Raw genomic sequence first — 115,343 nt, 5'->3', positions numbered from 1 at the left:
TCCCGTGCGCGCGATGTGGATCACTACATCCAGCTGCGTCAGGCGGGGGTGGCAGCCCCTGAACGTGAAACCTTCGAAGGGGCGCTCAAATCTGGCCGCATGGCGCTGGAAAGTCTGGGGCTTGGTGCGTATGAAGCGCGTGAACGTGCCGATCTGTTCCGCCGCTTTAACCATGAGATGGTGGAAGAGATGGTGGCGATGGCGAGCAGTACGGCAACCGAACGCGCAGCGGTGTTTAAACGCACCAGCACCATGCTGACGGAAATCATCAACGAGGATCGTAATCACCTGTCGCTGGTTCAGCGCCACGGCTGGCAGGGGACGGAAGAGGGCAAGCATACCGGCGATCCTGCGGATGAACCGGAGAGTAAACCCTCTGCGTGAAGTGGAGTTGCCAGCAATATTAAAAAATTTCTAATTCTTTACCCTGCCGCCAGTCGACGAAAGATTAAGCTTTCCGTATAGTGGCGGCAATTTTTTGCATCCGGGAAATTTTCAATGATCAGTCTGATTGCAGCGCTGGCGGTAGACCGCGTTATCGGCATGGAAAACGCCATGCCGTGGAACCTGCCTGCCGATCTCGCATGGTTTAAACGTACTACGTTAAACAAGCCGGTAGTGATGGGCCGCCTGACCTGGGAGTCGATTGGTCGTCCATTGCCGGGTCGTAAGAATATTGTGATCAGTAGCCAGCCGGGCACTGACGATCGCGTGCAGTGGGTGAAATCCGTTGATGAAGCGATTGCCGCCTGCGGCGATGCCGAAGAGATCATGGTGATCGGTGGTGGTCGCGTGTATGAGCAGTTCCTGCCAAAAGCGCAGAAACTGTATCTGACGCACATTGATGCGGAAGTGGAAGGGGATACCCATTTTCCGGATTACGATCCGGACGAGTGGGAGTCCGTATTCAGTGAGTTTCACGATGCGGATGCGCAGAACTCGCACAGCTACTGCTTCGAAATTCTGGAACGTCGTTAACGTTTTTATCCTCTCCCCAAAGGGAGAGGATAAACATCTTCAGGAGGCGACCGCCTCTCCCTCGCCTAAATCCAGCTGTCGGTTGGATGGCTGGACAAAGTAGGTTTTATCTTCCCAGCGTAAGCAGGTTAAATCCCCGCCCCAGCAGCATCCGGTATCCAGCGCATAGATATTTTCCGGGGTGCCTTTTCCTTCCAGTGATGCCCAGTGCCCAAATACCACGCTATATTCGTTTGTCACGGGGCCCGGAATCGCAAACCATGGCTTAAGCGGCGCAGGGGCATTTTCCGGCGTATCTTTGCAATACATATCCAGCTGCCCGTTCGGGAAGCAGTAGCGCATCCGCGTAAAAGCATTGGTGATAAAACGTAGCCGCGCCAGGCCGCTGAGGTCATCACTCCAGTTATTCGGCATGTCGCCGTACATCGCATCGAGGAAGAACGGGTAGGAGTCGCTCGCCAGCACCGCTTCGGCGTCGCGCGCACAGGTTTTTGCCGTCTCAAGATCCCACTGAGGCGTGATGCCGGCATGAGCCATCACCAGCTTTTTCTCTTCGTCAATCTGTAGCAGTGGCTGGCGACGCAGCCAGTTGAGCAACTCATCGGCATCCGGTGCTTCCAGCAGGGGGGTAATGCGATCTTTCGGCTTATTACGGCTGATCCCGGCGTATACGGCCAGCAGATGCAGATCGTGGTTGCCCAGTACCAGCCGCACGCTGTCGCCCAGAGATTTGACGTAACGCAGGACGTCAAGGGAGCCAGGGCCGCGCGCCACTAAATCGCCTGTAAGCCAGAGCGTGTCCTGCCCGGGAGTAAAATCGACCTGTTTTAATAATGCGATCAGTTCATCGTAGCAACCGTGAACGTCGCCAATCAGATATGTAGACATTAGATTAATGAATAAGTGTAGGTACGGCGAGACGGAACACAGGAATAGCAATGCGGAAAGCATTACCGTCGGCATCGACCATTTCGTAATGGCCTTGCATGGTACCCAGTGGCGTTTCAATGACCGCACCGCTGGTGTACTGATACTCTTCGCCAGGGGCGATATGGGGTTGTTCACCGACCACACCTTCACCCTGGACTTCAATTTCGCGGCCATTGCCGTTGGTGATAAGCCAGTAGCGCCCGAGCAGTTGCACAGGCATCCGCCCCAGATTGCGAATGGTTACGGTATAAGCAAAGACAAAACGTTCTTCATCCGGTGTGGATTGGGACTCAATGTAGACGCTTTGAACCTGAACACAGACGCGGGGCGAATCAATCATGGCTTAGCTCTCCTTCGGCGGCGCATTGTCGCTGATGTAATTAGCCAGCTTGCAGTACTGCTCTACGGAAATATTTTCCGCACGCATTGCCGGGTCGATGCCCAACTCAGCTAACACGTCAACGGTAAACAGATTGCCAAGGCTGTTACGAATCGTTTTACGGCGCTGGTTAAAGGCTTCTGTCGTGATACGGCTCAGCACGCGCAGGTCTTTGACCGGATACGGCATCGTTTTATGTGGCACCAGGCGCACAACCGCAGAATCCACTTTTGGTGGTGGCGTGAACGCGGAAGGCGGCACTTCTAATACCGGGATCACGTTGCAGTAATATTGCGCCATCACGCTTAAACGACCATACGCTTTACTGTTCGGCCCTGCAACCAGACGGTTAACGACCTCTTTTTGCAACATGAAGTGCATGTCGGCAATGGCATCAGTATAGCTAAACAGATGGAACATCAGCGGGGTGGAGATGTTGTACGGCAGGTTACCGAACACGCGCAGCGGCTGTCCCATTTTTTCTGACAGTTCGCCAAAGTTCATGGTCATCGCATCCTGCTGATAAATCGTCAGCTTCGGCCCGAGGAAAGGGTGCGTTTGCAGACGCGCGGCCAGATCGCGGTCGAGTTCGATAACGGTCAGTTCGTCAAGGCGTTCGCCTACCGGCTCGGTCAGCGCGGCAAGACCCGGGCCGATTTCGACCATGGCCTGGCCTTTCTGCGGATTAATGGCAGAAACGATACTGTCGATCACAAACTGATCGTTGAGGAAGTTTTGCCCGAAGCGTTTACGGGCTAAGTGGCCCTGATGGACTCGATTAGTCATTGAGTATTAACAATCATTTTGATGGCGAGATTAAGCGCCGTGATAAAACTGCCGACATCCGCTTTTCCCTGGCCTGCCAGATCCAGCGCAGTACCGTGGTCAACGGACGTTCGAATAAAGGGTAAGCCGAGGGTGATATTCACCCCGCGACCAAATCCCTGGTATTTTAGCACGGGCAGACCCTGATCGTGGTACATCGCGAGTACGGCATCGGCTTTATCCAGGTATTTGGGCTGGAAAAGGGTGTCGGCAGGCAGTGGCCCGCTGAGGTTCATCCCCTTCGCCCGCATCTCCTCAAGCACCGGAATGATGGTGTCGATCTCTTCAGTGCCCATATGTCCGCCCTCACCCGCGTGCGGATTCAGGCCGCAAACCAGCACATGCGGCTGCGGAATACCGAATTTGGTTTGCAGATCGTGATGCAAAATGCCAATGATCTCACGCAGGAGTTCAGGCGTAATGGCATCCGGAATGGCTTTGATCGGCAGGTGCGTTGTTACCAGCGCAACGCGCATTGCTTCGGTTGCCAGCATCATCACCACTTTCGGGCTGTGCGAACGCTCTTCGAAAAATTCGGTATGCCCGGTAAACGGAATGCCCGCGTTGTTGATTACGCCTTTATGCACCGGACCGGTGATCAGGGCTGCAAATTCGCCCTGAAGGCAACCGTCACAGGCGCGCGCCAGCGTCTCGACAACGTAGTGGCCGTTTTCGATGTGTAACTCACCGGGGACAACAGGTGCACGGAGCGGAACTGAAAGCAGGGTGAGAGTACCAGCCTGCTGCGGTGCGGGCTGTTGGCCTTCAACGTAAGGGAGGAGCGTTAAAGGCAGACCGAGCAAGGCTGCCCGGTCTTGTAACAGTGTTGCATCTGCGCAAACAACCAACTCTACCGGCCAGCTGCGCTGGGCGAGCTGAACCACAAGGTCAGGCCCAATCCCGGCGGGTTCGCCGGGAGTGATCACAACACGATGCGGTTTCATTAGTTGCTCAACACTTTCACGTAAGCGCTGGCGCGTTGTTCCTGCATCCAGGTTGCGGCTTCTTCAGAGAACTTACGGTTAAACAGCATCCGATACGCACGATCTTTCTGCGCCGCGTCGGTTTTATCCACGTTGCGCGTGTCCATCAGCTGGATCAGATGCCAGCCGAAGGAGGAGTGCACTGGCGCGCTCATCTGACCCTTATTCAGCTTCATTAACGCATCGCGGAAAGCTGGATCGTAAATATCCGCTGCCGCCCAACCCAGGTCACCGCCCTGGTTTGCAGAGCCAGGATCCTGAGAGAACTCTTTTGCCGCTTTATCGAAGGTGGTTTTACCGCTCTTGATGTCTGCGGCGATCTGTTCCAGCTTCGCACGGGCCTGATCGTCAGTCATGATCGGAGACGGTTTGAGCAGGATATGGCGCGCATGCACTTCGGTAACCGAAATGTTCTGGCTCTGACCGCGCAGGTCGTTCACTTTCAGAATGTGGAAGCCCACACCGGAACGGATTGGACCGACGATGTCGCCTTTCTTCGCCGTGCTCAGCGCCTGGGCAAACAGGGATGGCAGCTCTTGAATACGGCCCCAGCCCATCTGGCCGCCTTTCAGCGCCTGCTGGTCAGCAGAGTAGGTGATCGCCAGTTTGCCGAAGTCATCGCCATTACGCGCCTGCTCAACGATAGCGCGCGCCTGACTTTCCGCCTCAGCCGCCTGATCGGAGGTTGGGTTTTCCGGCAGTGGGATCAGGATGTGGCTCAGGTTAAGTTCAGTGCTGGCATCATTCTGATTACCCACCTGTTTCGCCAGGGCATCCACTTCCTGAGGCAGGATGGTGACGCGGCGACGGACTTCATTGTTACGCACTTCTGAAATCAGCATCTCTTTACGGATCTGATTACGGTAGGTGGCATAGCTGATGCCGTCATAGGCCAGGCGGCTACGCATCTGGTCCGGGGTAATGTTGTTCTGCTTTGCAATGTTAGCGATCGCCTGATCGAGCTGCTCGTCAGAGATCTTCACACCCATTTTCTGGCCCATTTGCAGGACAATCTGATCCATGATCAGACGTTCCAGGATCTGGTGGCGCAGCGTAGCGTCATCCGGAAGTTGTTGACCTGCCTGGCCCGAGTTGAGCTTTACAGATTTCATCAAACCGTCAACGTCACTTTCAAGCACGACGCCGTTGTTAACCACAGCCGCGACTTTATCGACAACCTGTGGGGCCGCGAAGCTGGTATTCGCAACCATAGCGACACCGAGTAGCAGCGTTTTCCAGTTCTTCATACTTTTTCCATTTCAATTAACCGCAAAGCGGATTACGTTGTAAATCAAGCACATTACAATGAACTACGATACGGCAGAATGTTCGAGCGCAGCATCTGCTGCGTGCCCAGACCGTAGTTAGAGCTCAGGCCGCGCAACTCGATATTAAAGCCAATCACGTTATCGTATTTGCCCTGACTGTTTTGCGTATCCCAGCCGTTAAGTTTGCGTTCGTAACCGACACGTATTGCGTAACAGCAGGAGTTATATTGCAGACCCAGCATCTGGTCAGCAGGTTTTTGGGCATTCGTGTCATAGTAGTAGGCTCCGACGACTGACCAACGATCGGCGATAGGCCAGCTCGCGGCGGTACCCACCTGTGAAATACCGTCTTTGTATGGGTCGGAAGTGGAATAATTAGGCAGTGTCGCCTGAATGTATTCCGGGCTGGCGTAACGGTATGTCAACTGCAACATACGGTCCTCATCACGACGATATTCGATGGCAGCGCTGCCCGTCGCGATATTGTCCAGTCGTGTATCGTACTGAACACCACCGCGCAGACCCCAACGATCCGTCATGCGCCAGTAAGTGTCGCCCGCCCATACCAGTGAGCCCGTTTTGTTGTCTTTCTCCCACTGAATTTTATCATCGCCAGTGCGTGATTCTGTGAAATAGTAGATTTGACCAACAGAAACGTTAAAACGTTCAACGGCAGCATCATCATAAACGCGCGTTGTGACGCCGGTCGTTAACTGGTTTGCTGACGCAATACGGTCAAGGCCACCGTAGGAACGATCGCGGAACAGGCCGCTATAGTCAGATTGCAGTAAGGACGAGTCGTAGTTTTGAATCTTGCTCTGATCGCGATAAGGCACGTACAGATACTGCATACGTGGCTCAAGCGTCTGGGTATATCCATCTGCGAGCATGCCCATATCGCGTTCGAAGATCAGCTTGCCGTCCATTTTAAACTGAGGGAGGACACGGTTTACTGAATCTGCAAGATCGTTCGCGTTGTTCGGATTCGCATTGTATTTATCAATATTTTTCTGCTGGTAGTGGGTGGCCATCACTTTGGCTTCGGTATTCAGGCTCGCCCAGTCGTTTGACCACGGCAGGTTGATCGTCGGCTCGATATGCAGACGCGTAGCTTCCGGCATATCTGAGTTGGTGTTGACGAAATGGACCGCCTGCGCGTAAACGTGCGTGTCGAAAGGACCCACATCGTTCTGGTACCAGTTCACGTCCAGCTGCGGCTCTGAACCGTAGGTGCTGTTTGTTTGCGTATCAAACACCTGGAACTGCTTGGTCGACACCGTTGCGTCAAAATTTTCAATGGCGTAGCCCACGCTGAATATCTGCGTGGCGTAACCGTCGGTACTGGACCCGTATTTAGAGTCGAAGTCGTTGAAGTAATACGGATCGCTGACTTTGGTGTAGTCGATGTTGAAGCGCCAAACCTGATCCATTACCCCGGCGTGCTGCCAGTAGTACATCCAGCGGTGCTTATCACCTTCGCTCGGATGTTCGTCCTGGAACACCTTATCTGATGGCAGATAATCAAACTCCATCAGACCCGCGCCCGCTTTGGTCAGATAGCGGAATTCGTTCTCCCACATGATGTTACCGCGCTTATGGATGTAGTGCGGCGTGATCGTGGCGTCCATGTTGGGCGCAATGTTCCAGTAGTACGGCAGGTAGAACTCAAAGTAGTTCGACGTGCTGTACTTGGCGTTCGGGATCAGGAAGCCTGAACGACGTTTGTCACCCACAGGCAGTTGCAGGTAAGGACTATAGAAAATGGGCACCGGGCCGAGTTTAAAACGGGCGTTCCAGATCTCTGCAACCTGTTCTTCACGGTCGTGGATCACTTCGCTGCCCACAACGCTCCAGGTATTTGAGCCTGGCAAACAGGACGTAAACGAGCCGTTTTCGAGAATGGTGTAGCGGTTCTCGCCGCGCTGCTTCATCAGGTCTGCGGTACCGCGCCCCTGACGACCGACCATCTGATAATCACCTTCCCAGACGTTGGTGTCTTTGGTATTCAGATTCGACCAGGCTTTCGGACCTTTCAGGATGACCTGATTGTCGTCATAGTGCACATTACCCAGCGCATCCACCGTACGGACAGGCGCCTGAGCACCTTCCGGCTGCTTCTGGTGCAATTGCACTTCGTCAGCCAGCAGACGGCTGTTACCCTGGTTAATATCGACATTGCCCGTAAAGGTTGCATTGTCAGGATAATTACCTTTTGCGCTGTCGGCATTAATGGTGACGGGTAAGTCATTCGTATCGCCTTTCACCAGTGGGCGATTGTAACTTGGGACGCCAAGCATACACTGCGAGGCGAGATCGGCTGCGAGCCCCTGTTGGCTATACAGGGCGGTGCCAATCATTGTGGCCAGAAGGGTGGGGATACGTTTTTTCATACGTTGTATTTTATTGTTCCGTCATCAGTGGCTACGGCTTACAAACGCTCAGAGACTATCTTACTCATCAGCGCAGTACCAGCGTTAATCCTGCCCGTTTGCGCGCCAGAGTGTTAGGCTCGCTATCGAATGACGAGTATGATAATGCAAATTATAGGCGATGTCCCTCAATTGACCGTGGCGCGACCACTGTAATGATGGCGTTGCGTCGGCCAGGAACATGACCATTCGGGGAGTATATGCAGTATTGGGGTAAAATAATCGGCGTTGCGTTCGCAATTATTATGGGTGCCGGATTCTGGGGTGTTGTTCTTGGCCTCATTATCGGCCATATGTTTGATAAAGCACGCAGCCGCAAAATGGCCTGGTTTGCCAACCAGCGCGAGCGCCAGTCACTCTTCTTCTCCACCACCTTCGAGGTGATGGGGCACTTAACCAAATCAAAAGGGCGCGTAACGGAAGCCGATATTCAGGTTGCCAGCGTCTTTATGGATCGCATGAATCTGCACGGCGAATCCCGCGTCGCGGCGCAGAATGCATTCCGGATTGGTAAAGCGGATAACTACCCGCTGCGTGAAAAAATGCGGCAGTTCCGTAGCATCTGCTTCGGGCGCTTTGATTTAATTCGGATGTTTCTGGAAATTCAAATCCAGGCCGCCTTCGCGGATGGCTCTCTGCATCCGAATGAACGGGACGTCCTGTATGTAATTGCTGAAGAGCTGGGCATTTCCCGCATGCAGTTCGATCAGTTCCTGCGCATGATGCAGGGCGGCGCGCACTTTGGCGGCGGTTATCAACAGCAATCGTCCGGTGGCGGGTGGCAGCAGGCGCAGCGTGGCCCTACGCTTGAAGATGCCTGTAATGTCCTCGGCGTGAAGCCCTCTGACGATGTCACGACCATCAAACGCGCCTATCGTAAGCTGATGAGCGAGCACCATCCGGATAAGCTGGTGGCGAAAGGCCTGCCGCCTGAGATGATGGAGATGGCGAAACAGAAAGCGCAGGAAATCCAGAAAGCCTATGAGCTGATTAAAGAGCAGAAAGGTTTTAAATAAAAAAATGGCCCGACAGTGTCGGGCCATTTTTTCAGAAGTCCACCGGGGCTTTGAACGTCATGGCGTTGCCGAAAGCAGGGTGGGTGATGGTGAGCGTCTGCGCATGCAGTTGCAGGCGCGGCGCTAACGCCAGCGCTTCCGGCGGCGCATAGAATCTGTCACCCAGAATCGGGTGACCCATCGCAAGCATATGCACACGCAGCTGATGGGAGCGCCCGGTAATCGGCTTCAGCAGGACGCGCGCGGTATTATCCGGCGCGTACTCCAGCACTTCATACTCGGTCTGCGCAGCCTTGCCGGTTTCATAACACACCTTCTGCTTTGGCCGGTTCGGCCAGTCGCAAATCAGCGGTAAATCCACCAGCCCTTCCGCCTGCGCCGGATGGCCCCACACGCGGGCGACATACTGCTTCTTCGGCTCGCGCTCGCGGAACTGACGCTTCAGCTCACGTTCTGCCGCCTTATTAAGAGCCACCACAATCACGCCGCTGGTCGCCATATCCAGACGATGGACAGACTCGGCCTGGGGATAATCGCGCTGGATACGCGTCATCACGCTGTCTTTATGCTCTTCCAGACGCCCCGGCACGGACAACAGGCCGCTCGGCTTGTTAACCACCATAATGTGCTCGTCCTGATACAGAATGACCAGCCACGGATCCATCGGGGGATTGTAGGGCTCCATTACCATTTTGCGCTCCGCTTACTGATGCGTCACAACGATAAGACGCAGGGCGTCGAGACGCCATCCCGCCTGATTCAGGCTTTCCAGCACCTGCTGGCGGTTGCTCTCAATTGCGGCCAGCTCATCGTCACGAATGTTCGGGTTCACCGCTTTCAACGCTTCCAAACGCGACAGCTCGGCAGAAAGCTTCTCATCGGCTTCGCTGCGCGCCGCATCAATCAGCACTCTGGCCGCTTTTTCGGCCTGGGTTTCACCCAGTTGCAGAATGGCATGCACGTCCTGTTGCACCGCATTCACCAGCTTGCTGCCGGTATGGCGGTTCACCGCGCTCAACTGACGGTTGAAGCTTTCAAACTCCACCTGGCTGGCCAGATTCGTACCGTTTTTATCCAGCAGCAGACGCACCGGCGTTGGCGGGAGGAAGCGGTTAAGCTGAAGCTGTTTCGGCGCCTGCGCTTCCACAACGTAGATCAGCTCCACCAGCAGCGTGCCCACAGGCAAGGCTTTGTTCTTCAACAGGGAAATGGTGCTGCTGCCGGTATCGCCGGAGAGGATCAGATCCAGACCGTTGCGGATCAGCGGGTGCTCCCAGGTAATGAACTGTGCGTCTTCGCGGGACAGCGCCACATCACGCTCAAAGGTGATTGTGCAGCCGTCTTCCGGCAGGCCCGGGAAATCCGGCACCAGCATATGATCGGACGGGGTCAGCACGATCATGTTCTCGCCGCGATCGTCCTGGTTTATACCGACGATGTCGAACAGATTCATGGAGAAGCTGATCAGGCTGGTGTCGTCGTCCTGCTCTTCAATGCTTTCGGCCAGCTGCTGCGCTTTTTCACCGCCGTTGGAGTGGATCTCCAGCAGGCGATCGCGACCCTGCTCCAGCTGCGCTTTCAGTGCGTCGTGCTTCTCACGGCAGGATTTAATCAGCTCATCAAAGCCCTCGCTATTTTCAGGCGCGGCCAGGTAACCGATCAGATCGCCATGGACCTGATCGTAAATGGTGCGGCCGGTCGGGCAGGTGTGTTCAAACGCGTCCAGCCCTTCGTGGTACCAGCGCACCAGCACGGACTGGGCGGTTTTCTCCAGATACGGCACGTGGATCTGAATATCGTGCGCCTGCCCGATACGATCCAGACGGCCGATACGCTGCTCCAGCAGATCCGGGTTAAACGGCAGATCGAACATCACCAGATTGCTGGCGAACTGGAAGTTACGGCCTTCAGAACCGATTTCAGAGCACAGCAGAACCTGCGCGCCGCTGTCCTCTTCACCAAACCAGGCTGCTGCACGATCGCGCTCAACTATGGACATGCCTTCGTGGAACACGGCGGCGCGAATGCCTTCGCGCTCACGCAGAACCTGCTCCAGCTGCAATGCGGTAGCGGCTTTGGCGCAGATCACCAGCACTTTCTGGGAACGGTGAGCGGTGAGGTAGCCCATCAACCACTCCACGCGCGGATCGAAGTTCCACCAGGTGCCGGTGTCGCCTTCGAATTCCTGATAAATCTGCTCCGGGTAGAGCATGTCGCGCGCGCGATCTTCCGCAGATTTACGGGTACCCATAATGCCGGAGACTTTAATCGCCGTCTGGTACTGGGTCGGCAGCGGCAGTTTGATGGTGTGCAGCTCGCGTTTCGGGAAGCCTTTCACGCCGTTACGGGTGTTACGGAACAGCACGCGGCTGGTACCGTGGCGATCCATCAGCATGTCGATCAGCTCTTTACGCGCGGATCCCGCATTATCGCTGTCGCTGTTCGCGGCCTGAAGCAGCGGCTCAATATCCTGCTCGCCAATCAGATCGCTGAGAGTGTTAAGCTCATCATTAGAGAGACGATTACCGGCCAGCAGCAGCGCGACGGCGTCCGCCACCGGGCGGTAGTTTTTCTGCTCTTCAACAAACTGCTCAAAATCGTGGAAACGGTTGGGATCGAGCAGACGCAGACGGGCGAAGTGGCTCTCAAGACCCAGCTGCTCCGGCGTGGCGGTCAGGAGCAGAACGCCCGGTACGCGCTCGGCAAGCTGCTCAATCGCCATGTATTCACGGCTTGGCGCGTCTTCGCTCCAGACGAGGTGGTGCGCTTCGTCGACGACCATCAGATCCCATTCAGTGTCGCACAGATGCTCCAGGCGCTGCTTGCTGCGGCGCACGAAGTCCAGGGAACAAATGACCAGCTGTTCGGTTTCAAACGGGTTGTCCGCGTCGTGCTGGGCTTCGGCATAGCGCTCATCGTCGAACAGGGAGAAGCGCAGGTTAAAGCGGCGCAGCATTTCAACCAGCCACTGATGTTGCAGCGTTTCTGGAACCACAATCAGCACGCGCTCGGCAGCGCCAGAGAGCAGCTGCTGGTGCAGGATCATGCCTGCTTCGATGGTTTTACCCAGGCCCACTTCGTCAGCCAGCAGCACGCGAGGCGCATGGCGACGGCCCACGTCATGGGCGATATTCAGCTGATGGGGAATAAGGCTGGTACGCTGACCGCGCAGGCCGCTCCACGGCATGCGGTACTGCTCACTCTGGAACTTACGCGCGCGGTAGCGCAGGGAGAAGCGATCCATTCGGTCGATTTGCCCGGCAAACAGACGGTCCTGTGGCTTGCTGAACACCAGTTTGCTGTCGAGCAGCACTTCACGCAGGATGACATTTGTCTCGTCGGTATCAAGACGCGTTCCGATGTAGGCGAGCAGTCCATTCTCTTCTTTTACGTCTTCAACCTTCAGTTGCCAGCCGTCATGGCTGGTCACGGTATCACCCGGATTGAACATTACGCGGGTAACAGGGGAGTCATTGCGAGCGTACAGGCGGTTTTCACCGGTAGCAGGGAAAAGGAGGGTAACCATGCGCGCATCGACGGCAACGACGGTTCCTAATCCAAGTTCGCTTTCTGTATCGCTGATCCAGCGTTGACCAAGTGTAAAAGGCATAGTTGTTCGGCTCTAATCTTTAATTGCAGGCAATAGTTCGACCCCGTCAAAAAAGACGGTCATCGAAAAATGGGTCCGGGAATGGAAAGGGCGCTATGGTACTGGATGGCAACGGTTTCGTCACGCGTCAAAATAGCCCAAGTTGTCCTGTCACTAGTGTAGCAAAGTCGTCGTTGATGAAAGGTAAAATTCCCTCCGCAACAGGCTGAAGCTGGCGGGTCAGGTAGTGATCGTAATCGAGCGGAGACTGCTGGTAATCAACGGGTTCTGGTCCGTTCGTTGTCCAGACGTATTTGATCGTTCCCCGGTTCTGATACTGCGGCGCGCGGCCCCGGCGAACGTTCTCTTCATCCGCCAGTCGCGCCGCGCGGACGTGCGGAGGAACATTACGCTGGTAGTCCGCCAGCGGGCGGCGCAGGCGCTTGCGATACACCAGCTGCGCGTCAAGTTCGCCCGCCATCAGGCTGGCTATCGTCTCGCGCACGTAGTCCTGATACGGCTCATTGCGGAACACCCGCAGATAAAGGGTTTGCTGAAACTGCTGTGCCAGCGGCGTCCAGTCGGTGCGCACTGTCTCCAGCCCTTTAAACACCATCCGCTGCTTGTCGCCTTCCTGAATCAGTCCGGCGTAGCGCTTCTTGCTGCCCTGGTCGGTTCCGCGAATGGTCGGCATTAAGAAGCGGGCAAAATGGGTTTCAAACTCCAGCTCTAACGCGCTGGTTAACCGCTCTTTTTGCAAACTTTCGCGCCACCAGGCGTTCACGAAGGCGACCAGTTCTTTGCCGATTTGCGCGGCGTCGTCTTCTGAATGGGCCGATTTCAGCCAGACAAAGGTGGAATCGGTGTCGCCATAAATAACGTCATAACCCCGGGATTCAATCAACGCTTTGGTCTGGCGCATAATGTCGTGCCCGCGCATGGTGATGGACGACGCCAGACGCGGATCAAAGAAGCGGCAGGCGCTGGTGCCCAGCACCCCGTAAAAGGCATTCATAATAATTTTCAACGCCTGTGAGAGCGGCTTGTTGCCGTAACGTTTTGCCTCGTCGCGGCCGTGCCAGATGTTTCCCACGATTTCAGGCAGGCAGTGTTTTTCGCGCGAGAAGCGTGCCCCAAGAAAACCTTCGGTGCTGTGCGCATCGTCTGGCTGCGCCATCCCCTCGACCAGCCCTACCGGATCAATCAGAAATGTGCGGATAATCGACGGGTACAGACTTTTATAATCCAGCACCAGCACCGAATCATACAGCCCGGGCCGTGAATCCATCACGTAACCGCCGGGACTGGCCTGCGGCGGCACGTCACCGAGGTTAGGGGCCACATAGCCCGCCCGGTGCATCCGCGGGAAATAGAGGTGGCTGAAGGCCGCTACCGAGCCGCCGTGCCTGTCGACCGCGAGACCGTTCACCGTTGCGCGTTCCAGCAGGAAGGGCATGATCTCGGTTTTATGGAAAATCTGCGTTACCAGCTCACAGTCTTTCAGGTTATAGGTAGCGAGCGCTGGCTTATCCTCATTAAAGCGCCGGTCGATCTCGTCCATTCGGTCCCAGGGATTGTCGATGGATTTACCTTCACCGAGCAGCGCCTGGGCGACCGCTTCCAGCGAGAAGGAAGAGAAGTTCCAGAAGGCGGATTTCAGCGCCTCGATGCCGTCGATTATCAGGCGACCGTTAGCCTGTGCGAAGAATACGCCGTTCTTAAAACCGTGCTCACGCCACTCCAGCTCCGTGTTTCCGCGCCCTAACGTCAGGGGAATGCGGTACCGCTCGGCATGTTTTTGCAACACGCGCAGGTCAAACTGCACCACGTTCCAGCCGATCAATACATCCGGGTCGTGCTCGGCAAACCACTGGTTAAGCTTCTCCAGCAGCTGTGGTCGGCTGGTAACGTATTCCAGATGAAAATCCAGCGCGGACGCATCGCCGTTCGGGGGCCCGAGCATATAGACAACCCGCTGCCCGCAGCCTTCAAGGCCGATGCAGTACAGCTCGCCGTGACGGGTGGTTTCGATATCCAGCGAGACCCACTTCAGCGGCGGGCGATAGTGCGGATTAGGCTTCAGGCGCGCGTTAACGATCCTGCCGTTTTGCTCGGTGCCATCTACCCAGACGGGGGCGGTGATAAACCGCTCCATCAGAAAACGTTCCGGCGGGCGAATGTCCGCTTCATAGAGCGTCACGCCCGCTTCGCGGAGCAATTTTTCATAGCGCATCAGCTGGCGATGGGCGCGACAGTAGAGGCCATAAACCGGCTGGCGGTGGAAGTCTTTTAGCTCAAGAGGCGTGAGGCGCCAGCCGTTTTCACCGCGCAGCAGCTGCTTTACCTTCTCGACGTGGTGTTCAGGGATAAACGCCACGGACTCCTGAGGCGGCAGGGTAACGTGCAGCGGGCCGTTATCCGTCGCCAGCCAGAACGCAACCTCGGTGCCCTGAGGGGTATCCCGCCAGTGTCGGGTCAGTAAAAAGCCTTCTTGCGCCTGTGCCACGCCGCTATCCCACAAAACAAACCAGGCCTGATTATAGCCTGGTTGAGGGGTGTTTGCTGGGGTTTTATACAGTGCCTGTTTTGCCGGATGGCGCTACGCTTATCCGGCCAACAGGATCCGTAGGCCCGATAAGCGCAGCGCCGCCGGGCAATGATTTACTGCCCGTAATACGCTTTCGCGCCGTGCTTACGCAGGTAATGCTTATCCAGCAGGGTTTGCTGCATATCCGGCAGCTGCGGTGCCAGCTGGCGGCAGAAGATCCCCATATAGGCGACTTCCTCCAGCACGATCGCGTTGTGCACCGCGTCCTCCGCGTTTTTACCCCAGGCAAACGGGCCGTGGGAGTGCACCAGCACGCCGGGCATTTGCGCCGCGTCGATTCCCTGTTTTTCGAAGGTTTCGACAATCACGTTCCCCGTTTCCCATTCGTACTCACCGCCGATCTCCGCATCGGTCATCAGACGCGTGCAGGGAATGGTGCCGTAAAAGTAGTCCGCGTGGGTGGTGCCGGTCGCCGGAATAGGCTGGCCCGCCTGCGCCCAGATGGTCGCGTGACGCGAATGGGTATGCACAATCCCACCGATGGTCGGGAAGGCCTGATACAGCAGGCGGTGAGTGGGCGTATCGGAGGAGGGCTTTTTATTGCCTTCAACCACTTCACCCGTTTCGATGCTGACCACCACCATGTCTTCTGCGGTCATTACCGTGTAATCCACGCCGGAAGGCTTGATCACGAACACCCCTTTTTCCCGGTCAACGGCGCTGACGTTGCCCCAGGTCAGGGTCACCAGGTTATGTTTTGGCAGCGCCAGGTTGGCTTCGAGTACCTGACGTTTGAGATCTTCTAACATTGTCGTCTCCTGCCGGATGGCGCTTCGCTTATCCGGCCTACAGAACCGTAGGCCCGGTAAACGAAGTGCCACCGGGCATTCAGGGCTTAGCGTTTTGAACCGTAATAGACTTCGTTCCAGCGCAGCGCGTCTTTAAAGGCTGGCAGACGGGTATCGTTATCAATCACGGTCAGTTCGATGTCGTGCAGCTCGGCAAACTGACGCATATCGTTCAGGTCAAGCGCGTGGCTGAATACGGTGTGGTGCGCGCCGCCGGCCAGGATCCAGGCTTCCGACGCGGTTGGCAGGTCAGGCTGCGCTTTCCACAAGGCGTTGGCGACCGGCAGTTTCGGCAGAGAATGCGGAGTTTCCACCGCATCGACGCAGTTCACCAGCAGGCGGAAACGGTCGCCGAGGTCGATCAGGCTGGCGTTGATGGCCGGGCCGGTACGGGTGTTGAAGATCAGACGGGCTGGATCCGCTTTGCCGCCAATGCCGAGGTACTGCACGTCGAGGATCGGTTTCTCTTCAACCGCGATGGATGGACACACTTCCAGCATGTGCGAGCCGAGCACCAGATCGTTGCCGTTCTCGAAGTGGTAGGTGTAGTCCTCCATAAAAGAGGTGCCGCCCTGTAGACCGGTTGACATCACCTTCATGATGCGAAGCAGAGCGGCAGTTTTCCAGTCGCCTTCGCCCGCAAAGCCGTAGCCCTGCTGCATCAGACGTTGTACCGCCAGACCCGGCAGCTGTTTCAGGCCGTGGAGGTCTTCAAAGGTGGTGGTAAAAGCGTGGAAGCCGCCCTGTTCCAGGAAGCGCTTCATGCCCAGCTCGATGCGCGCCGCGTCCAGCACATTCTGGCGCTTGTCGCCGTTGATTTGTGCCGCAGGCGTCAGGCGGTAGCTGCTTTCGTACTCGTCCACCAGCGCGCTTACGTCGCCATCGCTGATGTCATTCACCACCTGCACCAGGTCGCCTACCGCCCAGGTGTTGACGGAAAAGCCAAATTTAATCTGCGCGGCCACTTTATCACCGTCGGTGACCGCCACTTCGCGCATGTTGTCGCCGAAACGCACCACTTTCAGGTGACGGGTATCCTGCTTAGATACCGCCTGACGCATCCAGGAGCCAATGCGTTTTTGTGCCTGGCCATCCTGCCAGTGGCCGGTCACCACGGCATGCTGTTGACGCATGCGCGCGCCGATGAAGCCGAACTCGCGGCCGCCGTGCGCGGTCTGATTCAGGTTCATGAAGTCCATGTCGATGCTGTCCCACGGCAGAGAGGCGTTGAACTGAGTGTGGAATTGCAGCAGCGGTTTGTTGAGGATAGCCAGGCCGTTGATCCACATTTTGGCTGGCGAGAAGGTGTGCAGCCACACCACCAGGCCAGCGCATTTGTCATCGTAATTGGCATCGCGGCAGATGTTAGTGATTTCGTCCGGCGTAGTACCCAGCGGCTTCAGCACCAGTTTGCACGGCAGTTTGGCTTCCGCGTTCAGCGCATTCACAACGTGCTCCGCGTGTTTCGTCACCTGCTGCAACGCTTCCGGTCCGTATAAATGCTGGCTGCCAATCACAAACCACACTTCATAATTATTAAAAATGGTCATTATCGTGTCCTTAATGTGTCAGGGTTGCCGTAGTGTCCGCGGTAGTTTTGGCCGGGGCGGCGACAGGGAGATAGTGAAGTTCGGCGCTTTTTGCCCATTGCTGGTAGCGCTGATAAAGCTGTTCAAAGCGTTGTGCCTGCTGAGCCTGCGGCTGGAGCGTACTTTCGACGGCGCTCGCCATATGCTGTTGCGCGGTCGGGATATCCGCATGGACGCCTGCGGCCACGGCAGCGAAAATCGCGGCACCCAGCGCACAGCACTGATCGGAGGCCACAATTTGCAGCGGACGGTTGAGCACGTCGCAGCAGGCCTGCATGATCACCGGGTTTTTACGGGCGATACCGCCCAAAGCCATCACGTTGTTCACGTCAATGCCCTGCCCGGTGAAGCACTCCATAATGGCGCGCGCGCCGAACGCGGTGGCGGCGATCAGGCCGCCAAACAGCGCGGGCGCGTCGGTCGCCAGGTTGAGATCGGTAATCACCCCTTTCAGACGCTGGTTGGCAAACGGCGTACGACGGCCGTTGAACCAGTCCAGCACCACCGGCAGGTGATCGAGAGACGGATTTTTTGCCCAGGCTTCGGTGAGCTGCGGCAGGAGCTGTTTTTTGCTCGCGGTAATCTGGGTTTTCAGTTCAGGATGCGCGGCTGCCAGCTGATCCAGCGGCCAGCCGAGCACCCGGCCAAACCAGGCGTAGATATCGCCAAACGCGGACTGACCCGCTTCGAGGCCGATAAAATCGGGCACCACGCTGCCGTCAACCTGACCGCAGATACCCTTCACCGCGCGGTCGCCAACGGTCGTTTTATCCGCCGTCAGAATGTCGCAGGTGGAGGTGCCAATCACTTTCACCAGCGTGTTAGGCTGCGCACCCGCGCCCACGGCGCCCATATGGCAGTCGAACGCGCCGCCGGAAATGGTCACGTTTTGCGGCAGACCGAGGCGTTTCGCCCACTCTTCACAGAGCATGCCGACCGGAATATCGGCGGTGAAGGTGTCGGTAAACAGCGGGTATGTCAGGTTTTTGTTGATGATCGGGTCGAGTTCATCGAAGAACGCTGCCGGAGGCAGACCACCCCAGCTTTCATGCCACAGCGATTTATGCCCGGCGCTGCAACGGCCACGGCGAATAGCCTGCGGGCGAGTGGTGCCGGAAAGCAGGGCGGGAACCCAGTCGCACAGCTCAATCCATGACGCCGCTGCCTGTGCGACCGACGCGTCCGCGCGGGTAACGTGCAGGATTTTTGCCCAGAACCATTCGCTGGAGTAGATCCCGCCGATGTAGCGCGAGTAGTCGGTTTTGCCCGGCTGGTGGCATAAGCGGGTGATGGCTTCCGCCTCTTCCACGGCGGTATGGTCTTTCCACAGCACAAACATGGCGTTCGGGTTATCAGCAAACTCCGGGCGAAGCGCCAGTACGCGGCCTTCTGCATCAACCGGGGCTGGCGTTGAACCGGTACTGTCGACGCCAATCCCCACGACGTCGGCCCGCTGGGCGTCCGTCAGCTCCGCCAGCACGGTTTTGATCGCCGCTTCCATTGATTCAATGTAATCGCGCGGGTGGTGGCGGAACTGGTTGTTCGGCGCATCGCAGTAGCGCCCCTCTTGCCAGCGCGGATACCACTCAACGCTGGTTGCTATCTCCCGGCCAGTCGTACAGTCCACTGCCAGCGCGCGAACTGAGTCGCTGCCAAAATCGAGGCCAATTGCAATTGCCATGGTGTTGCTCCATCCAAAAAACAGGTATGGAAGAACATTAGAGACTGGGGACAAAAATCGTCAGGCAGGATCCGCTAATCTTATGGACTAAATTGCTGTAGCCACGCAAAGTGTGACGCCGTGCAAATATTCTATGTGGACATTTCTGCCGCACTTATAGACACTTTTGTTACTGCTTATCTGCCCGTACTGGCGGACAAATCAGGGGGAAAGGCTGAAACATGGCGGACGTAAAAGAGGCGTGATGCTTTTTGGATCTTTTCGCGGGCCATTTTTATACTGCTTTTATCGATATGGACAATTGGTTTCCTTCAGGACCCTTGGGAGAACTGAATCTATGGCCGAACCGCAAAACGATCCCTTACTGCCGGGCTACTCATTTAACGCCCATCTGGTGGCGGGGCTGACGCCAATTGAGGCCGAGGGATATCTCGATTTTTACGTCGATCGCCCTCTTGGCATGAAGGGATATATCCTGAACCTGACCGTACGCGGAGAAGGGGTCGTCAAAAACGGGTATCAGCAGTTTATCTGCCGCCCCGGTGATATGCTGCTGTTCCCGCCGGGGGAGATCCACCACTACGGGCGCCATCCGGATGCCAAAGAGTGGTATCACCAGTGGGTCTATTTCCGTCCGCGCGCCTACTGGCAGGAGTGGCTCTCGTGGCCGGCCATTTTCGCCCATACCGGTTTATATCGCCCGGATGAGGCGCATCTGGCGCAGTTCCGTGAGCTGTTCGCACAGATTATTGAGGCAGGGCAGGCGGGCGGGCGCTACGCCGAACTGCTGGCCATCAACCTGCTTGAACAGGTGCTGCTGCGCCGCATGGAGGCCATCAACGAGTCGCTTAATCCGCCGCTGGACAACCGCGTCCGCGACGCCTGCCAGTACATCAGCGACCACCTTGCCGACAGCCAGTTTGATATTGCCAGCGTCGCCCAGCATGTGTGTCTGTCGCCGTCACGGCTCTCTCATCTGTTCCGCCAGCAGCTTGGCGTGAGTGTACTCAGCTGGCGTGAGGATCAGCGCATCAGCCAGGCGAAACTGCTGCTCAGCACCACCCGAATGCCTATCGCCACCGTCGGGCGTAACGTCGGCTTTGAAGATCAGCTCTATTTCTCTCGCGTGTTTAAGAAGTGCACCGGTGCCAGCCCGAGCGAATTCCGTGCGGGATGTGAATAATCGGTAAACATTCAGGTGAACTTCAGGCGCATCTTGTAAACTATTCAGACAATTGATGCCTTGACGCGGTGCAGGGCGCTAAGCAGAATCGCTGATTCGTTTTCTGACCGGAATAGTTATGCAGGCATTGCTGGAACATTTTATTACCCAGTCCGTTATGTATTCGCTCATCGCCGTGGCGCTGGTGGCGTTTCTGGAGTCGCTGGCGCTGGTCGGGCTGATCCTGCCCGGCACCGTGATGATGGCGGGGCTTGGGGCGCTTATCGGCAGCGGCGAGGTCAATTTCTGGCAGGCGTGGATGGCCGGTATCATCGGTTGTTTGCTGGGGGACTGGATCTCCTTCTGGCTGGGCTGGCGCTTTAAGAAGCCGCTGCACCGCTGGTCGTTCATGAAAAAAAACAAAGCGCTGTTGGATAAAACCGAGCACGCGCTGCACCAGCACAGCATGTTCACCATCCTCGTGGGGCGCTTCGTTGGCCCAACGCGCCCGCTGGTGCCGATGGTGGCCGGGATGCTGGATCTGCCCGTCGCGAAGTTTGTAGTGCCGAACATCATCGGCTGCGTCTTCTGGCCGCCGTTCTACTTCCTGCCGGGGATCCTGGCGGGCGCGGCCATCGATATTCCTGACGGTATGCAAAGCGGCGAGTTCAAGTGGCTGCTGCTGGGAACGGCGGTCCTGCTGTGGCTGGCGGTCTGGTTCTGCTGGCGCCTGTGGCGCAGCGCGAAAGCCAGTGTTGATCGTCTGACGCGCTATCTTCCGCGCACTCGCCTGCTCTGGCTGGCCCCACTTACGCTCGGCGTGGCGGTGGTAGCGCTGGTGGCGCTGATCCGTCACCCGCTGATGCCGGTGTACGGCGAGATCCTGTTGAAGGTGGTGAGCCGTTAAGGTGTTTTCCCTCTCCCTGTGGGCTAAGGGTTCCCCACAAAATAATGCCTGCACAGACGGCCACCTCTCCCTTGAGGGAGAGGGCTGGGGTGAGGGGGAACATACGGCTCTGGTGGTCATTCCGTTCACTTTATGTTCCTTGCTACTCTGTCACGACATGAGCGGTGAACGTGCCAGGGTGGCTCAGTCGCCACCACCCTGGCGACCCGGGCTTCCGGCGGAAAATCGCCGCTTCGCGGTACCTTCGGCTTATTCCTTCCGGCTTATCGGGTACGGGCGGAGGTAACATCCCTGTAAAGCCCGCCCTCTCGGCGCATCCCTGCGCCTCGCCCCGGCCTACAGGAAACGCCTCAGCGATTTACAGCCGGACCGAGGCATCGCTGAAAGCCTTCAGTTATTCTGAAGGCAACGTTATCGCTTTTGCTTTCAAATTACTGGGGATCCCTCTCCCTGTGGGCTGAGGGATCCCCACTAATGTGGTCATGTCCCCATGACCATATTTCTGTACTCTTTTCCCAGTTTTTTCATCTCGTTATCTATATTCAGGTATCTTACTTTTCGGGGTTCATGCCTGATAATCTCCTCTGTCAGACTCAGGTATGACAGAACCCGCCTGTGCCTGATGCTGCTTGCCTGATAATGCCAGTGTAAGCAACGCCTTTCTGCCCTGTAGCCCGCCAGCCACATCACCAGGCCTGCCATCGCCGCGACCATATTCAGTACTTCCAGCCGCCCTTTTCCCTGGCTCCGGCTCAGCCTCAGACCGAACCCGAAGCGTGGACTTTTGTCGTCCCGGAAGTTCTGTTCTATCTGCATTCTGCGGCTGTACAGCGCCATTATCTGGTGCGGCTCCAGCCCCTCTGCATTGCTGAACAGCAGCCAGGGCTCCCTGGCGCTACTGCGGTGTTCCCGCTGTGCTTTCGGCATGCCTCCCTTTCCGTGACGTCCTGCGTCAGGGCGCTTGTGCAGATAGAACCGCCCGTAACAGGGCGTTCGTGGTTTACGGGACAGGACACCATAACCCAAGCAGACCGGTTGTCCGGTAGCCTCAAGCTCACTGATTTTCATCCACTTTTTATCTCCGTCCAGCCGGAAGCTGATGCAGCCCCTGACTCTGCCGGTGAAGCTCCAGCCCAGCAGGCTGACATGCCGGAACCAGTCTGTCCGGAAGCCTGCATCCGTAATGATGGTGACGGCTTTATCTTTCGGGATGGCATCATGCAGGCGGTCAAGGAAGCGGCACTGTACATCGCTGTTCTGCGCCAGCTCTGCGGGGACGACCTCACTCATAAGCGGCAGTGAGCGGCCATTACAGACCAGGCTTGCCCGCAGAAGGTGCCAGTTCCTGTCATGCCAGCCGGTCCAGTCGACAGCGATAACGCAGAAGGGCATCAGGGAGGTGATGGTATGTGTGCGCAGGTGCTGAATGCGGGGAATATCACGGTGAAGGGCAGCATTACCCAGGGCACGGTCAACGCGTTTAATTTTATTTTTAACGTGCGCCCTGCCGGGAAGGGTGCGCCCCAGGCTGGTCAGGGTCAGACTGGCGCCACGCGAAAGCGCGACGGCCATGGAAACAAGGACATTAACGCGGAAGCTGTGAATGTCAGTTAAAGACGCGGAGAAAAATTTCTGGCAGACTGTCTGTAAAGGCACGATGAGGTCTCTTCTGTTTTGTTAGCGCAACCAGTAGATCACACTTCATCGTGCTTTTCATTTTTCTGGGGAACCCTCAGCCCTGTGGGAGAGGACCAGGGTGAGGGCATCAGACCTCACGAATACCTAAAAGTGAAGATGCCCTCGCCTTACCACTCAGAAGTTCTTCTGTTTCTCCATCCCACAAAATACGTCCCTCCGCGATCACCACCGATCGCGGCGCGATGCGTGCGGCATCTTCGATGCTATGCGAAACCATCAGCATCGTCAGTTGCTCGCGCTCGCAAACCTCCTCAACCAGCGAGAGCATTTCCTGACGCAGGGCCGGGTCGAGCGCCGAAAAGGGTTCGTCGAGCAGCAGCAGCGGCTGCTTGCGCACCAGACAGCGTGCCAGCGCCACGCGCTGGCGCTGGCCACCGGAAAGCTCACCCGGTAGTCTGTTGATAAACGCAGCCAGGCCCATTTGTTCGGCGATCGCCTCCAGCGTCTGACGCTGCGCAACACTGAGCTTTAACCCCGGATCCATACCCAGCGCGATGTTCTGCCACACCGTAAGATGATTGAACAGATTGTTTTCCTGGAACAGCATCGACACCGGGCGCTTAGCCGGCGGAGCGTAGGTATATTCGCCATTATCAATGACGATCGACCCGCTGGCAGGCTGCAAAAAACCGGCAATCAGATTGAGCAGGGTACTTTTTCCGGCACCGCTTGGGCCAAGCACTGCGATTCGCTCTCCCTGACGAACGGAGAGGGTAAAACGCATTAGCAGGTGCTCATAAAGCCAGGTTACATCAGTCAGTTTTAACATCACGCCCCGGAAGTTTTTCGATAACGGTAAATAACGCAAAGCACAGCAGCAACAGGAGCAGCGCCGTGACGGCGCCGTCCTGGCTACGATAGGAGCCAATTTGCTGATAAAGCCAGAACGGCAGCGTGCGGAAATCCTCGTTGCCGAAGAGCGCCACTACGCCAAAATCGCCAATCGACAGCACGCAGGCAAACGCCAGCGCCTGGGCGAGCGGACGTTTCAGTGCGCGCAATTCTACCACCTTCAGACGCTGCCAGCCCTGCATGCCCAGCGACTGACACAGCAAGCTGTAGCGGCTGTTGACGTCGCGCATCGGGTTTTCCAGTACCTTGAGCGCGTAAGGGATGGCCATCAGTGCGTTGGTAAAAATGACGATGCCGTCGGCGCTTTCCGGCAGGCCGATGGTGCTGTTGAACAGTAAAAAGAATCCGGTCGCCAGCACAATGCCCGGCATCGCCAGGATCAGCATACCCGTCAGTTCCAGCGCGTGTCCGGCTTTACGGGCATGACGCGCGTACAGCTCGCGGCTGCTCCAGAGCAGCATCATGGTCAGGATCACGCACAGTAGCCCGGCTGCCAGCGCAATGCGCAAGGAGGTCCACGTCGCTTGCCACAGGACAGGTTGTTGCAGTACCGACAACACATTGCGATTCAGTCCATCAACGATAACGGCCAGCAGCGGGGGCAGCAAAAGCAGGAGTGCCAGTGCGATCAGCATAAAATCCGCGACGCGGCTATACAGGCTGTCCTGCGGATCGCGCCAGCCCGTCATGTTATTGCTTCCTGTGGGGATCGTTTTGCTTAGCCTCTGGCTGAGTAACACCAGTGCCAGACAGCATACCATCTGCACGATCGCCAGCAGCGCGGCGCGGCCCGGATCGTAGTCGTAACTTAAAGCCTGATAGATCGCCAGCTCAATGGTGGTGGCCTGCGGCCCGCCGCCGAGAGAAAGTACGGTCGCGAAGCTGGCAAAGCAGAGCATAAAGATTAGCGCGGCAACCGGGGCAATCTGGCGTCGCAGCCACGGCCATTCGACAAAGCGGAAGAACGACCAGCCGCGCATGCCAAGCTGGGCGGCAATCTGACGCTGCTCACCGGGAATGTTTTCCAGCGCCTGTAAAAAGAGGCGCGTGGCCATCGGCATATTGAAAAAAATATGCGCCAGCAGAATGCCTTTCAGGCCGTATGGCGAGAAGGTCCATTCCAGACCAAGCAGGTTGAAAAGGAATGCCAGCCATCCCTGCCGACCGTAGACGCTCAGAATGCCGAACACCGCCACCAGCACGGGCAGGATCAGCGTCATCGCGCACAGCCGCAGCAGGGCAAGCCTGCCGGGGAAACGTCTGCGATAGAGGGCGCGCGCGAGGAAAATGGCCGGGATGACTGACAGCAGCGCGGAGAGAAACGCCTGCCAGAACGAGAAACGGATGACGTGCCAGAGATAGCTATCGTGCCAGAGCGCGAGCAGATCGCTCTCTGGCGCGTTAAACCACAGCGCGAGAAACGCTCCCAGACTGACGACCACCATCAGTATGGCGGCAATCAGTCCGGGAACTAACCAGCCGGGGATCAGCGGCTGACGGCGCGTTGCCATTCGCTTATCCATGCGGCGCGCTGGGTGGCAACCTGCTGCGGCGTAAATTCCAGGGAGGTTTGCGGTTTGTTCAGCTGCTCAAAACCTGCCGGCAGCGCAACATCAGTGACCGGGTACATCCAGTTTCCTGTCGGAATAGCATTCTGGAATGCCGGTGAAACCATAAACTTCAGGAATTTCTCGGCGAGCTCCGGCTGTTTGCTCGCGGCGGTGCGGGCGGCCACTTCCACCTGCAAATAATGCCCTTCAGCAAAGTTCGCGGCGGCGTAGTTGTCTTTCTTCTCGGCGATAATGTGGTAGGCCGGAGAGGTAGTGTAGCTCAGCACCAGGTCGCTTTCGCCTTTCAGGAACAGGCCATAGGCTTCGCTCCAGCCTTTGGTGACGGTAACGGTTTTCGCGGCCAGCTTCTGCCACGCTTCCGGCGTTTTATCCCCGTAAACTTTTTGCATCCACAGCAGCAGCCCCAGACCCGGCGTGCTGGTACGCGGATCTTCGTAAATCACGCGCCATTTCTGGTCACTTTCGACCAGCTCTTTCAGGCTTTTGGGCGGATTCTTCAGCTTGTTTTTATCGTAGACAAACGCAAAGTAACCGTAATCAAAGGGAACGAAGGTGTCGTTTTTCCAGCCGCCCGGCACGTTGACGGCATCTGCCGCCACGCCGCTTTTGGCGAAAAGTCTGGTTTGAGTGGCGGCTTGCAGCAGGTTGTTATCCAGCCCGAGCACCACGTCGGCTTTGCTGTTTTTGCCTTCCATACGCAGCCGGTTAAGCAGAGAGACACCATCTTCCAGTGCCACGAATTTCAGCTCGCAGTTGCAGTCGGCTTCAAAGGCTTTTTTCACCGCCGGGCCGGGGCCCCAGTCGGCGGAGAAGGAGTCGTAGGTGTAGACCGTCAGGACAGGCTTAGCAAAAACAGGCAGCGCAAGCAGCGCCAGCAGAGGAAGGACGTTTTTTAACACTTTGCACCTCAGGGTTGAGTGGCAAAGGATTTTGAGAGACAGCCTCAAATCCCTTCGCCGGCGTTATCCGGATCAGGTTCGACGGGTATTATCTCAGCGCACATCAGCGATGCAGCACCCCGTTGAGAACGGCGCTATTGTAATGATTTGGTGAATATTACGAAAGCGTTATGGCTCCGGCGGCGCAAACCAGGCGGATTTAAAATCAAACCAGCCGAGGGTATTCATCCGCAGGCCGCGCATGCTGCGCTGCCCCTGGATCAGCAGCCAGTGGTGAATCAACGGTACGATCGTCTGCCCGGCCAGTAATTCCTGACACCAGGCGGCCAGATCCATTTCTCCCGCCCGCCACCGCGCGGCGTCCTGCTGCCAGTCCCGGTTGATACAGTGCTGAATCAGGGGCACCTCGTACAGGTGAGAAAAGAGCGAGAAATCAAGCGGCAGCGTAAAGTTTGCGCTGTTGAGCCAGATATCGCTGATGACGTCTCCGCGATGCCATTCATCATAATCGACTTCCTGTATCGCCAGCGTCACGCCTTCGGCTGCCAGCAGCGTGCTCATGATCCTTGCGATAAACCTGTGCTCAATGTGATCGCGATAGTAGCTGAGGGTGATGGTCTCCAGTCCGGCAGGTTTTTCACTGCGCACTGGCTGCGCATGGTGCCAGCGCGGAAGCAGGCCATAGGCCGGGAACCACCAGGTCTGGTATTGCTCCTCTGCGTGATAAATCAGGTTAGCAGGGGCAAGAATATGGCTGATCCACTTGCGTACGTCGTGGTTTGCTCCGCGATGGCTGCGGCTATCAAAGAGCAGGTAGTAGCAGCCCTCCTCCAGGCGGCTTTCGAACGCCTTTTCACCGGCTGTTGGCCCTTCCAGGGTCAGGCCTGCGCTCAGCTCTTCGTTGAGATCCGGTAACACCCATACGTTCACTTCGTCGATCAACGCCCTGTAGCCAAAGTAATCATCAAAGGCGCGGATCTTCAGCTGATTACTGTTGTTTCGTGTAACGGAGTAGGGGCCCGTACCAATCGGCTGGCTGGAAAAATTGTTCAGGGAGCGCCACTCGGCAGGCAGGATCATTGAGGGCACGTAGCCCAGAAGCCACGGAAGCCATTTGTCCGGCTGCGATAGCTCAATATCCAGCGTCCAGGCCGTTGGGGAGTGGATCCGCGAGATATGCGAATAGAGCGGCAGCGTGCGGGCGCGCTCTAAGGAATCGATAACGTCGCGCATCTCCAGCTCGCGTCCATGGTGGAAATGAATGCCGGGGCGTAGAAAAAAGCGCCAGTGCAGCGGAGACACCTGTTGCCAGTGATGGGCAATATCCGCTTCCAGTTCCCCGTTTTCCTCATTTATCCGCGTCAGGCCGCTGAATATCTGCCGGGCCATGTGGGTTTCAGAGCGACGTAACGCCGTACCGGGCAACAGATTTTTCATTGGGCGGTAGTAAAGTACCCGCAGAATGTGGCGTCCCTGACGAAAGCTGCGTCCCAGATGCGAGACCAGCATCTGGCGCACGGCGGCTTTGTCGCCCACCAGCTGGACCAGCTGATCGATGCGGTCCTGCTCCAGCAGATCCTCCGCCCGCTGTTGCTGTAGCGCCAGGCCGGTATAGAGGAAAGTCAGGCGCGAGCGCTTGCCGCGTCCGGCTTCAGCCTCCCAGCTTAGCCAGCCCTGCTGCTGCATGGTGTTGAGGAGGGTACGCATATGACGCCGGGAGCAGTTGAGGAGTTCAGCCAGCTCGTTCAGCGTGGTCTCCTGCGATTGCCCCTCGCAGCACTGCCAGAGGCGGATAAATTGTTGTTGCAGACGACCAGAAGGCATAAAAGGGGAACTCCTGACAAAAAATCAGCAATTTATTAATCCCTATATTAAGCCAATAATCCTTATCGATGAAGCGAGGAGGTAAATTATGAAGAGGTCTACCGCACGTCAGTTTTATCAGCACTATTTTTCAGCGACAAAGGGAGTGTCCTGGCTGGCCCGCCAGTGCGCAGAGCAGCGGCTGAGAATACTGGAAGATCTGATGCAGTGGGACGTTACGAAACCGACCTCTTCTCGCTAACTCGCCTCGATCATGTGTGACTGAGTATTGGTGCTAATCACCCGCCAGCAAAATGTTTTTTGCTGGCTTTTTTCGTTTACTATTTCACCCAATTTCGATTCGCTTTCATAAGGACTTGCGCATGCTCTGGTTGATGACGATGGGGCGACGCCTGAATGGCGTGTACGCCGCTTTTATGCTGGTGGCCTTCATGATGGGCGTAGCCGGCGCGCTACAGGCGCCGACGCTGAGCCTGTTTCTCAGCCGCGAGGTGGGGGCGCAGCCGTTTTGGGTGGGCCTGTTCTACACCGTCAACGCCATTGCCGGGATCCTCGTCAGCCTGTGGCTGGCGAAACGATCCGACAGCGAGGGCGATCGCCGCAAGCTGATCCTCTTTTGTTGCGCCATGGCCGTGGGCAACGCGCTGCTGTTTGCCTTCAACCGCCATTACCTGACGCTCATTACCTGCGGCGTGCTGCTGGCCTCTCTGGCGAACACCGCCATGCCGCAACTGTTCGCCCTGGCCCGGGAGTACGCCGACAACTCGGCGAGGGAAGTGGTGATGTTCAGCTCGGTGATGCGTGCGCAGCTCTCGCTGGCGTGGGTCATTGGTCCGCCGCTGGCCTTTATGCTGGCGCTGAACTACGGCTTTACCGCGATGTTTTCCATCGCAGCCGGGATTTTTGTCATCAGCCTGGCGCTGATAGCCTTCGCACTGCCGTCCGTGGCGCGCGTCGAACAGACAGCGGATAAACCGCTCACCCAGGTGAGCGGCTGGCAGGACAAAAACGTCCGCATGCTGTTTATTGCCTCGACGCTGATGTGGACCTGCAACACCATGTACATCATCGACATGCCGCTGTGGATCAGCAGCGATCTGGGCTTACCGGACAAGCTCGCGGGGATCTTAATGGGCACCGCTGCCGGGCTGGAAATTCCGGCGATGATTCTGGCGGGTTACTATGTAAAACGTTTCGGTAAACGGAAAATGATGGTGGTTGCGGTTGCAGCCGGGGTGTTGTTTTATCTTGGGCTGATCTTATTCCATTCGCGCGAAGCGCTGCTGGCGCTGCAGCTGTTTAATGCTGTGTTTATTGGCATCGTTGCCGGGATCGGCATGCTCTGGTTCCAGGATTTAATGCCGGGCCGCGCCGGGTCGGCGACCACGCTTTTTACCAACAGTATTTCGACCGGAGTGATCCTGGCGGGGGTGATTCAGGGGGCGCTGGCGCAAAGTTACGGGCATGGCTCAGTTTACTGGATGATTGCCGCGATTTCAGTGGTTACGCTTGGGCTGACTTGCCGGGTTAAGGATGTCTGATTCTGGAAGGCGGCTTCACGAAACAAATCAATGGCCCGCTTTTTGCGGGCCATTGCCTTTAGCCCATAAACGCAGGCTGTTTTTTCTCGTAGGCGGAGATAGCCTCTTCGTGTTGCAGCGTCAGGCCAATGCTGTCCAGACCGTTCAGCATGCAGTGGCGACGGAACGCATCAATGCTGAAGCTGTAGGTCTTGTCACCGGCCTTCACCACTTCCGCTTCCAGATCCACTTCAAACGACATCCCCGGATTTGTCTGCACCAGCGCAAACAGTTCATCGACCTGTTCGTCACTCAGCGTCACAGGCAGCAGCTGGTTGTTAAAGCTGTTGCCGTAGAAGATATCCGCGAAGCTTGGGGCGATAACCACCTTAAAGCCGTAGTCGGTCAATGCCCATGGCGCATGTTCACGCGACGATCCGCAGCCAAAGTTTTCCCGCGCCAGCAAAATGGAGGCGCCTTTGTATTCCGGAAAGTTCAGGACGAATTCCGGGTTTGGCACTTCGCCTTTATCGTCGAGGAAGCGCCAGTCGTTGAACAGATGCGCACCAAAACCCGTGCGCGTCACTTTCTGCAAAAACTGCTTAGGAATGATAGCGTCAGTATCGACGTTAGCGGCATCCAGCGGGACAACACGGCCCGTATGTTGGGTAAATTTCTCTGCCATGATTGTCTCCTTATTTCAGGCTGCGAATATCGGCGAAATGACCGGTGACTGCCGCAGCGGCGGCCATTGCCGGGCTGACCAGGTGGGTGCGCCCACCGCGGCCCTGACGGCCTTCAAAGTTACGGTTGCTGGTGGAGGCACATCGCTCGCCCGGATTCAGGCGGTCGTTGTTCATCGCCAGACACATGGAGCAGCCGGGCAGGCGCCATTCGAAGCCTGCTTCGATAAAGATCTTATCCAGACCCTCCGCTTCCGCCTGGGCTTTCACCGGACCGGAGCCCGGCACAACCAGCGCCTGCACGCCCGGCGCCACTTTGCGGCCTTTAGCAATTTCTGCCGCAGCGCGTAAATCTTCAATACGGGAGTTGGTACAGGAGCCGATGAACACTTTATCAATGCTCACGTCGGTCAGCGGTACGCCGGGTTTCAGCCCCATATAGGCCAGCGCCTTTTCTGCACTGGCGCGCTCGACCGGATCGGCGAAGGAAGCTGGGTCAGGAATGCTGTCGTTGACAGAAATCACCTGGCCCGGGTTGGTGCCCCAGGTGACCTGCGGGGCGATCTCTTCCGCCTGTAACGTCACAACGGTATCAAAAATTGCCCCCTCGTCCGTTTTCAGGGTTTTCCAGTACGCTACCGCGTCGTCAAAATTCTGACCTTTCGGCGCATGCAGACGCCCCTTCACATAGTTGAAGGTGGTTTCGTCTGGGGCCACCAGTCCTGCTTTGGCGCCCATCTCAATGGCCATGTTGCACAGGGTCATACGACCTTCCATGCTCAGCGCCTGGATAGCGTCGCCGCAGAACTCAACGACGTGACCGGTGCCGCCTGCGCTGCCGGTTTTGCCGATAATCGCCAGCACGATATCTTTCGCGGTGATACCCGGCGCGGCTTTACCCTTCACTTCAATCTTCATGGTTTTGGCGCGGCCCTGCTTCAGGGTCTGCGTCGCCAGAACGTGTTCAACTTCAGAGGTCCCAATCCCGAACGCCAGCGCGCCAAATGCGCCGTGGGTAGCGGTATGGGAGTCGCCGCAGACGATGGTCATGCCTGGCAGGGTAATCCCCTGCTCAGGCCCCATTACGTGGACGATACCCTGATAGGGGTGGTTCAGATCGTACAGCTCCACGCCAAACTCGTTACAGTTCTTAATCAGCTCCTGCATCTGGATACGCGCCATCTCGCCAGATGCATTGATGTCTTTGGTCTGGGTGGAAACGTTGTGATCCATCGTGGCAAAGGTTTTACCCGGCTGACGCACCGGGCGCTTGTGCGCGCGCAGGCCGTCAAATGCCTGAGGAGAGGTCACTTCATGTACCAGATGACGGTCGATGTACAACAGTGGGGTTTCGTTTGGTGCTTCGTAGACCACGTGCGCATCAAACAACTTCTCATATAACGTCTTAGCCATGATTACACCCCTTCAGCGACATAGCGGGCAATGATGTCGCCCATTTTATCGGTACTGACTGCCGCCGTGCCGCGTGCTAAATCGCCGGTACGGACGCCTTCTTCTAACGCACGGTTAATGGCGTTTTCAATTGCGGTTGCTGCATCGCCTGCATCCAGGCTATAGCGCAGCAGCAGAGCCAGGGAGAGGATCTGCGCAATCGGGTTGGCGATGTTTTTGCCTGCGATATCCGGCGCGGAGCCGCCCGCCGGTTCGTACAGGCCAAAGCCTTCTTCGTTCAGGCTGGCCGAGGGCAGCATACCCATGGAGCCGGTGATCATGGCGCATTCATCCGAGAGAATATCGCCGAACAGGTTGGAGCACAGCAGCACGTCAAACTGAGACGGATCTTTGATCAGCTGCATCGTTGCGTTGTCGATATACATATGCGACAGCGCAACGTCCGGGTACTGCTTAGCGACTTCACTGACGATTTCGCGCCACAAAATAGACGACTGGAGCACGTTTGCTTTATCAATAGAGGTCACTTTACGGCGGCGTTTGCGCGCTGACTCAAACGCGATATGAGCGATACGTTCAATTTCAAAACGGTGATACACCTCGGTATCAAACGCTTTCTCATGCTGACCGCTGCCTTCGCGGCCTTTTGGCTGACCGAAGTAGATCCCGCCGGTCAGCTCACGCACGCACAGGATGTCGAAACCGTTGGCGGCGATATCGGCGCGCAGCGGGCAAAACTCTTCCAGCCCCGGGTACAGCTTCGCCGGACGCAGGTTGCTGAACAGTTTGAAGTGTTTACGCAGCGGCAGCAGCGCGCCGCGCTCTGGCTGCTCTGCTGGCGGCAGGTGTTCCCACTTTGGACCGCCCACGGAGCCAAACAGAACGGCATCGGCATTTTCGCAGCCTTCTACAGTCTCTTTCGGCAGGGGAGTACCGTGGTTATCAATCGCAATACCGCCCACGTCGTAGTGGCTGGTGGTAATTTTCATCGCAAAACGCGAACGAACAGCTTCCAGTACTTTCAGCGCCTGTGCCATCACTTCCGGGCCAATACCGTCACCCGGCAACACAGCAATATGGTAATTCTTCGACATCACACGGTTTCCTTGTTGTTCTCTTTATTCTGAGCTTTGCGTTGCAACTCTTTTTCGACTTCGGCGGCGCGCCAGATGTTATTCAGGACATGCACCATCGCTTTCGCGGACGATTCGACGATATCTGTCGCCAGACCCACACCATGGAAGCGGCGACCGTTGTAGTTGACGACGATATCAACCTGGCCCAGGGCGTCTTTACCGTGCCCTTTTGCCGTCAGGTCGTATTTCACCAGCTCTACGTCGTACTCAGTGACGCGGTTAATCGCCTGGTAAATGGCATCCACAGGGCCGTTACCGTTGGCGGCTTCCGCTTTAATTTCATCGCCGCAGGCCAGCTTGACGGAGGCGGTAGCGATATCACTTGAGCCTGACTGAACGGTGAAGTAGTCCAGACGGAAGTGTTCTGGCTCTTCCTGCTGTTTGTTGATGAATGCCAGCGCTTCCAGGTCGTAATCGAAGACCTGGCCTTTTTTGTCAGCCAGTTTCAGGAATGCGTCGTACAGCTGATCCATGTTGTAATCGCTGTCCTGATACCCCATCTCTTCCATACGGTGTTTCACCGCCGCGCGGCCAGAGCGCGAGGTCAGGTTCAGCTGAACCTGGTTCAGACCGATGGATTCCGGAGTCATGATTTCGTAGTTTTCACGGTTCTTCAGCACCCCATCCTGGTGGATACCGGAAGAGTGAGCGAACGCGCCCGTACCGACAATCGCTTTGTTGGCCGGGATCGGCATGTTGCAAATCTGGCTGACGGTCTGGCTGGTGCGCCAGATTTCGTTGTGATTGATGCGTGTGTGCACGTCCATGATGTCTTTGCGCACTTTGATCGCCATGATCACTTCTTCCAGCGAACAGTTGCCTGCGCGTTCGCCGATGCCGTTCATCGCGCCTTCTACCTGACGCGCGCCGGCGTGCACCGCCGCGATAGCATTGCCAACGGCCAGACCCAGGTCATCGTGGGTGTGTACAGAGATAATGGCTTTATCAATATTTGGTACGCGGTCATACAGACCAGTAATGATGTTGGCAAACTCAAACGGCATGGTGTAGCCGACGGTATCCGGGATGTTGATGGTTCTGGCTCCGGCATTAATAGCGGCTTCCACAACACGGGCCAAATCGTCAATCGGCGTGCGGCCTGCATCTTCACAGGAAAATTCCACGTCGTCAGTGTAGTTACGCGCCCGTTTAACCATATACACCGCACGTTCGATCACTTCATCCAGCGTGCTGCGCAACTTGGTTGCAATGTGCATGGGGGAGGTGGCTATAAAAGTATGGATACGGAAAGCTTCTGCAACTTTCAGGGATTCCGCGGCCACATCGATATCTTTCTCAACGCAGCGAGCCAGAGCGCACACGCGGCTGTTTTTGATGGTGCGGGCGATAGTCTGCACTGACTCAAAATCACCCGGCGAGGAGACAGGAAAACCGACCTCCATTACGTCTACACCCATGCGTTCCAGGGCCAGCGCAATTTGCAGTTTTTCTTTAACACTCAGGCTCGCCTGTAATGCCTGTTCACCGTCACGTAAAGTAGTATCGAAAATAACGACTTGCTGGCTCATGGGTTAGGTCCTTGTCAGTCTTAGGGCGCCTTGCTACGAGCATAAAAAAACCCGCGCAGTGGCGCGGGTTTTTAGTTTTACTGAAGACGATTCAACGCTGAATTTCGCCCGCCAGTCTACCGCGCACAGTGGATGCGTTTAGTAGTAGTAGACCGGTGAAACGAAGGGTGTGAATCATGAATCCTGCTCCAGGTGAATGCGATATGCTTTTAGTGGTACTGGATACGCCGACTCATGTCAACCCCTCCCCGACAAAACGGGGACCCAACGCAGGGAGAATACATTAGCTAATTGTGCTGGTTTTTGCGTGGCTAACCGATTTTATTGTCTATTATTGGACTGGGGATTCATCTCTGGAATAATTTGAATATAATTGGTAGCAATTGAACATACTATTTTCATCAACATGCTAAGAAATGGAATGTGTTTCATATCATTGATTTATAAACTTCATGAATGATTTACGGGTAAGTAAGTTATCAAAATTGATATCAATTTGTTAATGAATATGCGTTGTATACTATTAATAGTTTAATAACGCTTAAGTCATTATTAATGAGAGCGTTGATTGTGTATTTGTCTGGTTTATGGTTTCATGCTCACAATAAAGTTTGAGATATCTTTTGAACGATTTTTAACTCTTCATTTATGGGGTGCGTAAAGCCGCTCGGTGAATGGGGCTCTTTATATATTCCGAATTTTAAATAATTTCCTTTCGCTTGTTGTATATGCATGGTAAATCATATTTTTCGAAGTTATTACTGTACCTGGGCAAAGGGAATTTAGCGTGACGGTGGAGTCAGAAATGCCAGAAAATAATATTAACCAACCACAGACTTATGATGGGGTTAAGCCTCAGTTACGCACAGTGGATCTTAACTTGTTAACTGTATTCGATGCAGTGATGCAGGAGCAGAATATTACGCGAGCAGCGCAATCTCTGGGAATGTCTCAGCCTGCCGTGAGTAATGCCGTAGCCAGACTTAAGGTGATGTTTAACGACGAGTTATTCGTTCGTTATGGGAGGGGAATTCAGCCCACAGCGCGTGCATTCCAGCTATTCGGTTCGATTCGTCAGGCGCTACAGCTAGTTCAAAATGAACTTCCCGGTTCGGGCTTTGAACCCTTAAGCAGTGAGCGGGTTTTCCATCTCTGTGTTTGCAGTCCGTTAGATAATTATTTGACGTCTGTTATATATAATAAAGTTGAACAGATCGCCCCAAATATTCATCTCGTTTTTAAATCATCATTAAATCAAAACACTGAACACCAGCTTCGTTATCAGGAAACAGAGTTTGTTCTGGGATACGAAGAGTTCCGCCGTCCAGAGTTTGCCTGTGTTCCGTTGTTCAAAGACGAAATGGTGTTAGTCGCCAGTAAAAAACATCCCCGTATGAATTCGCCGCTGCGTGAAAGCGATGTTTACAGTGAGCAACACGCCGTTGTTGCTCTTGACAGATATGCCTCATTCAGTCAGCCGTGGTATGACACCGCCGATAAACAAGCCAGCGTGGCTTATCAGGGAATGGCCATGGTCAGTGTATTAAATGTCGTTTCTCAGACGCAGTTAGTCGCTATTGCGCCGCGCTGGCTTGCTGAAGAGTTCTCCGATTCACTGAATCTGCAAATTTTACCTCTGCCGCTCAAGCTTAATAGCCGTACCTGTTATCTTTCCTGGCATGAGGCTGCGGGTCGGGATAAAGGGCATCAGTGGATGGAAGAGCTGCTGATCAATATTTGCCGTCGCTAGGTTCTGGTGAATAAACCGCATGGCGTCATGCGGTTTATTCTGCGGTTTTTAAAACTGGCGATATTATGTTCTGTGTTAATTTTTTCAGTTACTTATGCATGCTCAAAAATAGATGATTTCCTGATCCATCCTCTTTTTAAGAGATGAATTATTATTGTCTCCACTCATACCAGACGAATTCACCATATTCATGTCTGTCAGCTGTTTTTTCTGCTTTTATTGCTCATTCCCGCATCCCGTTTGCTAATTGCCTGCCTCATAACGAGCGGTTAAGGTATCCATCACTCTGCACATTATAAGATGGGTTTACCCTGTCAGAAGACGGCGCGGAAATGAATTCTGTAGACCGTCTATAACAAAAGCCTGGAGGCAAAGCATGGAGATGTTGTCTGGCGCGGAAATGGTCGTCCGATCGCTTATCGATCAGGGCGTGAAACAAGTGTTCGGCTATCCCGGAGGCGCGGTTCTCGATATTTATGACGCGCTGCACACGGTAGGCGGTATTGATCATGTTCTGGTTCGTCATGAACAGGCTGCTGTGCATATGGCTGACGGCCTGGCCCGCGCCACGGGCGAAGTGGGTGTTGTGCTGGTCACTTCCGGGCCGGGGGCGACCAATGCCATTACCGGCATAGCGACTGCGTATATGGACTCTATTCCACTGGTCATTCTTTCCGGACAGGTGGCGACGTCGCTGATTGGCTATGATGCGTTTCAGGAGTGCGACATGGTGGGGATCTCACGCCCCGTGGTGAAGCACAGCTTTCTGGTTAAACAAACTGAAGATATCCCGGGCGTACTGAAAAAAGCCTTCTGGCTGGCCGCCAGCGGTCGTCCTGGGCCAGTGGTTGTCGATCTGCCAAAAGATATTCTCAATCCGGGGAATAAACTGCCTTACCTTTGGCCTGAGTCGGTGAGCATGCGTTCGTATAATCCGACCACGCAAGGGCACAAAGGACAGATTAAACGTGCGCTGCAAACGCTGCTGGCTGCGAAAAAACCGGTGGTCTATGTGGGGGGAGGCGCCGTCAATGCAGCCTGCGAAACGCAACTACGCGAACTGATCGAGAAGCTTAATCTTCCTGTCGCGTCATCACTGATGGGGCTGGGGGCGTTCCCTGCCACGCATCGGCAGGCGCTGGGCATGCTGGGTATGCACGGCACCTACGAAGCCAATATGACGATGCACAATTCTGACGTGATTTTTGCCGTCGGCGTGCGTTTTGACGATCGCACCACGAACAACCTGGCGAAATACTGCCCGAATGCGACGGTGCTGCACATTGATATCGATCCTACTTCTATCTCTAAAACGGTGCCGGCGGATGTGCCGATCGTGGGAGACGCACGACAGGTGCTGGATCAAATGTTGGATCTGCTGGCGCAGGAGACCGCCTCTCAACCGCTGGACGAGATCCGCGACTGGTGGCAACAAATCGAGCAATGGCGTGGCCGTCAGTGCCTTAAATACGACACGCAAAGTGAGAACATCAAACCGCAGGCGGTGATCGAGACGATCTGGCGTCTGACCAATGGCGATGCGTATGTCACTTCTGACGTGGGCCAGCATCAGATGTTTGCTGCGCTGTATTACCCGTTTGATAAACCGCGTCGCTGGATCAACTCAGGCGGGCTCGGCACGATGGGCTTTGGTTTGCCCGCCGCGCTGGGGGTAAAGCTGGCGTTGCCAAACGAAACGGTTATCTGCGTAACGGGTGACGGCAGTATACAGATGAATATTCAGGAACTTTCTACTGCGCTGCAATATGAACTGCCAGTGCTGGTGCTGAACCTGAATAACGGTTACCTCGGCATGGTAAAACAGTGGCAGGATATGATTTATTCGGGCCGTCACTCTCAGTCCTATATGAAATCACTTCCGGACTTTGTCCGTCTGGCTGAAGCCTATGGTCATATTGGCATGCGGGTAACCGATCCGTCAGAGCTGGAAGCGAAGCTCGGCGAAGCGCTTGAGCACGTTAAAAACAATCGCCTCGTCTTCATGGACGTTATCGTCGATGGCACAGAGCACGTCTATCCGATGCATATTCGTGGCGGTGGTATGGATGAAATGTGGTTAAGCAAAACGGAGAGAACCTGATATGCGCCGGATATTATCTGTATTACTGGAAAATGAGTCGGGCGCACTGTCGCGGGTTATTGGGCTCTTTGCCCAGCGCGGCTATAACATTGAAAGCCTGACCGTCGCACCGACCGATGACCCTACGCTCTCGCGCATGACGATCCAGACTGTCGGCGATGCGAAAGTGCTTGAGCAGATCGAAAAGCAATTGCACAAGCTGGTGGACGTACTGCGCGTCAGCGAGCTGGGGCAGGGGGCTTACGTCGAGCGTGAAGTAATGCTGGTGAAAATTCAGGCCAGCGGTTACGGCCGTGATGAGGTCAAGCGCAACACGGATATTTTCCGTGGGCAGATTATTGACGTCACGCCTTCTATATATACTGTCCAGCTTGCCGGAACGAGCGATAAGCTGGACGCTTTCCTGGCCTCTGTCAGGGATGTGGCAAAAATTGTTGAAGTTGCGCGCTCTGGCGTTGTTGGCCTCTCGCGCGGCGATAAAATCATGCGTGAGTAGCGCAATAGGTTCGCCTCTTTCAGCCCGGTAGCCAAAGCCGGGCTTTTTTTTGCGTAATCCGCCGACAACGCAGACAAAAGCGGTTGCTGTGAAGGCTATTCTGCGTTTAGATGTTAAAATATTTAACCATAACCTTGACAGGGCCATGGACTCTTTTCTTTTTTTGAGGGGCAATTGTGAAACTGGATGAAATCGCCCGGCTCGCCGGCGTGTCGAGAACCACGGCCAGCTATGTGATTAACGGTAAAGCAAAGCAGTATCGTGTCAGCGATAAGACCGTTGAGAAAGTGATGGCAGTCGTTCGTGAGCATAATTACCATCCGAATGCTGTCGCCGCAGGTTTACGTGCCGGGCGCACCCGCTCTATTGGCCTGGTGATCCCGGACCTGGAAAACACCAGCTATACCCGCATCGCCAACTATCTGGAACGTCAGGCTCGTCAGCGGGGCTATCAGCTGTTGATTGCCTGCTCCGAGGATCAGCCCGACAACGAGATGCGCTGCATTGAGCATCTGCTGCAACGTCAGGTTGATGCCATCATCGTGTCGACCTCTTTACCACCCGAGCATCCGTTCTATCAGCGCTGGGCGAACGATCCGTTCCCGATAGTGGCGCTGGATCGTGCGCTCGATCGTGAACATTTCACCAGCGTCGTGGGTGCCGATCAGGACGATGCAGAAATGCTGGCTGCCGAGCTGCGTACCTTCCCGGCTGAAACGGTGCTGTATCTTGGCGCTTTGCCTGAACTTTCGGTAAGCTTCCTGCGTGAACAAGGGTTCCGTACGGCATGGAAAGACGATCCGCGTGACGTTCATTATCTCTATGCCAACAGTTATGAGCGCGAAGCGGCTGCCCAGCTGTTCGAGAAATGGCTGGAAACGCACCCGATGCCGCAGGCGTTGTTTACCACCTCGTTTGCTCTGTTGCAGGGAGTGATGGACGTGACGTTACGTCGCGATGGCAAGCTGCCATCCGATCTGGCGATTGCTACCTTCGGTGATAACGAACTGCTCGACTTCCTGCAATGTCCAGTGCTGGCCGTGGCTCAGCGTCACCGCGACGTCGCCGAGCGCGTGCTGGAGATTGTTCTGGCAAGCCTGGATGAACCCCGCAAGCCGAAACCCGGGCTTACGCGTATCAAACGTAATCTCTATCGGCGCGGAATTTTGAGCCGCCATTAATATTTCCACAGGGGCGGTATAACTGCCCCTTTTGCGGCGAATTTATTGCGATAAATAATTCCCGGATAAAAATTAGGATTTATCTCTAAGATTCATAGCCTGCTATTTTTCTGAATCCATTTTGGTGTTAAAAAGCACAATTATAAATTTTTGACTGACATTTCTTTGTATTGTTTTGTTACAAACAGGCGCCAGCCGATGAATATTCAGCCATTTTTCACTCTCCCTCCAGGCCTCAATGCACACGAACGAATCCATATTGCCTCGGGATTAAACTGGTGCTGTTATCCCCCGGCGATATGCCTTAAAATGCTGCCCGCGTCGCAAACTGACACTTTATATTTCCCTGCGATGATATTGAGTGAGTCTTAACGCTCGTGTGCATATTCGGTTTTTTTCTTACAAATATTCATAACGTTAATTTTGCCTCGCCAGTTGTTTAGTTATTAGCCAGGTCACTCTTGCTCTGTAAATAGGATGCTTTCGGGTCCGTACAGAGAGAGTCCTGGCTTGACAAGCTTTTCCCTCGCTCCGTAAACTCCTTCAGGTGGGAATTTGTGGGTTAAAGTGGTGAGGAGGGGTGAGGCTGGCATGTTCCGTGGAGCAACGTTAGTCAATCTCGACAGCAAAGGGCGTTTATCGGTACCAACCCGATACCGTGACCAGCTGATTGAGAACGCTTCGGGTCAACTGGTTTGCACCATTGACATCAACTCCCCCTGCCTGCTGCTTTATCCTTTGCCTGAATGGGAAATCATTGAGCAAAAGCTGTCGCGACTGTCGAGCATGAACCCGCAGGAACGCCGCGTACAGCGGTTGTTATTGGGACATGCCAGTGAATGTCAGATGGATAGCGCCGGGCGATTATTGATTGCGCCTGTGTTGCGGCAACATGCCGGTCTGACTAAAGAAGTGATGCTGGTCGGGCAGTTCAACAAGTTTGAACTGTGGGACGAAACGACCTGGTATCAACAGGTCAAGGAAGATATCGACGCTGAGCAGTCTGATTCCGCAACATTATCGGAACGGCTGCAGGACTTGTCTCTATAAATATGATGGAAAATTATAAACATACAACGGTGCTGCTGGATGAGGCCGTTAACGGCCTGAATATTCGTCCAGATGGCATCTATATTGATGGCACTTTTGGTCGCGGTGGCCACTCGCGTTTGATCCTCTCTCAGCTTGGAGCGGAAGGGCGCCTGCTGGCAATTGACCGCGATCCGCAGGCGATTGCCGTTGCGCAAACCATCGATGACCCTCGCTTTTCCATCGTGCATGGACCTTTCTCTGCGCTTGCGGATTATGTCGCCGAGCGCGGCCTGACCGGCAAAATCGACGGGATCCTCCTCGATCTTGGTGTCTCTTCACCACAGCTTGATGATGCAGAACGCGGCTTCTCCTTTATGCGCGACGGTCCGCTGGATATGCGTATGGACCCCACCCGCGGCCAGTCTGCCGCCGAGTGGTTACAAACTGCTGACGAAGCGGATATTGCCTGGGTGATCAAAACCTTCGGCGAAGAACGCTTTGGCAAACGTATTGCGCGCGCCATCGTGGAGCGCAACCGCGTTGAGCCAATGACCCGTACCAAAGAGCTGGCAGAAGTCATCGCGGCGGCAACGCCAGTGAAGGACAAGCACAAACATCCTGCGACCCGTACCTTCCAGGCGGTTCGTATCTGGGTAAACAGTGAACTGGAGGAAATAGAGCTGGCGCTAAAAAGCTCGCTCGACGTGCTGGCCCCGGGTGGGCGGTTATCCATCATCAGCTTCCATTCGCTGGAAGATCGCATCGTTAAGCGCTTTATGCGTGAACAGAGCCGCGGTCCGCAGGTTCCAGCTGGGCTGCCGATGACGGAAGAACAACTCAGAAAGCTGGGAGGCCGTCAGTTGCGAGCATTAGGCAAGTTGATGCCGGGCGAAGAAGAGGTGACAGAGAATCCACGTGCCCGTAGTTCAGTGCTGCGTATTGCAGAGAGGACGAACGCATGATCAGCAGAGTGACAGAGACCCTAAGCAAAGTTAAGGGATCGTTAGGAAGCAACGAGCGCCATGCCTTGCCTGGCGTGATCGGTGACGATCTTTTGCGGTTTGGGAAGCTGCCACTCTGCTTGTTCATTTGCATCATTGTGACGGCAGTCATGGTGGTAACCACCGCTCACCATACCCGTTTATTAACTGCGCAGCGCGAACAGATGGTACTGGAACGCGATGCGCTGGATATTGAATGGCGAAATCTGATCCTTGAAGAAAACGCGCTCGGCGATCACAGCCGGGTTGAACGGATCGCAACGGAAAAACTGCAATTACAGCATGTTGATCCTTCGCAGGAAAATATCGTAGTACAAAAATAAGGGAAAACGCGACGCATGAAAGCAGCGGCAAAAACGCTAAAACCAAAACGCCAGGAAGAACAGGCCAACTTTATCAGTTGGCGTTTTGCGTTGCTTTGCGGCTGCATTTTACTGGCGCTGGGTTTCCTGCTGGGACGCGTGGCGTGGCTACAAATCATCGCGCCTGACATGCTGGTGCGTCAGGGGGATATGCGTTCTCTGCGCGTGCAGGAAGTTTCTACCTCTCGTGGGATGATCACCGACCGCTCCGGCCGCCCGCTGGCGGTGAGCGTACCGGTGAAGGCGATCTGGGCCGATCCTAAAGAGCTGCATGACGCAGGCGGGATCACCCTTGATAACCGCTGGAAGGCGCTCTCAGACGCGTTGAAAATGCCGCTGGATCAGCTGGCGTCACGCGTTAACGCCAACCCGAAAGGGCGCTTCATCTATCTTGCCCGTCAGGTGAACCCTGATATGGCTGACTACATTAAAAAACTCAAGCTGCCCGGCATTCATCTGCGGGAAGAATCCCGCCGTTATTATCCTTCCGGTGAAGTCACCGCGCACCTGATTGGCTTCACCAACGTGGATAGCCAGGGGATTGAAGGCGTTGAAAAAAGCTTCGACAAGTGGCTTACCGGCCAGCCTGGCGAGCGAATCGTGCGTAAAGACCGCTATGGTCGCGTCATTGAAGATATTTCCTCGACAGACAGCCAGGCCGCGCACAACCTGGCCCTCAGTATTGATGAGCGCTTGCAGGCGCTGGTCTATCGTGAGCTGAACAACGCCGTCGCGTTTAACAAGGCGGAATCGGGCAGTGCCGTGCTGGTGGATGTGGCGACAGGTGAAGTGCTGGCGATGGCCAGTAGTCCCTCATACAACCCGAATAATTTTGCCGGTACAGCAAAAGATGCGATGCGTAACCGCTCCATCACCGATGTGTTTGAACCCGGTTCAACCGTAAAACCTATGGTGGTGATGACGGCTCTACAGCGGGGCATCGTCAACGAAAATACCGTTCTGAATACGATCCCTTATCGAATTAACGGCCACGAAATAAAAGACGTGGCACGTTACAGCGAACTGACCCTGACCGGGGTCTTACAGAAGTCGAGTAACGTCGGTGTGTCAAAACTGGCGTTAGCGATGCCGTCCTCAGCGTTAGTAGATACTTACTCACGTTTTGGGCTGGGAAAGGCGACCAATTTGGGGTTGGTCGGAGAACGCAGTGGCTTATATCCTCAAAAACAACGGTGGTCTGACATAGAGAGGGCCACCTTCTCTTTTGGCTACGGGCTAATGGTAACTCCCTTACAGTTAGCGCGAGTCTACGCAACGATTGGCAGCTATGGCATTTATCGCCCGCTGTCGATCACCAAAGTTGATCCACCGGTACCGGGGGAACGTGTTTTCCCGGAATCTATCGTTCGTACCGTCGTACATATGATGGAAAGCGTCGCGCTGCCCGGTGGTGGTGGCGTGAAGGCCGCGATTAAGGGCTATCGTATCGCCATCAAAACCGGTACAGCGAAAAAAGTGGGGCCGGACGGCCGCTATATCAACAAATACATTGCCTATACCGCAGGCGTAGCGCCTGCAAGCAATCCGCGTTTTGCGCTGGTGGTCGTCATCAACGATCCGCAGGCGGGTAAATACTACGGCGGCGCCGTCTCCGCGCCTGTGTTCGGGGCTATTATGGGCGGCGTGTTGCGCACCATGAACATTGAACCGGATGCGCTGGCGACGGGCGAAAAAAGTGAATTTGTAATTAATCAAGGCGAGGGAACAGGTGGCAGATCGTAATTTGCGCGACCTTCTTGCTCCGTGGGTGCCTATGCTACCTGCGCGAGCACTGCGAGAGATGGTACTGGACAGCCGCGTAGCGGCTTCTGGCGATCTTTTTGTGGCAGTGGTAGGTCATCAGGCGGACGGGCGTCGTTATATCCCGCAGGCGATTGCGCAAGGTGTTGCTGCCATTATTGCTGAGGCCAAAGATGAGGCAACAGACGGTGAGATCCGTGAAATGCACGGCGTGCCGGTCATCTATCTCAGCCAGCTGAATGAGCGTCTCTCCGCGCTGGCAGGACGTTTTTACAACGAACCTTCCGACCAGTTAAAGCTGGTTGGCGTGACAGGAACCAACGGAAAAACCACCACCACTCAGCTGATGGCGCAGTGGGCTCAGCTGCTGGGTGAAACCGGTGCCGTCATGGGCACGGTGGGGAACGGTATTCTGGGCAAAGTAAGCCCGACGGAAAACACTACAGGCTCGGCGGTTGACGTGCAGCGTGTGCTGGCAGGCCTTGCAGAGCAGGGGGCGACCTTCGCAGCGATGGAGGTCTCCTCCCATGGTCTGGTACAACATCGCGTGGCGGCACTGAAATTTGCCGCCTCTGTCTTTACAAACCTGAGCCGCGATCACCTTGATTATCATGGTGATATGGAGCACTACGAAGCGGCGAAATGGCTGCTTTATTCCACTCACCACCACGGGCAGGCGATCATTAACGCCGACGACGAAGTCGGTCGCCGCTGGCTGGAAAAACTGCCAGATGCGGTGGCGGTGTCGATGGAAGATCGCATTAATCCGAACTGTCGTGGCCGCTGGCTGAAGGCAGTCGAAGTGAACTACCACGATAGCGGGGCGACGATCCGCTTTGCTTCCACCTGGGGCGAAGGTGAAATTGAAAGCCGCCTGATGGGGGCTTTCAACGTCAGTAACCTGCTGCTGGCGCTGGCGACGCTGCTGGCGCTGGGTTACCCGATGGTGGATCTGCTGAAAACGTCTGAGCGTTTGCAACCGGTCTGTGGCCGCATGGAAGTGTTCAGTGCGCCGGGCAAGCCGACGGTGGTCGTGGATTACGCCCACACGCCGGATGCGCTGGAAAAAGCGCTGGAAGCGGCGCGTCTGCACTGCGCAGGCAAGCTCTGGTGCGTGTTTGGCTGCGGTGGCGATCGCGACAAGGGCAAACGTCCGCTGATGGGCGCCATCGCTGAGCAGTTCGCGGATATTCCCGTGGTGACCGATGACAACCCGCGTACCGAAGAGCCGAGGGCCATTATCAACGACATTCTGGCGGGCATGCTGGATGCGGGTCGTGCGCGCGTGGTCGAAGGCCGTGCGGAGGCCGTGACTAACGCCATTATGCAGGCGCAGGAGAACGATGTGGTTCTGCTGGCCGGTAAAGGTCATGAAGATTATCAGATCGTCGGCAATCGTCGTCTGGATTACTCCGACCGCGTGACGGCAGCGCGTCTGCTGGGAGTGGTGGCATGATTAGCATTACGTTAAGCCAGGCCGCTGCGGTATTGCAGGGGATGCTGCATGGTCAGGATCAGACCATCGAGGCTGTGACCACCGACACCCGTAAGGTGACGGCGGGCTGCCTGTTTGTGGCGCTGAAGGGTGAACGTTTTGACGCCCACGATTTTGCGCAACAGGCTAAAGATAACTGCGCGGGTGCGCTGCTGGTCAACCGTAAGCTCGATATCGATTTGCCGCAGATTGTGGTGAAAGATACGCGCCTGGCGTTTGGTGAGCTGGCGGCATGGGTTCGCCAGCAGGTGCCAACACGCGTCGTGGCGCTGACGGGCTCGTCGGGCAAAACCTCCGTTAAAGAGATGACGGCGGCGATCCTTAGCCAGTGCGGAAACACGCTTTATACGGCGGGCAACCTTAATAATGACATCGGTGTACCGATGACGCTGCTGCGCCTGACCCACGAGCATGAATATGCGGTGATTGAGTTAGGGGCTAACCATCAGGGCGAAATCGCCTGGACCGTGAGCCTGACGCGTCCGGAAGCGGCGCTGGTGAATAACCTGGCGGCGGCACATCTTGAAGGTTTTGGTTCGCTGGCCGGTGTGGCGAAAGCGAAAGGTGAAATTTATACCGGCCTGCCGGATGACGGCATCGCCATTATGAATGCCGATAACAATGACTGGCTGAACTGGCAGAGCATCATTGGTTCACGCAAAACCTGGCGCTTCTCCCCGAATGCGGCAAACAGTGATTTTTCGGCGACCAACATTCATGTGACGTCACACGGCACCGAGTTCACCCTCACGACCCCAACGGGCGACATCGACGTGCTGCTGCCTCTGCCGGGTCGTCATAACATCGCCAATGCGCTTGCTGCGGCAGCGCTCTCAATGGCGGTAGGGGCCTCACACGCTGCGATAAAAACTGGTCTGGCAAATTTAAAAGCCGTGCCGGGGCGTCTGTTCCCGATCCAGCTGGCTGAAAACAAACTCCTGCTGGATGACTCCTACAACGCTAATGTCGGCTCCATGACGGCGGCCGTGCAGGTCTTGTCTGAGATGCCGGGCTATCGCGTGATGGTTGTTGGCGATATGGCCGAGCTGGGTGATGAAAGCGAAGCCTGCCACGTACAGGTTGGCGAAGCGGCGAAAACTGCCGGGCTTGACCGCGTACTGAGCGCAGGCACGCTGAGCAAGGCCATTTCCGATGCCAGTGAAGTTGGCGAACATTTTGCCGATAAATCTGCACTGATCGAACGCCTGAAGGCATTGATTACAGAAAAACAGATTGTGACTGTTTTAGTTAAAGGTTCACGTAGTGCCGCCATGGAAGAGGTTGTGCACGCATTACAGGAGAACGGGACATGTTAGTTTGGCTGGCCGAACATTTGGTCAAATATTATTCAGGCTTTAACGTCTTTTCCTATCTGACGTTTCGCGCCATCGTCAGCCTGCTGACTGCGCTGTTCATCTCGTTGTGGATGGGCCCGCGCATGATTGCCCGTCTGCAAAAACTCTCTTTCGGCCAGGTCGTGCGTAACGACGGTCCGGAATCGCATTTCAGCAAGCGCGGTACGCCGACCATGGGCGGGATCATGATCCTGACCGCGATTGTGGTGTCCGTTCTGCTGTGGGCTTATCCGTCTAACCCTTACGTCTGGTGCGTGCTGACCGTTCTGGTTGGCTACGGGATCATCGGTTTTGTTGATGACTACCGCAAAGTCGTGCGCAAAGACACCAATGGTTTGATCGCCCGCTGGAAGTATTTCTGGATGTCGGTAATTGCGCTGAGTGTGGCCTTCGCGCTTTACCTGGCAGGAAAAGACACCCCGGCCACCGAGCTGGTGGTGCCGTTCTTCAAAGACGTGATGCCGCAGCTGGGGCTGTTCTACATTCTGCTGGCTTACTTTGTGATCGTCGGCACCGGCAACGCCGTCAACCTGACCGATGGTCTGGACGGCCTGGCCATCATGCCAACCGTGTTTGTCGCGGGCGGTTTCGCGCTGGTGGCGTGGGCGACCGGTAACATGAACTTTGCAAACTACCTGCACATCCCGTACCTGCGACACGCTGGTGAGCTGGTGATCGTCTGTACGGCGATTGTCGGCGCGGGGCTGGGCTTCCTGTGGTTCAACACCTATCCGGCGCAGGTCTTTATGGGCGACGTCGGTTCACTGGCACTGGGCGGCGCGCTGGGCATTATCGCCGTGCTGCTGCGTCAGGAGTTCCTGCTGGTGATTATGGGCGGTGTGTTTGTGGTTGAGACCCTGTCGGTGATTTTGCAGGTCGGTTCCTTCAAGCTGCGCGGCCAGCGCATCTTCCGTATGGCACCGATTCACCACCACTATGAACTGAAAGGCTGGCCGGAGCCGCGCGTCATTGTGCGCTTCTGGATTATTTCGCTGATGCTGGTGCTGATTGGCCTGGCAACGCTGAAGGTACGTTAATCATGGCAGATTACCAGGGCAAAAAAGTCGTTATCATCGGGTTGGGCCTTACCGGCCTCTCCTGCGTGGACTTTTTCCTTGCGCGTGGCGTGACGCCGCGCGTGATGGATACGCGCGTCTCTCCGCCGGGTCTGGACAAGCTGCCGGAGCAGGTTGAACGCCACCTGGGTGGTCTGAATGATGAGTGGCTGCTGGTCGCCGATCTGATTGTTGCCAGCCCGGGCATGGCGCTGGCGCATCCTTCGCTGAGTGCCGCGGCGGATGCAGGCGTTGAGATTGTTGGCGATATCGAACTGTTCTGCCGGGAGGCTCAGGCCCCGATCGTTGCCATTACCGGTTCAAACGGTAAAAGCACCGTCACCACCCTGGTGGGTGAGATGGCGAAAGCGGCGGGCAAAAATGTCGGCGTGGGCGGTAATATTGGCCTGCCCGCGTTGATGCTGCTCGATAAAGGGTGTGAGCTGTTTGTACTTGAGCTTTCCAGCTTCCAGCTGGAAACCACTTCAAGCCTGCATGCGGCGGCGGCGACGATCCTTAATGTTACCGAAGATCATATGGACAGATACCCGTTCGGCTTGCAGCAGTACCGCGCGGCCAAGCTGCGTGTCTATGAAAATGCCAAAGTCTGCGTGGTGAATGCCGATGATGCACTCACCATGCCGGTGCGTGGCGCAGACGATCGCTGCATTAGCTTCGGTATTAACATGGGTGACTATCACCTTAACCGCCAGCAGGGCGAAACCTGGCTGCGGGTGAAAGGTGAGAAGGTGCTGAACGTGAAAGAGATGATGCTCTCCGGCCAGCATAACTACACCAACGCGCTGGCGGCGCTGGCGCTAGCGGATGCCGTTGGCCTGCCGCGATCTTCAAGCCTGAAGGCGCTGACCACCTTTACCGGCCTGGCTCACCGTTTTCAGCTGGCGCTGGAACACAACGGCGTACGCTGGATTAACGATTCCAAAGCGACCAATGTGGGTAGCACCGAGGCGGCATTGAACGGTCTGCACGTTGAAGGCACACTGCATCTGCTGCTGGGCGGCGACGGTAAATCAGCCGATTTCTCCTCGCTGAAGCAGTTCCTCAACGGTGACAACGTGCGCCTTTATTGCTTTGGCCGCGATGGCAGTGAGCTTGCGGCGTTGCGTCCTGAGGTCGCCGAACAAACCGAGACCATGGAACAGGCGATGCGCCTTATCGCCCCCCGCGTGAAGCCCGGCGATATGGTGCTGCTCTCGCCAGCCTGTGCCAGCCTCGATCAATTTAAGAATTTCGAACAGCGGGGCGATGTCTTTACCCGCCTGGCGAAGGAGTTAGGCTGATGCGTTTATCTCTCCCTCGCCTGAAAATGCCGCGTCTGCCAGGGTTTGGTATCCTGGTATGGCTGTTTACGGCGCTGAAAGGCTGGGTGATGGCTTCACGGGATAAAGATTCCGACAGCCTGATTATGTACGACCGCACGCTGTTCTGGCTCACGCTGGGGCTGGCAGCGACCGGCTTTATTATGGTCACCTCGGCGTCGATGCCTGTCGGACAGCGTCTGGCAAACGATCCGTTCCTGTTTGCCAAGCGTGACGGGCTGTACATCATTCTCGCGTTCTGCCTGGCGATGATCACCTTACGCCTGCCGATGTCGTTCTGGCAGCGGCACAGTACGGCCATGCTTATCGCCTCAATCATCATGCTGTTGATCGTTCTGGTCGTCGGGAGCTCCGTTAACGGGGCATCACGCTGGATCGCCTTTGGTCCGCTGCGTATTCAGCCTGCAGAGTTCACCAAGCTTTCGTTGTTCTGCTACCTGGCAAACTACCTGGTGCGTAAAGTCGACGAAGTTCGTAACAACCTGCGCGGTTTCTTAAAACCGATGGGCGTGATTCTGGTGCTTGCGATCCTGCTGCTGGCGCAGCCCGACCTCGGTACGGTAGTCGTACTGTTTGTCACTACGCTGGCGATGCTGTTCCTGGCGGGAGCAAAACTGTGGCAGTTCATTGCCATCATCGGGATGGGGATTTCGGCGGTGGTGCTGCTGATCCTCGCCGAACCATACCGTATCCGCCGTGTGACCTCGTTCTGGAACCCATGGGAGGATCCGTTCGGCAGCGGTTATCAGCTGACACAGTCGCTGATGGCGTTTGGCCGCGGCGAAGTCTGGGGCCAAGGCCTGGGCAACTCGGTGCAAAAACTGGAGTATTTACCGGAGGCGCATACCGACTTCATCTTCTCCATTATTGGGGAAGAACTGGGTTATATCGGTGTGGTATTGGCGCTATTAATGGTATTCTTCGTCGCTTTCCGCGCCATGTCGATTGGCCGTAAAGCGCTGGAGATCGATCACCGCTTCTCCGGTTTCCTGGCCTGCTCAATTGGTATCTGGTTTAGCTTCCAGGCACTGGTAAACGTTGGGGCCGCAGCGGGTATGCTGCCGACCAAAGGTCTGACGTTGCCGTTGATCAGTTATGGTGGTTCGAGTCTGTTGATCATGTCGACGGCCATCATGTTTTTGTTACGCATAGATTATGAAACGCGTCTGGAGAAAGCTCAGGCGTTTACACGAGGTTCACGATGAATCAACCGAAGCGGTTAATGGTGATGGCAGGCGGGACCGGCGGACACGTGTTCCCGGGACTGGCGGTTGCGCACCATTTAATGGAACAGGGCTGGCAGGTACGCTGGCTGGGAACCGCAGACCGCATGGAAGCCGACCTTGTACCTAAACACGGTATCGAGATCGACTTTATTCGTATTTCTGGCCTTCGTGGCAAAGGGATCAAGGCGCTGCTGCTGGCGCCGGTGCGCATTTTCAATGCCTGGCGTCAGGCGCGCGACATTATGAAGCGCTTTAAGCCTGACGTCGTTCTGGGCATGGGCGGCTACGTTTCCGGTCCGGGAGGACTGGCGGCGTGGTCACTGGGCATCCCTGTTGTTCTGCATGAGCAGAACGGTATTGCCGGGTTGACCAACAAATGGCTGGCAAAAATCGCCACCAAAGTTATGCAGGCCTTCCCTGGGGCATTCCCGAAAGCGGATGTCGTAGGGAATCCGGTGCGTGTGGACGTGCTGGCGCTGCCGCTGCCAGATACGCGTCTGGCGGGTCGCGAAGGGCCGGTGCGCGTGCTGGTTGTCGGCGGTTCACAGGGCGCACGTATTTTAAACCAGACGATGCCACAGGTTGCGACAAAACTGGGTGATGCGGTGACCATCTGGCACCAGAGCGGGAAGGGCGCTCAGCAGAGCGTTGAGCAGGCCTACGCGCAGGAAGGTCAGCCGCAGCATAAAGTGACTGAATTTATTGATGATATGGCCGCAGCCTATGCCTGGGCCGATGTCGTGGTCTGTCGTTCGGGTGCGCTGACGGTGAGCGAAATCGCCGCCGCCGGTTTGCCAGCGCTGTTTGTGCCGTTCCAGCACAAAGACCGCCAGCAGTACTGGAATGCGCTGCCGCTTGAGAAAGCGGGTGCCGCGAAGATTTTTGAGCAGCCACAATTTACCGCTGATGCGGTCGCCACTACCCTGGCGGGCTGGAACCGGGATGTATTACTGGAGATGGCGCAACGCGCACGCGCGACCGCTATCCAGGATGCAACGGAACGGGTGGCAAAAGAAGTGAGCCTGGCAGCCCAGGCATAATTCTCGCAGCGCGTGTTGCGCTGCACGATTTTTTTGAAGTAGTCGATGGCGTTTAGAGAATGAATACACAACAACTGGCAAAACTGCGTTCTATCGTGCCCGAGATGCGTCGCGTCCGGCACATTCACTTTGTCGGCATCGGTGGTGCTGGCATGGGCGGTATTGCCGAAGTGTTAGCTAACGAAGGCTATCAGATCAGCGGGTCTGACCTGGCGCCAAACCCTGTTACGCAGCAGTTGGCGTCGCTGGGGGCGACTATCTATTTCAATCATCGCCCGGAAAATGTGAGCGATGCGAGCGTGGTTGTAGTGTCCAGCGCGATCTCCGCGGATAACCCGGAAATCGTTGCGGCGCATGAGGCGCGCATTCCGGTGATCCGTCGCGCGGAAATGCTGGCGGAACTGATGCGTTTCCGTCACGGCATTGCGGTGGCCGGTACGCACGGTAAAACCACAACAACAGCGATGGTCTCCAGCATTTATGCGGAAGCGGGTCTCGACCCAACGTTCGTTAACGGTGGTCTGGTAAAAGCCGCTGGCGTGCATGCGCGTCTGGGCCACAGCCGTTATCTGATTGCGGAAGCGGATGAAAGCGACGCGTCGTTCCTGCATTTGCAGCCGATGGTGGCTATCGTCACCAATATCGAAGCTGACCATATGGATACCTACCAGGGCGACTTCGAGAACTTAAAGCAGACCTTTATTAACTTCCTGCACAACCTGCCGTTCTATGGCCGTGCGGTGATGTGCGTGGATGACCCGGTGATCCGCGAGCTGCTGCCGCGCGTCGGGCGTCAAATTACCACCTACGGCTTCAGCGAAGACGCTGATGTACGCGTGGAAGATTATAAGCAGATTGGTGCGCAGGGACATTTCACCCTGGCACGCCAGGATAAAGAGCTCCTGCATGTCACCCTGAACGCGCCGGGACGTCACAATGCCCTGAATGCGGCGGCGGCGGTGGCTGTTGCAACGGAAGAAGGCATTGATGATGAGGCGATCCTGCGCGCGCTGGAAAGCTTCCAGGGAACGGGCCGTCGCTTCGACTTCCTGGGTGAGTTCCCACTGGAGCCAGTAAACGGTAAGCCAGGTTCTGCGATGCTGGTCGATGACTACGGTCACCATCCGACGGAGGTGGACGCAACCATCAAAGCGGCACGCGCGGGTTGGCCGGAAAAGAATCTGGTCATGATCTTCCAGCCGCACCGTTACACACGTACCCGCGATCTGTATGACGATTTTGCCAACGTCCTTTCGCAGGTCGATACCCTGCTGATGCTGGATGTTTATGCCGCGGGTGAAGCGCCGATTCCGGGCGCGGACAGTCGGTCTTTATGTCGTACCATCCGCGGACGCGGTAAAGTGGACCCTATCCTGGTCCCCGACCCGGCGCAGGTAGCTGAAATGCTTGCCCCGGTCCTGACGGGTAACGATCTCATCCTGATTCAGGGTGCGGGAAATATCGGCAAAATCGCCCGTACCTTAGCTGAAATCAAACTGAAGCCGCAAACTCAGGAGGACGAGCGTCATGGCTGATAAGATTGCTGTCCTGTTTGGCGGCACTTCCGCCGAACGCGAGGTTTCTCTGAATTCGGGCGCTGCCGTGCTGGCGGGCCTGCGTGAAGGTGGTGTGGACGCGCATCCGGTTGATCCGAAAGAGGTGGACGTTACGCAGCTGAAAGCGATGGGCTTCGATAAAGCCTTTATCGCGTTGCATGGCCGCGGCGGTGAAGACGGCACGTTGCAGGGGCTGCTGGAGCTGATCGGTATGCCGTACACCGGCAGCGGCGTGATGGCATCCGCCATCTCCATGGATAAACTGCGCAGCAAACTGCTGTGGCAGGGGGCGGGTCTGCCCGTTGCGCCATGGGTTGCACTGACGCGCCGTGAATTTGAATTGGGCTTGTCGGACAGCGTTAATACACGCATTGCGGCACTGGGCTTACCGGTTATTGTGAAGCCTAGCCGTGAAGGGTCGAGCGTGGGAATGTCCAAAGTTGATAAAGCTGTAGATTTGGCTGACGCTTTAGCTCTGGCATTTCAACATGATGAAGAAGTTCTGATTGAAAAATGGCTTAGCGGGCCGGAATTTACCGTCGCGATGCTTGGTGAAGAAATTTTACCGTCAATACGCATCCAACCCGCCGGAGTCTTCTATGATTATGAGGCGAAGTATCTCTCTGATGAGACGCAATATTTCTGCCCAGCTGGCCTTGAAGCACAACGTGAAGCGGAATTACAGTCTCTGGTGCTTAAAGCCTGGAATGTTTTGGGATGCCGAGGCTGGGGACGAATTGATGTGATGCTTGACGGTGATGGGCAATTTTATCTGCTGGAAGCAAACACGTCTCCGGGTATGACCAGCCATAGCCTTGTGCCGATGGCGGCGCGTCAGGCGGGAATGAGCTTCTCGCAATTAGTCGTACGTATTTTGGACCAGGCGGGCTGATATGTCTCAGGCTGCGTTGAACACGCGCAACCGCGATGACGAAGAAGAATATTCTTCTTCGCGCCGGAGTAATGGAACGCGTCTTGCAGGGATTATCTTCCTGCTCGGGGTGCTGTGCACCGTGTTTATCAGCGGCTGGATGGTGCTGGGCTGGATGGAAGACGCACAGCGGTTGCCGCTGTCGAAGCTGGTAGTGACCGGAGAGCGTCACTACACGCGTAACGATGACATTCGCCAGTCAATTCTGGCGCTGGGGTCGCCTGGCACCTTTATGACGCAGGACGTCAACATTATCCAGAGTCAGATTGAACGTCTGCCGTGGATAAAACAGGCGAGTGTCAGAAAGCAATGGCCTGATGAATTGAAGATTCATCTGGTTGAATATGTGCCGATTGCGCGTTGGAATGATCAGCATATGGTTGACGTAGACGGAAATTCGTTCAGCGTCCCGAGCGATCGTGTCAACAAGCAGAATTTACCGATGTTGTATGGCCCGGAAGGCAGCGAAAACGAAGTATTGCAGGGTTTTCGTGAGATGGGGCAGGTGCTGGCTAAGGATCGCTTTACGTTAAAAGATGCTGCGATGACGGCGCGCCGTTCCTGGCAGCTGACCTTAACGAATGGCATTAAGCTCAATCTTGGCCGCGGCGACACAATGAAACGTCTGGCGCGTTTTGTAGAACTTTACCCGGTTTTACAGCAGCAGGCGCAGACGGATGGCAAACGGATAAGCTACGTTGATTTGCGCTATGACTCAGGCGCAGCAGTCGGTTGGGAGCCGGCTCCGGTCGAGGAACCTAATCAGCAACAAAATCAGGCACAGGTACAGGCAGAACAACAATGATCAAGTCGACGGACAGAAAATTGGTAGTAGGACTGGAGATTGGCACCGCGAAGGTTGCCGCTTTGGTAGGGGAAGTTCTGCCCGACGGTATGGTCAATATCATTGGCGTGGGCAGCTGCCCTTCCCGTGGTATGGATAAAGGTGGGGTAAACGACCTTGAGTCGGTGGTGAAATGCGTTCAGCGCGCCATCGACCAGGCTGAATTGATGGCAGATTGCCAGATTTCCTCTGTCTATCTGGCTCTTTCTGGTAAGCACATCAGCTGCCAGAATGAAATCGGTATGGTGCCGATTTCTGAAGAAGAAGTGACGCAGGAAGACGTTGAGAACGTTGTCCACACGGCGAAATCTGTGCGTGTTCGCGACGAGCACCGTGTGCTGCATGTGATCCCGCAAGAATACGCGATCGACTACCAGGAAGGTATCAAGAATCCGGTCGGTCTGTCGGGCGTACGTATGCAGGCAAAAGTGCACCTGATCACATGTCACAACGATATGGCGAAGAACATTGTAAAAGCCGTTGAACGTTGTGGCCTGAAAGTTGACCAACTAATTTTCGCCGGACTTGCCGCGAGCTATTCCGTGCTGACCGAAGACGAACGTGAACTGGGCGTCTGTGTGGTCGATATTGGTGGTGGTACAATGGACATGGCTGTCTATACCGGCGGTGCGTTGCGCCACACCAAAGTGATCCCGTACGCCGGGAATGTGGTGACCAGCGATATCGCTTACGCCTTTGGTACGCCACCGAGCGATGCAGAGGCGATTAAAGTGCGCCACGGTTGCGCGCTGGGCTCTATCGTCGGCAAAGACGAGAGCGTTGAAGTGCCGAGCGTAGGCGGTCGACCGCCGCGCAGCCTGCAACGCCAGACGCTGGCAGAGGTAATTGAGCCGCGTTATACCGAGCTGCTCAACCTGGTCAACGAAGAGATTTTGCAGTTACAGGAACAGCTTCGCCAGCAGGGTGTGAAACATCATCTCGCGGCGGGGATTGTATTAACCGGCGGGGCAGCGCAAATTGAAGGTCTTGCGGCCTGCGCTCAGCGCGTGTTCCATACGCAGGTGCGTATCGGTGCGCCGCTGAATATCACCGGTTTAACGGATTATGCCCAGGAGCCGTACTATTCAACGGCGGTGGGCCTGCTGCACTACGGGAAAGAGTCCCATTTAAGTGGTGAGGCAGAGGTGGAAAAACGCGTCTCGGTGGGGTCGTGGGTCAAACGACTTAACACCTGGCTGCGAAAAGAATTTTAATTTTTTTAAGAGACCGGAGAGAATTAGCGGTCTCGGGCGACAGGCACAACGGAGAGAGAGATTATGTTTGAACCTATGGAATTAACCAACGACGCGGTGATTAAAGTCATCGGCGTCGGTGGCGGCGGCGGTAACGCCGTAGAACACATGGTGCGCGAGCGCATCGAAGGTGTTGAATTCTTCGCGGTGAACACCGATGCGCAGGCACTGCGTAAAACGGCTGTTGGCCAGACGATTCAGATCGGTGGTGGCATCACTAAAGGTCTGGGAGCAGGGGCTAACCCGGAAGTGGGCCGCAACGCGGCTGAAGAAGATCGTGAAGCGCTGCGCGCTGCACTGGACGGTGCAGACATGGTCTTCATCGCAGCGGGTATGGGCGGCGGTACAGGTACCGGTGCAGCACCCGTTGTGGCGGAAGTCGCTAAAGATTTAGGTATTCTGACCGTTGCTGTCGTGACCAAGCCTTTCAACTTTGAAGGTAAGAAGCGTATGGCTTTCGCGGAGCAGGGTATCACCGAGCTGTCCAAGCATGTGGACTCTCTGATTACCATCCCGAACGACAAGCTGCTGAAAGTGCTGGGTCGCGGTATCTCTCTGCTGGACGCCTTTGGCGCGGCAAACGACGTGCTGAAAGGCGCGGTTCAGGGTATCGCTGAACTGATTACCCGTCCTGGCCTGATGAACGTCGACTTTGCAGACGTTCGCACCGTGATGTCCGAGATGGGCTACGCGATGATGGGCTCTGGCGTGGCGAGCGGTGAAGACCGTGCGGAAGAAGCCGCTGAAATGGCGATCTCTTCTCCACTGCTGGAAGATATCGATCTGTCTGGCGCGCGCGGCGTGCTGGTCAACATTACCGCTGGCTTTGACCTGCGTCTGGATGAGTTCGAAACCGTGGGTAACACCATCCGTGCATTCGCCTCTGACAACGCGACCGTTGTTATCGGTACGTCCCTTGACCCGGAAATGAACGACGAACTGCGTGTGACTGTTGTGGCCACCGGTATCGGTATGGACAAGCGTCCTGAGATCACCCTCGTGACCAACAAACAGACTCAGCAGCCGGTGATGGATCGTTACCAGCAGCACGGTATGTCGCCTCTGACTCAGGAGCAAAAACCGGCTGCGAAAGTGGTGAACGACCCGACTCCACAAACGGCAAAAGAGCCAGATTATCTGGATATCCCGGCGTTCCTGCGTAAGCAAGCTGACTAAGAATTGGCTGGAATTTGGGGATTTGCGCTCTTTGTGCTAAACTGGCCCACCGTTAGTGATATACACTCTCGGTTGGATAGTTAATTTGGCGAGATTATACGATGATCAAACAAAGGACACTTAAACGTATCGTTCAGGCGACGGGTGTCGGTTTACATACCGGCAAGAAAGTCACACTGACGTTACGCCCTGCGCCGGCCAATACCGGGGTCATCTATCGTCGCACCGACTTGAATCCACCGGTAGATTTTCCGGCCGATGCCAAATCTGTGCGTGATACTATGCTCTGTACTTGTCTGGTGAACGAGCATGACGTGCGGATTTCTACCGTAGAGCACCTGAACGCCGCCCTGGCGGGTCTGGGTATCGACAACATTATGGTTGAAGTCGATGCGCCAGAAATCCCGATCATGGACGGGAGTGCTGCTCCGTTCGTTTATTTGTTGCTGGATGCCGGCATCGAAGAACTGAACTGCGCGAAGAAATTTGTTCGCATTAAAGAGACCGTTCGCGTCGAAGATGGCGACAAATGGGCTGAATTCAAACCGTACAATGGTTTCTCGTTGGACTTCACCATCGATTTTAACCATCCGGCGATTGACTCCAGCACCCAGCGCTATGCGATGAACTTCTCTGCGGATGCGTTCATGCGTCAGATCAGCCGAGCACGTACCTTCGGCTTTATGCGTGATATCGAATATCTGCAATCCCGCGGCCTGTGCCTGGGCGGCAGCTTCGATTGTGCCATCGTTGTTGACGATTATCGCGTACTGAACGAAGACGGTCTGCGTTTTGAAGATGAATTTGTTCGTCACAAAATGCTGGACGCGATCGGCGACCTCTTCATGTGTGGTCACAACATCATTGGTGCCTTTACCGCGTTTAAATCCGGTCATGCACTGAACAACAAACTGTTGCAGGCCGTCCTGGCAAAACAGGAAGCCTGGGAATATGTGACCTTCGAAGACGAAGCTGAACTGCCGCTGGCGTTCAAAGCCCCGACTATGGTCCTGGCGTAACGGTTAAAGCCGTTTCGTAAGAAAAGCGACTGGTTCACCTGGTACTCTCTCCGACCAGGGAAGCCAGTCGTTTTTATTTCTGCCCTTTCTGGATTTGTCTCTCTCACCCCTGGCCTATGTTGGGTGCCAAATAACGGTGTGTTCGCTGCATTAATGACCGTTTTTACCTGCTGCAAGGTGTCATTCCTGCTGTCGTGTATTGGCTTTAGTGGTAATATCTGGGCGCTAAAAAAGAATAACTGAACTCAGCCTGCACTGGCGGGCGAACGTGGTGGAGCAAGTGAGCGGAATACTGACGCGCTGGCGACAATTTGGCAGACGTTACTTCTGGCCGCATCTCTTATTGGGGATGGTCGCGGCGAGTCTCGGCTTGCCTGTGCTCAGCAACAGCGCAGACGCGGCAACGCCAGCACGATCCACGACGACCAAACACGATCTCACCACGCGGGTTAACTTCACTAATCTCGCATGGCTTGAAGCCAACCGTCGTCCCAATTTCTCCGTTGATTACTGGCAGCAACACGCGATTCGCACGGTTATTCGCCATCTGTCGTTCGCGATGGCGCCGCAGACGATGCCTGTTGCTGAAGAAACGCTGCCGGTCCAGGCTCAGCACCTTGCTCTGCTCGATACGCTCAATGCGCTTCTGACGCAGGACAACCAGCCGCCTGTGACCGTGAGTCAGACGGCGCAAACTGCTTTTGTTTCCCCCGCATCCTTCTCTGTTTCGACCTGGATTAGCCAGGTTCACGGCATCCGTGCCGGGCCTCAACGCCTCAGCTAAATTAACCCTTTTTCAATACCTTAATTTATCTGCCCGACTGGGGCGTTTGAGAATTTATTATGCTAATCAAATTATTAACCAAAGTTTTTGGTAGTCGTAACGATCGTACCCTGCGCCGCATGCGCAAAGCTGTGAACGTCATCAACGGTATGGAACCGGCGATGGAGAAGCTCTCTGATGATGAACTGAAAGCAAAAACCGCGGAGTTCCGTGCGCGTCTTGAGAAAGGCGAAACCTTAGAAAGCCTGATCCCGGAAGCCTTTGCCGTAGTACGTGAGGCCAGTAAACGCGTGTTCGGCATGCGTCACTTCGACGTGCAGCTGCTGGGCGGGATGGTGCTCAACGAGCGCTGCATCGCGGAAATGCGTACCGGTGAAGGTAAAACCCTGACTGCAACGCTGCCGGCTTACCTGAATGCGCTGACGGGTAAGGGCGTTCACGTTGTTACCGTCAACGACTATCTGGCGCAGCGCGACGCCGAAAATAACCGTCCACTGTTCGAATTCCTCGGCATGACCGTGGGCATTAACATGTCCGGCCTGCCGGCACCTGCCAAGCGTGAAGCGTATAACGCGGACATCACTTACGGCACCAACAACGAATACGGCTTCGACTACCTGCGTGACAACATGGCGTTCAGCCCTGAAGAGCGCGTCCAGCGTAAACTGCACTATGCGCTGGTGGATGAGGTTGACTCCATTCTGATCGATGAAGCGCGTACCCCGCTGATCATCTCCGGCCCGGCCGAAGACAGCTCCGAGATGTACCGTAAAGTCGACAAAATCATTCCACACCTGCTGCGTCAGGAGAAAGAAGACTCCGATACTTTCCAGGGTGAAGGTCACTTCTCCGTGGATGAAAAAGCGCGTCAGGTCAACCTGACCGAACGCGGCCTGGTGAAAATCGAAGAGCTGCTGGTGGCTGAAGGCATTATGGAAGAGGGCGAGTCTCTGTACTCCCCGAGCAACATTATGCTGATGCACCACGTAACGGCTGCACTGCGCGCGCACGCCCTGTTCACCCGCGACGTTGACTACATCGTTAAAGACGGTGAAGTCATCATCGTCGATGAGCACACCGGTCGTACCATGCAGGGACGTCGCTGGTCCGATGGTCTGCACCAGGCCGTGGAAGCGAAAGAAGGCGTGGATATTCAGAACGAAAACCAGACGCTGGCCTCCATCACCTTCCAGAACTACTTCCGTCTGTACGAGAAGCTGGCGGGGATGACCGGTACCGCAGATACCGAAGCGTTTGAGTTTAGCTCCATCTATAAGCTGGATACCGTGGTAGTACCAACCAACCGTCCAATGATCCGTAAGGATATGCCGGACCTGGTATACATGACCGAAGCGGAAAAAATCCAGGCGATCATCGAAGATATTCGCGATCGTACCGCGAAGGGCCAGCCGGTTCTGGTGGGGACCATCTCCATCGAGAAATCTGAAGTGGTGTCTAACGAGCTGACCAAGGCGGGCATCAAGCACAACGTGCTGAACGCCAAGTTCCACGCTAAAGAAGCAGATATCGTTGCGCAGGCGGGTTACCCGGCTGCCGTAACCATCGCTACCAACATGGCGGGTCGTGGTACCGATATTATGCTCGGCGGTAGCTGGCAGGCCGAAGTGGCCGAGCTGGAAAACCCAACCCCGGAGCAAATCGCGCAGATCAAAGCCGACTGGCAGGTGCGTCACGACGCGGTGCTGGCATCCGGTGGTCTGCACATCATTGGTACCGAGCGTCATGAATCTCGTCGTATCGATAACCAGCTGCGCGGTCGTGCGGGCCGTCAGGGTGATGCCGGTTCTTCCCGTTTCTATCTGTCTATGGAAGATGCGCTGATGCGTATTTTTGCCTCTGACCGTGTGTCCGGCATGATGCGTAAACTGGGCATGAAACCTGGCGAAGCGATCGAGCACCCGTGGGTTACCAAAGCGATTGCCAACGCCCAGCGTAAAGTAGAAAGCCGCAACTTCGATATTCGTAAGCAGCTGCTGGAATATGATGACGTTGCCAACGACCAGCGTCGTGCGATTTATACCCAGCGTAACGAACTGCTGGACGTGTCCGACGTGAGCGAAACCATCAACAGCATTCGCGAAGATGTGTTCAAAGCCACTATCGACGCGCACATTCCACCGCAGTCTCTGGAAGAGATGTGGGATATCGAAGGCCTGCAGGAACGTCTGAAAAACGACTTCGACCTCGAACTGCCAATCAAAGAGTGGCTGGACAAAGAGCCTGAGCTGCACGAAGAGACCCTGCGCGAGCGTATCTACGAAACCGCGCTGGACGTCTACAAGCGTAAGGAAGAAGTGGTTGGCGCTGAGATGATGCGTCACTTCGAGAAAGGCGTAATGTTGCAGACCCTGGACTCCCTGTGGAAAGAGCACCTGGCGGCAATGGACTACCTGCGTCAGGGTATCCACCTGCGTGGTTATGCGCAGAAAGATCCGAAGCAGGAGTACAAGCGTGAATCCTTCTCCATGTTTGCTGCCATGCTGGAGTCGCTGAAGTATGAAGTCATCAGCACTCTGAGCAAAGTTCAGGTGCGTATGCCGGAAGAAGTGGAAGCGATGGAGCAGCAGCGTCGTGAAGAAGCTGAGCGTCTGGCACAGATGCAGCAGCTGAGTCATCAGACCGATGAGAGCGAAGCCGCAGCGGCAATCGCAGCGCAGACGGGCGATCGTAAAGTCGGTCGTAACGATCCGTGCCCATGCGGTTCCGGCAAAAAATACAAGGCGTGCCACGGCCGCCTGAGCTAAGAACATAACAAACCGAAAAGGCGCAGATATCTGCGCCTTTTTTATGGACGTGACATGATGAAAACACTGCAAATTGCTGTCGGGATCATTCGCAACCCGCAAAACCAGATCTTCATTACCCAACGTGCCGCCGATGCGCATATGGCCAACAAATGGGAATTCCCCGGCGGAAAAATCGAATCAGGTGAAACGCCGGAGCAGGCGCTGGTGCGTGAGCTTCAGGAAGAGGTGGGGATCACCCCGCATGGCGCAACGCTGTTCGATAAGCTGGAGTACCAGTTTCCGGACAGGCACATCACGCTGTGGTTCTGGCTGGTGGAAAACTGGGAAGGTGAGCCATGGGGAAAAGAGGGGCAGCCGGGTAACTGGATTGAGCTTCAGGCCAGCGATGCGGAAAAATTCCCGCCTGCCAATGAGCCTGTGATCCTCCGGCTGGTCGCACAACCGTAGGCCTGCTAAGCGAAGCGCCAGCAGGCTTTAAATGTTACTGCTGGTTTTCGCTCCAGTCATCGCTATCCGAGAGATCGCCTTCGCTCGGAATGCGTTTCTCTTCCGCCGCCCATTCGCCCAGGTCTATAAGTTGACAGCGTTTGCAGCAGAATGGGCGAAATGGACTCACTTCTCCCCAGACGACAGTTTTCCCACAGGTTGGGCAGTTTACGGTGGTTACGTCAGACATCGGCACTCCTTAACAACAGGCCAGTTCAAAATCGAGGCGTTCCGGCACGGTGCCATGCTCACTGTCCAGCGGCATAAAGCGGATCGCGAAACGGCTTTTATGTCCGGAAATTTGCGGGTAAAGCTGCTCGCCAAGAGAGAGATTCAAACGCAGAAGATCGGCGTCGTCGCCGTTATCCTGATAAAAACCGTTGAGACTGGTCTGCTTGCGGAACGGGGCAGAGTTACGCACAAGATCGAGGATCAGGGATAACGTTTGATTCATCGGCTCCAGACTGCCCATCCAGCTGTTCACCTGGCGATCGCGCTGTTCCTGCGGCATGTGCAGCCACATATGCAGCGTTGGAAGGTCAAAGCTACAGCAACCGCCCGGTATGCTCAGACGCTGACGCACCAGCGCAATCAGACGGTCCTCGCGTAAAAATTGTCCAACGCGCGGCGCGGCCATCAGCGTCGCGCTGCTGTTTTTTAGCTGCTGGCGTAAAGCGTCAATTCGACTTTGATCTACGCCCGGTACTTCGGCCCAGGCCTGTAATTTACGCTGCTGGCGCTCCAGCTCTTTCAACAGCTCAGTGCGGACATCGCCGCGTTCAATCACATCCAGCAGATCGCCCACGTTGCGGAAAAAATGCAGCGCGGTGGCATGATCGTTGACGGGCAGATGTTGTGAAAGTTGTTGAATAAGAAATTCTATGCGTAGCCAGGTACGCATTTTTTCGTTAAGCGGATGCTCAAAAAGGATATGAGTCGACATTATGGTTTTTCCTGTGCAACGGCCTGCGCGGCGAAGGTCAGATACTTCGCGTGCAGACGAGCAACATCCGATGCAATGGCATCTGGTGCGCCGTTATTATCAATAACATCATCCGCAACGGCGAGGCGCGCTTCGCGCGTGGCCTGTGCGGCAAGAATTTGTTCAGCATGCTCGCGTGAAACATGGTCACGCGCCATGGTTCTCTGGATTTGCGTTTCGCGGGAAACGTCAATCACCAGCGTTCTGTCCGCCTTATTCTGTAGCTGATTTTCCACCAGTAACGGGATCACCCACAACACATAGGGCGAACTGGCTGCGGCAATCTGACGCTGAGTTTCATGGTGGATAATGGGGTGGAGCAGGGCATTAAGCCAGGCTTTTTCCGCCGGATCGGAAAATATGCACTCACGCAGCTGCCGACGATTCAGGGTGCCGTCAGCCTGTATCACACGGCGACCAAAATGCGCTTCGATGGCGTTTAAGGCGGGTGTATTGGGTTCTACCACCTGACGGGCAATGATATCGGCGTCGATAATCGTGATGCCGAGACGAGCAAACGCGTGCGCAACGGTGCTTTTACCACTACCGATGCCGCCGGTTAATGCGACGATATACCCCATTAAATCAGATCCTGGGAATTATTCAGTTTTAAAATCAGTTGCTTAAAATTCAAACTTACAACAGCCAATGTTTAGCTCTCTTTACCCGCTTTTTACCAGGTAAATTTATAGGATTGTAGCGTAAAAAAAGAGAATTTCGCAGTCTTGCGGAGCAGGTATTAGTGCGTATGATAGCGTCACTGGAGTTGTGCTTTTAATATATTTGCCTCTAACCCCAGGAATCCGCACATGCGTATCGAAGAAGATCTGAAGTTAGGTTTCAAAGACGTTCTTATCCGCCCTAAACGCTCTACACTGAAAAGTCGCTCAGACGTTGAACTCGAACGTCAATTCACCTTTAAGCATTCCGGTCAGACGTGGTCTGGCGTGCCGATTATCGCGGCCAACATGGACACCGTCGGGACCTTCGAGATGGCGACCGCGCTGGCGCAATTCGACATCCTTACTGCGGTACATAAACACTACAGCCCTGAGGAGTGGAATGCGTTTGTCGCCTCCGCCTCGGCTGACGTGGTGAAGCATGTGATGGTCTCGACCGGTACGTCTGATGCAGATTTCGAGAAAACCAAACAGATCCTGAACGCCAATCCGGCGCTGAATTTTGTCTGCATTGACGTGGCAAATGGTTATTCCGAGCATTTCGTCCAGTTCGTCAGCAAGGCGCGTGAAGCCTGGCCAACCAAAACCATCATCGCGGGCAACGTGGTGACCGGTGAAATGTGTGAAGAGCTGATCCTCTCCGGGGCCGACATTGTGAAAGTAGGCATTGGCCCGGGGTCCGTTTGCACCACGCGCGTGAAAACCGGTGTGGGTTATCCGCAGCTGTCTGCGGTAATTGAATGCGCTGACGCCGCGCACGGTCTGGGCGGCCAGATCATCAGCGACGGTGGCTGCACCATGCCAGGCGATGTGGCGAAAGCCTTCGGCGGCGGCGCGGACTTCGTGATGCTCGGTGGCATGCTGGCCGGCCACGAAGAGAGCGGCGGTACCGTGGTGGAAGAGAACGGTGAGAAATTCATGCTGTTCTACGGAATGAGCTCTGAATCTGCGATGACCCGTCACGTGGGTGGTGTCGCGAAATACCGTGCGGCGGAAGGCAAAACCGTTAAGCTGCCACTTCGCGGCCCGGTCGAAAACACGGCGCGCGATATCCTCGGCGGTCTGCGTTCTGCCTGCACCTACGTTGGGGCTTCCCGCCTGAAAGAGCTGACGAAACGCACGACGTTTATCCGCGTTCAGGAGCAGGAAAACCGCGTATTTAATAGCCTCTGACGGCTACGGCTGGCGCGCGTCCGTGCGCCAGCATTACCCCGCGCTCATTGCGTCCCCCAGATGGAAAATTGGCAGATACATCGCCACCACCAGCGTGCCAATAATCAGACCTGTCACGACCAGTAGCAAAGGCTCAAGAAGCGCCGCCAGATTGTCTGCCTGCTGAAATGTCTGTTCCGTATGATGGCGGGCCAGATTCATCAGCATCACATCCAGTGAACCCGATACTTCTCCGGTGCGAATGAGCTGAATACACAGTGGCGTAAAAACAGAGGCCTTCTGGAAGGAGGACCACACGGGCATCCCCTGTTCGATATCGCTGCGTATCTCACGGAGTTTCTCCTGCCAGTAGCCACTCTCAACGGTCTCCTCCACACTCTCCACTCCTTGTAAAAAGGCAATCCCGGCCTGCTGGGTTAATGACAGCACTGTAAAAATTTGCCCCAGTTTTTGCCCACGCATCAGCGTGCCCATCACCGGTACGTGTAATAAGACATACTGCCAGCGCGGATGCCGCCGCAGCTTACAGGCGATGACAACCATTGCCACGAGCAGGGCCAAAAGAGTGAGGATATGCGCCTGAACCAGGGCCGCCAGCCCCATGACTGCCTCCGTGAGCAAAGGGAGCGGGGTGTTGAACGTTTTGTAGATTGCAGCAAACTCAGGCAACACCAGTGTGACCATCGCCAGCACCACGAAAACGGCCAGCGTCAGGATGATCAGCGGATAGCGCAGCGCTTTCTTCACCTTTGCACTGAGCTGCTGCTGGGATTTTTGCTGCAGCGCAAGCTGACGGCAGCAGGCTTCGAGCTTACCCGTCAGCTCACCCGTCTTCACCATCGAGACATAAAGGGGGCTAAACACCTCTGGCCATTTCTTCATGGCCTCTGACAGGGCGCAACCTTCGCTCAGGTCATCAGCAAGACTGTGCAGCAGCGCCTGCCAGTGCTTCAAAGGATGCTGTTCCGCCAGCATGTGCAGGCTTTGGGACAGCGTAAGTCCGGCCTGTAGCAGCGTGGCGAGCTGGCGAAAAATATCGTAGCAGTGCTGCACCTGCCATCGGTGGCGCTGCTGGCAGCGTTTTAGCGCCAGCGGGTGCAGCTGTTTAAGCACCAGAGCCGTGTAAGCTGCGTTACGGTCGATGGCCCAGAGGGTGCCGGTTTGCACCTCCCCCTCGGTGGTCAGGGCACGCCAGCGCCAGAGCGAATTAGCAGCCATCGGGCATTCCCAGGACGCGCAACAACTCTTCGAGCGTGGTCAGCCCTTGCTCCACGGCCATGCAGCCGTGCTCAAACAAAGAGGTCATTCCCGCCTGACGAGCGCTGGACCCAATCACCTCCGTGCTTGCTCCGCTGGCGATGGCCTGCCGCAGCGTGTCGTCGATGACGAGCACTTCAAAAATGGCTACGCGACCATAAAAACCGTGGTAGCAGCGCTCGCAACCGGTGGGTTGCCAGCGAGGAAGCGGCCGGGGCCACAGCGTGCGAGGTAATTCGGTGTGGCGGTTGGCTTCCTGTCGGCAGTACGGGCATAAACGACGCACCAGCCGCTGGGCAATCACCATCGAGAGCGCCGAAGAGATCATCCAGCGCGCGACGCCCATCTGTTGCAACCGTACCAGCGTTTCAGTCGTCGAATTAGTATGAAGGGTGGACAGCACCAGATGCCCGGTTTGCGCCGCCTTAATGGCAATTTCTGCCGTTTCGCCGTCACGAATTTCACCCACCATAATGATGTCAGGATCCTGCCTGAGCAGGGCACGCAGCACGCTCTGGAAGGTCAGCCCCGCGCGCGGATTAATCTGCGTCTGGTTTAAGCCTGCAAGCGGGATTTCAACGGGATCTTCCACGCTGCAAATATTAACGTCAGGGGTATTTCGCGCCTGTAACGCGCTGTACAGCGTCACCGTTTTCCCACTACCGGTCGGGCCGGTGACCAGAATCAACCCCTGAGGGCTGTTAAGCGCCCCGGCAAAACGGGCCTGCTGGTCTGCACTCATCCCCAGCAGTTCAAGCTCCAGTGCCTGCTGCACCTGGTGAAGCAGACGAAGCACGATTTTTTCTCCACCGCTACAGGGAAGGGTTGCGATACGAAAAGAGACGGGGACGCTTGCCAGCTCCACCGTAAACTGACCGTCCTGCGGCAGGCGGCGCTCCGCAATATCCAGTTGGCCCAGCACCTTCAGGCGTGCGGCAAGCGTCGTACCGAGGGCGGCGGAAACCGGCGGTTGCGGGTAGAGCACACCGTCGATTCGCAAACGGATCTGGTAGCCGTGCTCCGTCGGTTCAATATGGATGTCAGAAGCCCGCTGGTTCACTGCCTGCTGCAACGTTGTACTGAGCACGTCAGCGGCTGAGTTTGGCACTATTCCCGGCAGGTGTGATGATGAGAGGGACTGAAGCCGTTTTTCCATCCGTTCGGCCGTCCAGCACTCAATATCAATACGTTTCTGCGTGGCGAAGCGTAACGCTTCCATCAGCTCAGAGGCAGGATTACCCACCACCGCAATGCTGATCATCTCGGTGTCGCTTGCGAGTAGCAGTGCGTGATGGCGCTGACAGAGCGTCATAAGCTGTTCGGTGTTCATTGTCCACTCCTGTCAGTTGTTGTCGAAGCGGAAAACATCTTCACAGGCTTGTCTGAGCGCCGTGTCGGACGCAATGTTGCAGGCACGCGTCCAGCCCGTCATACCGTTACCGTCGCTCCAGATCGGTGTCATGAGCACTTCAAGTCCGTTAAGGCTTTCCTGCCCTGTTAACGATACGACCCCCTTCGCCACGCTCATCGCTGAAACGTAACGCGTGGTAGTCGGGGAGGGGATGCCATTGGTTCCTGCGTCGCAGCGATCCACACCACCACGATCCAGGGCGCAAAGCTCAATAGCGGTGCGGTAGGGAATGAACGTTTGAAGCATATCGGTGAGCGCTGCTTTTCGCAGGTAGTTCTGATAGGCCGGGATGCCAATCGCGCTCAGGATGGCAATAATGCCAATGACCACCATTAGCTCAATCAGGGTAAATCCTTGTTGTCTGTTCATATCTGCTCCTTACGTTAAGTGGCGCTACTGTGGCAGTACCGGCGCGCAGAAACGAGGGGCAAAAGCGCGAACGTGAAAGGGCTTTCAGGGAAATGATTCAGTGTTGCAGAGAAGGACAGCGTAATTGCGAGCGGTTTCGTATTTCCCCTCTCCGGGCGGAGAGGGGAAGATCAGTTATTTGAAGCGCATCGAGAGGTCCAGGGCACGTACGTGCTTGGTCAGGGCGCCAACGGAGATATAATCGACGCCGGTTTCAGCAAATTCGCGGAGGGTGTCGAACGTCACGTTGCCGGACACCTCAAGCTGCGCCTGGCCGTTTGTGCGTTTGACCGCTTCACGCATCTGCTCCGTGTCGAAGTTATCGAGCATGATGATGTCAGCCCCCGCTTTAATGGCCTCGTCCAGCTCATCCAGCGTTTCCACTTCCACTTCGACCGGCACATCCGGATGCAGCCAGAAGGCTTTTTCCACGGCCTGACGTACCGAGCCAGAGGCAATAATGTGGTTCTCTTTGATCAGGAAGGCATCGGATAGCCCCAGACGATGGTTGGCGCCACCGCCGCAGAGCACGGCGTATTTCAGCGCGGTGCGCAGGCCCGGCAGGGTTTTACGGGTATCCAGCAGCTGCGTGCGGGTGCCTGCCAGCAGGTCAACGTAGCGGCGTACTTCACTGGCAACGCCAGAGAGCGTTTGCACAAAATTGAGCGCGGTGCGTTCACCGGTCAGCAAGACGCGGGACGGGCCGTCCAGCTCGAACAGTGGCTGATTTGCCGTGACCGCATCACCGTCCTCAACGTGCCATGTTACCTGCACCTCGTCGCCCGCCAGCTGGGTAAAGACCTCCTCAACCCAGCGTTTGCCGCAGAAAACCCCCGCTTCGCGGGTGATGACTACCGCGTGCGACCGTGTCTCTTTTGGCAACAATTGGGCGGTAATATCGTTATCGGCGCTGACGTCACCGCCGAGGTCTTCTCTCAGGGCATGGGCAACGCTTGCCGGGATATCACTATTAATACGTTCCAGAAGCGCGTCACGTCGGTGGTCGGGGTTATAGCGGCGAGGCGGCATGATAAAACTCCAAATTGGTAACGAATCATAATATTGAAACATGCTACTCTGAACCGAGTAACAGCACCATAGATAAGGAGTTCCAGCATGTTGTTAGAAAACGGATGGCTGGTGGACGCGCGACATGTACCGTCGCCGCACCACGATTGCCGCCCGGAGGATGAAAAGCCCACACTGCTGGTGGTTCACAACATAAGTCTCCCGCCAGGTGAGTTTGGCGGTCCGTGGATCGACGCGTTATTCACAGGAACGATAGATCCCGATGCTCATCCTTACTTTGCTGAGATTGCGCATTTGCGCGTATCGGCGCACTGCCTGATCCGCCGTGATGGCGAAGTGGTTCAGTATGTTCCTTTTGATAAGCGAGCCTGGCATGCCGGCGTGTCGATGTATCAGGGGCGCGAGCGGTGCAATGATTTCTCCATTGGAATTGAACTGGAAGGAATGGACACCACGCCTTACACCGATGCGCAATATCAGAAACTGGTTGCTGTGACGCAAACTTTAGTGGGGCTTTATCCCGCCATTGCAGACAATATTACGGGGCACAGCGACATCGCCCCCGAAAGAAAAACCGACCCCGGCCCGGCGTTTGACTGGTCCCGGTTTCACGCCATGCTTACCACGTCGTCAGATAAGGAGATAACATGACGTTGTTTACCATGCTGCTGGTTATGATCGCCGAACGCCTGTTTAAGCTCGGCGAGCACTGGCATCTGGATCATCGGCTGGAAGTGTTATTCCGCCGGATCAGGCATTTTTCCATGCTACGCACGCTGCTTATGACGGCAGGTGTGATGGTGATTACGTTCCTGTTGCTACGCTCACTTTACGGCCTCTTTTTCAACGTGCCGCTGCTGGTGGTATGGATACTGCTGGGCGTGTTGTGTATTGGCGCGGGCAAGGTGCGTTTGCACTATCACGCGTATCTGAAAGCTGCTTCCCGGGATGATGTCCACGCGCGCGGCGCGATGGCGAGCGAGCTGACGATGATCCACGGCGTACCGCCGGACTGCGATGAACGCGAATTTCTGCGCGAGCTACAAAACGCGCTGCTGTGGATTAACTTCCGTTACTACCTGGCGCCGCTGTTCTGGTTTGTGGTGGGCGGTCCATGGGGACCAGTACTGCTGATGGGCTATGCTTTTCTGCGCGCCTGGCAGACCTGGCTTGCCCGCTACCTTACGCCGCATGAACGTCTCCAGTCCGGCATTGATGCCATTCTGCACGTGCTCGACTGGCTTCCGGTGCGACTGGTCGGCGTGGTCTATGCCCTCATCGGTCACGGTGAAAAGGCGTTGCCAGCGTGGTTTGCCTCCCTTGCAGACCGCCATACCGCGCAGTATCAGGTCTTAACCCGACTGGCTCAATTCTCGCTGGCTCGCGAGCCGCACACGAACAAAGTCGAAACGCCTAAAGCTGCCGTCTCGATGGCGAAAAAAACGTCGTTTGTGGTGGTGGTGATTGTGGCGTTGCTGACGATTTACGGCACGCTGGTCTGACCCAGCGCGCCGAAGCCGTTACAGCGTATCCGCAGGCGGGATGCCGAAATCAGGCATCCCGTTGTCGTCCCAGCGGACGAGCTTCAGGCGAGTGTGGCGATTCGGATCGTAAAGCGGATCGCCTTCAATTTCAGTGTAGTTTCGCGCGTGGTAGACCAGCACATCGTCGCCTTCCGGCGTCTGCGTAAAGCTGTTATGGCCTGGTCCATACTGACGGTTTTCGTAGCTGGTGACGAACACCGGGCGCGGGGATTTATGCCAGTTAGTCGGGTTTTGCGGATCGGCATCTACGTCTATCCACAGTAATCCCATGCAGTAATTCTCGTCGGTGGCGCTGGCGGAATAGCTGATAAATAGCTTATCGCCATGGAACAGCACCGCCGGGCCTTCGTTGACCCAGAATCCGCGGCACTCCCAGTCATATTCCGGTTTACTGAGCATCACCGGCTCGCCTTTCAGCGTCCACGGATTTTCCATTTCACACAGGTAAAGATTGGAGTTACCGGAAATGTCCGGGGCTTTTTGCGCCCACAGATACCAGCGTTTGCCCTGATGCACAAAGGTAGTGGCATCCAGCGCGAAGGTGTCAAACGGGGTTTTGATTTGCCCTTTTTCCACCCATGTACCGGTGAGCGGATCGCGATCTGCGCATTCAATGGCGAACATGCGATGCTGGAACATCCCGAGTTCGTCGAGCGCCTGGGTATGTGTGGCGGCAAAGTAGATGTACCACTTGCCGTCGATATGATGCAGTTCCGGTGCCCAGATCAGCTGGCTCATCGGGCCGGTGTCGGGCTTGCGCCAGACAACTACCTCTTCGGCATTGCCTAAATCTTCCAGCGAGTCCGCGCGGCGGATCGCCAGCCGGTCATACTCCGGCACGGAGGCGATAAAGTAATATTGTCCTTCGTGGCGCAGGATATACGGGTCGGCGCGTTGTTCAATAAACGGGTTTGGCCAGGTTTGCATTCGGCTTTCCTTATTTAGTCTCAGCGGCTTTAAATTCCTGATAGTCGCTCAGTTCACGATAGTTGGTGCGACGCTTCTCCAGATCGGACTGGATTTGCTTCATGGTCTCACGGTCCACTTTCAGCAGACGTACAACGCCCGCGGTAATTAAATATCCAATGCCAGGAATGACGGTAAAGAGCAGCACAATGCCGTTGATGGCATCCGTGCTCTGCGCTTTTGCGCCCGCGTCATAACCGTACCAGGAGAGCAGGAAGCCAACCATCGCCCCGGCAATCGCCAGACCCAGCTTCAGGAAGAAAATGTTGCCGGAGAAGCTTATCCCGGTGATACGTTTCCCGGTTTTCCATTCACCGTAGTCGTCCACGTCGGCCATCAGTGACCAGTGCAGAGGGGATGGGATCTGGTGCAGGATATTCAGCAGGACGTAAAGCACAACAATGGTTGTCGTCGCTTTCGGGTCGAAGAAGTAGAAGGCGCAGGAGAAAATCGCCAGCGCGATGTTGGTCCAGAAGAAGACCTTCAGCTTGCACCAGCGGTCGGTCAGCACTTTCGCCAGCATACTGCCGAACATCATGCCGACAACGCCCAGGCTGATAAACAGCGTGGCGAAATGGGTGCTTTGCCCCATTACCCAGGTGACGTAATACATGGTGGCCGCCATGCGGATAAAGCCCGGGCAGACGTTGCAGAGCGTCAGAAGCAGGATGCGCACCCACTGGTCATTCTTCCACACATCCTTCAGGTCGTTTTTCAGTTCGTCGTGGGTTTGTACAGCCGGGCGAACGCGCTCGCGCACCGTGGCGAAGCAGAACAGGAACATGCAGGTACCAATCAGCGCCAGCACGGTCATCGCCATCTGGTAGCCTTTGGCTTTGTTATCCCCACCGAACCAGTCAGCCATTGGCAGGAGCGTAAGCGACAGCAGCAGCGTGGCGATACCGACCATAACAAAACGATAGGACTGGCAGGCTACGCGCTCTTTTGGGTCGTTGGTGATCACGCCACCGAGCGAGCAGTACGGAATGTTGATGGCGGTATAGGTCAGCGACAGCAGGAAGTAGGTGACAAATGCATAGATAACTTTGCTGTTATAGCTCCACTCTGGGGTGGTGAACATCAGGATGCTGAACAGCGCATAGGGGAAGGCAATCCACAGTAGCCATGGACGAAATCGGCCATATTTGCTGCGGGTACGGTCGGCAATCGCGCCCATGATTGGGTCCGTTACGGCGTCAATCACGCGAACGGACAGCAGCAGTACCCCAACCAGCGCAGGCGCCAGACCAAAAATATCCGTATAAAAATAGTTAACAAATAACATGATGGCGCCAAAGATAATGTTGCATCCGGCGTCACCCATGCCATAGCCGATCTTTTCTTTTACTGACAGTTTGTTGTTATCCATCGACAGATCTCCGGGTTTCGGTATGGAGAGAATTATTCGCTGGCAAACGGATATATGCGTTGCAATATAAGGGCGGTGATATGGAGGATTTTGCTGTTGGCGTGAATTTGTGAGGAAGGTAACAAGACGCTGTACCCGCAACCGCGGGTACAGCGAGAAAACACTTAGTGCGCTTTCACCGTTTTGGCATTTTTCTGTTTCACCATATAGCCCACGCCGAGGATCGCAATCCACACCGGGATGAGGTAGACGGAAATCGCCATGCCTGGCGTGATGAGCATGATGACCAGCACGGCCGCCATGAACAGCAGGCAAACCCAGTTCCCCAGCGGATAGAGCAGGGCAGGGAAGCGCGTGGTTACGCCCTGCTGCTGCTTGGCGCGGCGGAACTTGATGTGCGCGAGGCTAATCATCGCCCAGTTGATCACCAGCGCGGAAACCACCAACGCCATCAGCAGGCCGAAGGCCGATTCCGGTGCCAGGTAGTTAATCAGAACGCAAAGCGCCGTCACGACCGCCGACACGATAATGGTGTTAACCGGTACGCCACGTTTATCAACGGTAAGCAGCGCTTTCGGTGCGTTGCCCTGTTGCGCCAGGCCGAACAGCATACGGCTGTTGCAGTAAACGCAGCTGTTATAAACAGAGAGCGCGGCGGTCAGCACTACGACGTTAAGCGCGTTCGCCACGAAGGTGTCGCCCAGCTCGTGGAAGATCAGCACAAACGGGCTGGTATCCGCCGTGACGCGTGTCCATGGCAGCAGGGAGAGCAGGACCGCCAGGGAGCCCACGTAGAAGATCAGAATACGGTAGATAACCTGATTTGTGGCTTTCGGGATGCTCTGCTCCGGGTTGTCGGCTTCCGCGGCGGTGATGCCCACCAGCTCCAGACCGCCGAAGGAGAACATAATGATCGCCATCATCATTACCAGGCCGGTCATGCCGTGCGGCAGGAACCCGCCCTGTTCCCAGAGGTTGCGCACGGTTGCCTGCGGGCCACCGTTGCCGCTGAAGAGCAGCCAGCCGCCAAAAATGATCATCGCTACAACGGCAATTACTTTGATAATGGCGAACCAGAACTCCATTTCCCCAAACACTTTCACGTTGGTCAGGTTAATGGCGTTGATCAGCACGAAGAAGACTGCCGCAGACGCCCAGGTGGGGATCTCCGGGTACCAGAATTGAATGTATTTACCGACGGCGGTGAGTTCCGCCATAGCAACCAGCACGTAAAGAACCCAGTAGTTCCATCCAGAGGCGAAGCCCGCAAAGCTGCCCCAGTATTTGTAGGCAAAGTGGCTAAAAGAGCCTGCAACCGGCTCCTCAACGACCATTTCCCCTAACTGGCGCATAATCAAAAACGCAATGAAACCTGCAATCGCGTAACCCAGAATGATGCCCGGACCGGCCGACTGGATAACGGACGCACTGCCCAGAAACAGGCCAGTACCAATAGCACCGCCCAGGGCGATGAGCTGAATATGGCGGTTTTTAAGGCCGCGCTTTAGCTGATCGCCATGCTGTTGAGCTTCCATTTGAAACCTCGTGTGTGGTTGTTATGTTCACGCTGTGCGTGTGTAATTATGAAAGTCCATATTCTGTATTTATTTCTTTACGGTTAACGATACCGAAAAAAGCGGAGATGGCTTCCGTTAGCGCCAGAATAGTGGTAAGTGCCAGCGAATGCACCTGCTTTATGAAGGGATGATGACGACTTGAATAAAAAGAAACCAATTGTAAATCGGTACGTTAACCCCTCATACCCCAACCTATAGAATAGAAATGCGTCATAAGTGGACGAATTTTCATATTTTGCCTTGTTGAATCGCTTCAGATTGCAAAATCCCTCGTTTAAATATGGTTAAAACTGCCCCTTTGGGAGTAACCATTTCATTTGTGCAAAGTTACATTCCTGAAACGTTAGTTCTGTAAGGTTGTTAAAATGTGCCGGGTTTCCTGATTTCAATCAAAACCAATATGGACAGAAGGTGAATACTTTGTTACTTTAGCGATACGAACATGAAATTGGTAAGACCAATTGACTCCGGGCAAAAAGGCGTAAGACAGGGAATATGGCCTACAGCAAAATTCGCCAACCAAAACTTTCCGATGTGATTGAGCAGCAGCTGGAGTTTTTGATTCTCGAAGGGACACTGCGCCCGGGCGAGAAACTCCCGCCAGAACGCGAGCTGGCAAAACAGTTCGACGTTTCACGCCCCTCTTTGCGTGAGGCGATTCAACGTCTCGAAGCAAAGGGCCTGTTGCTCCGTCGTCAGGGTGGCGGAACCTTTGTGCAAAACAGCCTGTGGCAGAGCTTCAGCGACCCGCTGGTAGAACTTCTCTCTGACCACCCAGAATCCCAGTTTGATCTGCTTGAGACCCGTCACGCGCTGGAAGGTATCGCGGCCTATTACGCCGCCCTTCGCAGCACTGATGAAGACCGCGTACGTATTCGCGAGCTGCATCAGGCCATTGAACGGGCACAGCAGTCCGGCGACTTAGACGCCGAATCCAGCGCCGTTGTCCAGTATCAAATTGCCGTCACCGAAGCAGCGCACAACGTGGTGCTCCTCCATCTGCTACGCTGCATGGAGCCCATGCTGGCCCAGAACGTTCGTCAGAATTTTGAATTGTTGTATGCCCGTCGGGAGATGCTCCCGCTGGTAAGCAACCATCGCACCCGAGTATTCGAGGCGATAATGGCCGGGGAACCGGAGCAGGCGCGTGAAGCGTCGCACCGCCATCTGGCTTTCATTGAGGAAATCTTGCTGGACCGCAGCCGTGAACAATCGCGTCGCGAGCGTTCATTGCGCCGCATACAGCAACGAAAGGATTAAGCGCCAGGTACTTTTAGAGCGCGGCAACTAAACGCAGAACCTGTCTTATTGTGTTCTTAACCGAGAGCACAATGGGACAGGTTCCAGACAAATCAACGTATTAGATAGATAAGGAATACCCCCATGTCAGAACGTCTCCAAAATGACGTGGATCCGATCGAAACTCGCGACTGGCTACAGGCGATCGAATCGGTCATCCGTGAAGAAGGTGTTGAGCGTGCTCAGTATCTGATTGATCAGCTGCTTTCAGAAGCGCGCAAAGGCGGCGTGAAAGTGGCTTCAGGTGCAGGGGCTAGCAACTACGTAAACACGATTGCCGTCGAAGACGAACCGGAATACCCGGGCAATCTGGATCTGGAACGCCGTATCCGTTCTGCTATCCGCTGGAACGCTATCATGACCGTTCTGCGCGCATCCAAGAAAGATCTGGAACTGGGTGGCCACATGGCGTCCTTCCAGTCCTCTGCGACCGTTTACGAAGTGTGCTTCAACCACTTCTTCCGTGCAGCCAACGAGAAAGACGGCGGCGATCTGGTGTACTTCCAGGGCCACATCTCTCCGGGCATCTATGCACGTGCCTTCCTGGAAGGTCGTCTGACTGAAGAGCAGATGAACAACTTCCGTCAGGAAGTTCACGGTAAGGGTCTGTCTTCTTATCCGCACCCTAAACTGATGCCTGAGTTCTGGCAGTTCCCGACCGTATCTATGGGTCTGGGTCCAATTGGTGCAATCTATCAGGCTAAATTCCTGAAGTACCTGGAACACCGTGGTCTGAAAGACACCTCTGAGCAGACCGTTTACGCCTTCCTGGGCGACGGTGAAATGGATGAGCCAGAATCTAAAGGCGCGATCACCATCGCGACCCGTGAGAAGCTGGACAACCTGTGCTTCATCATCAACTGTAACCTGCAACGTCTGGATGGTCCGGTAACCGGTAACGGCAAGATCATTAACGAACTGGAAGGCATCTTCGCGGGTGCAGGCTGGAACGTGATCAAAGTCATGTGGGGCGGTCGTTGGGATGAGCTGCTGCGTAAAGACACCAGCGGTAAACTGATCCAGCTGATGAACGAAACCGTTGACGGCGACTACCAGACCTTCAAATCCAAAGACGGTGCCTACGTTCGTGAGCACTTCTTCGGCAAATATCCTGAAACCGCAGCCCTGGTTGCAGACTGGACTGACGAGCAGATCTGGGCGCTGAACCGCGGTGGTCACGATCCGAAGAAAGTTTACGCTGCACTGAAAAAAGCGCAGGAAACCAAAGGTAAAGCGACTGTGATCCTGGCCCACACCATCAAAGGTTACGGCATGGGTGATACCGCAGAAGGTAAAAACATCGCTCACCAGGTTAAGAAAATGAACATGGACGGCGTGCGTTATATCCGCGACCGTTTCAACGTTCCAGTGACCGATGAGCAGGTAGAAAACCTGTCTTACATCACCTTCCCGGAAGGGTCTGAAGAGCACAAGTACCTGCACGAACGTCGTCAGGCGCTGAAAGGCTATCTGCCTGCTCGTCAGCCTAACTTCACCGAGAAGCTGGAACTGCCAGCCCTGGAAGACTTCTCTCAGCTGCTGGAAGAGCAGAACAAAGAGATCTCTACCACTATCGCTTTCGTTCGTGCCCTGAACGTGATGCTGAAGAACAAGTCAATCAAAGATCGTCTGGTTCCAATCATCGCCGACGAAGCGCGTACTTTCGGTATGGAAGGTCTGTTCCGTCAGATCGGTATCTACAGCCCGAACGGCCAGCAGTACACCCCGCAGGACCGTGAGCAGGTTGCATACTACAAAGAAGACGAGAAAGGTCAGATCCTGCAGGAAGGTATCAACGAGCTGGGCGCAGGCGCATCCTGGCTGGCTGCTGCGACCTCTTACAGCACCAACAACCTGCCGATGATCCCGTTCTACATCTACTACTCCATGTTCGGGTTCCAGCGTATCGGTGACCTGTGCTGGCAGGCCGGCGACCAGCAGGCTCGCGGCTTCCTGATTGGTGGTACTTCTGGTCGTACGACCCTGAACGGTGAAGGTCTGCAGCACGAAGATGGCCACAGCCACATTCAGTCTCTGACTATCCCTAACTGTATCTCTTACGACCCGTCTTACGCGTACGAAGTGGCAGTCATCATGCATGACGGTCTGCAGCGCATGTACGGTGAAGCGCAAGAGAACGTTTACTACTACATCACCACCCTGAACGAAAACTACCACATGCCGGCAATGCCAGCAGGTGCCGAGGAAGGTATCCGTAAAGGTATCTACAAACTCGAAACCATCGAAGGTAGCAAAGGTAAAGTTCAGCTGCTGGGCTCCGGTTCTATCCTGCGTCACGTTCGTGAAGCAGCGCAGATCCTGGCGAAAGACTACGGTGTGGGTTCCGATGTGTACTCTGTGACCTCCTTCACTGAACTGGCGCGTGATGGCCAGGATTGTGAGCGCTGGAACATGCTGCACCCAATGGAAACCCCACGCGTTCCGTACATCGCTCAGGTGATGAACGACGCGCCAGCGGTGGCGTCTACTGACTATATGAAACTGTTCGCTGAGCAGGTTCGTACTTACGTTCCAGCTGATGATTATCGCGTACTGGGTACTGACGGCTTCGGTCGTTCTGACAGTCGCGAAAACCTACGTCACCACTTCGAAGTTGATGCTTCCTACGTGGTTGTAGCAGCACTGGGCGAACTGGCTAAACGTGGCGAAATCGATAAGAAAGTGGTTGCGGACGCAATCACCAAATTCAACATCGATGCAGATAAAGTTAACCCGCGTCTGGCGTAAGAGGTAAAAGAATAATGGCTATCGAAATCAATGTACCGGACATCGGGGCTGATGAAGTTGAAATCACCGAGATCCTGGTCAAAGTAGGCGACAAAGTTGAAGCTGAACAGTCGCTGATCACCGTAGAAGGCGACAAAGCCTCTATGGAAGTCCCGTCTCCTCAGGCTGGCATCGTTAAAGAGATCAAAGTCTCTGTTGGCGATAAAACCGAGACTGGCAAACTGATCATGATTTTCGATTCCGCCGACGGTGCAGCAGCTGCTGCACCTGCGCAGGAAGAGAAGAAAGAAGCCGCTCCTGCTGCTGCTCCAGCAGCGGCCGCGGCAGCGAAAGAAGTAAATGTGCCTGACATCGGCGGTGACGAAGTTGAAGTTACCGAAATCCTGGTGAAAGTGGGCGACACCGTTGCGGCTGAGCAGTCACTGATCACCGTAGAAGGCGACAAAGCCTCTATGGAAGTGCCAGCACCGTTCGCCGGTACCGTTAAAGAGATCAAGATCAACACCGGCGACAAAGTGTCTACCGGCTCGCTGATCATGGTCTTCGAAGTGGCGGGTGCAGCACCTGCCGCTGCGCCTGCTCAGGCTGCTGCTCCGGCTCCGGCCGCTGCACCAGCGGCTGCTGGAGGCGCGAAAGACGTTAACGTACCGGATATCGGCGGTGACGAAGTTGAAGTGACCGAAGTGATGGTGAAAGTGGGCGACAAAGTTGCCGCTGAACAGTCACTGATCACCGTTGAAGGCGACAAAGCTTCTATGGAAGTGCCTGCGCCGTTCGCCGGTACCGTTAAAGAGATCAAAATCAGCACCGGCGACAAAGTGTCTACCGGCTCTCTGATCATGGTCTTCGAAGTGGAAGGCGCCGCTCCGGCTGCCGCGGCTGCTCCGGCACCTGCTGCTGCACCGGCTCAGGCTGCTAAACCTGCTGCTGCCCCTGCTGCTAAAGCAGAAAAATCTGAGTTCGCTGAAAACGACGCTTACGTCCACGCGACTCCGCTGATTCGTCGCCTGGCGCGCGAATTCGGTGTGAACCTGGCGAAAGTGAAGGGCACCGGCCGTAAAGGTCGTATCCTGCGCGAAGACGTTCAGGCTTACGTGAAAGACGCGGTGAAACGCGCCGAAGCTGCACCTGCGGCAGCCGCTGGCGGCGGTATCCCGGGCATGCTGCCATGGCCGAAAGTGGACTTCAGCAAGTTCGGTGAAATCGAAGAAGTGGAGCTGGGCCGTATCCAGAAAATCTCTGGTGCTAACCTGAGCCGTAACTGGGTGATGATCCCGCACGTTACGCACTTCGATAAGACCGATATCACCGATCTGGAAGCGTTCCGTAAACAGCAGAACGCCGAAGCTGAGAAGCGTAAGCTGGACGTGAAGTTCACCCCAGTGGTCTTTATCATGAAGGCCGTTGCCGCTGCCCTTGAGCAGATGCCACGCTTCAACAGCTCCCTGTCCGAAGACGGCCAGAAGCTGACGCTGAAGAAATACATCAACATCGGTGTTGCGGTTGATACGCCAAATGGTCTGGTGGTTCCGGTCTTCAAAGACGTGAACAAGAAGAGCATTACCGAGCTGTCCCGTGAACTGACCACCATCTCCAAAAAAGCGCGTGATGGTAAGCTGACTGCCGGCGAAATGCAGGGCGGCTGCTTCACTATCTCCAGCATCGGCGGCCTGGGTACCACCCACTTCGCGCCGATTGTAAACGCGCCGGAAGTGGCTATCCTCGGTGTGTCCAAGTCCGCGATGGAGCCGGTGTGGAATGGCAAAGAGTTCGTGCCGCGTCTGATGATGCCAATCTCTCTGTCCTTCGACCACCGCGTAATCGACGGGGCTGATGGTGCGCGTTTCATCACCATCATCAACAACACCCTGAGCGACATTCGCCGCCTGGTGATGTAATCGAAAAGCCGGCCAGTCGGCCGGCTTTTTTCTGATAATCTCATGGGGTTTTTGAGGTTATTGGTGAAAGCGATAATTCGTGAGCCGTTTGTTGTTTCAAAATTGTTAACAATTTTGTAAAATACGGGCGGATAGAACGACCCGGTGGACGACGGGTATACATTAAGAGGTCATGATGAGCACAGAAATCAAAACTCAGGTCGTAGTACTTGGGGCAGGCCCGGCAGGTTACTCCGCAGCATTTCGCGCCGCGGATTTAGGTCTGGAAACCGTCATCGTAGAACGTTACAGCACCCTCGGCGGTGTTTGTCTGAACGTCGGCTGTATCCCTTCTAAAGCGCTGCTGCACGTAGCGAAAGTTATCGAAGAAGCCAAAGCGCTGGCTGAACACGGTATCGTCTTCGGCGAGCCGAAAACCGATATCGACAAAATTCGTACCTGGAAAGAGAAAGTTATCACTCAGCTGACCGGCGGTCTGGCGGGTATGGCCAAAGGCCGTAAAGTGAAAGTGGTAAACGGTCTGGGTAAATTCACCGGTGCGAACACCCTGGAAGTGGAAGGCGAAAACGGCAAAACCGTGATCAACTTCGACAACGCGATCATCGCGGCAGGCTCTCGCCCAATCGAACTGCCATTCATTCCACATGAAGATCCACGCGTGTGGGATTCCACCGATGCGCTGGAGCTGAAAACCGTTCCTAAGCGTCTGCTGGTTATGGGCGGCGGTATCATCGGTCTGGAAATGGGTACTGTGTACCATGCGCTGGGTTCAGAGATCGACGTGGTTGAAATGTTCGACCAGGTAATCCCGGCAGCCGACAAAGATATCGTTAAAGTCTTCACCAAACGCATCAGCAAGAAATTCAACCTGATGCTGGAAACCAAAGTGACTGCCGTTGAAGCGAAAGAAGACGGTATTTACGTTTCCATGGAAGGCAAAAAAGCCCCATCCGAACCACAGCGTTACGACGCCGTGCTGGTGGCTATTGGCCGTGTGCCGAACGGTAAAAACCTCGACGCGGGCAAAGCTGGCGTGGAAGTGGACGACCGTGGCTTCATCCGCGTTGACAAACAGCTGCGTACCAACGTGCCGCACATCTTTGCTATCGGCGATATCGTCGGTCAGCCAATGCTGGCGCACAAAGGTGTTCACGAAGGTCATGTTGCCGCTGAAGTTATCGCCGGCATGAAGCATTACTTCGATCCGAAAGTGATCCCATCTATCGCGTATACCGAGCCAGAAGTTGCATGGGTTGGTCTGACTGAGAAAGAAGCGAAAGAGAAAGGCATCAGCTACGAAACTGCCACCTTCCCGTGGGCTGCTTCTGGCCGTGCTATCGCGTCCGACTGCGCAGACGGTATGACCAAACTGATCTTCGACAAAGAGACTCACCGCGTCATCGGTGGTGCGATTGTCGGTACCAACGGCGGCGAGCTGCTGGGTGAAATCGGTCTGGCTATCGAAATGGGCTGCGACGCAGAAGACATCGCGCTGACCATCCACGCACACCCGACTCTGCATGAGTCCGTGGGCCTGGCGGCAGAAGTGTTTGAAGGTAGCATTACTGACCTGCCAAACGCGAAAGCGAAGAAGAAATAAGTTTCTTCAGATGAAAAAAGCGGCCTCAGGCCGCTTTTTTTATGCGCTGCGTTCAGGGTGTGACAGGCTGCCAGGTCTTATCCGGCTGGTATTCACTAAGAGCCTGCGCTTTCTGCGCCGAATCGTTGCCGAGATCTGCCTGATAAACCGCGTCATCCTGGTTAATTACAAAGCTCATTACCCCCGTCTGACCGTAGTTCACCGGCCAGGCGACCATGGCAAAGCCATTTTTATCCGGCAGGATGCGGAATCGGTAACCATGGTAACCCGCCCCCGACTGTGGAGGACTGAACGCCGGACCCAGTGGGCTGGGCGTTTCACCGGGAGCGACGGGCCAGTACAGTCCATCCTTTTTACCTTCAGAACTGACTATCTTCTGCGCGTACTTTTGGTTCATCGCAAAATAGCTCTGCTGGGCATCAACATAGGCGTGAAGCGCTTCGATGGCTGCGAGTTCGTTGCGCCCGATTTCGCGGGTCAGGATCTCTTCTGCGGCTTCCTGCATATCAAACTGCCAGCCAGATGCCGTTTTGACCACCGGGATTGGTAGCTGCCAGCCGTTATCGCCCACCACCAGGTGCGCCACGTTGCCACTGATGACGGTTTTATGATGAACGTTCCAGTCGCGCAGGAAGCGATCGACCGCTTCGGGATCAACGCCTTCGGGCGGCAGGAAATCGCGCCAGTTTTCACCGAGCAAATTGTTCATCGCACTTTCATTTTGCTCGCTGATGGCGCTTGCCAGCGCACTGGTCGCCTGTTCTGGCGAACTGAACGATTGCTGTGCCATGACGGCCGCCGAGACCATGAACAACACCATTCCACTGAGTAATTGACGTTTCATGTCGGCTCCCTTAACGATGACGGAATTCATGGCGTTCAGCGCGTTCACCAGTGAGCTGGCGCGGCTGATGTTGACGAGTAGCGAGCTGCCGGCTTTGCGCCCCGCGCTGCTGCTGGGCTTGCCAGTTCGCGGAGCGGCTGTCGTTGCCGCTCAGGGCATTGGCCCGATGCAGCCTGGCTGGCTGCTGTACCGTCTGTGAAACCCGCTTCTCCTGTCTGTGCATGTCAGTCTGATGATGTACACGCTGCGGCGTGCTCGTCCGTTTTACGGCCTGCGGCCTGGTGTCATATCCACGATAGTTATTTCGCTGCGAGATCTGCTTCAACTTTTGCGTTGAGGCCAGACGTTGTGCGTCCCGCGTGGCTGTATGTACTGAGTGTGGGAGGGTTTTACCCGTTGATTGTTCCATCTGGCTGAGAGCGGCCTGGCGCTGGCTGTCGCGATTGACTGGTTTTTGCTGCGTCGCGCTTAGCCCGGTGGCTGTCTGTGTAGAGTGGAAGCGGTTAGCCAGCTGGTTATTCGGGTAAGGCATGCCTTCACGATAGGCTGGATTGTGCTGCCAGGTGTGGTTATTACCGTTCAGGTGCTGCCCGCTGATTCTGTTGAAATTATCCACGTGGATATTGATGTTGTTATCACCGTTGCGGTTATAACCGCCGTGATTGTCCCAGTCATCATCGTGATGATGGTGATCCCAGTCGTCGTCATCCCAGTCAATATTGCTGAAAATGGCGTAGGTTGTAGCGACCCCGAGGCTAAAACCTAATCCTTTAACCAGACTGTCAGTGAATTGCTCGCCGGGTGAGGGCGGAAGATAGACCGGCGGGTAAGCGGTGTTAGGCCAGGTACCATAAACCGTATTCGGGTTATACGTGGGAACATACACCACCTGCGGATCGGCGGATTCAATCTTGATCACCGTTGGGCTGGTAGGCGTTGCGGTTGTCGTGGTTTTTGTCGATGCAGGTTTCGTGACGGTGGTGACCGTCTGCTGCGGTGTGGATTGCAGCGCACCCGTTTGTTGGGCCAGCAGGCGCAGCCGCTGTACGGAATCCATCACATCTTTCGGCTGTGCAAGGAAGGCGTCTCCCAGATTTTGTACCCATGGCGGATTTTCGCCCATCAACGACATCAGCTGAGGAAACGCAACCAGGGATTTTACGCTGGGATCCCACGGCTGGGTGGCTACCGCCTGAAGGGCGGCATCACCCTGCATTTTAGGATTGTCTTTCGACCACTGCGCGGCCTGAATAACATTTGACGGGTAGGTCGACGCCATCAAGATTTGCGACAGCAGGGCATCCGGGTAAAGCGCGACAGGGGCAACCCATTGGTCGATTTGCGCCGCAGTGTAGACCGGGGCAGCGACGGGCGCAGGCTGGGCTACCGGTGCGCCAGGTTGTTGTGTAACCGGAGCAGGCGTAGCAGGTTCCGTTGCGCGGCTTTTAACGTACATGACACCCGAGGCGGCAAACAGCCCCGCACTGCAAAGCAGAACAAGAAGATGTGGCTTAAAAGGCAACTTCATAGATTGACTCCAACGAGACGAGTGCAGTGCCGTGAGGCGTTGCTGTTGCCGCGAGTATCATTCACTCGTGTTTTACAGTTTTGACTATTGTTGGGAAACCAACCTGAGCGTCCGGATAAAGAGTGTGAGTATTTATTACACAATTATATCGGATAGCTGAAAAGGCGACGGGAAAGAGGACAAGATTCGCCTCGTCTCCCCGTTACACCATGCTTAACGATTCAGCAAATAATTTAATGTTGCTTTTTTGTAAACAGATTAACACTGTGCAGAAATCCTGCTATGCTGCCCGACGCGGTATCGGGCATTTACCCTACAAACTGCTGTCTCACAGGAGCGTGAAGAGAACGCCCGCCGCATATGACAATGAGAGCGAGGAGAACCGTCGTGCTAGAAGAATACCGTAAGCACGTAGCAGAACGTGCCGCCGAGGGAGTTGTACCCAAACCTTTAGATGCAACCCAAATGGCCGCGCTCGTCGAGCTGCTGAAGAACCCGCCTGAGGGCGAAGAAGAATTCCTGTTAGATCTGCTGATCAACCGCGTACCGCCTGGCGTAGATGAAGCTGCCTACGTAAAAGCCGGATTCCTTGCTGCTATCGCCAAAGGCGAAGCCACCTCCCCACTGGTTACTCCTGAAAAAGCCATTGAACTGCTCGGCACCATGCAGGGCGGCTATAACATTCATCCGCTGATTGACGCGCTGGACAACGAAAAGCTGGCACCGATTGCTGCCAAAGCGCTCTCTTCAACGCTGCTGATGTTCGATAACTTCTACGATGTAGAAGAAAAAGCCAAAGCAGGCAACGTTTACGCGAAGCAGGTGATGCAGTCCTGGGCCGATGCCGAATGGTTCCTGAACCGCCCTGCGCTTGCTGAAAAAATTACCGTGACCGTCTTTAAGGTTACCGGTGAAACCAACACCGATGACCTCTCTCCGGCTCCGGACGCGTGGTCTCGTCCTGATATCCCCCTGCACGCCCTGGCGATGCTGAAAAACGCCCGTGAAGGCATCGAGCCGGATCAGCCGGGTAGCGTTGGCCCGATTAAACAGATCGAAGCGCTTCAGGAGAAAGGTTTCCCGCTGGCCTACGTCGGTGATGTGGTTGGTACCGGTTCTTCCCGTAAATCCGCCACCAACTCCGTGCTGTGGTTCATGGGCGACGACATTCCGCACGTGCCGAACAAGCGCGGCGGCGGCCTGTGCCTCGGCGGCAAAATCGCGCCAATCTTCTTCAACACCATGGAAGATGCGGGCGCTCTGCCAATTGAAGTGGACGTGAGCAACCTGAACATGGGCGACGTGATTGACGTTTACCCGTATAAAGGCGAAGTGCGCAACCACGAAACCAACGAACTGTTGGCAAGCTTCGAGCTGAAAACCGACGTGCTGATCGACGAAGTGCGTGCCGGTGGCCGTATTCCGCTGATCATTGGCCGTGGCCTGACCACCAAAGCGCGTGAAGCGCTGGGTCTGCCGCACAGTGACGTGTTCCGTCAGGCGAAAGACGTGGCGGAAAGCAATCGCGGCTTCTCGCTGGCACAGAAAATGGTCGGTCGCGCCTGCGGCGTCGCTGGTATCCGTCCTGGCGCGTACTGCGAGCCGAAAATGACCTCCGTGGGCTCTCAGGACACCACCGGTCCAATGACCCGTGATGAACTGAAAGACCTTGCGTGCCTGGGCTTCTCATCTGACCTGGTCATGCAATCCTTCTGCCACACTGCGGCATATCCGAAGCCGGTTGACGTCACTACGCACCACACGCTGCCTGACTTCATTATGAACCGTGGCGGTGTCTCCCTGCGTCCGGGCGACGGCGTTATCCACTCCTGGCTGAACCGCATGCTGCTGCCGGATACCGTGGGTACCGGCGGTGACTCTCATACCCGTTTCCCGATTGGTATCTCCTTCCCTGCGGGCTCCGGTCTGGTGGCGTTTGCCGCAGCGACCGGCGTGATGCCTCTCGACATGCCTGAATCCGTGCTGGTGCGCTTCAAAGGCAAAATGCAGCCGGGCATCACTCTGCGCGATCTGGTGCACGCAATCCCGCTGTATGCCATCAAACAGGGTCTGCTGACCGTTGAGAAGAAGGGCAAGAAAAACATCTTCTCTGGCCGCATTCTGGAAATTGAAGGTCTGCCGGATCTGAAAGTTGAGCAGGCGTTCGAGCTGACCGATGCCTCTGCCGAGCGTTCTGCGGCGGGCTGTACCATCAAGCTGAACAAAGAGCCGATTATTGAGTATCTGACCTCCAACATCGTGCTGCTGAAGTGGATGATTGCGGAAGGCTACGGCGACCGCCGTACGCTGGAGCGTCGTATTCAGGGCATGGAAAAATGGCTGGCGGATCCGCAGCTGCTGGAAGCTGACGCTGACGCAGAGTACGCGGCGGTGATCGATATCGATCTGGCGGATATCAAAGAGCCAATCCTGTGTGCGCCAAACGATCCGGACGATGCGCGTCTGCTCTCTGACGTACAGGGCGATAAGATCGACGAAGTGTTCATCGGCTCCTGTATGACCAACATCGGCCACTTCCGTGCTGCCGGTAAGCTGCTGGATACTCACAAAGGCCAGCTGCCGACCCGTCTGTGGGTGGCGCCGCCAACCCGTATGGATGCGGCGCAGCTGACCGAAGAGGGCTACTACAGCGTGTTCGGTAAGAGCGGGGCGCGTATTGAAATTCCGGGCTGCTCCCTGTGCATGGGCAACCAGGCGCGCGTGGCCGACGGTGCGACAGTGGTTTCCACCTCCACCCGTAACTTCCCGAACCGTTTGGGTACCGGGGCGAACGTCTACCTGGCTTCTGCGGAGCTGGCAGCGGTTGCGGCGCTGATTGGCAAACTGCCAACGCCGGAAGAGTACCAGACCTTTGTGGCTCAGGTAGATAAGACGGCGGTGGATACCTATCGCTATCTGAACTTCGACCAGCTCTCTCAGTACACCGAGAAGGCTGACGGGGTGATCTTCCAGACGGCAGTATAAAAACCAACCCCTCACCCCTAACCCCTCTCCCCAAAGGGGCGAGGGGGATTTTATTCCCTCTCCCTTTGGGAGAGGGCCAGGGTGAGGGGTATTTTTTTTATTTTCATTCCTCCCACCTTTCCCGCTTTTTTTCTTCTTCTCTGCTGCGATAATTACCCTAATGGCTTTGCAGAGGAAAACGCTATGGATTACGAATTTTTGCGCGACATCACCGGCGTGGTGAAAGTGCGAATGTCGATGGGGCACGAAGCCGTTGGACACTGGTTTAACGAAGAGGTGAAAGAGAACCTCGCGCTGCTGGATGAAGTCGAACAGGCAGCGGAAACGGTGAAAGGCAGTGAACGCTCCTGGCAACGCGCCGGGCACGAATACACCCTGTGGATGGATGGCGAAGAGGTGATGGTGCGTGCCAACCAGCTTGAGTTCTCGGGTGATGAGATGGAAGAGGGGATGAGCTACTACGACGAAGAGAGCCTGTCGCTGTGCGGTGTGGAAGATTTCCTGAAAGTGGTGAACGCCTACCGCGACTTTATGAAACAGAAGTAACTCCCCGAAGCGTCCCTGCTTCGGGCCACGATTACACGGTCGGAATGTTACGGCCGTAGTAAATTTCGCGCATCTCTTTCCAGAGCAGGTCGGTAATGACCTTACGCTCTTCTTCGCTTAAATCTTCCGGCTTCGTGTGGAACATGTAGTGCTTAAGGTCGAATTCCTTAAGTAACATTTTGGTGTGGAAGATATTCTCCTGATAGACGTTCACATCCATCATGTCGTATAGCGACTTCATGTCGTCGGACATGAAGTTCTGAATGGAGTTGATCTCATGATCGATGAAGTGCTTCATGCCGTTGATATCACGGGTAAAACCGCGTACGCGATAATCAATAGTGACGATATCGGATTCCAGCTGGTGGATTAAATAATTCAACGCATTCAGCGGTGAAATCACGCCGCAGGTCGACACCTCGATATCCGCGCGGAAGGTACACAGTCCGCCTTCCGGGTGGCTTTCCGGGTAGGTGTGCACGCAGATATGGCTTTTATCCAGGTGGGCGACAACCACTTCTGGCAGCGGGCCGGGGTGCTCGGTTTTGTCGATAAGCTGCGGGTCAACCGGCTCTTCACTGACCAGAATGGTGACGCTTGCTCCCTGCGGCTCGTAATCCTGGCGCGCGATATTCAGGATGTTGGCGCCGATAATCGAGCAGGTCTCTGTCAGGATCTCGGTCAGACGGTTGGCGTTGTAGAGTTCATCGATATAGGCGATATAACCATCGCGCTCTTCTGCTGTTTTGGCGTAGCAGATATCGTAAATACAAAAACTCAGGCTTTTGGTCAGATTGTTAAAGCCATGCAGTTTAAGCTTTTTCAATTAGTTCACCTCCTTTGAGGACAGCGCGTCTTGCAGATATTGAGGCAACGCAAAGGCTGCGGTGTGGATCGCCGGGTTGTAGTATCGGCATTTGAGTCCGGCCTGGTGGAAGCGGGCCTGGATAATTTCGGTGGAGAGATGGCGCAGGACGTCGTTATCCGTCGCCCAGGCAAAGGTCATGATCCCGCCGTAGTAAGTGGGGATCGCCGCCTGGTAGAAGCTGACGTCAGCAAAATAGGTGCTCAGCTTACGGTGGCTATCAAGCGCTTCATCCTGTTGCAGGAAGCAAACGCCGTTTTGCGCCACAAAAATCCCGCCAGGCTTCAGGCAGCGCTTGCAGCCTTCGTAAAACGACGAGGTAAACAGCGACGCGCCGGGGCCGATAGGGTCGGTACAGTCAGAGATAATGACATCAAACGTTTGCGTGGTCTGGTTAACAAAATTGACGCCATCGTCGATAACCAGATTAAACCGCGGATCGTCATAGCTGCCAGCATTGTGGTTGGGCAGATACTGGCGGCAGAACGACACCACACCGGCGTCGATTTCCACCATGGTGATGGTTTCGACATTCTGATGACGCGAGACTTCACGCAGCATCGCGCCGTCGCCGCCGCCGATAATCAGCACGTCCTTCGCGTGGCCGTGTGCCAGCAGCGGGACGTGGGTCATCATTTCGTGATAGATAAACTCGTCGCGCTCGGTGGTTTGCACCACGCCGTCCAGCGCCATTACGCGGCCAAAGGCGGCGTTTTCGAAGATTATCAGATCCTGATGATCGGTTTTCTCATGATAGAGCACGTTATCCACGGCAAAATACTGACCAAACTGGTCATGCAGCGTTTCTTGCCATACCGTTTTTTCGGTCATGGGGAGCACCTCCTTCGTTAGCATCCATTACATCCGGCAGATGGGCGCAACACAACACCGCCGTGAAGCGGTTAGCGGGTCAACAAGGGGCGTCGGGAAGGTTACTTCACGTAGGCGAGCAGGCTGAGTGAATCGCGAGCCAGCGCTTTGCATTTTTTAGCAGTGGGAATGCCAATACCGCTTAAATCACGGTAGCTGTCTTCACCGAGCGCCTTCATGTCGAAGCTGTCGTAGTTGCTGAGGTCCCATTGGTTCTGCTGGGCAAAAAAGACCAGTGCGCGACGAATTTGCCCATTGGGTAAATTCTGGTAACCACAATCGTTTTTCAGAAAAACAAAAACTGCCGTCAGATCGGCCATATCTTCCGCTTCGTTTTCACTTAGCGCGTAACTGTTCGCACACATCGCCATCAGGCTGGCGAACAAAATTGTTCTGAAAAACGTCTTCATTGCCTTTACCACTGCATCACGGAAAATTAACGTTAGCATACTTGATGCCAGGCCGACGATCTTTATTATTGCCGCCGTGCTTGACCTTCCGGTAAGGGGAGGGTTTATGCTCAAAAGATCGCCTGCTGGAAATAAGGAAATGCACATGCAACGTCGTGATTTTTTAAAATTTTCTGCCGCGCTGGGGGTTGCCAGCGCGTTACCGCTCTGGAGCCGCGCCGTTTTTGCCGCCGACAGACCTGCTTTACCCATACCTGAATTACTCGCCGCAGATGCCCGCAGCCGCATTCAGCTTGTGGTGCAGGCCGGTAAAACCACGTTCGGTCAGCACGCCGCCACGACGTGGGGTTATAACGGCAATTTGCTCGGCCCTGCGTTGCAGTTACGCAAAGGGAAGGCGGTGACGGTAGACATTCATAACACACTAGCGCAAGAGACCACGCTGCACTGGCATGGGCTGGAAGTCCCGGGCGAAGTGGATGGGGGGCCTCAGGGCGTCATCAGGCCTGGTGGTAAACGCAGCGTCACCTTTACTCCTGACCAGCGTGCGGCGACCTGCTGGTTCCACCCGCATCAGCATGGCAAAACGGGCCATCAGGTGGCGATGGGGCTGGCCGGTCTGGTGCTGATTGAAGACGATGAAAGCCGCCTGCTGCGCCTGCCAAAACAGTGGGGTATCGACGATGTCCCGGTGATTGTGCAGGACAAAAAATTCAGCGCTGACGGGCAAATTGACTATCAGCTGGACGTAATGAGCGCGGCGGTAGGCTGGTTTGGCGATACGCTGCTGACCAACGGCGCAATCTACCCGCAGCATGCCGCGCCAAAAGGCTGGCTGCGTTTACGCCTGCTAAATGGCTGTAACGCCCGCTCGCTGAACTTCGCCACCAGCGATAAACGCCCGCTGTATGTGGTGGCAAGCGACGGCGGCCTGCTGCCGGAACCGGTGAAGGTGAGCGAGCTGCCGATGCTGATGGGCGAGCGCTTCGAGGTGCTGGTGGATATCAGCGATGGCAAAGCGTTTGACCTGGTGACCCTGCCGGTCAGCCAGATGGGGATGGCCGTTGCGCCGTTTGATAAACCCCATCCGGTCCTGCGCATTCAGCCGCTACAGATCGCCGCTTCCGGTACGCTGCCGGACGCCCTCACCACGCTACCCGCACTCCCGTCGCTGGACGGGCTTACGCAGCTTAAACTTCAGCTCTCCATGGACCCGATGCTCGACATGATGGGCATGCAGGCGCTGATGAAGAAGTACGGCAATCAGGCCATGGCGGGAATGCACCACGGCCAGATGATGGGCCATATGAATATGGACCACGGTAAAATGGGCGGCATGGATCACGGCGGCCATGGTTTCGATTTCCACGACGCCAACCGCATCAACGGCAAAGCGTTCGATATGAACACGCCCATGTTCGCCGCCACGAAAGGGCAGTTTGAACGCTGGGTGATTTCAGGCGAAGGCGACATGATGCTGCACCCGTTCCATATCCACGGCACGCAGTTCCGTATTCTCTCTGAGAACGGTAAAGCGCCGGACGCGCATCGCCGGGGCTGGAAAGATACGGTGAGGGTGGAAGGCGGTGTCAGCGAGGTGCTGGTGAAGTTCGATCACGAAGCGCCGAAAGAGTTTGCCTATATGGCCCACTGCCATCTGCTGGAGCATGAAGATACGGGGATGATGCTGGGCTTTACCGTATAAAAAAAGCCGGGTGGCGGCTTCGCCTTACCCGGCCTACATAGGACACCCGAAAGCCCGGTATGCGTTAGCGCCACCGGGCTTTTTCATTACTTAGCGTCGTCAGGCAGTGCATACGCGACAATATAGTCGCCCATCTTCGTGCCAAACGAACCGTGACCACCTGCGGAGATGACAACGTACTGCTTGCCATTCACTTCATAGGTCATCGGCGTAGCCTGTCCACCGGCTGGCAGACGGCCTTGCCACAGTTTTTCACCGTTGGTCATGTTGTACGCGCGCAGGTAGTTATCTGCGGTTGCCGCGATGAACAGCACGTTACCGGCGGTGGAGATTGGGCCACCCAGCATTGGCATACCCATATTGAACGGCACTGGAACAGGCATCGGGAACGGCATGCTGTCCTGTGGCGTACCAATACGTTTCTTCCAGACGATCTTGTTGGTCTTCAGATCCAGACCGGAGATGTAACCCCAGGCAGGCTGTTTACACGGCAGACCGAACGGAGAAAGGAACGGATTCAGGGTCACACCATAAGGAACGCCATACTGCGGCTGGATACCGGCTTCGGTACCGCTGCCTTTCGCATCTTTAGGCTGCTCCATTGGGTTACCCGGACCGCGTGGGATCAGACGGGAAACGAATGGCAGCGCCATTGGGTTAGCGATGGCGACCTGACGGTTAGGGTCAACGGAGATCCCACCCCACTCGAACATCCCCAGGTTACCCGGGAAGACCAGCGTGCCCTGCTCTGACGGCGGCGTGAAGATGCCTTCATAGCGCAGCTGGTGGAACATCACGCGGCATACCAGCTGGTCAAACATCGTGGCACCCCACATGTCTGCACCGCTGAGGTCTTTCTCCGGACGGAAACTCAGATCAGAGAACGGCTGCGTTTTGGTGACGTAGTCGCCTTTGGCCGCACCCTGCGGAACCGGTTTTTCCGGCGCAGGAACAACCAGCTTACCGTTGCTGCGATCCAGCACGAAGATGTTGCCGGTTTTGGCCGGGGCGTAAATCACCGGAACGGTTTTACCGTTAACGGTAATGTCCGCCAGCGTCGGCTGGGACGGCATATCCATATCCCACAGATCGTGGTGAACGGTCTGGTAGCTCCATGCCAGTTTACCGGTCGTTGCGTTCAGCGCCACGATGGAGCTGGCGTAACGTTCCTGCTCCGGCGTACGGTTACCGCCCCAGATATCCGGCGTGGTCACGCCCATCGGCAGGTAAACCAGGTCCAGCTTCGCGTCATACGCTGCCGGTGCCCAGGAGTTCGGTGAGTTAAAGGTAAAGGTGTGTTCATCCGATGGGATCGCGTTGGGATCTTTCGCGCCCGGGTCGAAGGCCCACAGCAGTTTACCTGTGTTCACGTCGAAACCACGGATAACGCCGGAGGTTTCGCGGGTAGAGAAGTTATCCGTTACCGAACCGGCAATCACGATGGTTTTATCGGTAATGATTGGCGGGGAGGTCGGCTCATACAGACCCGGCGTAGTGTCCGGCATGTTGGTCTGAAGATTCAGAATGCCTTTGTTAGCGAAGGTTTCGCACAGCTTACCGGTCTCAGCGTTGATGGCAAACAGGCGGCCATCGTTCACCGGCAGCATAATGCGGCGAGGACAGTCGGCAATGACTTCCGGGCTGGCATTATCAGCGCGCGCTTCGTGGTAAGAGACGCCGCGGCAGGTGATGTGCTGGAACGACGGGTTGGAGTTCAGCTGTGGATCAAAGTGCCATTTCTCTTTACCGGTGGCCGCGTCGAGCGCGAACAGACGCTGGTGCGCCGTACACAGGTAGAGCATGTTGCCCACTTTAATCGGGGTCACTTCGTTGGTCAGCTCACCCGGATCGTTCGGCATTTTCAGGTCGCCGGTACGGAATACCCAGGCTTCCTTCAGGTTTTTCACGTTGTCCGCGTTGATCTGCTTCAGCGGGGAGTAACGTTGACCTTCCTGATTACGACCATAGGCTGGCCAGTCGCCGTCAGCCACCTGCGAGATAGCCGCAGCCGGCGTGGATTCAGTGTTCAGCGTACCGTGGATCTCCTGCGGGTCGTTGAATCCGGCCCAGGTCAGGATGCCGCCACTAATCAGCAGGGCAACGACCAGACCGGCTACAGCACCACTGGAAGGGACGATCAGACGACGCCAGACAAACGGCAGGATCAGCCAGATACCGAAGAAGACCAGAATGTCGCTGCGCGGCGTCAACGCCCAGAAGTCGAATCCGACCTCCCAGACGCCCCAGATCATGGTTGCGAGCAGTAACGCTGCGTACAGCCACAGAGCAGATTGTTTTCTGCGTAAAAGCAGGACGGTTACGCCAACCATAACCAGACCCGCAATCGGGTAGTACCAGGAGCCGCCAATCGCGACCAGCCATACGCCACCGATTAACAAATACAGCGCGCAGAATGCGGCAAACGCGGCTGTTAATGTCACCAGTAGACGCGGCTGTTTAGTTTTTGTTTCAGCCATAGAAAAGTACTCGTCAGTTTTGTTAATTATTTGCTAGCAATTAATTATAGGTATTAACAACTGTGATCGGAATCACAAATATTGCTTTTTATAACTCATACGCCAGGGCAATCCATTTACTGGTATAATGGCTGGCTTGCGTATCGATGCCGGAGCGAGAGTCATCCGCATTGAGAGATTTTCACTAAAATCATTTGGTTAGTAATATGAAACATACTGTTGAAGTGATGATCCCGGAAGCCGAGATCAAAGCGCGTATCGCCGAACTGGGTCGTCAAATCACCGAACATTACAAGGACAGCGGCAGCGAAATGGTGCTGGTCGGTCTGTTGCGTGGTTCTTTCATGTTCATGGCAGACCTGTGCCGTGAAGTGCAGGTGCCGCACGAGGTCGATTTTATGACCGCCTCCAGTTACGGCAGCGGCATGTCCACAACCCGTGATGTGAAAATCCTGAAAGATCTGGATGAAGATATTCGTGGCAAAGATGTGTTGATTGTTGAGGACATCATCGACTCCGGTAACACGCTCTCTAAAGTGCGTGAGATCCTGAGCCTGCGTGAACCAAAATCACTGGCGATTTGTACCCTGCTGGATAAGCCTGAACGCCGTGAAGTGCAGGTGCCGGTGGAGTTCGTTGGTTTCTCCATCCCGGACGAATTCGTGGTGGGTTACGGCATTGATTACGCGCAGCGTTATCGCCATCTGCCGTATGTTGGGAAAGTAGTGATTCTGGACGAATAATTGCGGGCTGATGCCCTCACCCCAGCCCTCTCCCACAGGGAGAGGGTGAAAACCCCCGGCTTTGTTATTTATGGTTCACATGCTTAAGCTTGAGGTTGGCAATTCCCGAGCGGTAACGCTGTTCCAGCGTTTCGCGGTTGGTGGCGGTCACTTCCAGATTGCGCAGCAGACCGTCGTGAATACCGTACGCCCAGCCGTGGATGGAGACCTTCTGCCCGCGTTTCCAGGCAGACTGCATAATCGTCGAGTGGCCCAGGTTATAGACCTGCTCCATTACGTTCAGCTCACACAAGGTGTCGAGACGGCGCTCCTGCGGCATTTCGCCCAGCAGTGAGCTATGTTTGAACCAGATATCACGAATGTGCAGCAGCCAGTTATCGATTAACCCCAGCTCTGTGTTTTCGACCGCCGCCTGCACGCCGCCGCAGCCGTAGTGGCCACAAATAATGATGTGCTCAACCTCAAGAACGTCAACGGCGTACTGCACAACCGAAAGGCAGTTGAGATCGGTATGAATAACCAGGTTAGCCACATTGCGGTGAACAAACAGTTCGCCAGGTTCAAGACCCGTCAGACGTTCGGCGGGGACACGGCTGTCAGAACATCCAATCCAGAGAAAGCGCGGGTTCTGCGCTTGCGCGAGTTTTCCAAAAAATCCGGGGTCTTCCTCCACCAGCATTTTTGACCATAGTGCATTGTTGCTGATGAGTGTATCTATGTCGTTCATGGAGGTTAGCGACCTGTAACCAAGTGATTGCGTTGCGCTACTATAGGGTAACCCGACTTTTAATGAAACCACACAACGTGTGTCAGAACTTAAGGTAAGTTGAATTCATGGCGATTGCACTGGAGCTTGAACAGCTCAAAAAAACCTACCCGGGGGGCGTTCAGGCGCTGCGCGGGATAGATCTTAAAGTCGAAGCGGGAGATTTCTACGCGCTTCTGGGGCCGAACGGGGCGGGGAAATCCACCACCATCGGGATCATCAGCTCGCTGGTCAACAAAACCTCCGGCCGCGTCAGCGTGTTTGGCTACGATCTGCAAAAAGATGTGGTCAACGCCAAGCGTCAGCTGGGGCTGGTGCCGCAGGAGTTCAACTTCAACCCGTTTGAGACGGTACAGCAGATTGTTGTTAACCAGGCGGGTTACTATGGCGTTGAGCGCAAAGAGGCGCTTGAGCGCAGCGAAAAGTATCTGAAACAGCTCGACCTGTGGGAGAAGCGTAACGAACGCGCGCGGATGTTGTCCGGGGGGATGAAGCGCCGCCTGATGATTGCCCGCGCGCTGATGCACGAGCCAAAGCTGCTTATCCTTGATGAGCCGACTGCTGGCGTGGATATTGAACTGCGTCGTTCCATGTGGGGCTTCCTGAAAGATCTGAACGATAAAGGCACCACCATCATTCTGACCACGCACTACCTGGAAGAGGCGGAAATGCTGTGCCGCAATATCGGCATTATTCAGCACGGTGAGCTGGTGGAAAACACCTCGATGAAGAATCTGCTCTCCAAGCTCAAATCAGAGACCTTTATCCTCGATCTGGCGGCGAAAAGCGCGCTGCCGAAACTGGAGGGCTACAACTATCGCCTGGTCGATACCTCGACGCTGGAGGTAGAAGTGCTGCGCGAGCAGGGTATCAACAGCGTGTTCTCACAGTTGAGTGCGCAGGGCATTCAGGTATTAAGCATGCGTAACAAAGCAAACCGACTGGAAGAGCTGTTTGTCTCTCTGGTGCACGACAAACAAGGAGACAAGGCATGACGCATCTTTACTGGGTCGCGCTGAAAAGCATCTGGGCAAAAGAGATTAACCGCTTTATGCGTATCTGGGTGCAAACCCTGGTGCCGCCGGTGATCACCATGACGCTCTACTTCATCATTTTCGGTAACCTGATTGGCTCCCGCATTGGTGAGATGCACGGTTTTACCTATATGCAGTTTATCGTGCCGGGCCTGATCATGATGGCGGTGATCACCAACGCTTACGCGAACGTAGCGTCGTCGTTCTTTAGCGCCAAGTTCCAGCGCAACATTGAAGAGCTGCTGGTGGCGCCGGTGCCAACGCATGTGATCATCGCCGGTTACGTGGGCGGCGGCGTAGCGCGCGGGCTGTGCGTGGGGATTCTGGTGACGGCGATTTCGTTGTTCTTCGTCCCGTTCCAGGTGCATTCGTGGCTGTTCGTGGCGCTCACATTATTGCTGACGGCGATCCTGTTCTCCCTCGCCGGGCTGCTGAACGCGGTGTTTGCTAAAACGTTTGATGACATCAGCCTGATCCCGACCTTCGTGCTGACGCCGCTGACCTATCTGGGCGGGGTGTTTTACTCCCTGACGCTGCTGCCGCCGTTCTGGCAGGCGCTGTCGCACCTGAACCCGATTGTCTACATGATCAGCGGCTTCCGCTTTGGCTTCCTCGGCATTGCCGATGTCCCGCTGTTCACCACCGTTGTGGTGCTGGTGGTGTTTATCGTGGCATTCTATCTGCTGTGCTGGTATCTGATCCAGCGCGGACGCGGGCTGCGTAGCTAACCTTCTGCCCGGCGACGTTCTGTTTGCCGGGCACTTTCTTTGACAGTTATCACCGTAAACTAACCTTCACCTGGATAAACTACTCGCCTGCTAAGGAGAGACGTTATGCTGGGATTGGTGATCACCTGCCACGATGAAGAGGCACAGGAAATGCTGCTTAAGCTGGCGGCCCGATTTGGCCCCCTGGCGCAATGTCGTGCGGTAAATTACTGGCGAGGGCTGAGCACCAATATGCTCAGCCGGATGATGTGTGACGCGCTGCATGAAACCGACACCGGCGATGGCGTGATTTTTCTCACTGACAGATCCGGCGCGGCGCCATACCGTGCGGCTGCCCTAATGAGCCATAAGCACGATAACTGTGAAGTAATCTCCGGTATCAGCCTGCCTTTACTCGAAGCGATGTATCCGCTGCGCGCAACGTTGAGCAGCGCTGAGTTTCGTCACGCCATTGTGGCGCAGGGCTCGCCGGGCGTGAGCAGCTTGTGGCACCAGCAGCAGAAGAACCCGCCTTTTGTTCTGCTTCACGATCTGTATAAGCATTAAACATTGGTATTGATGCCGCTTTTGTTACAATGGCGGCTGATTTTCTGTGTCGATTTATATTCCATGCTCAAGCGCGTTATCTTTATCCTTCTGCTCGTGGTTTCCGGTGGTGCGTCTGCCAGCCTGACCAGCCAGCAAGGCCTTCCTGCTCAGTATATGCAAACCACCGAAGATGCGGCCATCTGGGCGCAGGTGGGAAATGCCGTTGTGAATGTGGGGAATGTCCGCGCCGGGCAGATCCTCGCTGTCTTTCCGGCCGCGGCGGATTACTATGAATTTCGTTTCGGATTCGGTACGGGGTTTATTGATAAAGACCACCTTGAAAAAGTTCAGGGCAAACAACGCGTTGAGGATAGCCTGGGTGACTTGAACAAGCCGCTCAGTAATCAAAACCTCATTACCTGGAAAGACACGCCGGTGTATAACGCCCCCAGCAGCGGAAGCGCGCCCTTTGGCACCTTAAGCGCTAATCTTCGCTATCCGATTCTGAATAAGCTGAAAGACCGCCTGAACCAGACCTGGTTCCAGATCCGTATCGGTAATCGTCTGGCATGGGTAAGCAGCCTGGATGCGCAGGAAGATAACGGGCTACCGGTTCTGACCTACCATCATATTTTGCGTGATGAAGAGAACACCCGTTTTCGACATACCTCCACGACGACCAGCGTACGTGCGTTTAATAATCAGATGGCCTGGTTACGCGATCAGGGCTACACCACGCTGACGATGTACCAGCTTGAAGGGTACGTGCGTAACAAGATGAACCTGCCCGCGAAAGCGGTGGTGATCACCTTTGATGATGGCCTCAAATCGGTGAGCCGCTATGCGTATCCGGTGCTGAAAGAATATGGCTTCAACGCGACGGCGTTTATAATTTCATCCCGAATCAAAGGCCATCCGCAGAAGTGGGATCCAAAATCGCTACAGTTTATGAGCGTTCAGGAAATCAAGGGCATCCAGGATGTGTTCGACATTCAGTCTCACACTCATTTCCTGCATCGCGTGGATGGCTATAAACACCCCATCCTGTTGAGCCGTAGCTATCACGTGATCCTGTTTGATTTTGAACGCTCACGTCGTGCACTGGCGCAGTTCAACCCGCGCGTGTTGTATGTGTCGTATCCGTTTGGCGGCTATGACAATAAAGCGATAAAGGCAGCGAATGACGCTGGTTTTCATCTGGCAGTGACGACGATGAAAGGGAAGGTGAAGCCGGGGGATAATCCGTTCCTGTTGAAGCGTTTGTATATCTTAAGAACGGATTCACTGGAGACGATGTCGCGGCTGATCAGTAATCAGCCGCAGGGATAGCGGTTAGTCGTATGAAAGGGTGAATACGCCGGTGGCTTTAAACGACCCCGGTTTCACTGTGTTTCCGTTTGCTACCAGTTGAGCAACATAATTAATTTGCTTGGATTCAGGGGTTTGGTAATCCGTTATGACATAGGATGAGTCAGGATTATTCGGCAGAAGTTGAGAGGTTCCGTTATACATGATTTTCACGCCTGCGCCCTCAGCTCCGGACGAAAGCGTATTACCAAGAAGATCATTATTTTTTCCGGTTAGCTTTGAGGTGGTGAGTTTGGTTGTGATATTTGCCACACCGGTACAATTGCTTAAGCTAATGGAAAAAGGGATATCCTTAACCCGATTGTTTTTAATGTCTGAAACATAATATTCCCCCAGGTTAACATTATTAGTACCATCCGATAGCATGGCCATGTCGCAGGTTGGAAGAACGATCGGGATCTGGAATGAGTCCTCGTTGACCACAAATGTCCATGGTCGGTTGTTAGTATCATCTGGATTACCAATAGCCATTTTACCCAGAGTGCCGGGTTTGGGTCTGATTGCGGTTTCTTTGTTCGGGTTGCCTCTGTAACCTTCATCAATATAAATTTGAACTGAGGTGTTTATCCATTTTCTATCCCAGGGGTCAGACTTACCTGAGGATGCAACGGTAGTCCAGCCAGTAGTATTCATAGCGAAGTAACCACCCATGCCTCCAGTGCTTTCTGCGGTGTGCACCCTTACGGAATAATAAATCCCCGGAATGTTTGTTTCAAACATAGCCCTGCCATAACTGCTCCCCATCAGCAAGGTCGGGTTTGTTTGTGACACGAGGTTAAAACCATCGTCCCCCATACCACATTCGGCCTGAATGCCTGGTGTCAGGTTAACGTTAAAAAGAGTACTGGCATAATTACCCGGAGGGGGAAGACGTACGGTGCCACCTGAGTAGTCAGAATTGATCAGCGTGGTTGTGCCGCCTTTTCCATTATTCATGCGGCACTCATCTGCCCAGCAGGAGTGGCTGAGGGTAAATAACGCGCTCGCCATGGCAAACGTCATTGTGCCTTTCACGTTGAAACCCTGTCTTATAAAGTTGAACATTCTCATCCTTTTTCCTGTTCTGATTATTATTCGTAAGTGACGTCAACCAATACTTTACTGGTAACGACACCACCAGCCACTACGCCAATATTTTGATATCGGGCATAGAACTGATAATCCGTTAAAAATGCAGTATCCTGACCGCTTACGTCATAAGTGATTTTTGACGTGCCGTCGTTGTTTAAAACATTCTTTTTATATTTTTCAGAGAAAACGACGACGCCGACATTTTTTGCCGCGCCTGCGGCGGTATCATCACTTTTGAAAACCTGATTTTGTCCTGGCCAGAAACCCGACTGCGGCGAAAAGCTAAAACTCAGCTTTTTAGCCGTACCGCTGTCTCCATAGCAATCATCTACATGGATCTTAAAAGGCGTACCGCCTGCATCATCGGTTGCAGTAAAACGATCGCTACCATCCGGGTTATAAAACCAACTGCGCATCGCTTTGGGGAGATAAATTTCGCCGTCATTTTCCACGGTCATCTTACAGGTGCTATTAACAATGTTAGCGGTAATATTTACGTCTAATCCTGAGCTTGCCTGGCTTACGCCAGGCAAGATGCCACCAGCCAAGCCCATAAGCAACACAAGACCGGGCTGGTATAAAATAAACGGTGATTTTTGCATACTGGTTCCTGGTATTATGGATAAGCGATAGTAAACGTGACTGGCGCAGTAACCGCCCCCGCGCCTACATCAGCAATGGTTTGGCCTTGCCCGATAACGATACGGGAATTCATCGGGAATTCACCGGTACCATCAGTAATGGTGACATCCTTAGCAGCCGGAGGCGTGTTACAGCTCATAAGCTCGCCAGTATCGACAACACCCGACCAGATCTCAAAGCCCGTTGCTAAGCCGCCAGAGTAAGAATCACCCGTCTTGTTGACGCCACTGCATTCACCACCAGCGCCTTTCGCAGCGGACACCGTTGCCTTGGTTACTCCAGAACAGTTGGTGAAACTAATCTTGAGCGGCTCGACACGGGTTTTGTTCACCAGATCGGATTTGTATACGTCGCCGAACGCAATTTCAGTGGAGGCTGTGCCTGCATCGTTAAGTACTTTTGCGGTACATGTGCCTGATACAATTTTTGATTTAATCGTTAATTCGACACTAGGGGTGCCTGTAATTGCTGCGCTTGCCATTCCCGAGAACAGAAGAGCAGAAACGGACAGGGCGATAAAAGTAGAATTGAATTTCATAATGTTGCTCCGTTTTCCTGCACTAATCACTCGTAGCTAAATTCAAAGGTCGCCACGGCCTGAAAATCACCAATGGTCATGCTGTTTTCTTTTGTTTCACGTAAGGTGGCCACCAGAGCAACTTCCTTATTCTGGATTTCTGTCGGACTCCAGACCAGGCGCTCTGAATCCAGGGTTGAGTTAATGATAAAAGGAGTATTTGGTGCATCGGCTCTGGCGATTTCAGCCGCAGAGTAATCAGCACCACCGTTAGTTTTTGCAATCTGGTTAACAAGGCCGCTAGCTAAATAACCTGATTTGGTTCCTTTTACGGTTGTTTTTAACGAGGTCAGCGACGCCGGGCATTCAACGAGCACAATTTTGAAATTGGCATTTGCCGTTCCGGCTTTTACATCATCTAAACGTACCTGACCGTTATTACCGATAGTCAGCGTTTGCTGCGTATCTGAACCCGTACCGCCGACCAGTTTCATATCGCAGGTGGTTTCGCGGATATTGGCAGTGAAGTTAACATTGAGATCGGCTGCCGCAGCAGAACCTGACATCGCTAACATTGCTAATGCGATTAATGAATAACCGCAATGATTTTTCTTCATATTATTTCCCATGGGTGTGATTCCCTGTTTTAACATCATTACATTTGGCACTGTTGATTACTCAGAATCGTGGTTAAGCCTGCTTTCTTCGCATTTTCAGGAATCTGATAATGCACCGTGCAAGAGCTGGATCCATCGCTTCCCCATACCACCCGGAGAGCGCCTTTGTCTTCCACACCGCGTACATAAGCTTGTCCTGCCTGGCCTACCGTTCCGATAGATTCGTTTTTCTCATTCAGAACATCTGCACCTAGCGGAATAAAGCCGTTATCAGAACGTTGTAATTCCAGAACAAGCGAACGACCTTCATCCGTTTCAAAATTCACTAATACAACGGAGCCATTGCGAGGTACGGCAACTGCGCTGGTATTTTTGATTTCAACGTCTGCTTCGAGAGTGCTGATATCGAGCGATACTCGGTTTTCTCTGTAGGCTGACATATAAGGCATAATCCCGTACCCGGAGCTGTTAATGCGGCTTTGGCCGTAACCCAGCCGAGCACCCGTTGCGCCACTTGCTTTTACCAGCGCAAGTGAATCCGTTTCGCCGATACTGCCGGATGTAAATACAACGCCACCCGAGTGAACAACCATTCCGCCGTTATAACTCGCGGAATACTGTTTACTATTGTCATCGCCAAAGGACGCTGAGACACCGAGCGGCCCGTAAGGACTGTTCCATGAGCTATAGCCACTGACCTGGTTCAGGTTGCCGTAGTTGCCCCCGCTTGATGAGGCGCTAACGGAATAGCTCACTTCACTGTTTTTGGAGTTGCCGCTTGCCGTAGAGTTAAAACTGGTACCGCCTTTTAAATCAGTGCGCAGGCTCATGTTGACGTTATTAAATCCGCCTGACTGCGCGCTATCTTTATTGAATATGCTGAATGGAATACTGACGTTTAAATAAACGCTGTCATCCTTTTCCCCTGTTTCGTTGTACGTGCGTTGCACAGAAACGCTATAGCTACCGTAAGCAAAACTATTGTTGTAACCCACGCTGTAGTCGGAGGTGGAGCTAGAGTCATTCCAGTAATCCTGCCAGGTACCGCTAATATAGAGTGAGCCGTATTCATCACCGTTAACATTCAATGGCTGGTTCAGGCTGACCTGTATCTGGTTTTTGGTACGCTGATAATCAGCATAAAGCTCGGCATTGCTGTCATAAGATCGATTGCCATATTCCTCGTGATGAATACTGTCCTGCAATGAGGCGGCATCGTTAAGGCTGAGATAATCTTCTGTAGAGAAGCGATAAGCTGCCACGTTAAGAGATGTGTTAGTAGCTTCAAGCATTTTGCTGTAGGTCAGCCGATAACTTTGCCCTTTAAGCGTGTCCAGCCCGTCGATATCGGCATAGGACCCGGTAACATCTAATGCGAATGCACCAATACGGGTATTCATAGCCAGACCAAGCAGGCCGGCGTAGAAATCCATATCCGTATATTGCGCACCCACGTAACCGGTAAAGGTATTATTCAGACCATACGCGTAAGTTGCGTAGCCAACGTTTGGCTTATCGTGCAATGAATCATCATTCAGCTCACCTAAACCCACATCCCAGCGGCTGGAGCCTGGGCGGAGCATTTGTGTAACTGAGGAGAACGGAACGGTAAACGTCCGTTTACTTCCATCGGCTTCCTCTACAGTGACAATCAAATCATTGCCATAGCCTGTTGTACTGAGGTCATTGATCTCGAAAGCACCGGGTGGAACGGTGGTTTCATAAATTTTATTGCCGCTTTGCGTTACGCTAACTTTGGCGTTACTGTTTGCCACACCACGAATTACTGGCGCGTAGCCAGAGGTGCCTTCCGGGAGCATGCGGTCATCGTTATACATACGCGCACCACGCAGGCTCACCGAGTCAAAGACATCACCGCGTGTGTAGGAATCACCCATTACCATCTGTGCGTTAAGTGGTGTGATGTCTCGCTGGAGGTAGATATCCTGGCTGGAATAATGTGTGCCATTATCGCTGTCCCAGTTCAGACTGCCGCGAGAACGTAAACGCCACGGCCCCACGTTCAGGCCATAATGCAAGCCCGCATAAGCGGTATCTGAATTGGTGCCGTTTGACTCGCTGTGCCAGGTATTAAGATCGTATGAGAGTAATCCGGCCGGAACACCATTATCCCATAATGAAGGATCGACATACCCTGCTGGAAGTTTAAGCACGTAGATTTGCGGGAAATTAAGATCCATTTCCTGCTTGCTACTATCAAAATTTTCAGAAGCACCGGGATAATATTTTTTGATATCTACGCAAGACGTTTCGTCGTTTTTAACATCATCGCCTAATATGCTGGTATCAACGCCTGCCTGTGTCAGCGTGAATTTAGTCAGACATGCTGAGGCACGTGGCGTTTTGTTATCAATGAATGTCATCTCGACCGTGGATTTTGAATTGCCATTCAAATTCACTTTTACACGGTAAGTACCTGGCAGAACTGGGTTGCCATAAGCATAACGATCGACATTGATACCTCCACCATTATCGATAAGGAACTGGTCATTAAATTCAATGGCCGATTCTGTTTCGGATGAGGTGTCTACAGCTTTTTTTTCAGTCTCGCTGGCATGCAGAGGAAATGCTGCACAGATTGCGAGACATAAAATTGATCGTTGAAATAGCATGCTTCATCCAGACAAGTCGTCGTATGAATGCTATGAATCATTCATACGTGTTATATTTATAATGTGGCGGTGGTGCGGTTATTAATTTACTTTGCTTTCAAAAGTATCAGAGCCGCCATTGTCATTAATGGTTTCGTAAGCAACAGTGCCGGTGGCAGTACTACCTAAACCTTTTACCTGCATAATTTGAGTACTAAACGGTGAAATAGATTTATGCTCAACCTGGTACTCTTTATTTGCTGATTTCAGCTTTACATTTGAAATAGAAACGTTGTAAGGGGAATCATTGTGTGCGATCAGGTTTAGCGTATTACCTTGTTTTTGTTGTGACCACGTTACTTTGGCTGCTGCATCTCCTGGCGTACCTTTCAGGCCGTCAGGTCGGAAAAAGAGTTTAATACGTGTGCGGAATGCCAGCTGGAGCTGGTTAGGATTTTCACCGTCTTTCACTTTTGACTTCGGTGGAATCTCGAGCACATTGAACCAGAATAGGGATTCGCGATCTTGCGGCAATGAACCACCCAGGTATGAGATCCGAACGGATTGACCTTTTTGCGGATCAATTCGGGATACTGGTGGAGTAATAATAAACGGTAGTTTTAATTCCTGTGGGTTGGTGTCATCGCGACCGTCATCGAGCCATGATTGAACTAATAGTGGCTTTTTGCCACGGTTGTCTAAAGAAACGATGACATCTTTTTGCGACTGCTGATAAACAATACGTGTTCCCGAAATAACGATATCTGCGCTTGCCTGGAATGACGCGACAGCAGCAGCTGTAAAGCAGGCAGCTTTAAATCCTTTATAAAATGATGTGCTTAACATTTTTCCACTTCCTGTTGGAATGATATCAATAGTCCCCTGACGTACGTCAGGGGATAATATGAGCATTTTATTTATGCGCTTAAAATTACTCGTAGATCATGGTGAATGCAGCTTGTGCCTGAACCACACCAGCTGACACTGGGTTGTTGGCCGCATCCCAGTTCTGACCCTGGGTATACGCTACACGGTAGTAAAGTGCGCCTGCGCCTGTGGTATCAATCGTTGCTTTCTGGGTATTGTTGGTCTGATCCAGTTTGATCTGATCGGTAGCGGAGTTGCCATCGTTTGACAGTACCAGATTGACGTTTTTAGCGGCGCCTTGAGTATTTGATGGTGGAACCAGCAGACCGCCGGAAGTTGAAGAAGAACCCGCCCAGGAATCAAACTGAGCAGATGCCTGGTTGACGGTAGCAGAATCACAACCTGTCAGGGTGAGGGAGAATTTCTTTTCTCCCAGGGTGCTGGTGGTACCCAGCGCATTAGCGAAGTCTTTTACAAACACGGTATCCAGGTTAACGTCAAAATCATTACCATCCTGGTCAATCTTCTGATCCAGAGATACTTTACAGGTGTTATTAGAAACCATACCGTGGAAAGTAATAGTGCCTGTATCTGAAGGAATATCAGCTGCCATTGCAGAACCCGCACTCAGAACCATTGCTACTACAGTTGCCAGACCTAATTTATTAAAAGACATTTTTTATATCCATATTTAAATGCTAGAAAAGTGAACATAAGCAAGGCTTATGTTCGTTCCGAACAGATGCTTCGGGAAAAGGATTCTAAGTGATGAGTAATGGTTGTGAGAAGCCGTTAGGCGTTAGAAATACTTAAACGATCTTTAAGTCAATATGATTATTTAATAGTGAATGATAATAATTGTTCATCATTTTGATGAGCAGGTTTTCGGCAGGGTGACTTGAATATATTAATAAAAATATATAAAAAGAACGCTATTCATTTTAATTATGTATAAATTACCCAACCTATTTGTCGGGTAATTTATAACAGTACTATTGGCTTAGGCAACCTGAACCGGAATTGCCTTCGCAATACGTTTCATTTCATTATCGCCTTCAAAGTATGCCACTTTTGGCTGCCAGCGACGTGCCTCTTCGTCAGACATCATCACAAAGCTGGCAATAATGACGATATCACCCACGTCCGCGCAGTGCGCCGCTGCCCCATTAACGGAGATGATTTTAGACCCGCGTTCAGCGGCAATCGCGTACGTTGAAAAGCGTTTGCCGTTATTAACGTTCCAGATATCAATAGCTTCGTTTTCGAGAATACCCGCCGCGTCGAGAAAATCCTGGTCGATCGCGCAGGAGCCTTCATAGTGCAGGTCGGCCTGGGTGACTTTCACACGGTGAAGCTTACCTTGTAGCATTTTGCGAATCATTACGTTTACCTTTCACTTCCGGGTAGTAAAACTACGCCAGTTCAACCACTTTGTTGTCGATAAGGCGGGCCTGGCCGAGCCAAGCCGCCACCAGAATTACCGCACGTTTGCTGGTATCTGAGAGTTCCAGAAGCGTATCGGCATCCCGAATTTGAACGTCGTCAGCACGAAGACCTTTCTCGTTCAGCGCCTGTTCAGCCAGAGCGATGATTTCTTCTGCGGTTAATTCTTTTGCCAGCAGTTGCTCTGCCATGGTATTCATGACTTTGCTTAAGCCTGGCGCAATTTTACGCTGTTCCGCAGTCAGATAGCCGTTACGGGAGCTAAGCGCCAGGCCATCTTTCGCACGTACAATCGGCACGCCGACAATCTCTATGTCGTAGCCCATATCGGCAACCATTTTGCGGATCAGCGCCAGCTGCTGGAAATCTTTCTCGCCAAAGCAGGCGATGTCCGGCTGCACCAGGTTAAACAGCTTGCTGACGATGGTGGAAACGCCGCGGAAATGGCCCGGACGGCTGGCACCCTCCAGCATGGTCGAAATACCCGGTACGTCAACGTAGGTCGCTTCAGTGGTACCCTGAGGATAAACATCTGCGGGGGCCGGTGCGAAGACGATATCCGCATGACGTTTTTTGAGCTTCTCGCAATCTTCCTGCAAGGTACGTGGATAGCGCGCCAGATCGTCTTCGCGATCGAACTGCATCGGGTTAACGAAGATACTGACTACCACGATATCTGCACGGGCTCTCGCTTCATCGACCAGCTTCATATGGCCGTCGTGCAGATTGCCCATGGTCGGGACGAGGGCGATACGTTTACCTTCCTGACGTGCACGGCGGATATGCTGGCGCAGCAGCGGCAGAGTTTCTATGATTAGCACACCTGGACTCCTTAATGGAAACTGTGTTCTTCGCCCGGATACACGCCGGACTCAACCTCGGCAATATACTGCCGCACAGCAGCACGCATGTCGCCTGCTTCTGTCAGGAAATTTTTAGCAAATTTTGGAATGTGACCGCCGGTGATCCCGAAGGCGTCGTGCATGACCAGAATCTGGCCATCGGTGACGTTGCCCGCGCCGATGCCGATCACCGGAATCGACAGCGCCTCAGTGATACGCTTAGCCAGCTCAACCGGCACACACTCCAGCACCAGCAGCTGTGCTCCAGCGGCTTCCAGCGCCAGGGCATCATCAAACAGCGTCTGCGCCGCATCGCCACGCCCCTGAACTTTATAACCGCCAAAGATATTAACGGACTGCGGCGTCAGCCCTAAGTGCCCGCAAACTGGCACGGCCCGTTCGGTGAGCATTTTCACCGTATCGACCAGCCAGTCGCCGCCTTCGATTTTGACCATATTGGCGCCGGCGCGCATCACAGTTGCCGCATTTTCAAAGGCCTGTTCCGGGGTGGCATACGCCATAAACGGCAGATCGGAAAGTAGCAGGCAGGCGGGCGCACCCCGGCGCACGGCGCGGGTATGGTAAGCAATATCCTCGACCGTGACCGGCAGAGTGGAATCATGTCCTTGTACCGTCATCCCTAACGAGTCTCCGACCAGCATGACGTTGATCCCTTCTTCGGCAAACAGTTTTGCGAAGCTGTAGTCATACGCGGTGATAGTGGCGAAGCGTTTCTTTTCCTGTTTGCATTTCTGCAATAAGGAGATGGTAGTTGGTTTCATACTGTTTCCTGATGGCCCAAAAGCGGATCTTTGCGCATTCTAACAGTAACATTCGAGGGAACAATGATTTTAGGCAATCGATTAACCATATTTAACACATGGCTAATCGGGGGTGACACGGGATTACCAGCGGACCGGTTTTTCCGCGTTGAGGCTTAGCAGAACGGCGTTCAGCGAGGTGCCGTCAGGGAAGGTGAGATCGGGGGCGACTTCAAACAGCGGCCAGAGCATAAACTCACGGTTTTTCATGTCATAGTGCGGAACGGTGAGGCGCTCGGTGTTAATCACCTTGTGGCCGAAAAGCATAATATCGAGGTCGAGCGTGCGCGGTCCCCAGCGTTCGGCTTTACGTACGCGACCCTGCTGTAGCTCAATACGCTGGGTATTATCCAGCAGCGTTTCTGCGTCAAGGCCTGTTTCCAGCACCACGGCGGCGTTCAGATAATCAGGCTGATCCTGCGGGCCGAGCGGGGGCGTACGGTAAAAGGAGGAGACTGCCACGATATGGCTTTGCGGGATCTCCCCCAGCGCCTGAACGGCAGCGTTAACCTGCTCAAGCGGAGAGGCCAGATTGCTGCCGATGGCAATATACGCAAGGGTCATGCTGTGCCTTCACGACGCGGCGCGCGCTTGCGCGGGCGACGGTGACGACGGCGGGGTGCCGGCTCGTCATCGAGATCCGTGAGCATATCTTTTTGCTCCGGTGGTGCAGAGACCTGAAATTCTCCCCACCACTGCGCCAGGCGCTGTAGCTCCTGGTTTCTTTCGACTTCAGCACGCAGAGAGAGCAAATCGAACGCGGCGCGGAACTTAGGATGCTCCATCAGTTTCCAGGCACGTTTACCCTGACGGCGGGACATACGCAGCTGAAGCTGCCAGATATCACGCACCAGCGTGGTAATACGTTTCGGGATCGCCAGCGTGCGACAGCCTTCGTCCAGCACGTCGTTTGCCGCCAGCGCGAACGCATCATAATAGGCGAGGCCGCTCTCCTGGGTAATGCGCTGCGCCGTTTCCAGCAGCGGATACCAGAACATGGCCGCGAACAGGAACGCCGGATTCACGCGCATATCGTTATGAATACGGGTATCCGTGTTCTTCAGCACCTGTGCAATCATCCGCTCCATTGCGCTGTCACCGTTTTCGGTGAAGTAGCGGGTAATGGTCGGGAACAGCGGCTGGAACAGGTTGTATTCACGCAGCAAATTGTAGGTTTCAAACCCGTAGCCTGCCTGGAGCAGCTTTAACGACTCCTCAAACAGACGGGCAGGGGGGACGTCGTTAATCAGCGTCGCCAGGCGCGGGATCGGCTCTGCGGTTTCCGGGCTGATACGCATGTTTAGCTTGGCGGCGAAACGCACGGCGCGCAGCATTCGGACCGGATCTTCGCGATAGCGCGTTTCCGGCGTGCCGATCAGGCGAATCAGGCCGTCTTTCAGATCCTGCATACCGCCGACGTAATCGCGCACGGTAAAATCCGCCACGCTGTAGTAAAGGCTGTTGATGGTGAAATCGCGACGCTGAGCATCTTCTTCAATAGAGCCGAAGATGTTGTCGCGCAGCAGCATGCCGTTTTGGCCGCGCTGGGAAGTTGTGCGATCGTTGACGCCCGCTTCGTGGTGACCGCGGAAGGTCGCCACTTCAATAATTTCCGGTCCAAACATCACGTGCGCCAGACGGAAACGGCGACCAACCAGACGGCAGTTGCGGAATAATTTACGCACCTGTTCAGGCGTGGCGCTGGTCGTCACGTCGAAATCTTTTGGTTTTTTGCCCAGCAGTAAATCGCGCACCCCGCCGCCGACGAGATAGGCCTCGTAGCCTGCTTTATTCAGACGATAGAGCACCTTGAGGGCATTTTCACTGATATCTTTGCGGGAAATATTGTGCTGCTCACGCGGAATGACCGACATGTGTGGCTGTGCAATAGCATCATTCGCCATGCTCTCTTCGCGGCTCAGCACTTTACGGCAAAAATTAGCGACTCGGGTAAAAATAGTACACCTCGTAGTGTGTTTTGTTATCAAAAAAGCGGCTAATCATAGCTCAGCGCAACGCATTTGAGAATGCTGGATTTTTGGCACGGCCATAAGCGTCCAGTCAGCAATGGCCGTTTTCAGCAATTCATCCAGACTCAGATCCTGCCATTCCTGCGTTACATTCTGGTTGAGAAATCGCAGCGCGTCGATCAATACCGGGCGCGGATCGCCGTCAGGCAGCGCCGGGGCATGATTCTGTTTTGACAGCTTACTCCCCTGTTCATTGACCGCCAGCGGCAGATGGATGTAATCCGGCACCGTCCAGCCAAACTGCTGGTAAAGCGATATTTGCCGCACGGTAGGCTCAACCAAATCCGCCCCACGCACGATTTCCGTGACGCCCTGGAAATGGTCATCGACAACCACCGCCAGGTTATAGGCAAACAAGCCATCGCGACGGTGAATAATAAAATCTTCACGCGCCAGACGATCATCCGCCTGAATGGTTCCTGAGAGGACATCGGTAAACTGCGTCACCGGAGCGCGCTGTATCAGCCGTACGGCGGCATTCTCAGGGCCGTTGTGCCGCGTACGGCAGTGGCCGTCGTAAACGCCACCCACGCTCTGAATTCGCGCACGCGTGCAGGTGCAGTTATAGGAAAGGCCCTGTTCAGCAAGCCACGCCAGACGTTCACGGTAGGCATCATGGCGTTGAGACTGCCAGAGTACGTCGCCGTCCCAGTGAAGACCGTAATGTTCCAGCTGACGCAGAATAGTTTCTGCCGCACCGGGAACTTCACGCGGAGGATCGATATCTTCAATGCGAACCAGCCATTTACCCTGACGGGCGCGAGCCTGTAGGTAGCTGCCGAGCGCGGCAATTAATGAGCCGAAGTGTAATTCACCGGAGGGAGATGGCGCAAAGCGCCCGATATAGTGAGATTCAGACATATCAACGGTAACAAGGCGGGAGAAACTCCCGCCTTAGCAGAGTAGTGAGAGGGAAGGCGTTAGCCAGCCATCTGTTTTTCGCGGATTTCTGCCAGCGTTTTACAGTCGATGCACAGATCGGCTGTTGGACGCGCTTCCAGACGACGAATACCGATTTCAACACCGCAGGATTCGCAGTAGCCAAAATCTTCGTCCTCGACCTTTTTCAGCGTTTTCTCGATCTTTTTGATCAGTTTGCGCTCGCGGTCACGGTTACGCAGTTCGAGGCTGAACTCTTCTTCCTGAGCGGCACGGTCGACCGGATCCGGGAAGTTAGCAGCTTCATCCTGCATATGTGTAACGGTGCGATCGACTTCATCCCTGAGTTGATTACGCCATGCTTCAAGAATACGCTTGAAGTGCGACAGCTGGGCTTCGTTCATATACTCTTCGCCCGGCTTCTCTTGATACGGCTCCACCCCAGCGATGGCGAGAATACTCAGGGACGATGTTTTACGGTTTTGCCCTTCTTGCATGTTGCTTCTCCTTAACACGCACTATCGATCCCCGTGTTGGGGGAAAAATCAGGTCGCTATAAATAGCAGATGCTTTTCCGTATGGCAATTATCTAAACGTAACACTTGACAACCCTGTGAGGAAAAGCGTATTTGCGCACGCGGCCAGAACACTTATTAGTCAATCGTCTAATCCCTTATAGGACAATGGGAAGAGAGGATCTCAGAGTCATATTATCGGCAGAAAGTTCCGCTTTATAAGCGAAAATCTCTACCCCCTGCTTTTGTGCCTCATTCAACAATTGCGCGTATTTAGGATCAATATGACGGGCCGGGGAAAACCGTTCAATGGCTGAATGCAGAACCGCAAACAGCAACACGGCGCGCTTGCCCGCCGCCGCTACACTCATTAGCTCCCGCAGATGCTTCTGGCCACGTAGCGTTACCGCATCCGGAAAGAAGCCGTTTTCCTCTTCCGCTAACGTCACTGATTTCACTTCAATATAGCACTCAGGGCGGTCTTCCGCCTGTAACATAAAATCAATTCTGCTGCTTTCATCGCCATATTTCACTTCGCTTTTTTGCGTGCCGTAACCCACCAGTTCAGGAAGGATTCCATTTGTCAGGGCTTCCTTAACCAGCTGATTTGCGCGCAGGGTATTAACGCAAATAAATGCCCCGCTTTGCGTCTCGGTCATTTCCCAGGTATGAGGATATTTGCGTTTAGTATTTTCTGATGTGGAATACCAGACCGTGTCACCCGGCGTGGCGCAACCGGTCATGGCGCCGGTGTTAGGACAATGCAGCGTGAGCGTTTCGCCCTCAGGCGTGATCACGTCAGCGAGAAAGCGTTTGTAACGCTGGATCAGCGTGGCGGGCTGGAGTGCAGGGCTAAACTTCATCAGGATTCCTTAACGTGTCGCCCAGCGTCCAGCGCTGGAGCGGAGTATAGCGGGTGCGTCCTTGTACAAAGGCAGATTCGTACAGCGCAAATTCATTCACCTGAAAGGACCAGTGGAAGCCCGGTGGCGGGATGGCAACAGCCTGACCCGCATCGCGCAGCAGGGTAATGTGGGGATGAAACGGCTGCGGGCTCTGATAACAGCCGCTGCGCGCGGCCTGTGCCCGCAGCATGTTGGCGAGCTGGAGCAGTCCGCGGGGGGGCTGCCGCGTCCCCAGCCAGACCACCCGAGAGCGTAGCCATTGCCCGGCATCGTCAAGATGCAGCGTAAAACCCGGCTGAGAAATGCGTCCGGCCATTGCGCTTAACGCGCGCTGCTTTTCTGCGCTCACCTCGCCAAGAAAAGCTAACGTCAGGTGCATATTGGCGGCGACGACAGGGCGGCCCGCTTTCGCGGGGAAGTGGCTGGCGCGCCAGCGAACAATTTGCCGTTGAAGCGTGGTGGGTAATTCAATGGCGAAGAATAGCCGTTTTGACTCAGACATGCGCAAGACTCGGTAATGATATGCGCCGATGCTACAATGTACGCCGATTAATGTTAACCCTCTGGAGCCGTAAGTGTCCTCTTTGCCCGTCGTCGCCGTCCTTCCTGAGCTACTCGCAGCCTTAGAACATGCGCCACAGGTTTTGCTCAGCGCGCCCACCGGAGCGGGTAAATCCACCTGGCTGCCCCTGCAAATTCTGCGCGAGGGGAGCATCAGCGGGAAAATTATCCTGCTGGAACCGCGCAGGCTGGCGGCGCGCAATGTGGCGCAGCGCCTGGCGGAACTGCTGAATGAAAAACCGGGCGAGACGGTAGGGTACCGGATGCGCGCCGAAACCTGCATTGGCCCGTCTACGCGGCTGGAGGTGGTCACTGAAGGCATTCTCACCCGTATGCTGCAAAACGATCCGGAGCTGAGCGGCGTCGGGCTGGTGATCCTTGATGAATTTCACGAGCGCAGCCTCCAGGCCGATCTGGCCCTTGCGCTGCTGCTCGACGTTCAGCAGGGGCTGCGCGACGACCTTCGGCTGCTGATTATGTCGGCGACGCTGGATAACGAGCGGCTCCGGCAGACGCTCCCTGACGCGCCGATGATCTCCTCTGAAGGGCGTGCGTTCCCGGTCGAGCGCCGCTATCAGCCGCTGCCTGCCCATCAGCGTTTTGACGAAGCCGTTGCCATCGCCACCGCCGAATTGCTCCGTCAGGAACCCGGCTCGCTGCTGCTGTTTTTACCCGGCGTAGGCGAAATCCAGCGCGTACAGGAGCAGCTGGCATCCCGGGTGAGCAGTGACGTTATGCTGTGCCCGCTCTACGGCGCGCTGCATTTGGCTGACCAGCGCAAGGCGATCCTTCCCGCACCGGCGGGGCAGCGCAAAGTGGTACTGGCGACCAATATCGCCGAAACCAGTTTGACCATCGAAGGCATTCGCCTGGTGGTGGACAGTACGCAGGAGAGGGTGGCCAGTTTTGATCCGCGTACCGGGCTGACCAGGCTACTGACGCAGCGCATCAGCCAGGCCTCAATGGTGCAGCGCGCAGGCCGAGCAGGGCGTCTTGAGCCGGGTATTTGCCTGCATTTAACCAGCGCCGAGCAGGCGGAGCGTGCGGCATTGCAGAGTACGCCTGAGATTTTACAAAGCGATCTCTCCGGGCTGGTAATGGATCTGATGCAGTGGGGCTGCCCGGACCCTGACCAGCTCACCTGGCTTAATCCTCCGCCTGTTGTGAACCTTTCCGCCGCGCGCAGCCTGCTGACCCAGCTTGGCGCGCTGGAAGGCGAGCGACTGACGGCGCGCGGCCAGAAAATGGCGGCGCTGGGCAACGATCCGCGTCTGGCTACGATGCTGGTGGCAGCACAGGGCGACGATGAAATTGCCACGGCGGCAAAACTGGCGGCTATTCTTGAGGAGCCGCCGCGCGGTGGCAGCAGCGATCTGGGACAGGCCTTTTCACGCCAGCAGGGAAACTGGCAACA

Annotated in this window: 101 protein-coding genes and 1 riboswitch (2 of these 102 cut by a window edge); of the genes, 46 read left to right on the top strand and 55 right to left on the bottom strand. The window is 54.9% G+C overall.

Going from position 1 to position 115,343, the window contains the following annotated elements; translation table 11 throughout:
* Together kefC and folA are read left to right on the top strand one after the other, a co-directional pair.
* Nucleotides 1-384: the 3' portion of a glutathione-regulated potassium-efflux system protein KefC gene (kefC, locus tag ACOTZP_RS05635; RefSeq protein ID WP_063137944.1), read on the top strand. It extends 1,482 nt beyond the left edge of the window; the window shows 384 of its 1,866 coding nt (coding positions 1,483-1,866); its start codon lies off the left edge, out of view; it ends in the stop codon at nucleotides 382-384.
* A 114-nt stretch (nucleotides 385-498) separates the two neighbouring features.
* Nucleotides 499-978, top strand: a complete 480-nt coding sequence (gene folA, locus ACOTZP_RS05630; RefSeq protein WP_003856431.1) for a type 3 dihydrofolate reductase — start codon at nucleotides 499-501, stop codon at nucleotides 976-978.
* 39 nt (nucleotides 979-1,017) lie between these two features.
* On the opposite strand, the gene apaH is transcribed toward folA, so the two are convergent.
* From apaH to lptD, 6 genes are read right to left on the bottom strand one after another with little or no spacing between them, the layout of a single operon-like run.
* Nucleotides 1,018-1,866, bottom strand: coding sequence for a bis(5'-nucleosyl)-tetraphosphatase (symmetrical) ApaH (apaH, locus tag ACOTZP_RS05625; RefSeq protein ID WP_022647017.1), 849 nt, complete (start codon nucleotides 1,864-1,866; stop codon nucleotides 1,018-1,020).
* A 4-nt stretch (nucleotides 1,867-1,870) separates the two neighbouring features.
* Nucleotides 1,871-2,248 (bottom strand): Co2+/Mg2+ efflux protein ApaG, encoded by a 378-nt coding sequence (gene apaG / locus ACOTZP_RS05620; RefSeq protein ID WP_003856425.1) that lies wholly within the window; start codon nucleotides 2,246-2,248, stop codon nucleotides 1,871-1,873.
* A gap of 3 nt (nucleotides 2,249-2,251) precedes the next feature.
* Nucleotides 2,252-3,073 carry a 16S rRNA (adenine(1518)-N(6)/adenine(1519)-N(6))-dimethyltransferase RsmA gene (gene rsmA / locus ACOTZP_RS05615; protein ID WP_003856423.1) on the bottom strand — a complete coding sequence of 274 codons (822 nt, stop codon included), beginning with the start codon at nucleotides 3,071-3,073 and terminating at the stop codon, nucleotides 2,252-2,254.
* A complete protein-coding gene (pdxA, locus tag ACOTZP_RS05610) occupies nucleotides 3,070-4,056 on the bottom strand; it encodes a 4-hydroxythreonine-4-phosphate dehydrogenase PdxA (RefSeq protein WP_271075376.1) in 987 nt (328 codons plus the stop codon). Before pdxA ends, rsmA begins: the two co-directional genes overlap by 4 nt.
* Nucleotides 4,056-5,342 carry a peptidylprolyl isomerase SurA gene (surA, locus tag ACOTZP_RS05605; protein ID WP_003856417.1) on the bottom strand — a complete coding sequence of 429 codons (1,287 nt, stop codon included), beginning with the start codon at nucleotides 5,340-5,342 and terminating at the stop codon, nucleotides 4,056-4,058. The genes pdxA and surA overlap by 1 nt, the downstream gene beginning before the upstream one ends.
* A gap of 53 nt (nucleotides 5,343-5,395) precedes the next feature.
* Nucleotides 5,396-7,753 (bottom strand): LPS assembly protein LptD, encoded by a 2,358-nt coding sequence (gene lptD, locus ACOTZP_RS05600; protein ID WP_063849746.1) that lies wholly within the window; start codon nucleotides 7,751-7,753, stop codon nucleotides 5,396-5,398.
* A 239-nt stretch (nucleotides 7,754-7,992) separates the two neighbouring features.
* On the opposite strand from lptD, the gene djlA reads away from it, so the two are divergent.
* Nucleotides 7,993-8,808: a co-chaperone DjlA gene (gene djlA / locus ACOTZP_RS05595; protein WP_023299305.1), complete on the top strand. Its 816-nt coding sequence runs from the start codon at nucleotides 7,993-7,995 to the stop codon at nucleotides 8,806-8,808.
* Nucleotides 8,809-8,839: 31 nt separating this feature from the next.
* On the opposite strand, the gene rluA is transcribed toward djlA, so the two are convergent.
* The 6 genes from rluA to araB form a co-directional block, all read right to left on the bottom strand.
* Entirely contained in the window at nucleotides 8,840-9,499 is a 660-nt protein-coding gene (rluA, locus tag ACOTZP_RS05590; protein WP_003856412.1) for a bifunctional tRNA pseudouridine(32) synthase/23S rRNA pseudouridine(746) synthase RluA, read from the bottom strand.
* Between the two features lie 12 nt (nucleotides 9,500-9,511).
* Nucleotides 9,512-12,418 carry an RNA polymerase-associated protein RapA gene (rapA, locus tag ACOTZP_RS05585; RefSeq protein ID WP_421633671.1) on the bottom strand — a complete coding sequence of 969 codons (2,907 nt, stop codon included), beginning with the start codon at nucleotides 12,416-12,418 and terminating at the stop codon, nucleotides 9,512-9,514.
* A gap of 127 nt (nucleotides 12,419-12,545) precedes the next feature.
* Nucleotides 12,546-14,903: a DNA polymerase II gene (gene polB, locus ACOTZP_RS05580; protein WP_271075375.1), complete on the bottom strand. Its 2,358-nt coding sequence runs from the start codon at nucleotides 14,901-14,903 to the stop codon at nucleotides 12,546-12,548.
* A 155-nt stretch (nucleotides 14,904-15,058) separates the two neighbouring features.
* On the bottom strand, nucleotides 15,059-15,754 hold the full coding sequence (gene araD, locus ACOTZP_RS05575) for an L-ribulose-5-phosphate 4-epimerase (protein ID WP_023295910.1): 696 nt from the start codon (nucleotides 15,752-15,754) through the stop codon (nucleotides 15,059-15,061).
* Nucleotides 15,755-15,840: 86 nt separating this feature from the next.
* Nucleotides 15,841-17,343 (bottom strand): L-arabinose isomerase, encoded by a 1,503-nt coding sequence (gene araA, locus ACOTZP_RS05570; RefSeq protein ID WP_271075374.1) that lies wholly within the window; start codon nucleotides 17,341-17,343, stop codon nucleotides 15,841-15,843.
* Nucleotides 17,344-17,353: 10 nt separating this feature from the next.
* Nucleotides 17,354-19,063 carry a ribulokinase gene (araB, locus tag ACOTZP_RS05565; protein ID WP_063849749.1) on the bottom strand — a complete coding sequence of 570 codons (1,710 nt, stop codon included), beginning with the start codon at nucleotides 19,061-19,063 and terminating at the stop codon, nucleotides 17,354-17,356.
* A gap of 337 nt (nucleotides 19,064-19,400) precedes the next feature.
* On the opposite strand from araB, the gene araC reads away from it, so the two are divergent.
* Entirely contained in the window at nucleotides 19,401-20,246 is an 846-nt protein-coding gene (gene araC / locus ACOTZP_RS05560; protein WP_421633670.1) for an arabinose operon transcriptional regulator AraC, read from the top strand.
* 118 nt (nucleotides 20,247-20,364) lie between these two features.
* Nucleotides 20,365-21,132 carry a DedA family protein gene (locus tag ACOTZP_RS05555; RefSeq protein ID WP_047055966.1) on the top strand — a complete coding sequence of 256 codons (768 nt, stop codon included), beginning with the start codon at nucleotides 20,365-20,367 and terminating at the stop codon, nucleotides 21,130-21,132.
* Nucleotides 21,133-21,612: 480 nt separating this feature from the next.
* On the opposite strand, the gene ACOTZP_RS05550 is transcribed toward ACOTZP_RS05555, so the two are convergent.
* From ACOTZP_RS05550 to sgrR, 5 genes are all read right to left on the bottom strand, one after another.
* The gene (locus tag ACOTZP_RS05550) at nucleotides 21,613-22,788 is read right to left on the bottom strand and encodes an IS4 family transposase (protein WP_271074970.1); all 1,176 of its coding nucleotides are present in this window, start codon (nucleotides 22,786-22,788) and stop codon (nucleotides 21,613-21,615) included.
* 109 nt (nucleotides 22,789-22,897) lie between these two features.
* The gene (gene thiQ, locus ACOTZP_RS05545) at nucleotides 22,898-23,599 is read right to left on the bottom strand and encodes a thiamine ABC transporter ATP-binding protein ThiQ (protein WP_421633669.1); all 702 of its coding nucleotides are present in this window, start codon (nucleotides 23,597-23,599) and stop codon (nucleotides 22,898-22,900) included.
* Nucleotides 23,583-25,193 carry a thiamine/thiamine pyrophosphate ABC transporter permease ThiP gene (gene thiP / locus ACOTZP_RS05540; protein ID WP_271074968.1) on the bottom strand — a complete coding sequence of 537 codons (1,611 nt, stop codon included), beginning with the start codon at nucleotides 25,191-25,193 and terminating at the stop codon, nucleotides 23,583-23,585. The genes thiQ and thiP overlap by 17 nt, the downstream gene beginning before the upstream one ends.
* Entirely contained in the window at nucleotides 25,169-26,152 is a 984-nt protein-coding gene (gene thiB / locus ACOTZP_RS05535; RefSeq protein ID WP_271074967.1) for a thiamine ABC transporter substrate binding subunit, read from the bottom strand. Before thiB ends, thiP begins: the two co-directional genes overlap by 25 nt.
* A 31-nt stretch (nucleotides 26,153-26,183) precedes the next feature.
* Nucleotides 26,184-26,284: riboswitch (TPP riboswitch) on the bottom strand.
* A 36-nt stretch (nucleotides 26,285-26,320) separates the two neighbouring features.
* Nucleotides 26,321-27,976, bottom strand: coding sequence for an HTH-type transcriptional regulator SgrR (gene sgrR, locus ACOTZP_RS05530; RefSeq protein WP_271074966.1), 1,656 nt, complete (start codon nucleotides 27,974-27,976; stop codon nucleotides 26,321-26,323).
* Between the two features lie 88 nt (nucleotides 27,977-28,064).
* Here sgrR and sgrT point away from each other — a divergent pair, with 88 nt between their 5' ends.
* Together sgrT and ACOTZP_RS05520 are read left to right on the top strand one after the other, a co-directional pair.
* A complete protein-coding gene (sgrT, locus tag ACOTZP_RS05525) occupies nucleotides 28,065-28,217 on the top strand; it encodes a glucose uptake inhibitor SgrT (protein ID WP_003856388.1) in 153 nt (50 codons plus the stop codon).
* Nucleotides 28,218-28,338: 121 nt separating this feature from the next.
* Complete coding sequence (locus ACOTZP_RS05520; protein WP_271074965.1) at nucleotides 28,339-29,517, top strand: sugar efflux transporter; 1,179 nt, start codon at nucleotides 28,339-28,341, stop codon at nucleotides 29,515-29,517.
* A 58-nt stretch (nucleotides 29,518-29,575) separates the two neighbouring features.
* On the opposite strand, the gene leuD is transcribed toward ACOTZP_RS05520, so the two are convergent.
* The 5 genes from leuD to leuL all read right to left on the bottom strand — a co-directional run bounded on the left by leuD (nucleotide 29,576) and on the right by leuL (nucleotide 34,435).
* The gene (leuD, locus tag ACOTZP_RS05515) at nucleotides 29,576-30,181 is read right to left on the bottom strand and encodes a 3-isopropylmalate dehydratase small subunit (protein ID WP_271086657.1); all 606 of its coding nucleotides are present in this window, start codon (nucleotides 30,179-30,181) and stop codon (nucleotides 29,576-29,578) included.
* Between the two features lie 10 nt (nucleotides 30,182-30,191).
* Nucleotides 30,192-31,592, bottom strand: a complete 1,401-nt coding sequence (gene leuC / locus ACOTZP_RS05510; protein WP_003856382.1) for a 3-isopropylmalate dehydratase large subunit — start codon at nucleotides 31,590-31,592, stop codon at nucleotides 30,192-30,194.
* A 2-nt stretch (nucleotides 31,593-31,594) separates the two neighbouring features.
* Nucleotides 31,595-32,686, bottom strand: coding sequence for a 3-isopropylmalate dehydrogenase (gene leuB / locus ACOTZP_RS05505; protein WP_271074963.1), 1,092 nt, complete (start codon nucleotides 32,684-32,686; stop codon nucleotides 31,595-31,597).
* Nucleotides 32,686-34,257, bottom strand: a complete 1,572-nt coding sequence (leuA, locus tag ACOTZP_RS05500) for a 2-isopropylmalate synthase (protein ID WP_271074962.1) — start codon at nucleotides 34,255-34,257, stop codon at nucleotides 32,686-32,688. The genes leuB and leuA overlap by 1 nt, the downstream gene beginning before the upstream one ends.
* A gap of 91 nt (nucleotides 34,258-34,348) precedes the next feature.
* Nucleotides 34,349-34,435, bottom strand: coding sequence for a leu operon leader peptide (gene leuL, locus ACOTZP_RS05495; protein ID WP_210875854.1), 87 nt, complete (start codon nucleotides 34,433-34,435; stop codon nucleotides 34,349-34,351).
* Between the two features lie 627 nt (nucleotides 34,436-35,062).
* On the opposite strand from leuL, the gene leuO reads away from it, so the two are divergent.
* The 23 genes from leuO to mutT all read left to right on the top strand — a co-directional run bounded on the left by leuO (nucleotide 35,063) and on the right by mutT (nucleotide 62,230).
* Nucleotides 35,063-36,007, top strand: a complete 945-nt coding sequence (leuO, locus tag ACOTZP_RS05490) for a transcriptional regulator LeuO (RefSeq protein ID WP_022647036.1) — start codon at nucleotides 35,063-35,065, stop codon at nucleotides 36,005-36,007.
* Between the two features lie 376 nt (nucleotides 36,008-36,383).
* Entirely contained in the window at nucleotides 36,384-38,108 is a 1,725-nt protein-coding gene (gene ilvI / locus ACOTZP_RS05485) for an acetolactate synthase 3 large subunit (protein ID WP_023299318.1), read from the top strand.
* 1 nt (nucleotide 38,109) lies between these two features.
* Nucleotides 38,110-38,604, top strand: a complete 495-nt coding sequence (gene ilvN, locus ACOTZP_RS05480) for an acetolactate synthase small subunit (protein WP_023305437.1) — start codon at nucleotides 38,110-38,112, stop codon at nucleotides 38,602-38,604.
* Nucleotides 38,605-38,780: 176 nt separating this feature from the next.
* Nucleotides 38,781-39,785: a catabolite repressor/activator gene (cra, locus tag ACOTZP_RS05475; RefSeq protein WP_003856369.1), complete on the top strand. Its 1,005-nt coding sequence runs from the start codon at nucleotides 38,781-38,783 to the stop codon at nucleotides 39,783-39,785.
* Nucleotides 39,786-40,376: 591 nt separating this feature from the next.
* Nucleotides 40,377-40,835: a division/cell wall cluster transcriptional repressor MraZ gene (mraZ, locus tag ACOTZP_RS05470; protein WP_014830641.1), complete on the top strand. Its 459-nt coding sequence runs from the start codon at nucleotides 40,377-40,379 to the stop codon at nucleotides 40,833-40,835.
* A gap of 2 nt (nucleotides 40,836-40,837) precedes the next feature.
* A complete protein-coding gene (rsmH, locus tag ACOTZP_RS05465) occupies nucleotides 40,838-41,779 on the top strand; it encodes a 16S rRNA (cytosine(1402)-N(4))-methyltransferase RsmH (protein WP_271074961.1) in 942 nt (313 codons plus the stop codon).
* Nucleotides 41,776-42,141 carry a cell division protein FtsL gene (ftsL, locus tag ACOTZP_RS05460; RefSeq protein WP_003856363.1) on the top strand — a complete coding sequence of 122 codons (366 nt, stop codon included), beginning with the start codon at nucleotides 41,776-41,778 and terminating at the stop codon, nucleotides 42,139-42,141. Before rsmH ends, ftsL begins: the two co-directional genes overlap by 4 nt.
* A gap of 15 nt (nucleotides 42,142-42,156) precedes the next feature.
* The gene (gene ftsI, locus ACOTZP_RS05455) at nucleotides 42,157-43,923 is read left to right on the top strand and encodes a peptidoglycan glycosyltransferase FtsI (RefSeq protein WP_022647040.1); all 1,767 of its coding nucleotides are present in this window, start codon (nucleotides 42,157-42,159) and stop codon (nucleotides 43,921-43,923) included.
* Nucleotides 43,910-45,397, top strand: coding sequence for a UDP-N-acetylmuramoyl-L-alanyl-D-glutamate--2,6-diaminopimelate ligase (gene murE / locus ACOTZP_RS05450; protein ID WP_046619892.1), 1,488 nt, complete (start codon nucleotides 43,910-43,912; stop codon nucleotides 45,395-45,397). The genes ftsI and murE overlap by 14 nt, the downstream gene beginning before the upstream one ends.
* Nucleotides 45,394-46,752, top strand: a complete 1,359-nt coding sequence (gene murF, locus ACOTZP_RS05445) for a UDP-N-acetylmuramoyl-tripeptide--D-alanyl-D-alanine ligase (protein WP_271074960.1) — start codon at nucleotides 45,394-45,396, stop codon at nucleotides 46,750-46,752. Before murE ends, murF begins: the two co-directional genes overlap by 4 nt.
* Nucleotides 46,746-47,828 carry a phospho-N-acetylmuramoyl-pentapeptide-transferase gene (gene mraY / locus ACOTZP_RS05440; RefSeq protein ID WP_271074959.1) on the top strand — a complete coding sequence of 361 codons (1,083 nt, stop codon included), beginning with the start codon at nucleotides 46,746-46,748 and terminating at the stop codon, nucleotides 47,826-47,828. Before murF ends, mraY begins: the two co-directional genes overlap by 7 nt.
* Nucleotides 47,829-47,830: 2 nt before the next feature.
* Nucleotides 47,831-49,147 carry a UDP-N-acetylmuramoyl-L-alanine--D-glutamate ligase gene (murD, locus tag ACOTZP_RS05435; protein WP_058645808.1) on the top strand — a complete coding sequence of 439 codons (1,317 nt, stop codon included), beginning with the start codon at nucleotides 47,831-47,833 and terminating at the stop codon, nucleotides 49,145-49,147.
* Nucleotides 49,147-50,391 (top strand): cell division protein FtsW, encoded by a 1,245-nt coding sequence (gene ftsW, locus ACOTZP_RS05430; protein WP_022647044.1) that lies wholly within the window; start codon nucleotides 49,147-49,149, stop codon nucleotides 50,389-50,391. The genes murD and ftsW overlap by 1 nt, the downstream gene beginning before the upstream one ends.
* A complete protein-coding gene (gene murG, locus ACOTZP_RS05425) occupies nucleotides 50,388-51,452 on the top strand; it encodes an undecaprenyldiphospho-muramoylpentapeptide beta-N-acetylglucosaminyltransferase (RefSeq protein WP_271074958.1) in 1,065 nt (354 codons plus the stop codon). Before ftsW ends, murG begins: the two co-directional genes overlap by 4 nt.
* Nucleotides 51,453-51,511: 59 nt before the next feature.
* A complete protein-coding gene (gene murC / locus ACOTZP_RS05420; RefSeq protein ID WP_023299323.1) occupies nucleotides 51,512-52,987 on the top strand; it encodes a UDP-N-acetylmuramate--L-alanine ligase in 1,476 nt (491 codons plus the stop codon).
* The gene (locus ACOTZP_RS05415) at nucleotides 52,980-53,900 is read left to right on the top strand and encodes a D-alanine--D-alanine ligase (RefSeq protein WP_023330111.1); all 921 of its coding nucleotides are present in this window, start codon (nucleotides 52,980-52,982) and stop codon (nucleotides 53,898-53,900) included. Before murC ends, ACOTZP_RS05415 begins: the two co-directional genes overlap by 8 nt.
* A 1-nt stretch (nucleotide 53,901) precedes the next feature.
* Nucleotides 53,902-54,744 (top strand): cell division protein FtsQ, encoded by an 843-nt coding sequence (gene ftsQ / locus ACOTZP_RS05410; RefSeq protein ID WP_003856342.1) that lies wholly within the window; start codon nucleotides 53,902-53,904, stop codon nucleotides 54,742-54,744.
* Nucleotides 54,741-55,997: a cell division protein FtsA gene (gene ftsA, locus ACOTZP_RS05405; protein ID WP_003856340.1), complete on the top strand. Its 1,257-nt coding sequence runs from the start codon at nucleotides 54,741-54,743 to the stop codon at nucleotides 55,995-55,997. The genes ftsQ and ftsA overlap by 4 nt, the downstream gene beginning before the upstream one ends.
* Nucleotides 55,998-56,060: 63 nt before the next feature.
* Entirely contained in the window at nucleotides 56,061-57,212 is a 1,152-nt protein-coding gene (gene ftsZ / locus ACOTZP_RS05400; protein ID WP_022647048.1) for a cell division protein FtsZ, read from the top strand.
* A 101-nt stretch (nucleotides 57,213-57,313) separates the two neighbouring features.
* Nucleotides 57,314-58,231, top strand: a complete 918-nt coding sequence (lpxC, locus tag ACOTZP_RS05395; RefSeq protein WP_003856337.1) for a UDP-3-O-acyl-N-acetylglucosamine deacetylase — start codon at nucleotides 57,314-57,316, stop codon at nucleotides 58,229-58,231.
* 280 nt (nucleotides 58,232-58,511) lie between these two features.
* On the top strand, nucleotides 58,512-59,015 hold the full coding sequence (secM, locus tag ACOTZP_RS05390; protein WP_032621757.1) for a secA translation cis-regulator SecM: 504 nt from the start codon (nucleotides 58,512-58,514) through the stop codon (nucleotides 59,013-59,015).
* A gap of 59 nt (nucleotides 59,016-59,074) precedes the next feature.
* Nucleotides 59,075-61,780, top strand: coding sequence for a preprotein translocase subunit SecA (gene secA / locus ACOTZP_RS05385; protein WP_022647050.1), 2,706 nt, complete (start codon nucleotides 59,075-59,077; stop codon nucleotides 61,778-61,780).
* Nucleotides 61,781-61,837: 57 nt separating this feature from the next.
* The gene (gene mutT, locus ACOTZP_RS05380; RefSeq protein WP_032625594.1) at nucleotides 61,838-62,230 is read left to right on the top strand and encodes an 8-oxo-dGTP diphosphatase MutT; all 393 of its coding nucleotides are present in this window, start codon (nucleotides 61,838-61,840) and stop codon (nucleotides 62,228-62,230) included.
* Between the two features lie 34 nt (nucleotides 62,231-62,264).
* Here the strand turns inward: mutT and yacG are convergent, their stop codons facing one another.
* The 3 genes from yacG to coaE are packed head-to-tail and all read right to left on the bottom strand — an operon-like array spanning nucleotide 62,265 to nucleotide 63,832.
* Nucleotides 62,265-62,459: a DNA gyrase inhibitor YacG gene (yacG, locus tag ACOTZP_RS05375; protein ID WP_003856332.1), complete on the bottom strand. Its 195-nt coding sequence runs from the start codon at nucleotides 62,457-62,459 to the stop codon at nucleotides 62,265-62,267.
* A 9-nt stretch (nucleotides 62,460-62,468) separates the two neighbouring features.
* A complete protein-coding gene (zapD, locus tag ACOTZP_RS05370; protein WP_063146424.1) occupies nucleotides 62,469-63,212 on the bottom strand; it encodes a cell division protein ZapD in 744 nt (247 codons plus the stop codon).
* Nucleotides 63,212-63,832 carry a dephospho-CoA kinase gene (gene coaE, locus ACOTZP_RS05365; RefSeq protein WP_038415344.1) on the bottom strand — a complete coding sequence of 207 codons (621 nt, stop codon included), beginning with the start codon at nucleotides 63,830-63,832 and terminating at the stop codon, nucleotides 63,212-63,214. The genes zapD and coaE overlap by 1 nt, the downstream gene beginning before the upstream one ends.
* Nucleotides 63,833-64,060: 228 nt before the next feature.
* On the opposite strand from coaE, the gene ACOTZP_RS05360 reads away from it, so the two are divergent.
* Nucleotides 64,061-65,104, top strand: a complete 1,044-nt coding sequence (locus tag ACOTZP_RS05360) for a GMP reductase (protein ID WP_022647054.1) — start codon at nucleotides 64,061-64,063, stop codon at nucleotides 65,102-65,104.
* A gap of 33 nt (nucleotides 65,105-65,137) precedes the next feature.
* Here the strand turns inward: ACOTZP_RS05360 and hofC are convergent, their stop codons facing one another.
* From hofC to nadC, 4 genes are all read right to left on the bottom strand, one after another.
* Nucleotides 65,138-66,322 (bottom strand): protein transport protein HofC, encoded by a 1,185-nt coding sequence (hofC, locus tag ACOTZP_RS05355; protein ID WP_271074957.1) that lies wholly within the window; start codon nucleotides 66,320-66,322, stop codon nucleotides 65,138-65,140.
* A complete protein-coding gene (gspE, locus tag ACOTZP_RS05350; protein ID WP_241512322.1) occupies nucleotides 66,312-67,691 on the bottom strand; it encodes a type II secretion system protein GspE in 1,380 nt (459 codons plus the stop codon). The genes hofC and gspE overlap by 11 nt, the downstream gene beginning before the upstream one ends.
* 12 nt (nucleotides 67,692-67,703) lie before the next feature.
* A complete protein-coding gene (gene ppdD / locus ACOTZP_RS05345) occupies nucleotides 67,704-68,141 on the bottom strand; it encodes a prepilin peptidase-dependent pilin (RefSeq protein ID WP_023299332.1) in 438 nt (145 codons plus the stop codon).
* Between the two features lie 174 nt (nucleotides 68,142-68,315).
* Entirely contained in the window at nucleotides 68,316-69,209 is an 894-nt protein-coding gene (gene nadC, locus ACOTZP_RS05340) for a carboxylating nicotinate-nucleotide diphosphorylase (protein WP_022647058.1), read from the bottom strand.
* Nucleotides 69,210-69,296: 87 nt separating this feature from the next.
* On the opposite strand from nadC, the gene ampD reads away from it, so the two are divergent.
* Complete coding sequence (gene ampD, locus ACOTZP_RS05335; protein WP_271074956.1) at nucleotides 69,297-69,860, top strand: 1,6-anhydro-N-acetylmuramyl-L-alanine amidase AmpD; 564 nt, start codon at nucleotides 69,297-69,299, stop codon at nucleotides 69,858-69,860.
* Complete coding sequence (gene ampE, locus ACOTZP_RS05330; RefSeq protein WP_023299333.1) at nucleotides 69,857-70,711, top strand: beta-lactamase regulator AmpE; 855 nt, start codon at nucleotides 69,857-69,859, stop codon at nucleotides 70,709-70,711. Before ampD ends, ampE begins: the two co-directional genes overlap by 4 nt.
* 18 nt (nucleotides 70,712-70,729) lie before the next feature.
* Here the strand turns inward: ampE and ACOTZP_RS05325 are convergent, their stop codons facing one another.
* The 3 genes from ACOTZP_RS05325 to aroP all read right to left on the bottom strand — a co-directional run bounded on the left by ACOTZP_RS05325 (nucleotide 70,730) and on the right by aroP (nucleotide 74,623).
* Nucleotides 70,730-71,680 (bottom strand): family 43 glycosylhydrolase, encoded by a 951-nt coding sequence (locus tag ACOTZP_RS05325; RefSeq protein ID WP_058677779.1) that lies wholly within the window; start codon nucleotides 71,678-71,680, stop codon nucleotides 70,730-70,732.
* Between the two features lie 10 nt (nucleotides 71,681-71,690).
* Nucleotides 71,691-73,088: a glycoside-pentoside-hexuronide (GPH):cation symporter gene (locus ACOTZP_RS05320; RefSeq protein WP_271074954.1), complete on the bottom strand. Its 1,398-nt coding sequence runs from the start codon at nucleotides 73,086-73,088 to the stop codon at nucleotides 71,691-71,693.
* A gap of 164 nt (nucleotides 73,089-73,252) precedes the next feature.
* Nucleotides 73,253-74,623 (bottom strand): aromatic amino acid transporter AroP, encoded by a 1,371-nt coding sequence (aroP, locus tag ACOTZP_RS05315; RefSeq protein ID WP_023299335.1) that lies wholly within the window; start codon nucleotides 74,621-74,623, stop codon nucleotides 73,253-73,255.
* 537 nt (nucleotides 74,624-75,160) lie between these two features.
* Between aroP and pdhR the strand changes: the two genes are divergently transcribed.
* The 4 genes from pdhR to lpdA all read left to right on the top strand — a co-directional run bounded on the left by pdhR (nucleotide 75,161) and on the right by lpdA (nucleotide 82,210).
* Nucleotides 75,161-75,925, top strand: coding sequence for a pyruvate dehydrogenase complex transcriptional repressor PdhR (gene pdhR / locus ACOTZP_RS05310; protein WP_006173806.1), 765 nt, complete (start codon nucleotides 75,161-75,163; stop codon nucleotides 75,923-75,925).
* A gap of 123 nt (nucleotides 75,926-76,048) precedes the next feature.
* On the top strand, nucleotides 76,049-78,712 hold the full coding sequence (gene aceE / locus ACOTZP_RS05305; RefSeq protein ID WP_022647064.1) for a pyruvate dehydrogenase (acetyl-transferring), homodimeric type: 2,664 nt from the start codon (nucleotides 76,049-76,051) through the stop codon (nucleotides 78,710-78,712).
* A gap of 14 nt (nucleotides 78,713-78,726) precedes the next feature.
* Entirely contained in the window at nucleotides 78,727-80,610 is a 1,884-nt protein-coding gene (gene aceF, locus ACOTZP_RS05300) for a pyruvate dehydrogenase complex dihydrolipoyllysine-residue acetyltransferase (RefSeq protein ID WP_063849761.1), read from the top strand.
* A 175-nt stretch (nucleotides 80,611-80,785) separates the two neighbouring features.
* Nucleotides 80,786-82,210, top strand: a complete 1,425-nt coding sequence (gene lpdA / locus ACOTZP_RS05295; protein ID WP_003856313.1) for a dihydrolipoyl dehydrogenase — start codon at nucleotides 80,786-80,788, stop codon at nucleotides 82,208-82,210.
* Between the two features lie 52 nt (nucleotides 82,211-82,262).
* On the opposite strand, the gene ACOTZP_RS05290 is transcribed toward lpdA, so the two are convergent.
* Entirely contained in the window at nucleotides 82,263-83,054 is a 792-nt protein-coding gene (locus ACOTZP_RS05290; RefSeq protein WP_022647066.1) for a DUF2950 family protein, read from the bottom strand.
* 10 nt (nucleotides 83,055-83,064) lie between these two features.
* Nucleotides 83,065-84,582, bottom strand: a complete 1,518-nt coding sequence (locus ACOTZP_RS05285) for a DUF3300 domain-containing protein (RefSeq protein WP_171932844.1) — start codon at nucleotides 84,580-84,582, stop codon at nucleotides 83,065-83,067.
* 387 nt (nucleotides 84,583-84,969) lie between these two features.
* Between ACOTZP_RS05285 and acnB the strand changes: the two genes are divergently transcribed.
* On the top strand, nucleotides 84,970-87,567 hold the full coding sequence (gene acnB / locus ACOTZP_RS05280; protein WP_421633667.1) for a bifunctional aconitate hydratase 2/2-methylisocitrate dehydratase: 2,598 nt from the start codon (nucleotides 84,970-84,972) through the stop codon (nucleotides 87,565-87,567).
* A gap of 183 nt (nucleotides 87,568-87,750) precedes the next feature.
* Nucleotides 87,751-88,113: a protein YacL gene (gene yacL / locus ACOTZP_RS05275; RefSeq protein WP_022647069.1), complete on the top strand. Its 363-nt coding sequence runs from the start codon at nucleotides 87,751-87,753 to the stop codon at nucleotides 88,111-88,113.
* A 31-nt stretch (nucleotides 88,114-88,144) separates the two neighbouring features.
* Here the strand turns inward: yacL and speD are convergent, their stop codons facing one another.
* The 3 genes from speD to ACOTZP_RS05260 form a co-directional block, all read right to left on the bottom strand.
* Nucleotides 88,145-88,939: an adenosylmethionine decarboxylase gene (speD, locus tag ACOTZP_RS05270; protein ID WP_022647070.1), complete on the bottom strand. Its 795-nt coding sequence runs from the start codon at nucleotides 88,937-88,939 to the stop codon at nucleotides 88,145-88,147.
* The gene (gene speE / locus ACOTZP_RS05265) at nucleotides 88,940-89,809 is read right to left on the bottom strand and encodes a polyamine aminopropyltransferase (protein ID WP_022647071.1); all 870 of its coding nucleotides are present in this window, start codon (nucleotides 89,807-89,809) and stop codon (nucleotides 88,940-88,942) included.
* A 101-nt stretch (nucleotides 89,810-89,910) separates the two neighbouring features.
* Nucleotides 89,911-90,258, bottom strand: a complete 348-nt coding sequence (locus tag ACOTZP_RS05260) for a YacC family pilotin-like protein (RefSeq protein ID WP_003856306.1) — start codon at nucleotides 90,256-90,258, stop codon at nucleotides 89,911-89,913.
* A gap of 145 nt (nucleotides 90,259-90,403) precedes the next feature.
* Here ACOTZP_RS05260 and cueO point away from each other — a divergent pair, with 145 nt between their 5' ends.
* Nucleotides 90,404-91,963, top strand: coding sequence for a multicopper oxidase CueO (gene cueO, locus ACOTZP_RS05255; protein WP_271074953.1), 1,560 nt, complete (start codon nucleotides 90,404-90,406; stop codon nucleotides 91,961-91,963).
* A gap of 86 nt (nucleotides 91,964-92,049) precedes the next feature.
* Here cueO and ACOTZP_RS05250 read toward each other — a convergent pair whose 3' ends face one another.
* A complete protein-coding gene (locus tag ACOTZP_RS05250; RefSeq protein ID WP_023299340.1) occupies nucleotides 92,050-94,440 on the bottom strand; it encodes a glucose/quinate/shikimate family membrane-bound PQQ-dependent dehydrogenase in 2,391 nt (796 codons plus the stop codon).
* Nucleotides 94,441-94,646: 206 nt separating this feature from the next.
* Here ACOTZP_RS05250 and hpt point away from each other — a divergent pair, with 206 nt between their 5' ends.
* On the top strand, nucleotides 94,647-95,183 hold the full coding sequence (gene hpt, locus ACOTZP_RS05245; protein WP_003856303.1) for a hypoxanthine phosphoribosyltransferase: 537 nt from the start codon (nucleotides 94,647-94,649) through the stop codon (nucleotides 95,181-95,183).
* A gap of 64 nt (nucleotides 95,184-95,247) precedes the next feature.
* On the opposite strand, the gene can is transcribed toward hpt, so the two are convergent.
* Complete coding sequence (gene can / locus ACOTZP_RS05240) at nucleotides 95,248-95,910, bottom strand: carbonate dehydratase (protein ID WP_003856301.1); 663 nt, start codon at nucleotides 95,908-95,910, stop codon at nucleotides 95,248-95,250.
* Between the two features lie 107 nt (nucleotides 95,911-96,017).
* On the opposite strand from can, the gene ACOTZP_RS05235 reads away from it, so the two are divergent.
* The 4 genes from ACOTZP_RS05235 to ACOTZP_RS05220 all read left to right on the top strand — a co-directional run bounded on the left by ACOTZP_RS05235 (nucleotide 96,018) and on the right by ACOTZP_RS05220 (nucleotide 99,568).
* Nucleotides 96,018-96,944, top strand: a complete 927-nt coding sequence (locus ACOTZP_RS05235; RefSeq protein WP_003856300.1) for an ABC transporter ATP-binding protein — start codon at nucleotides 96,018-96,020, stop codon at nucleotides 96,942-96,944.
* On the top strand, nucleotides 96,941-97,711 hold the full coding sequence (locus ACOTZP_RS05230) for an ABC transporter permease (protein ID WP_022647074.1): 771 nt from the start codon (nucleotides 96,941-96,943) through the stop codon (nucleotides 97,709-97,711). The genes ACOTZP_RS05235 and ACOTZP_RS05230 overlap by 4 nt, the downstream gene beginning before the upstream one ends.
* Before the next feature lie 105 nt (nucleotides 97,712-97,816).
* Nucleotides 97,817-98,257 carry a PTS sugar transporter subunit IIA gene (locus ACOTZP_RS05225; protein ID WP_063148780.1) on the top strand — a complete coding sequence of 147 codons (441 nt, stop codon included), beginning with the start codon at nucleotides 97,817-97,819 and terminating at the stop codon, nucleotides 98,255-98,257.
* Nucleotides 98,258-98,320: 63 nt separating this feature from the next.
* A complete protein-coding gene (locus ACOTZP_RS05220) occupies nucleotides 98,321-99,568 on the top strand; it encodes a polysaccharide deacetylase family protein (protein ID WP_032670914.1) in 1,248 nt (415 codons plus the stop codon).
* A 3-nt stretch (nucleotides 99,569-99,571) separates the two neighbouring features.
* Here ACOTZP_RS05220 and ACOTZP_RS05215 read toward each other — a convergent pair whose 3' ends face one another.
* From ACOTZP_RS05215 to thpR, 16 genes are all read right to left on the bottom strand, one after another.
* Nucleotides 99,572-100,657, bottom strand: coding sequence for a fimbrial protein (locus ACOTZP_RS05215; protein WP_271074952.1), 1,086 nt, complete (start codon nucleotides 100,655-100,657; stop codon nucleotides 99,572-99,574).
* A 20-nt stretch (nucleotides 100,658-100,677) separates the two neighbouring features.
* On the bottom strand, nucleotides 100,678-101,280 hold the full coding sequence (locus ACOTZP_RS05210) for a fimbrial-like protein (RefSeq protein WP_271074951.1): 603 nt from the start codon (nucleotides 101,278-101,280) through the stop codon (nucleotides 100,678-100,680).
* A 14-nt stretch (nucleotides 101,281-101,294) separates the two neighbouring features.
* Nucleotides 101,295-101,858 carry a hypothetical protein gene (locus ACOTZP_RS05205; protein WP_023299346.1) on the bottom strand — a complete coding sequence of 188 codons (564 nt, stop codon included), beginning with the start codon at nucleotides 101,856-101,858 and terminating at the stop codon, nucleotides 101,295-101,297.
* A 26-nt stretch (nucleotides 101,859-101,884) separates the two neighbouring features.
* Nucleotides 101,885-102,454 carry a fimbrial protein gene (locus tag ACOTZP_RS05200; RefSeq protein WP_032625598.1) on the bottom strand — a complete coding sequence of 190 codons (570 nt, stop codon included), beginning with the start codon at nucleotides 102,452-102,454 and terminating at the stop codon, nucleotides 101,885-101,887.
* 38 nt (nucleotides 102,455-102,492) lie between these two features.
* Nucleotides 102,493-105,087 (bottom strand): outer membrane usher protein, encoded by a 2,595-nt coding sequence (locus tag ACOTZP_RS05195; protein ID WP_096216779.1) that lies wholly within the window; start codon nucleotides 105,085-105,087, stop codon nucleotides 102,493-102,495.
* Nucleotides 105,088-105,168: 81 nt separating this feature from the next.
* Nucleotides 105,169-105,912, bottom strand: coding sequence for a fimbrial chaperone (locus tag ACOTZP_RS05190; RefSeq protein WP_058645843.1), 744 nt, complete (start codon nucleotides 105,910-105,912; stop codon nucleotides 105,169-105,171).
* Between the two features lie 85 nt (nucleotides 105,913-105,997).
* Entirely contained in the window at nucleotides 105,998-106,609 is a 612-nt protein-coding gene (locus tag ACOTZP_RS05185) for a fimbrial protein (RefSeq protein WP_023299349.1), read from the bottom strand.
* Between the two features lie 324 nt (nucleotides 106,610-106,933).
* Complete coding sequence (gene panD / locus ACOTZP_RS05180) at nucleotides 106,934-107,314, bottom strand: aspartate 1-decarboxylase (protein ID WP_022647084.1); 381 nt, start codon at nucleotides 107,312-107,314, stop codon at nucleotides 106,934-106,936.
* Between the two features lie 31 nt (nucleotides 107,315-107,345).
* Nucleotides 107,346-108,197 carry a pantoate--beta-alanine ligase gene (panC, locus tag ACOTZP_RS05175; RefSeq protein ID WP_022647085.1) on the bottom strand — a complete coding sequence of 284 codons (852 nt, stop codon included), beginning with the start codon at nucleotides 108,195-108,197 and terminating at the stop codon, nucleotides 107,346-107,348.
* 11 nt (nucleotides 108,198-108,208) lie between these two features.
* The gene (gene panB, locus ACOTZP_RS05170) at nucleotides 108,209-109,000 is read right to left on the bottom strand and encodes a 3-methyl-2-oxobutanoate hydroxymethyltransferase (protein WP_022647086.1); all 792 of its coding nucleotides are present in this window, start codon (nucleotides 108,998-109,000) and stop codon (nucleotides 108,209-108,211) included.
* Nucleotides 109,001-109,123: 123 nt separating this feature from the next.
* The gene (gene folK / locus ACOTZP_RS05165; RefSeq protein WP_271074950.1) at nucleotides 109,124-109,603 is read right to left on the bottom strand and encodes a 2-amino-4-hydroxy-6-hydroxymethyldihydropteridine diphosphokinase; all 480 of its coding nucleotides are present in this window, start codon (nucleotides 109,601-109,603) and stop codon (nucleotides 109,124-109,126) included.
* Nucleotides 109,600-110,997: a polynucleotide adenylyltransferase PcnB gene (gene pcnB / locus ACOTZP_RS05160; RefSeq protein ID WP_071785222.1), complete on the bottom strand. Its 1,398-nt coding sequence runs from the start codon at nucleotides 110,995-110,997 to the stop codon at nucleotides 109,600-109,602. Before pcnB ends, folK begins: the two co-directional genes overlap by 4 nt.
* A gap of 42 nt (nucleotides 110,998-111,039) precedes the next feature.
* Nucleotides 111,040-111,930, bottom strand: coding sequence for a tRNA glutamyl-Q(34) synthetase GluQRS (gene gluQRS / locus ACOTZP_RS05155; RefSeq protein ID WP_022647088.1), 891 nt, complete (start codon nucleotides 111,928-111,930; stop codon nucleotides 111,040-111,042).
* A 59-nt stretch (nucleotides 111,931-111,989) separates the two neighbouring features.
* Entirely contained in the window at nucleotides 111,990-112,445 is a 456-nt protein-coding gene (gene dksA / locus ACOTZP_RS05150) for an RNA polymerase-binding protein DksA (protein ID WP_001155232.1), read from the bottom strand.
* Between the two features lie 176 nt (nucleotides 112,446-112,621).
* Nucleotides 112,622-113,326, bottom strand: coding sequence for a DNA/RNA nuclease SfsA (gene sfsA, locus ACOTZP_RS05145; protein ID WP_023299353.1), 705 nt, complete (start codon nucleotides 113,324-113,326; stop codon nucleotides 112,622-112,624).
* Nucleotides 113,316-113,870, bottom strand: a complete 555-nt coding sequence (gene thpR / locus ACOTZP_RS05140) for an RNA 2',3'-cyclic phosphodiesterase (protein ID WP_063152259.1) — start codon at nucleotides 113,868-113,870, stop codon at nucleotides 113,316-113,318. Before thpR ends, sfsA begins: the two co-directional genes overlap by 11 nt.
* A gap of 73 nt (nucleotides 113,871-113,943) precedes the next feature.
* On the opposite strand from thpR, the gene hrpB reads away from it, so the two are divergent.
* Nucleotides 113,944-115,343: the 5' portion of an ATP-dependent helicase HrpB gene (gene hrpB / locus ACOTZP_RS05135; protein ID WP_271074949.1), read on the top strand. The gene runs 1,030 nt beyond the window's last position; only the first 1,400 of its 2,430 coding nucleotides appear in the window; the start codon lies at nucleotides 113,944-113,946; its stop codon lies off the right edge, out of view.

Source organism: Enterobacter cloacae complex sp. SYL001, assembly GCF_049237025.1.
Lineage (GTDB): Bacteria > Pseudomonadota > Gammaproteobacteria > Enterobacterales > Enterobacteriaceae > Enterobacter > Enterobacter intestinihominis.
Note: the sequence above shows the minus strand (reverse complement) of the source record. Positions and strands in the feature narration are given on the sequence as shown.

Coding starts and splice junctions, on each gene's coding strand:
- ACOTZP_RS05225 (WP_063148780.1), top strand. CDS start 97,817: ATGCTGGGATTGGTGATCACCTGCCACGATGAAGAGGCACAGGAAATG.
- ftsA (WP_003856340.1), top strand. CDS start 54,741: ATGATCAAGTCGACGGACAGAAAATTGGTAGTAGGACTGGAGATTGGC.
- lpxC (WP_003856337.1), top strand. CDS start 57,314: ATGATCAAACAAAGGACACTTAAACGTATCGTTCAGGCGACGGGTGTC.
- ACOTZP_RS05200 (WP_032625598.1), bottom strand. CDS start 102,454: ATGAAGAAAAATCATTGCGGTTATTCATTAATCGCATTAGCAATGTTA.
- araA (WP_271075374.1), bottom strand. CDS start 17,343: ATGACCATTTTTAATAATTATGAAGTGTGGTTTGTGATTGGCAGCCAG.
- rluA (WP_003856412.1), bottom strand. CDS start 9,499: ATGGTAATGGAGCCCTACAATCCCCCGATGGATCCGTGGCTGGTCATT.
- lpdA (WP_003856313.1), top strand. CDS start 80,786: ATGAGCACAGAAATCAAAACTCAGGTCGTAGTACTTGGGGCAGGCCCG.
- ACOTZP_RS05360 (WP_022647054.1), top strand. CDS start 64,061: ATGCGTATCGAAGAAGATCTGAAGTTAGGTTTCAAAGACGTTCTTATC.
- ACOTZP_RS05325 (WP_058677779.1), bottom strand. CDS start 71,680: ATGCAAACCTGGCCAAACCCGTTTATTGAACAACGCGCCGACCCGTAT.
- gspE (WP_241512322.1), bottom strand. CDS start 67,691: ATGAACACCGAACAGCTTATGACGCTCTGTCAGCGCCATCACGCACTG.
- araC (WP_421633670.1), top strand. CDS start 19,401: ATGGCCGAACCGCAAAACGATCCCTTACTGCCGGGCTACTCATTTAAC.
- yacG (WP_003856332.1), bottom strand. CDS start 62,459: ATGTCTGACGTAACCACCGTAAACTGCCCAACCTGTGGGAAAACTGTC.
- ACOTZP_RS05415 (WP_023330111.1), top strand. CDS start 52,980: ATGGCTGATAAGATTGCTGTCCTGTTTGGCGGCACTTCCGCCGAACGC.
- thiQ (WP_421633669.1), bottom strand. CDS start 23,599: ATGTTAAAACTGACTGATGTAACCTGGCTTTATGAGCACCTGCTAATG.
- ACOTZP_RS05190 (WP_058645843.1), bottom strand. CDS start 105,912: ATGTTAAGCACATCATTTTATAAAGGATTTAAAGCTGCCTGCTTTACA.
- folK (WP_271074950.1), bottom strand. CDS start 109,603: ATGACCCTTGCGTATATTGCCATCGGCAGCAATCTGGCCTCTCCGCTT.
- ilvN (WP_023305437.1), top strand. CDS start 38,110: ATGCGCCGGATATTATCTGTATTACTGGAAAATGAGTCGGGCGCACTG.
- secA (WP_022647050.1), top strand. CDS start 59,075: ATGCTAATCAAATTATTAACCAAAGTTTTTGGTAGTCGTAACGATCGT.
- surA (WP_003856417.1), bottom strand. CDS start 5,342: ATGAAGAACTGGAAAACGCTGCTACTCGGTGTCGCTATGGTTGCGAAT.
- thpR (WP_063152259.1), bottom strand. CDS start 113,870: ATGTCTGAGTCAAAACGGCTATTCTTCGCCATTGAATTACCCACCACG.
- ACOTZP_RS05215 (WP_271074952.1), bottom strand. CDS start 100,657: ATGAGAATGTTCAACTTTATAAGACAGGGTTTCAACGTGAAAGGCACA.
- aceF (WP_063849761.1), top strand. CDS start 78,727: ATGGCTATCGAAATCAATGTACCGGACATCGGGGCTGATGAAGTTGAA.
- nadC (WP_022647058.1), bottom strand. CDS start 69,209: ATGCCGCCTCGCCGCTATAACCCCGACCACCGACGTGACGCGCTTCTG.
- ACOTZP_RS05260 (WP_003856306.1), bottom strand. CDS start 90,258: ATGAAGACGTTTTTCAGAACAATTTTGTTCGCCAGCCTGATGGCGATG.
- leuO (WP_022647036.1), top strand. CDS start 35,063: ATGCCAGAAAATAATATTAACCAACCACAGACTTATGATGGGGTTAAG.
- pdxA (WP_271075376.1), bottom strand. CDS start 4,056: ATGAAACCGCATCGTGTTGTGATCACTCCCGGCGAACCCGCCGGGATT.
- sgrR (WP_271074966.1), bottom strand. CDS start 27,976: ATGCCTTCTGGTCGTCTGCAACAACAATTTATCCGCCTCTGGCAGTGC.
- ACOTZP_RS05235 (WP_003856300.1), top strand. CDS start 96,018: ATGGCGATTGCACTGGAGCTTGAACAGCTCAAAAAAACCTACCCGGGG.
- ACOTZP_RS05185 (WP_023299349.1), bottom strand. CDS start 106,609: ATGTCTTTTAATAAATTAGGTCTGGCAACTGTAGTAGCAATGGTTCTG.
- panB (WP_022647086.1), bottom strand. CDS start 109,000: ATGAAACCAACTACCATCTCCTTATTGCAGAAATGCAAACAGGAAAAG.
- ACOTZP_RS05555 (WP_047055966.1), top strand. CDS start 20,365: ATGCAGGCATTGCTGGAACATTTTATTACCCAGTCCGTTATGTATTCG.
- gluQRS (WP_022647088.1), bottom strand. CDS start 111,930: ATGTCTGAATCTCACTATATCGGGCGCTTTGCGCCATCTCCCTCCGGT.
- ACOTZP_RS05285 (WP_171932844.1), bottom strand. CDS start 84,582: ATGAAGTTGCCTTTTAAGCCACATCTTCTTGTTCTGCTTTGCAGTGCG.
- ACOTZP_RS05230 (WP_022647074.1), top strand. CDS start 96,941: ATGACGCATCTTTACTGGGTCGCGCTGAAAAGCATCTGGGCAAAAGAG.
- folA (WP_003856431.1), top strand. CDS start 499: ATGATCAGTCTGATTGCAGCGCTGGCGGTAGACCGCGTTATCGGCATG.
- pdhR (WP_006173806.1), top strand. CDS start 75,161: ATGGCCTACAGCAAAATTCGCCAACCAAAACTTTCCGATGTGATTGAG.
- ampD (WP_271074956.1), top strand. CDS start 69,297: ATGTTGTTAGAAAACGGATGGCTGGTGGACGCGCGACATGTACCGTCG.
- ACOTZP_RS05250 (WP_023299340.1), bottom strand. CDS start 94,440: ATGGCTGAAACAAAAACTAAACAGCCGCGTCTACTGGTGACATTAACA.
- thiP (WP_271074968.1), bottom strand. CDS start 25,193: ATGGCAACGCGCCGTCAGCCGCTGATCCCCGGCTGGTTAGTTCCCGGA.
- ftsL (WP_003856363.1), top strand. CDS start 41,776: ATGATCAGCAGAGTGACAGAGACCCTAAGCAAAGTTAAGGGATCGTTA.
- ACOTZP_RS05210 (WP_271074951.1), bottom strand. CDS start 101,280: ATGCAAAAATCACCGTTTATTTTATACCAGCCCGGTCTTGTGTTGCTT.
- hpt (WP_003856303.1), top strand. CDS start 94,647: ATGAAACATACTGTTGAAGTGATGATCCCGGAAGCCGAGATCAAAGCG.
- hofC (WP_271074957.1), bottom strand. CDS start 66,322: ATGGCTGCTAATTCGCTCTGGCGCTGGCGTGCCCTGACCACCGAGGGG.
- ACOTZP_RS05195 (WP_096216779.1), bottom strand. CDS start 105,087: ATGCTATTTCAACGATCAATTTTATGTCTCGCAATCTGTGCAGCATTT.
- djlA (WP_023299305.1), top strand. CDS start 7,993: ATGCAGTATTGGGGTAAAATAATCGGCGTTGCGTTCGCAATTATTATG.
- rsmA (WP_003856423.1), bottom strand. CDS start 3,073: ATGACTAATCGAGTCCATCAGGGCCACTTAGCCCGTAAACGCTTCGGG.
- speE (WP_022647071.1), bottom strand. CDS start 89,809: ATGACCGAAAAAACGGTATGGCAAGAAACGCTGCATGACCAGTTTGGT.
- ftsZ (WP_022647048.1), top strand. CDS start 56,061: ATGTTTGAACCTATGGAATTAACCAACGACGCGGTGATTAAAGTCATC.
- araD (WP_023295910.1), bottom strand. CDS start 15,754: ATGTTAGAAGATCTCAAACGTCAGGTACTCGAAGCCAACCTGGCGCTG.
- leuA (WP_271074962.1), bottom strand. CDS start 34,257: ATGAGCCAGCAAGTCGTTATTTTCGATACTACTTTACGTGACGGTGAA.
- coaE (WP_038415344.1), bottom strand. CDS start 63,832: ATGGGGTATATCGTCGCATTAACCGGCGGCATCGGTAGTGGTAAAAGC.
- leuB (WP_271074963.1), bottom strand. CDS start 32,686: ATGTCGAAGAATTACCATATTGCTGTGTTGCCGGGTGACGGTATTGGC.
- ACOTZP_RS05220 (WP_032670914.1), top strand. CDS start 98,321: ATGCTCAAGCGCGTTATCTTTATCCTTCTGCTCGTGGTTTCCGGTGGT.
- ACOTZP_RS05520 (WP_271074965.1), top strand. CDS start 28,339: ATGCTCTGGTTGATGACGATGGGGCGACGCCTGAATGGCGTGTACGCC.
- apaG (WP_003856425.1), bottom strand. CDS start 2,248: ATGATTGATTCGCCCCGCGTCTGTGTTCAGGTTCAAAGCGTCTACATT.
- araB (WP_063849749.1), bottom strand. CDS start 19,063: ATGGCAATTGCAATTGGCCTCGATTTTGGCAGCGACTCAGTTCGCGCG.
- ACOTZP_RS05320 (WP_271074954.1), bottom strand. CDS start 73,088: ATGGATAACAACAAACTGTCAGTAAAAGAAAAGATCGGCTATGGCATG.
- cueO (WP_271074953.1), top strand. CDS start 90,404: ATGCAACGTCGTGATTTTTTAAAATTTTCTGCCGCGCTGGGGGTTGCC.
- mutT (WP_032625594.1), top strand. CDS start 61,838: ATGAAAACACTGCAAATTGCTGTCGGGATCATTCGCAACCCGCAAAAC.
- sgrT (WP_003856388.1), top strand. CDS start 28,065: ATGAAGAGGTCTACCGCACGTCAGTTTTATCAGCACTATTTTTCAGCG.
- murC (WP_023299323.1), top strand. CDS start 51,512: ATGAATACACAACAACTGGCAAAACTGCGTTCTATCGTGCCCGAGATG.
- dksA (WP_001155232.1), bottom strand. CDS start 112,445: ATGCAAGAAGGGCAAAACCGTAAAACATCGTCCCTGAGTATTCTCGCC.
- leuL (WP_210875854.1), bottom strand. CDS start 34,435: ATGATTCACACCCTTCGTTTCACCGGTCTACTACTACTAAACGCATCC.
- murG (WP_271074958.1), top strand. CDS start 50,388: ATGAATCAACCGAAGCGGTTAATGGTGATGGCAGGCGGGACCGGCGGA.
- ftsW (WP_022647044.1), top strand. CDS start 49,147: ATGCGTTTATCTCTCCCTCGCCTGAAAATGCCGCGTCTGCCAGGGTTT.
- aceE (WP_022647064.1), top strand. CDS start 76,049: ATGTCAGAACGTCTCCAAAATGACGTGGATCCGATCGAAACTCGCGAC.
- murD (WP_058645808.1), top strand. CDS start 47,831: ATGGCAGATTACCAGGGCAAAAAAGTCGTTATCATCGGGTTGGGCCTT.
- aroP (WP_023299335.1), bottom strand. CDS start 74,623: ATGGAAGCTCAACAGCATGGCGATCAGCTAAAGCGCGGCCTTAAAAAC.
- leuC (WP_003856382.1), bottom strand. CDS start 31,592: ATGGCTAAGACGTTATATGAGAAGTTGTTTGATGCGCACGTGGTCTAC.
- zapD (WP_063146424.1), bottom strand. CDS start 63,212: ATGTCGACTCATATCCTTTTTGAGCATCCGCTTAACGAAAAAATGCGT.
- apaH (WP_022647017.1), bottom strand. CDS start 1,866: ATGTCTACATATCTGATTGGCGACGTTCACGGTTGCTACGATGAACTG.
- lptD (WP_063849746.1), bottom strand. CDS start 7,753: ATGAAAAAACGTATCCCCACCCTTCTGGCCACAATGATTGGCACCGCC.
- ampE (WP_023299333.1), top strand. CDS start 69,857: ATGACGTTGTTTACCATGCTGCTGGTTATGATCGCCGAACGCCTGTTT.
- ACOTZP_RS05205 (WP_023299346.1), bottom strand. CDS start 101,858: ATGAAATTCAATTCTACTTTTATCGCCCTGTCCGTTTCTGCTCTTCTG.
- ftsI (WP_022647040.1), top strand. CDS start 42,157: ATGAAAGCAGCGGCAAAAACGCTAAAACCAAAACGCCAGGAAGAACAG.
- rsmH (WP_271074961.1), top strand. CDS start 40,838: ATGATGGAAAATTATAAACATACAACGGTGCTGCTGGATGAGGCCGTT.
- ACOTZP_RS05290 (WP_022647066.1), bottom strand. CDS start 83,054: ATGAAACGTCAATTACTCAGTGGAATGGTGTTGTTCATGGTCTCGGCG.
- ilvI (WP_023299318.1), top strand. CDS start 36,384: ATGGAGATGTTGTCTGGCGCGGAAATGGTCGTCCGATCGCTTATCGAT.
- ftsQ (WP_003856342.1), top strand. CDS start 53,902: ATGTCTCAGGCTGCGTTGAACACGCGCAACCGCGATGACGAAGAAGAA.
- leuD (WP_271086657.1), bottom strand. CDS start 30,181: ATGGCAGAGAAATTTACCCAACATACGGGCCGTGTTGTCCCGCTGGAT.
- mraY (WP_271074959.1), top strand. CDS start 46,746: ATGTTAGTTTGGCTGGCCGAACATTTGGTCAAATATTATTCAGGCTTT.
- mraZ (WP_014830641.1), top strand. CDS start 40,377: ATGTTCCGTGGAGCAACGTTAGTCAATCTCGACAGCAAAGGGCGTTTA.
- murF (WP_271074960.1), top strand. CDS start 45,394: ATGATTAGCATTACGTTAAGCCAGGCCGCTGCGGTATTGCAGGGGATG.
- rapA (WP_421633671.1), bottom strand. CDS start 12,418: ATGCCTTTTACACTTGGTCAACGCTGGATCAGCGATACAGAAAGCGAA.
- yacL (WP_022647069.1), top strand. CDS start 87,751: ATGGATTACGAATTTTTGCGCGACATCACCGGCGTGGTGAAAGTGCGA.
- ppdD (WP_023299332.1), bottom strand. CDS start 68,141: ATGAACAGACAACAAGGATTTACCCTGATTGAGCTAATGGTGGTCATT.
- sfsA (WP_023299353.1), bottom strand. CDS start 113,326: ATGAAGTTTAGCCCTGCACTCCAGCCCGCCACGCTGATCCAGCGTTAC.
- can (WP_003856301.1), bottom strand. CDS start 95,910: ATGAACGACATAGATACACTCATCAGCAACAATGCACTATGGTCAAAA.
- panD (WP_022647084.1), bottom strand. CDS start 107,314: ATGATTCGCAAAATGCTACAAGGTAAGCTTCACCGTGTGAAAGTCACC.